General features: G+C 50.7%; 110 protein-coding genes and 4 tRNA genes (2 of these 114 cut by a window edge). 61 read left to right on the top strand and 53 right to left on the bottom strand.

Going from position 1 to position 115,094, the window contains the following annotated elements:
- Positions 1–4: the start of a TIGR03087 family PEP-CTERM/XrtA system glycosyltransferase gene (locus EYB30_RS17400; RefSeq protein WP_166840613.1), read on the bottom strand. 1,217 nt of this gene lie to the left of the window's left edge; 4 of the gene's 1,221 nt are visible here — the first part of the coding sequence; the start codon lies at positions 2–4; the stop codon falls past the left edge of the window.
- Positions 1–1,029, bottom strand: coding sequence for a FemAB family XrtA/PEP-CTERM system-associated protein (locus EYB30_RS17395; protein ID WP_166840611.1), 1,029 nt, complete (start codon positions 1,027–1,029; stop codon positions 1–3). The genes EYB30_RS17400 and EYB30_RS17395 overlap by 4 nt, the downstream gene beginning before the upstream one ends.
- Before the next feature lie 16 nt (positions 1,030–1,045).
- The gene (locus tag EYB30_RS17390; RefSeq protein ID WP_166840609.1) at positions 1,046–1,894 is read right to left on the bottom strand and encodes an XrtA system polysaccharide deacetylase; all 849 of its coding nucleotides are present in this window, start codon (positions 1,892–1,894) and stop codon (positions 1,046–1,048) included.
- A gap of 5 nt (positions 1,895–1,899) precedes the next feature.
- Positions 1,900–3,309, bottom strand: coding sequence for a TIGR03013 family XrtA/PEP-CTERM system glycosyltransferase (locus tag EYB30_RS17385; RefSeq protein WP_166840607.1), 1,410 nt, complete (start codon positions 3,307–3,309; stop codon positions 1,900–1,902).
- A 186-nt stretch (positions 3,310–3,495) separates the two neighbouring features.
- On the opposite strand from EYB30_RS17385, the gene EYB30_RS17380 reads away from it, so the two are divergent.
- From EYB30_RS17380 to EYB30_RS17365, 4 genes are read left to right on the top strand one after another with little or no spacing between them, the layout of a single operon-like run.
- Positions 3,496–4,128, top strand: a complete 633-nt coding sequence (locus tag EYB30_RS17380; protein WP_174978768.1) for an XrtA/PEP-CTERM system exopolysaccharide export protein — start codon at positions 3,496–3,498, stop codon at positions 4,126–4,128.
- 48 nt (positions 4,129–4,176) lie between these two features.
- Entirely contained in the window at positions 4,177–5,772 is a 1,596-nt protein-coding gene (locus EYB30_RS17375; protein ID WP_166840605.1) for an XrtA system polysaccharide chain length determinant, read from the top strand.
- Complete coding sequence (locus EYB30_RS17370) at positions 5,769–6,692, top strand: XrtA-associated tyrosine autokinase (RefSeq protein ID WP_206674679.1); 924 nt, start codon at positions 5,769–5,771, stop codon at positions 6,690–6,692. The genes EYB30_RS17375 and EYB30_RS17370 overlap by 4 nt, the downstream gene beginning before the upstream one ends.
- A complete protein-coding gene (locus EYB30_RS17365; RefSeq protein WP_166840603.1) occupies positions 6,667–8,304 on the top strand; it encodes a TIGR03016 family PEP-CTERM system-associated outer membrane protein in 1,638 nt (545 codons plus the stop codon). Before EYB30_RS17370 ends, EYB30_RS17365 begins: the two co-directional genes overlap by 26 nt.
- 8 nt (positions 8,305–8,312) lie before the next feature.
- Here EYB30_RS17365 and EYB30_RS17360 read toward each other — a convergent pair whose 3' ends face one another.
- Positions 8,313–9,320 carry an ExeA family protein gene (locus tag EYB30_RS17360; protein WP_166840601.1) on the bottom strand — a complete coding sequence of 336 codons (1,008 nt, stop codon included), beginning with the start codon at positions 9,318–9,320 and terminating at the stop codon, positions 8,313–8,315.
- A 336-nt stretch (positions 9,321–9,656) separates the two neighbouring features.
- On the opposite strand from EYB30_RS17360, the gene EYB30_RS17355 reads away from it, so the two are divergent.
- From EYB30_RS17355 to EYB30_RS17340, 4 genes are all read left to right on the top strand, one after another.
- Positions 9,657–9,732: transfer RNA gene (locus EYB30_RS17355), tRNA-Ala, on the top strand.
- A gap of 14 nt (positions 9,733–9,746) precedes the next feature.
- Positions 9,747–9,822, top strand: a tRNA-Glu gene (locus tag EYB30_RS17350).
- A 34-nt stretch (positions 9,823–9,856) separates the two neighbouring features.
- A tRNA-Glu gene (locus tag EYB30_RS17345) sits at positions 9,857–9,932 on the top strand.
- Positions 9,933–9,961: 29 nt separating this feature from the next.
- A tRNA-Glu gene (locus EYB30_RS17340) sits at positions 9,962–10,037 on the top strand.
- Positions 10,038–10,104: 67 nt separating this feature from the next.
- Here the strand turns inward: EYB30_RS17340 and EYB30_RS17335 are convergent.
- On the bottom strand, positions 10,105–10,692 hold the full coding sequence (locus EYB30_RS17335; RefSeq protein ID WP_166840599.1) for an arylesterase: 588 nt from the start codon (positions 10,690–10,692) through the stop codon (positions 10,105–10,107).
- Between the two features lies 1 nt (position 10,693).
- Here EYB30_RS17335 and EYB30_RS17330 point away from each other — a divergent pair, with 1 nt between their 5' ends.
- Both EYB30_RS17330 and EYB30_RS17325 read left to right on the top strand, forming a co-directional pair.
- Positions 10,694–11,401, top strand: a complete 708-nt coding sequence (locus tag EYB30_RS17330) for an ABC transporter ATP-binding protein (RefSeq protein ID WP_166840597.1) — start codon at positions 10,694–10,696, stop codon at positions 11,399–11,401.
- Positions 11,391–13,877: an ABC transporter permease gene (locus EYB30_RS17325; RefSeq protein ID WP_166840595.1), complete on the top strand. Its 2,487-nt coding sequence runs from the start codon at positions 11,391–11,393 to the stop codon at positions 13,875–13,877. Before EYB30_RS17330 ends, EYB30_RS17325 begins: the two co-directional genes overlap by 11 nt.
- Here the strand turns inward: EYB30_RS17325 and EYB30_RS17320 are convergent, their stop codons facing one another.
- The 5 genes from EYB30_RS17320 to EYB30_RS17300 form a co-directional block, all read right to left on the bottom strand.
- Positions 13,878–14,777 (bottom strand): TIGR01777 family oxidoreductase, encoded by a 900-nt coding sequence (locus EYB30_RS17320; RefSeq protein WP_241698076.1) that lies wholly within the window; start codon positions 14,775–14,777, stop codon positions 13,878–13,880.
- A 40-nt stretch (positions 14,778–14,817) separates the two neighbouring features.
- Positions 14,818–15,183: a dihydroneopterin triphosphate 2'-epimerase gene (gene folX / locus EYB30_RS17315; RefSeq protein WP_166840593.1), complete on the bottom strand. Its 366-nt coding sequence runs from the start codon at positions 15,181–15,183 to the stop codon at positions 14,818–14,820.
- A gap of 77 nt (positions 15,184–15,260) precedes the next feature.
- Positions 15,261–16,574 carry an ATP-binding protein gene (locus EYB30_RS17310; RefSeq protein ID WP_166840590.1) on the bottom strand — a complete coding sequence of 438 codons (1,314 nt, stop codon included), beginning with the start codon at positions 16,572–16,574 and terminating at the stop codon, positions 15,261–15,263.
- 1 nt (position 16,575) lies between these two features.
- Complete coding sequence (locus EYB30_RS17305; RefSeq protein ID WP_166840588.1) at positions 16,576–17,253, bottom strand: response regulator transcription factor; 678 nt, start codon at positions 17,251–17,253, stop codon at positions 16,576–16,578.
- Positions 17,253–17,510: a PepSY domain-containing protein gene (locus EYB30_RS17300; protein WP_166840586.1), complete on the bottom strand. Its 258-nt coding sequence runs from the start codon at positions 17,508–17,510 to the stop codon at positions 17,253–17,255. The genes EYB30_RS17305 and EYB30_RS17300 overlap by 1 nt, the downstream gene beginning before the upstream one ends.
- A 352-nt stretch (positions 17,511–17,862) precedes the next feature.
- Here EYB30_RS17300 and EYB30_RS17295 point away from each other — a divergent pair, with 352 nt between their 5' ends.
- Positions 17,863–18,174 carry a ComEA family DNA-binding protein gene (locus EYB30_RS17295; protein ID WP_166840584.1) on the top strand — a complete coding sequence of 104 codons (312 nt, stop codon included), beginning with the start codon at positions 17,863–17,865 and terminating at the stop codon, positions 18,172–18,174.
- 27 nt (positions 18,175–18,201) lie between these two features.
- On the opposite strand, the gene EYB30_RS17290 is transcribed toward EYB30_RS17295, so the two are convergent.
- From EYB30_RS17290 to EYB30_RS17255, 8 genes are all read right to left on the bottom strand, one after another.
- Entirely contained in the window at positions 18,202–19,422 is a 1,221-nt protein-coding gene (locus tag EYB30_RS17290; RefSeq protein ID WP_166840582.1) for an EAL and HDOD domain-containing protein, read from the bottom strand.
- A 107-nt stretch (positions 19,423–19,529) separates the two neighbouring features.
- Positions 19,530–20,996 carry a sodium/proline symporter PutP gene (gene putP, locus EYB30_RS17285; RefSeq protein WP_241698086.1) on the bottom strand — a complete coding sequence of 489 codons (1,467 nt, stop codon included), beginning with the start codon at positions 20,994–20,996 and terminating at the stop codon, positions 19,530–19,532.
- A gap of 260 nt (positions 20,997–21,256) precedes the next feature.
- Positions 21,257–22,921 carry a BatD family protein gene (locus EYB30_RS17280; protein WP_166840577.1) on the bottom strand — a complete coding sequence of 555 codons (1,665 nt, stop codon included), beginning with the start codon at positions 22,919–22,921 and terminating at the stop codon, positions 21,257–21,259.
- Positions 22,915–24,726 (bottom strand): VWA domain-containing protein, encoded by a 1,812-nt coding sequence (locus EYB30_RS17275; protein ID WP_166840575.1) that lies wholly within the window; start codon positions 24,724–24,726, stop codon positions 22,915–22,917. The genes EYB30_RS17280 and EYB30_RS17275 overlap by 7 nt, the downstream gene beginning before the upstream one ends.
- A complete protein-coding gene (locus tag EYB30_RS17270) occupies positions 24,716–25,708 on the bottom strand; it encodes a vWA domain-containing protein (protein WP_166840573.1) in 993 nt (330 codons plus the stop codon). Before EYB30_RS17270 ends, EYB30_RS17275 begins: the two co-directional genes overlap by 11 nt.
- A complete protein-coding gene (locus tag EYB30_RS17265; RefSeq protein ID WP_166840571.1) occupies positions 25,701–26,186 on the bottom strand; it encodes a DUF4381 family protein in 486 nt (161 codons plus the stop codon). Before EYB30_RS17265 ends, EYB30_RS17270 begins: the two co-directional genes overlap by 8 nt.
- Positions 26,179–27,123: a DUF58 domain-containing protein gene (locus EYB30_RS17260; RefSeq protein WP_166840569.1), complete on the bottom strand. Its 945-nt coding sequence runs from the start codon at positions 27,121–27,123 to the stop codon at positions 26,179–26,181. Before EYB30_RS17260 ends, EYB30_RS17265 begins: the two co-directional genes overlap by 8 nt.
- A 1-nt stretch (position 27,124) precedes the next feature.
- Positions 27,125–28,081, bottom strand: coding sequence for an AAA family ATPase (locus EYB30_RS17255; RefSeq protein ID WP_174978767.1), 957 nt, complete (start codon positions 28,079–28,081; stop codon positions 27,125–27,127).
- Positions 28,082–28,274: 193 nt separating this feature from the next.
- Between EYB30_RS17255 and fadI the strand changes: the two genes are divergently transcribed.
- The 3 genes from fadI (at position 28,275) to EYB30_RS17240 (ending at position 32,022) form a co-directional block, all read left to right on the top strand.
- Entirely contained in the window at positions 28,275–29,585 is a 1,311-nt protein-coding gene (gene fadI / locus EYB30_RS17250; RefSeq protein ID WP_166840567.1) for an acetyl-CoA C-acyltransferase FadI, read from the top strand.
- A complete protein-coding gene (gene fadJ / locus EYB30_RS17245; protein WP_166840565.1) occupies positions 29,585–31,717 on the top strand; it encodes a fatty acid oxidation complex subunit alpha FadJ in 2,133 nt (710 codons plus the stop codon). Before fadI ends, fadJ begins: the two co-directional genes overlap by 1 nt.
- A 113-nt stretch (positions 31,718–31,830) precedes the next feature.
- The gene (locus EYB30_RS17240) at positions 31,831–32,022 is read left to right on the top strand and encodes a hypothetical protein (RefSeq protein ID WP_241698075.1); all 192 of its coding nucleotides are present in this window, start codon (positions 31,831–31,833) and stop codon (positions 32,020–32,022) included.
- Here the strand turns inward: EYB30_RS17240 and hdfR are convergent, their stop codons facing one another.
- Positions 32,023–32,877 (bottom strand): HTH-type transcriptional regulator HdfR, encoded by an 855-nt coding sequence (gene hdfR, locus EYB30_RS17235; RefSeq protein ID WP_166840561.1) that lies wholly within the window; start codon positions 32,875–32,877, stop codon positions 32,023–32,025. It lies immediately after the preceding gene.
- A gap of 129 nt (positions 32,878–33,006) precedes the next feature.
- On the opposite strand from hdfR, the gene EYB30_RS17230 reads away from it, so the two are divergent.
- Positions 33,007–33,354 (top strand): MaoP family protein, encoded by a 348-nt coding sequence (locus EYB30_RS17230; protein ID WP_166840559.1) that lies wholly within the window; start codon positions 33,007–33,009, stop codon positions 33,352–33,354.
- Positions 33,355–33,390: 36 nt separating this feature from the next.
- On the opposite strand, the gene EYB30_RS17225 is transcribed toward EYB30_RS17230, so the two are convergent.
- Together EYB30_RS17225 and EYB30_RS17220 are read right to left on the bottom strand one after the other, a co-directional pair.
- Positions 33,391–35,595, bottom strand: a complete 2,205-nt coding sequence (locus EYB30_RS17225) for a bifunctional diguanylate cyclase/phosphodiesterase (RefSeq protein ID WP_241698074.1) — start codon at positions 35,593–35,595, stop codon at positions 33,391–33,393.
- A 79-nt stretch (positions 35,596–35,674) separates the two neighbouring features.
- The gene (locus tag EYB30_RS17220) at positions 35,675–38,461 is read right to left on the bottom strand and encodes an insulinase family protein (protein WP_166840555.1); all 2,787 of its coding nucleotides are present in this window, start codon (positions 38,459–38,461) and stop codon (positions 35,675–35,677) included.
- 43 nt (positions 38,462–38,504) lie between these two features.
- Here EYB30_RS17220 and sixA point away from each other — a divergent pair, with 43 nt between their 5' ends.
- A complete protein-coding gene (gene sixA / locus EYB30_RS17215) occupies positions 38,505–39,155 on the top strand; it encodes a phosphohistidine phosphatase SixA (protein WP_241698073.1) in 651 nt (216 codons plus the stop codon).
- Here sixA and smrB read toward each other — a convergent pair.
- The gene (smrB, locus tag EYB30_RS17210; RefSeq protein WP_166840553.1) at positions 39,152–39,694 is read right to left on the bottom strand and encodes an endonuclease SmrB; all 543 of its coding nucleotides are present in this window, start codon (positions 39,692–39,694) and stop codon (positions 39,152–39,154) included. The genes sixA and smrB overlap by 4 nt on opposite strands.
- A 53-nt stretch (positions 39,695–39,747) precedes the next feature.
- Between smrB and prmB the strand changes: the two genes are divergently transcribed.
- From prmB to EYB30_RS17180, 6 genes are all read left to right on the top strand, one after another.
- Positions 39,748–40,707, top strand: a complete 960-nt coding sequence (gene prmB / locus EYB30_RS17205; RefSeq protein ID WP_166840551.1) for a 50S ribosomal protein L3 N(5)-glutamine methyltransferase — start codon at positions 39,748–39,750, stop codon at positions 40,705–40,707.
- 9 nt (positions 40,708–40,716) lie between these two features.
- Positions 40,717–41,820, top strand: a complete 1,104-nt coding sequence (aroC, locus tag EYB30_RS17200) for a chorismate synthase (RefSeq protein WP_166840549.1) — start codon at positions 40,717–40,719, stop codon at positions 41,818–41,820.
- 10 nt (positions 41,821–41,830) lie between these two features.
- A complete protein-coding gene (locus EYB30_RS17195; RefSeq protein ID WP_166840547.1) occupies positions 41,831–43,000 on the top strand; it encodes an MFS transporter in 1,170 nt (389 codons plus the stop codon).
- A 33-nt stretch (positions 43,001–43,033) separates the two neighbouring features.
- Positions 43,034–44,164, top strand: coding sequence for an ATP-NAD kinase family protein (locus tag EYB30_RS17190; protein ID WP_166840545.1), 1,131 nt, complete (start codon positions 43,034–43,036; stop codon positions 44,162–44,164).
- Position 44,165: 1 nt separating this feature from the next.
- Entirely contained in the window at positions 44,166–44,453 is a 288-nt protein-coding gene (locus EYB30_RS17185) for a YfcL family protein (protein WP_166840542.1), read from the top strand.
- A gap of 87 nt (positions 44,454–44,540) precedes the next feature.
- Positions 44,541–45,155, top strand: coding sequence for a BamJ family beta-barrel-assembly machinery protein (locus EYB30_RS17180; protein WP_166840540.1), 615 nt, complete (start codon positions 44,541–44,543; stop codon positions 45,153–45,155).
- A 44-nt stretch (positions 45,156–45,199) separates the two neighbouring features.
- Here EYB30_RS17180 and EYB30_RS17175 read toward each other — a convergent pair whose 3' ends face one another.
- Genes EYB30_RS17175 through EYB30_RS17165 form a run of 3 tightly spaced genes read right to left on the bottom strand, consistent with a single transcriptional unit; the run spans position 45,200 to position 48,434 of the window.
- Positions 45,200–45,877 carry a response regulator transcription factor gene (locus tag EYB30_RS17175; RefSeq protein ID WP_241698072.1) on the bottom strand — a complete coding sequence of 226 codons (678 nt, stop codon included), beginning with the start codon at positions 45,875–45,877 and terminating at the stop codon, positions 45,200–45,202.
- Positions 45,870–46,940, bottom strand: coding sequence for a sensor histidine kinase (locus EYB30_RS17170; protein WP_166840538.1), 1,071 nt, complete (start codon positions 46,938–46,940; stop codon positions 45,870–45,872). Before EYB30_RS17170 ends, EYB30_RS17175 begins: the two co-directional genes overlap by 8 nt.
- A gap of 9 nt (positions 46,941–46,949) precedes the next feature.
- Positions 46,950–48,434, bottom strand: coding sequence for a TrkH family potassium uptake protein (locus EYB30_RS17165; protein WP_166840536.1), 1,485 nt, complete (start codon positions 48,432–48,434; stop codon positions 46,950–46,952).
- Positions 48,435–48,587: 153 nt separating this feature from the next.
- On the opposite strand from EYB30_RS17165, the gene EYB30_RS17160 reads away from it, so the two are divergent.
- Together EYB30_RS17160 and EYB30_RS17155 are read left to right on the top strand one after the other, a co-directional pair.
- Positions 48,588–49,049, top strand: coding sequence for a GNAT family N-acetyltransferase (locus EYB30_RS17160; protein ID WP_166840534.1), 462 nt, complete (start codon positions 48,588–48,590; stop codon positions 49,047–49,049).
- 181 nt (positions 49,050–49,230) lie between these two features.
- Positions 49,231–49,542: a hypothetical protein gene (locus tag EYB30_RS17155; protein ID WP_166840532.1), complete on the top strand. Its 312-nt coding sequence runs from the start codon at positions 49,231–49,233 to the stop codon at positions 49,540–49,542.
- 251 nt (positions 49,543–49,793) lie between these two features.
- Here the strand turns inward: EYB30_RS17155 and EYB30_RS17150 are convergent, their stop codons facing one another.
- From EYB30_RS17150 to EYB30_RS17140, 3 genes are all read right to left on the bottom strand, one after another.
- Positions 49,794–50,135 carry a hypothetical protein gene (locus tag EYB30_RS17150; RefSeq protein ID WP_166840530.1) on the bottom strand — a complete coding sequence of 114 codons (342 nt, stop codon included), beginning with the start codon at positions 50,133–50,135 and terminating at the stop codon, positions 49,794–49,796.
- A gap of 22 nt (positions 50,136–50,157) precedes the next feature.
- A complete protein-coding gene (locus EYB30_RS17145; protein WP_166840527.1) occupies positions 50,158–50,493 on the bottom strand; it encodes a hypothetical protein in 336 nt (111 codons plus the stop codon).
- A 180-nt stretch (positions 50,494–50,673) separates the two neighbouring features.
- Positions 50,674–51,387 carry a hypothetical protein gene (locus EYB30_RS17140; RefSeq protein WP_166840523.1) on the bottom strand — a complete coding sequence of 238 codons (714 nt, stop codon included), beginning with the start codon at positions 51,385–51,387 and terminating at the stop codon, positions 50,674–50,676.
- Between the two features lie 178 nt (positions 51,388–51,565).
- Between EYB30_RS17140 and EYB30_RS17135 the strand changes: the two genes are divergently transcribed.
- Positions 51,566–52,621 (top strand): alkene reductase, encoded by a 1,056-nt coding sequence (locus EYB30_RS17135; RefSeq protein ID WP_166840518.1) that lies wholly within the window; start codon positions 51,566–51,568, stop codon positions 52,619–52,621.
- Between the two features lie 61 nt (positions 52,622–52,682).
- Here the strand turns inward: EYB30_RS17135 and dsbB are convergent, their stop codons facing one another.
- Positions 52,683–53,219, bottom strand: coding sequence for a disulfide bond formation protein DsbB (dsbB, locus tag EYB30_RS17130; protein ID WP_166840515.1), 537 nt, complete (start codon positions 53,217–53,219; stop codon positions 52,683–52,685).
- A gap of 106 nt (positions 53,220–53,325) precedes the next feature.
- Here dsbB and fadR point away from each other — a divergent pair, with 106 nt between their 5' ends.
- Together fadR and EYB30_RS17120 are read left to right on the top strand one after the other, a co-directional pair.
- The gene (fadR, locus tag EYB30_RS17125) at positions 53,326–54,108 is read left to right on the top strand and encodes a fatty acid metabolism transcriptional regulator FadR (protein WP_206674678.1); all 783 of its coding nucleotides are present in this window, start codon (positions 53,326–53,328) and stop codon (positions 54,106–54,108) included.
- A gap of 115 nt (positions 54,109–54,223) precedes the next feature.
- Entirely contained in the window at positions 54,224–56,476 is a 2,253-nt protein-coding gene (locus EYB30_RS17120; protein ID WP_166840511.1) for an aminotransferase class V-fold PLP-dependent enzyme, read from the top strand.
- A 106-nt stretch (positions 56,477–56,582) separates the two neighbouring features.
- Here the strand turns inward: EYB30_RS17120 and EYB30_RS17115 are convergent, their stop codons facing one another.
- Together EYB30_RS17115 and EYB30_RS17110 are read right to left on the bottom strand one after the other, a co-directional pair.
- Positions 56,583–57,269 (bottom strand): ChrR family anti-sigma-E factor, encoded by a 687-nt coding sequence (locus EYB30_RS17115; protein WP_166840507.1) that lies wholly within the window; start codon positions 57,267–57,269, stop codon positions 56,583–56,585.
- A complete protein-coding gene (locus EYB30_RS17110) occupies positions 57,253–57,837 on the bottom strand; it encodes a sigma-70 family RNA polymerase sigma factor (protein WP_166840504.1) in 585 nt (194 codons plus the stop codon). Before EYB30_RS17110 ends, EYB30_RS17115 begins: the two co-directional genes overlap by 17 nt.
- A 256-nt stretch (positions 57,838–58,093) precedes the next feature.
- On the opposite strand from EYB30_RS17110, the gene EYB30_RS17105 reads away from it, so the two are divergent.
- Positions 58,094–58,702 carry an FMN-dependent NADH-azoreductase gene (locus EYB30_RS17105; protein WP_166840501.1) on the top strand — a complete coding sequence of 203 codons (609 nt, stop codon included), beginning with the start codon at positions 58,094–58,096 and terminating at the stop codon, positions 58,700–58,702.
- Between the two features lie 183 nt (positions 58,703–58,885).
- Positions 58,886–61,357, top strand: coding sequence for a S9 family peptidase (locus EYB30_RS17100; protein WP_166840497.1), 2,472 nt, complete (start codon positions 58,886–58,888; stop codon positions 61,355–61,357).
- Between the two features lie 155 nt (positions 61,358–61,512).
- Here the strand turns inward: EYB30_RS17100 and mscL are convergent, their stop codons facing one another.
- Both mscL and EYB30_RS17090 read right to left on the bottom strand, forming a co-directional pair.
- Positions 61,513–61,917, bottom strand: a complete 405-nt coding sequence (gene mscL / locus EYB30_RS17095) for a large-conductance mechanosensitive channel protein MscL (RefSeq protein WP_166840493.1) — start codon at positions 61,915–61,917, stop codon at positions 61,513–61,515.
- A 130-nt stretch (positions 61,918–62,047) separates the two neighbouring features.
- The gene (locus tag EYB30_RS17090; RefSeq protein WP_166840491.1) at positions 62,048–62,734 is read right to left on the bottom strand and encodes an RluA family pseudouridine synthase; all 687 of its coding nucleotides are present in this window, start codon (positions 62,732–62,734) and stop codon (positions 62,048–62,050) included.
- 101 nt (positions 62,735–62,835) lie between these two features.
- Here EYB30_RS17090 and EYB30_RS17085 point away from each other — a divergent pair, with 101 nt between their 5' ends.
- Positions 62,836–63,510 (top strand): pseudouridine synthase, encoded by a 675-nt coding sequence (locus EYB30_RS17085; RefSeq protein ID WP_166840489.1) that lies wholly within the window; start codon positions 62,836–62,838, stop codon positions 63,508–63,510.
- Between the two features lie 56 nt (positions 63,511–63,566).
- Positions 63,567–65,144 (top strand): L-lactate permease, encoded by a 1,578-nt coding sequence (locus EYB30_RS17080; protein WP_166840487.1) that lies wholly within the window; start codon positions 63,567–63,569, stop codon positions 65,142–65,144.
- Here the strand turns inward: EYB30_RS17080 and rrtA are convergent.
- Positions 65,130–65,714 carry a rhombosortase gene (rrtA, locus tag EYB30_RS17075; RefSeq protein ID WP_241698071.1) on the bottom strand — a complete coding sequence of 195 codons (585 nt, stop codon included), beginning with the start codon at positions 65,712–65,714 and terminating at the stop codon, positions 65,130–65,132. The two genes, EYB30_RS17080 and rrtA, sit on opposite strands and share 15 nt — an antisense overlap.
- Positions 65,715–65,897: 183 nt before the next feature.
- Between rrtA and ggt the strand changes: the two genes are divergently transcribed.
- Both ggt and EYB30_RS17065 read left to right on the top strand, forming a co-directional pair.
- Complete coding sequence (ggt, locus tag EYB30_RS17070) at positions 65,898–67,655, top strand: gamma-glutamyltransferase (RefSeq protein ID WP_166840485.1); 1,758 nt, start codon at positions 65,898–65,900, stop codon at positions 67,653–67,655.
- Between the two features lie 11 nt (positions 67,656–67,666).
- Positions 67,667–68,407: an enoyl-CoA hydratase gene (locus EYB30_RS17065; protein WP_166840483.1), complete on the top strand. Its 741-nt coding sequence runs from the start codon at positions 67,667–67,669 to the stop codon at positions 68,405–68,407.
- Here the strand turns inward: EYB30_RS17065 and EYB30_RS17060 are convergent.
- Together EYB30_RS17060 and cysK are read right to left on the bottom strand one after the other, a co-directional pair.
- Positions 68,404–68,847: a hypothetical protein gene (locus EYB30_RS17060; RefSeq protein WP_166840481.1), complete on the bottom strand. Its 444-nt coding sequence runs from the start codon at positions 68,845–68,847 to the stop codon at positions 68,404–68,406. The genes EYB30_RS17065 and EYB30_RS17060 overlap by 4 nt on opposite strands.
- Before the next feature lie 117 nt (positions 68,848–68,964).
- Positions 68,965–69,939 carry a cysteine synthase A gene (cysK, locus tag EYB30_RS17055; protein WP_166840479.1) on the bottom strand — a complete coding sequence of 325 codons (975 nt, stop codon included), beginning with the start codon at positions 69,937–69,939 and terminating at the stop codon, positions 68,965–68,967.
- A 149-nt stretch (positions 69,940–70,088) separates the two neighbouring features.
- Here cysK and EYB30_RS17050 point away from each other — a divergent pair, with 149 nt between their 5' ends.
- From EYB30_RS17050 to EYB30_RS17030, 5 genes are all read left to right on the top strand, one after another.
- A complete protein-coding gene (locus tag EYB30_RS17050; RefSeq protein ID WP_166840477.1) occupies positions 70,089–70,934 on the top strand; it encodes an AAA family ATPase in 846 nt (281 codons plus the stop codon).
- Positions 70,935–71,113: 179 nt separating this feature from the next.
- Positions 71,114–72,283: a vWA domain-containing protein gene (locus EYB30_RS17045; RefSeq protein ID WP_166840475.1), complete on the top strand. Its 1,170-nt coding sequence runs from the start codon at positions 71,114–71,116 to the stop codon at positions 72,281–72,283.
- 13 nt (positions 72,284–72,296) lie between these two features.
- On the top strand, positions 72,297–73,526 hold the full coding sequence (locus EYB30_RS17040) for an EAL and HDOD domain-containing protein (RefSeq protein WP_166840473.1): 1,230 nt from the start codon (positions 72,297–72,299) through the stop codon (positions 73,524–73,526).
- Positions 73,527–73,674: 148 nt separating this feature from the next.
- Entirely contained in the window at positions 73,675–73,980 is a 306-nt protein-coding gene (locus EYB30_RS17035) for a DUF6172 family protein (RefSeq protein ID WP_166840471.1), read from the top strand.
- A gap of 42 nt (positions 73,981–74,022) precedes the next feature.
- Entirely contained in the window at positions 74,023–75,303 is a 1,281-nt protein-coding gene (locus EYB30_RS17030; RefSeq protein ID WP_166840469.1) for a DEAD/DEAH box helicase, read from the top strand.
- Positions 75,304–75,357: 54 nt separating this feature from the next.
- Here EYB30_RS17030 and atcC read toward each other — a convergent pair whose 3' ends face one another.
- From atcC to folM, 6 genes are all read right to left on the bottom strand, one after another.
- Entirely contained in the window at positions 75,358–76,251 is an 894-nt protein-coding gene (atcC, locus tag EYB30_RS17025; protein WP_166840467.1) for a cold adaptation protein AtcC, read from the bottom strand.
- 12 nt (positions 76,252–76,263) lie between these two features.
- Positions 76,264–77,031, bottom strand: coding sequence for a cold adaptation protein AtcB (gene atcB / locus EYB30_RS17020; protein WP_166840464.1), 768 nt, complete (start codon positions 77,029–77,031; stop codon positions 76,264–76,266).
- Positions 77,031–77,609 (bottom strand): cold adaptation protein AtcA, encoded by a 579-nt coding sequence (gene atcA / locus EYB30_RS17015; RefSeq protein WP_166840462.1) that lies wholly within the window; start codon positions 77,607–77,609, stop codon positions 77,031–77,033. Before atcA ends, atcB begins: the two co-directional genes overlap by 1 nt.
- A gap of 57 nt (positions 77,610–77,666) precedes the next feature.
- Complete coding sequence (gene atcJ / locus EYB30_RS17010) at positions 77,667–77,951, bottom strand: cold adaptation protein ActJcold adaptation protein ActJ (RefSeq protein WP_166840459.1); 285 nt, start codon at positions 77,949–77,951, stop codon at positions 77,667–77,669.
- Positions 77,952–78,067: 116 nt separating this feature from the next.
- A complete protein-coding gene (locus tag EYB30_RS17005) occupies positions 78,068–79,171 on the bottom strand; it encodes a hypothetical protein (protein ID WP_166840457.1) in 1,104 nt (367 codons plus the stop codon).
- A gap of 80 nt (positions 79,172–79,251) precedes the next feature.
- Positions 79,252–79,989 (bottom strand): dihydromonapterin reductase, encoded by a 738-nt coding sequence (folM, locus tag EYB30_RS17000; protein ID WP_174978766.1) that lies wholly within the window; start codon positions 79,987–79,989, stop codon positions 79,252–79,254.
- A gap of 202 nt (positions 79,990–80,191) precedes the next feature.
- Here folM and EYB30_RS16995 point away from each other — a divergent pair, with 202 nt between their 5' ends.
- A complete protein-coding gene (locus EYB30_RS16995; RefSeq protein WP_166840453.1) occupies positions 80,192–80,482 on the top strand; it encodes a high-potential iron-sulfur protein in 291 nt (96 codons plus the stop codon).
- Positions 80,483–80,534: 52 nt separating this feature from the next.
- Here the strand turns inward: EYB30_RS16995 and EYB30_RS16990 are convergent, their stop codons facing one another.
- Positions 80,535–81,917: an L-serine ammonia-lyase gene (locus tag EYB30_RS16990; RefSeq protein WP_166840451.1), complete on the bottom strand. Its 1,383-nt coding sequence runs from the start codon at positions 81,915–81,917 to the stop codon at positions 80,535–80,537.
- Between the two features lie 230 nt (positions 81,918–82,147).
- Between EYB30_RS16990 and EYB30_RS16985 the strand changes: the two genes are divergently transcribed.
- On the top strand, positions 82,148–82,396 hold the full coding sequence (locus tag EYB30_RS16985) for a type II toxin-antitoxin system ParD family antitoxin (protein WP_166840449.1): 249 nt from the start codon (positions 82,148–82,150) through the stop codon (positions 82,394–82,396).
- On the top strand, positions 82,396–82,686 hold the full coding sequence (locus EYB30_RS16980; protein WP_166840447.1) for a type II toxin-antitoxin system RelE/ParE family toxin: 291 nt from the start codon (positions 82,396–82,398) through the stop codon (positions 82,684–82,686). Before EYB30_RS16985 ends, EYB30_RS16980 begins: the two co-directional genes overlap by 1 nt.
- A gap of 3 nt (positions 82,687–82,689) precedes the next feature.
- Here EYB30_RS16980 and EYB30_RS16975 read toward each other — a convergent pair whose 3' ends face one another.
- Both EYB30_RS16975 and pabB read right to left on the bottom strand, forming a co-directional pair.
- Entirely contained in the window at positions 82,690–83,250 is a 561-nt protein-coding gene (locus EYB30_RS16975; protein WP_166840445.1) for a CoA pyrophosphatase, read from the bottom strand.
- The gene (pabB, locus tag EYB30_RS16970) at positions 83,237–84,631 is read right to left on the bottom strand and encodes an aminodeoxychorismate synthase component I (RefSeq protein WP_166840443.1); all 1,395 of its coding nucleotides are present in this window, start codon (positions 84,629–84,631) and stop codon (positions 83,237–83,239) included. Before pabB ends, EYB30_RS16975 begins: the two co-directional genes overlap by 14 nt.
- A 100-nt stretch (positions 84,632–84,731) precedes the next feature.
- On the opposite strand from pabB, the gene EYB30_RS16965 reads away from it, so the two are divergent.
- The 4 genes from EYB30_RS16965 (at position 84,732) to bktB (ending at position 90,081) form a co-directional block, all read left to right on the top strand.
- Positions 84,732–86,261: a fumarate hydratase gene (locus tag EYB30_RS16965; protein ID WP_166840441.1), complete on the top strand. Its 1,530-nt coding sequence runs from the start codon at positions 84,732–84,734 to the stop codon at positions 86,259–86,261.
- Positions 86,262–86,334: 73 nt separating this feature from the next.
- Positions 86,335–88,356, top strand: coding sequence for a S9 family peptidase (locus EYB30_RS16960; RefSeq protein WP_166840439.1), 2,022 nt, complete (start codon positions 86,335–86,337; stop codon positions 88,354–88,356).
- A 177-nt stretch (positions 88,357–88,533) separates the two neighbouring features.
- Positions 88,534–88,887, top strand: a complete 354-nt coding sequence (locus tag EYB30_RS16955; protein WP_166840437.1) for an MmcQ/YjbR family DNA-binding protein — start codon at positions 88,534–88,536, stop codon at positions 88,885–88,887.
- Between the two features lie 9 nt (positions 88,888–88,896).
- On the top strand, positions 88,897–90,081 hold the full coding sequence (bktB, locus tag EYB30_RS16950) for a beta-ketothiolase BktB (protein WP_166840435.1): 1,185 nt from the start codon (positions 88,897–88,899) through the stop codon (positions 90,079–90,081).
- 75 nt (positions 90,082–90,156) lie between these two features.
- Here the strand turns inward: bktB and EYB30_RS16945 are convergent, their stop codons facing one another.
- From EYB30_RS16945 to EYB30_RS16935, 3 genes are read right to left on the bottom strand one after another with little or no spacing between them, the layout of a single operon-like run.
- On the bottom strand, positions 90,157–90,804 hold the full coding sequence (locus tag EYB30_RS16945; protein WP_166840433.1) for a DsbA family oxidoreductase: 648 nt from the start codon (positions 90,802–90,804) through the stop codon (positions 90,157–90,159).
- Positions 90,801–91,421 carry a thiol:disulfide interchange protein DsbA/DsbL gene (locus EYB30_RS16940; RefSeq protein ID WP_166840430.1) on the bottom strand — a complete coding sequence of 207 codons (621 nt, stop codon included), beginning with the start codon at positions 91,419–91,421 and terminating at the stop codon, positions 90,801–90,803. Before EYB30_RS16940 ends, EYB30_RS16945 begins: the two co-directional genes overlap by 4 nt.
- A gap of 38 nt (positions 91,422–91,459) precedes the next feature.
- A complete protein-coding gene (locus EYB30_RS16935; RefSeq protein WP_166840428.1) occupies positions 91,460–92,344 on the bottom strand; it encodes a LysR family transcriptional regulator in 885 nt (294 codons plus the stop codon).
- Between the two features lie 393 nt (positions 92,345–92,737).
- Between EYB30_RS16935 and EYB30_RS16930 the strand changes: the two genes are divergently transcribed.
- From EYB30_RS16930 to EYB30_RS16885, 10 genes are all read left to right on the top strand, one after another.
- Complete coding sequence (locus EYB30_RS16930; protein WP_458411344.1) at positions 92,738–93,847, top strand: S-(hydroxymethyl)glutathione dehydrogenase/class III alcohol dehydrogenase; 1,110 nt, start codon at positions 92,738–92,740, stop codon at positions 93,845–93,847.
- 214 nt (positions 93,848–94,061) lie between these two features.
- Complete coding sequence (gene fghA, locus EYB30_RS16925) at positions 94,062–94,913, top strand: S-formylglutathione hydrolase (RefSeq protein ID WP_166840423.1); 852 nt, start codon at positions 94,062–94,064, stop codon at positions 94,911–94,913.
- A 196-nt stretch (positions 94,914–95,109) separates the two neighbouring features.
- On the top strand, positions 95,110–95,523 hold the full coding sequence (locus tag EYB30_RS16920; RefSeq protein ID WP_166840421.1) for an HIT family protein: 414 nt from the start codon (positions 95,110–95,112) through the stop codon (positions 95,521–95,523).
- Between the two features lie 44 nt (positions 95,524–95,567).
- Complete coding sequence (locus tag EYB30_RS16915) at positions 95,568–97,013, top strand: sensor domain-containing diguanylate cyclase (RefSeq protein ID WP_166840419.1); 1,446 nt, start codon at positions 95,568–95,570, stop codon at positions 97,011–97,013.
- Positions 97,014–97,120: 107 nt separating this feature from the next.
- Positions 97,121–99,094 (top strand): bifunctional metallophosphatase/5'-nucleotidase, encoded by a 1,974-nt coding sequence (locus tag EYB30_RS16910; RefSeq protein WP_166840417.1) that lies wholly within the window; start codon positions 97,121–97,123, stop codon positions 99,092–99,094.
- A gap of 231 nt (positions 99,095–99,325) precedes the next feature.
- Complete coding sequence (locus tag EYB30_RS16905) at positions 99,326–100,132, top strand: ATP-binding cassette domain-containing protein (RefSeq protein WP_166840415.1); 807 nt, start codon at positions 99,326–99,328, stop codon at positions 100,130–100,132.
- Entirely contained in the window at positions 100,132–101,334 is a 1,203-nt protein-coding gene (locus EYB30_RS16900; RefSeq protein WP_166840413.1) for an ABC transporter permease, read from the top strand. The genes EYB30_RS16905 and EYB30_RS16900 overlap by 1 nt, the downstream gene beginning before the upstream one ends.
- 138 nt (positions 101,335–101,472) lie before the next feature.
- Entirely contained in the window at positions 101,473–101,679 is a 207-nt protein-coding gene (locus EYB30_RS16895; protein WP_166840411.1) for a bacterioferritin-associated ferredoxin, read from the top strand.
- Positions 101,680–101,820: 141 nt separating this feature from the next.
- Entirely contained in the window at positions 101,821–102,714 is an 894-nt protein-coding gene (locus EYB30_RS16890) for an aspartoacylase (protein ID WP_166840409.1), read from the top strand.
- Between the two features lie 92 nt (positions 102,715–102,806).
- Entirely contained in the window at positions 102,807–103,625 is an 819-nt protein-coding gene (locus EYB30_RS16885; RefSeq protein ID WP_166840407.1) for a substrate-binding periplasmic protein, read from the top strand.
- Positions 103,626–103,628: 3 nt separating this feature from the next.
- Here EYB30_RS16885 and gloA read toward each other — a convergent pair whose 3' ends face one another.
- The 4 genes from gloA to EYB30_RS16865 are packed head-to-tail and all read right to left on the bottom strand — an operon-like array spanning position 103,629 to position 106,403.
- Positions 103,629–104,030 (bottom strand): lactoylglutathione lyase, encoded by a 402-nt coding sequence (gene gloA / locus EYB30_RS16880; RefSeq protein WP_166840405.1) that lies wholly within the window; start codon positions 104,028–104,030, stop codon positions 103,629–103,631.
- Positions 104,031–104,076: 46 nt separating this feature from the next.
- A complete protein-coding gene (locus EYB30_RS16875) occupies positions 104,077–105,147 on the bottom strand; it encodes a CPBP family intramembrane glutamic endopeptidase (protein WP_166840403.1) in 1,071 nt (356 codons plus the stop codon).
- A gap of 13 nt (positions 105,148–105,160) precedes the next feature.
- The gene (locus EYB30_RS16870; protein WP_166840401.1) at positions 105,161–106,024 is read right to left on the bottom strand and encodes a sensor domain-containing protein; all 864 of its coding nucleotides are present in this window, start codon (positions 106,022–106,024) and stop codon (positions 105,161–105,163) included.
- Entirely contained in the window at positions 106,014–106,403 is a 390-nt protein-coding gene (locus tag EYB30_RS16865) for a PadR family transcriptional regulator (RefSeq protein ID WP_166840399.1), read from the bottom strand. Before EYB30_RS16865 ends, EYB30_RS16870 begins: the two co-directional genes overlap by 11 nt.
- 263 nt (positions 106,404–106,666) lie before the next feature.
- Here EYB30_RS16865 and EYB30_RS16860 point away from each other — a divergent pair, with 263 nt between their 5' ends.
- From EYB30_RS16860 to EYB30_RS16835, 6 genes are all read left to right on the top strand, one after another.
- Positions 106,667–109,354 (top strand): TonB-dependent receptor, encoded by a 2,688-nt coding sequence (locus tag EYB30_RS16860; RefSeq protein WP_166840397.1) that lies wholly within the window; start codon positions 106,667–106,669, stop codon positions 109,352–109,354.
- 82 nt (positions 109,355–109,436) lie between these two features.
- Entirely contained in the window at positions 109,437–110,216 is a 780-nt protein-coding gene (locus EYB30_RS16855) for a family 16 glycosylhydrolase (protein WP_166840854.1), read from the top strand.
- 63 nt (positions 110,217–110,279) lie between these two features.
- On the top strand, positions 110,280–112,808 hold the full coding sequence (locus EYB30_RS16850; protein ID WP_166840395.1) for a glycoside hydrolase family 3 protein: 2,529 nt from the start codon (positions 110,280–110,282) through the stop codon (positions 112,806–112,808).
- Positions 112,809–112,868: 60 nt separating this feature from the next.
- Entirely contained in the window at positions 112,869–113,930 is a 1,062-nt protein-coding gene (locus EYB30_RS16845) for a sensor histidine kinase (RefSeq protein ID WP_174978765.1), read from the top strand.
- The gene (locus tag EYB30_RS16840) at positions 113,927–114,718 is read left to right on the top strand and encodes a LytR/AlgR family response regulator transcription factor (RefSeq protein WP_166840393.1); all 792 of its coding nucleotides are present in this window, start codon (positions 113,927–113,929) and stop codon (positions 114,716–114,718) included. Before EYB30_RS16845 ends, EYB30_RS16840 begins: the two co-directional genes overlap by 4 nt.
- A gap of 203 nt (positions 114,719–114,921) precedes the next feature.
- A protein-coding gene (locus EYB30_RS16835) for an HNH endonuclease (RefSeq protein ID WP_166840391.1) crosses the window boundary here: on the top strand, positions 114,922–115,094 show its 5' end (the start). 616 nt of this gene lie beyond the right edge of the window; 173 of the gene's 789 nt are visible here — the first part of the coding sequence; it begins with the start codon at positions 114,922–114,924; its stop codon lies off the right edge, out of view.

Raw genomic sequence — 115,094 nt, 5'->3', positions numbered from 1 at the left:
TCATGCCAGATACCTCGATAACATCGGCCCCAGCCACTGACTCACCGCCAGTGGCAACTGCTGCCATACTTTAATCAGCAACTGATATTTTGGGTTATTTGGGCTAAGGTTCGGCAAGCTCGCTGCTGTTATCAGTTTGTACTGATAAGGTAGCTCTGTGGCGGTCATGCCCCAGTGTTTTTTGTATTGGTAAGCACCGGACTCCAGTTTGCTGCGACCAAAATCATAATGGCTACAGGCTTTGTTAGCTTTGGCATGACACATTAACTGGTAATACATAAAGTCGTTACTCTTTAGCGATTTAGCCTCAAGGCTGCCACCGCCATAATAGGGTAGCACTTCGTTTTTATAGTAAAAACTCAGTACTGACGACACCGCTTTGTCATCTTTACGCACGGTGAGGATCTCACTGTGCTCTGCAAATACCTGGCGGATTTTGCGGAAAAAGCGGCGGCTGAATACCGGCGTACCAAGGTTACGCACACTTTCAGAGTAAGTTTGATAAAAGTCGTCTTCGTGTTGGTCCAGCGTGTAGTGCAGTGGTTGGTTTAGGGCGTGGCGGATCACCGCGCGTTGCTTTTTCTTTACGTTCGCCAGAATTTGCTCCGCAGTGTCGGCCAATTCGCAGGCAAAATAAGCATGCTGGCAGCGGGTAATAAAGTCATTATCCTGGGCGGTTTTGTAGCGCAGCTCCAAGTGCTGCACCTGTAATGACTCGGCCAGTCTTACTGCTTCCTGCTCTAAAAAGCGCTTTACCCCGGCTGGCCCGACAGCGCCACCATAAACGCAAAAAGGCGTAGAGACCAGCGCATCACCAAATAGCAAACTGCGCACCCGAGCCAGGGGTAAGACACCAACAATGACATTATTTTCGGTGGCATACAGGTAGTAACATTGATGACCGGCGTCAGCAATAATATGCTGCCAGCCAGACAGATGAAAAAACGTTGCCTCGTCTGTCGAATTAACGAAATGGTCCCATGCAACTGCGCGCTCATCCGTGAGCGACAATGTATTCAACTGATACATTTACTTCCCTTAACGGTTAAACAAAATACGGCTGATACACTTCAGAGATGCTGCGCCACTGATAATCCTGCAGCAGACGCACCAGCTTTGCTTCCATTTTGTCTAAATTGGTGTAGTGCCTGAATCTGGATTTTAATGGTGCTTGGTCAAAGCGTGGCTGCTGCGGGTCAATCTCCCACGGGTGAAAATAAAACATATAGGGCGCATCGCTTTGCTTAAGGTAGCTATCAATGCACTTTTTACTCAGCCAATAGGGTAATAAACGGAAATAACCGCCGCCGGCAATTGGCCATTGCTTGCCGGCTTTATTCAGCACCGGCATCGGGCATTCCCAAATGCCTTCATCGCGTTTGTAGGGCTGTTGCGGCCAATCGGGCGTGCCATAATGGTCGTGCACTACAGGATAAGTGCTGGAACTATAAAGATAACCTTCTTGTTGCAGCGCGGCAAAAGCCCATTGGTTGGTTTTATCAATAGAGAAACTCGGCGCCCGGTAACCCGTTACGGCGGCGCCGGTGATGTCTTCTAAAATGGCTTTCGCCCGGCGAATGTCCAGCTGAAACTCAGCCGCTGTTTGCTCTGACGCTTTGGCGTGGGCATAACCATGACTGGCGACTTCGTGCCCTGCAGCATGAATTTTTCTTACCAGTTGCGGGTAACGTTCAGCTACCCAGCCTAAAATAAAAAACGTGGCTTTCGCCTGATAAGTCGCAAACTGTTGCAGCAGAATTTCGGTGTTACGCTCAACGCGCTGTGGTAACGCTTGCCACTGCGATGGTGACACCGTGGCATCAAAAGCGGCAACATGAAAATAATCTTCAACATCGACAGTAAGCGCATTACTTCTGATCGGGGCTAACTGCATTGTGATCAGCGTCCTTTACCAAACAGCACTATCTCTACTGTCCTGACCAGAATCATCAGATCCAGCATCAGGCTACGATGTTTTATGTAATATAAGTCAAACTTTAGCTTTTCCTGAGCGTCTTCGGCGGTAGCACCATAAGGATATTTTAACTGCGCCCAGCCTGTAAGGCCTGGTTTAACATTATGCCGTTGATTATAGTAGGGAATATCCTTCGCCAGTTGGTTAACAAACTCTGGACGCTCTGGCCTTGGGCCAACAAAACCCATTTCTCCGGACAACACGTTCAGTAATTGTGGCAGTTCGTCGATACGATATTTACGAATGATACGTCCAACCCGGGTGACTCTGTCGTCATTCGCGGTTGCCCAGCGTGCGCCATTTTTTTCGGCATCTGTACGCATACTACGGAATTTAACAATGTAGAAAGGTTTACCGTCATAGCCGACGCGTAGCTGACGATACAGTATCGGTGCGCCGGTTTTGCGGCCGTCTTCCAGATAGATCAATAAAGCAGTTAGCAGCATAATAGGCCAGGTTAACGCTAACATCAGTAAGGCTAATACCACATTTAATTTGTAATCCAGATTTGTTCTAAAGCGTTGATTCAACTCAAAGCCGTTAGCATAAATTACCCAGCTTGGGTAAATAAGGTTCACTGCAATCTGGCCGGTTTCACGTTCGATAAAATCCAGAATTTCAATCACGTCTATACCGCGAGTTTTACATTTAAATAAATGCTCAACGGGCAACATATTGCGACGCTCGTCACAAGCGATCACCAGCTGATCAATCTTGTGCTCTATAACAAACTGAAACAGATCGTTCTTGTAATCAAACTGGGTCAAGCGGTGTTCGGGGATAGCGGCATCTTTATCGCCCTCAATAGGAACGAAGCCCACGATTTCGAAATTGCGCTTGTCGACATTACGCCGCATGCGCCGCTCAATGATGGAAGCACGCTCACCAGCGCCCAGCACTAATACCCGGCGCCGGCTGATCCGGGTGATATCATGATAATGAAATAAGGCTCTGAACGCCGACAGTAGTACAGCAGCCAAAGCAGATGCTGCCGCCAGATATGCAGTACCGATATGTAGCGAAGGAAATAACTGGAATACAATTAGTTCAAGCAACATGGCATTAAAAATCAGTGTCATGACAACACGTTTAATAATGCCTTTTTGCCCTTCCCGCAGCTTTTGGTCGTACAAGCCTACTGATAACGCACACAGCATCACTGATGCCGAAAACAGCACGGCGTTTAATAGCTGCTGCTCCAGCGAAACCGAGAAGAGATAAATATTGTGAACATAACTGGCCAGAAAACTGGAAAGCGACAACAGACAAACTTCACCCAGTAAAAAGAGCTTATCTGCAATCGTATTTCGTCCATAACGACTTGCTTTACTCATAACGACATCCTTGTTGCATCCATTGCGTTCAGACCGCTGCAGTGAGGCAAAACAGCCATACTGCAAAGCTTAGCTCGTTAATTATACTATTTTAAAAAAAAAACAGAAATTAAATTTTCATTTTTTGCAGCACAAGCGTAAATTTTTAAGTTATATTATCTAGGCATCAGAAAAAGGATTAGTACTATGATGGCAAAATCTGCGAACGGAATATGCGGTGTTTTAGCGTTGTTATGCCTGTTGCTCAGTGGTTGCAGCAGCAACACACTGCCTGGCGCTAAGGTACAAAACTCTCTTACTACTTCAGTTGATAATTACCAATATCTGATAGGTCCGCTGGATAATGTGTCTATTTTTGTCTGGCGCAATCCGGAATTATCGGGCAGCTTTATTGTGCGCCCGGACGGTAAAATTTCCACTTCGCTGGTCGAGGACGTGCCTGTCAGTGGTAAAACACCGACGCAGGTAGCACGGGACATGGAAGCTATACTGAGCAAATATATTCGCGATCCGGTTGTTACCGTGTCTGTTAGTAATTTTGTCGGCCCGTACAGTGAGCAAGTCAGGGTTATTGGCGCGGCGACTAATCCAAGAGCGATCAACTACAATCAATATATGACGCTGCTTGATCTGATGATTGAAGTTGGTGGTTTAACCGAATTTGCTGATGGTAACAGTGCTAAATTGGTGCGGGTGATTGAGGGACGTCAGATAACCTATGATTTGCAGCTGGACGATCTTATCCGGGAAGGAGAGATCAATGCCAATGTTGATATTTTGCCGGGCGATATTGTCATTATACCGGAAGCCTGGTTTTAACCAGGCAAAGACAGCAGGATTAAGCAGTAACGGTTCAGGGAGTGATATATGAGAGAACTGCAGCAGGCGATAGAGCAGCTTCAGACTTATTTACAGGGAGTATGGTTAAGACGCAGATACATCGTCATTACGGCCTGGCTGGTATGCCCGGCCGGTTGGTTTTTTGTCTACAATATGCCACCTACCTTTGAAGCGAATGCCAAGCTTTATGTCGAAACCAGCACCGTATTGCAACCCTTGTTGCAGGGCCTGGCGTTAAGAACCAACAGTGACGATGAAATAAAACTGATGGCCCGGACGCTACTTAGCCGGCCCAATCTGGAAAAAATAGCCCGTGCCACCGATCTGGATATCCGGGCTAAAGACGACAAAGCCTTTGAAGCCTTAATCGATCAGTTACAGTCCCAAATTAAAATAGCCGCCTCGGGCCGGGAAAATATTTACGTTATTTCTTACAGTAATCCGCAGCCGCAGCTTGCGCTTAAGGTGGTGCAGGAGACCTTGAACAATTTCGTAGAAGGGCGTTTGGGATCAAGCCGGGCAGACTCACAGACAGCTGAACGATTTCTTAACGAACAAATCGCGGACTACGAGCGTCGTTTGATGGAAGCTGAAATAAGGTTGTCTGATTTTAAGAAAAATCGTTTGAGTTTGTTGCCAGGTAATGAAACGGACTATTACAGCCAAATCAGTAACGAGAAAAAACGTTTGGAAGAGGCCAGGTTAGTGCTTCGTGAACTGGAAACCCGGTTAAGTTCTGCCAGAAGCCAGCTGGAAGGCGAGGAGCCGGTATTTGGTGTTATGCCTTTTGCTGGCAGTGCCGGGCGCCAGCCAACGCAGTTTGACGACAGGATCAGCAGTTTACAGTCAAAACTGGATGATCTGTTAATCCGCTACACCGAGTTTCACCCGGATGTGTTGGAGACCAAGCGGTTACTGGCACAACTTGAACAACAACGAGATGAAGAACTGGCATCACTGGCGCAGTTTTCTTCTGAAAACCCACGCCAGGATCTGGGCTTAAATCAGAATGCGGTATATCAGGAACTCAGGATAAGTGTATCCCGGCTGGAGACGGAGGTGGCGTCAACGAAAGTCAGGGTTAAAGCTTATGAAGATTCGGTTGCGATGCTGGAAAGCAAACTTAACCTGATCCCGGAAATTGAAGCTGAATTTACCGGGCTCAATCGCGATTATGATATTACCAAATCTAAGTACGAAGCTTTGCTGGCCCGGCGGGAGTCCGCAGAGTTATCACGTCGTGCCGACGCGTCAGAGCAAGACGTGCAGTTTAATGTGATTGAACCTCCGCGCGTGCCGTTAACGCCGTCTGGGCCAAACCGCGGGTTGTTTTACTCATTGGTGTTAGTGGTGGGCATTGGTGCCGGCGTCTTTATGGCTTTTTTGCGCAGCTTAATTTCGCCGGTTCTGACCAGAGCATCGCAGTTACAGAGCATTACCGATTTACCGGTATTTGGCGTCGTGTCTCATACCGATAAAGCGACTATCTTGAAGCAGGTCAGAATGCATTTTGTTTACTTTACCTTGCTCAGTGGTGGTTTGTTACTCTGTTATGCGGCACTGCTAAGTAACGAAGTGTTGTTTGGGCGTTCGGCAGAACTGTTATTGAGGGTGATCCGGTGAGCATTATTGAAAAAGCCATTAAAAAACAGTCTGAAGCCAGCCATACACTGCGCGAAACTTCTGTTGAGCGCGCTCAAAGCCGCAAGGCTCCAGAGAGCGTAAACGACGCTGAACCCATAGCCACTTTGGCTGTTGCAGCTGAACCAGCGGCTGCGGTAGCAGCAAATGCGGGTGTAGCCAGAGAAAACAAGGTTAGTGTAAATTTAGATTTACAACAATTAGCGCAGCGTAATTTTGTATCCTTGTCCAGCGATCGGCGGCTTATTAATGAAGAATACCGGGTCATTAAGCGGAAGCTGATTAATAATGCGTTTGGTGCCTTAAGCCAGACCCTAAAACATCCAAACCTGATCCTCGTTAGTAGTTCACGCCCGGGGGAGGGTAAAACGTTTTCGGCGGTTAATTTGGCTTTGAGTATCGCGCTGGAGCAAGACAAAACCGTATTACTGGTTGATAGCGATGTATTGCGGCCAAGTGTCGCCAAAACGCTGCAAATTACCCATGATGTTGGTTTAACCGATTATCTGCTGTCCGATAAAGTCAGCGTATCTGATATTATGCTTAGCACCAATGTCGAGCGGCTAAAAATTATCACTGCCGGACGGCCGCATCATCTATCGACCGAGCTATTGGCCAGTGAGCGCATGGAAATGCTGGTAAACGAATTTGCCACCCGCTACCACGACAGGATAGTCATTTTTGATGCGCCGCCACTGCTGGGGGTTAATGAAACCGCCGTGATGGCATCAATGTGTGGTCAGGCTGTTATAGTGGTAGAGGAAAACCATACCAAGCTCTCTGAAATAGAGCAGGCTGTTTCGTTGTTGCCCAAAGATATCGCCACCGGGTTCTTGATTAACAAAGCACATCGTAATCAGGGTAAAGGTTACGGTTATGGCTATTACTATGGCGCAAATTAATGTTGTGTTGAAACATTATCAGCAACTTTATCGCACGGCTTTACTGCTTGGTACCAGTTGTAGCTTGTTTTCTTTGCAAGCTGCGGAGCTGGATATTAAACCGTCGTTAACCGCCAGTTCTTATGCTTTCTGGTTAAGGGAACAGCAGCAGGGTGATGCTTTGGATAAAGGGCTGGCGGGGTTGTTGTCACCCATGCTGGCAATTAACAGCACCTCTAAGCATTTAACATCGGCGCTTAGTCTGAAAAATGAGTCAGTCTGGTATGATGATGCCCAGCGCTCGCATAAAAGCTTATCCAGTTATAACTGGCGTGGTGGTGTATCGGGCTACGACGGCCGACTGCGGTTCGGTTTAAACGCAAACTCTGCGCACAGGATCCGTAACTCGCGCGCCGGAGTGTTCTCTGACATTATTACCGGCGCAGAGAACTTATCTAAAACCTCAAGTTATGGCAGTAGTTTGGATTTTTCCACGCTTGAAACTGCCGATACTTACCTCAGGTTAGGCTTAAACTACCGTAATATTCGTTCGAAAGAACCTGAGCTTGCTGATGGTGTTAGCGACTTCGAAAACGATGCTTATGGCGCAGCGCTGTCGTTGGGAAGCGCTGACAGGCAGTCGGTGCTGTTTTGGCAGTTTTCTGGCAGTTATGATAAAACTGACCGGCAAGTGGGACAAAATTTTGTTGCCAAACAAGCCAATGCCAGTGCAGGCGTGCCGTTGTATCGCAACTTATCTGCGATTGTCAGGGGCAGTTATGACGTTAATGATGGCAGCCGCAGTTTTAATAATGACTTTCGCTCTTACGGCGTAGGGTTAGAGTACAAATTTGGCCGGGCGTCACGCATCAATATCAGCCGCAATAAGTCAGTCACCAGCAGTGTTGGCGCTGCAGAGCAAGATATACGTGATACTTACACTGCCGCCGAGGTGGTATTAGTACCGACCCGTCGCACGTCATTAAGTTATTCGTTAGATCGCCGTTACTTTGGCCGTACAGCAAGCATTCAGGGCAGTTATCAATTGCGCTTTATCAGTGCCCGGCTGTCTGTGACAGATAATGTGCAAACCTTGTCGCGCTTTGAGCAGATAACAGAGGATCTGGGCATTTTTGTTTGCCCGGATACGGCAGGGCAGTTAAGTGATTGCTTCAGGCCTCCTAGCAGCAACTATCAGCTGGAAACCGGAGAAGCTTTCCGGCAGCTGTTTAATACGGAACTTGAACTAAATGAAGAAATTGTAAAGCGGCGTTCTGTTGCTTTTGCTGTTGGCTATGCGCGCAACCGACTGGCGCTGAATATACTGCTTAACCGCAGTGACGATGATTACGTTGAGTCTGTACGAGAAAGCGAGCGCACTACGCTATCTTTGCAAAGTTCCTGGCAGTTGAGTCCCCGCAGCAGCGTGTTATTTAACATTCGTCATTACGGCATTGATTATGGCGACGACAGGGAAGATAAAAATTTAGCGCTGGACGGCGGCTTGAAATACAAACTCAATAACAATGCCGATATCAGTGCCTTGTTTCGGCGTGTTAAACGGGATTCAACGCTTAACGACCTTGATATCGAGGAAAACCGGCTCTGGCTGAGTTTAACTCACCGCTTTTAATCGCGCCGTTAATCGGCGCTGTCCTTACCGTCTCTGCTGTTTAACAGTTGCTGTTGGCGTTTAAGTAACGCGTCCAGCTCTTTAGCCATTTTAAGCTTTTGCTCCAGCTCATTATCCAGCATAGTGGTGAGTTCTTGCAGCATGGCCTGAGACGACGATGCAGAGGGGGGCCTTTCTGTCACCACAGGGGCTGCAGGAGCCAGATTGGCTATCTCCTGTGACATTTCATCCAGCACCGCCAGCACACTGTCAACATCAATGGTGGGGCGCTCTTCCAGATACCCAAACAATAATATTCTGTCCATGACCGTATTGATCTTGCGGGGTATGCCTCTGCTGTAACGTTGGATTAATGCAAAGCAATCGTCTGATAACAGTGCGCTGTTGCCGCCGGCCTGAAGTAAGCGGTACTGAATATAGGCTTTAGTGTCGTCTTCGGCGAAGGCAGACAAATTAGATGAGGCAATAATACGCTGACGGAACTGTTCCATATTCGGCGCCTGAATAATAGCGTTCAGTTCGTTTTGGCCCAGCAGAAAACTTTGCAAGAGCGGTTTACCGTTCAGCTGAAAGTTTGACAGCATCCTGAGCTCTTCAATGGCCGCCAGCGGTAAGTTTTGCGCCTCGTCGACCAGTAATAACGCTCTGCGATGCTGTGCATGCAGCCGTTTTAGGTAGTTATATATGGCGTCAAGGTAGCTGGCTTTGCTGTGTTCGGTAACAACCAGGTTAAAACATGAGGCTATCATCCGGATTAAATCATCAGGCTCCAGTTTGGAGGTGACAATTTGCTTCGCAATAATCTCATCCTGGTTCAGTTGCGCTAATAATTGATTGGCGATCGTGGTTTTGCCGGTGCCAACGTCACCGGTGATAACGATAAAGCCTTCACCTTGCGATAAACCGTACTGTAAATACGCCAACGCACGTTTGTGCAATTTACTGGCATAAAACAAATGCGTGCTTGGTGTAAGCTGGAACGGGCGCTCCTTAAACCCATAGTACTTTTCGTACATAACAGATAATCCTTTTAATCCTTTCAATAGCTACCGGGCTATACCCTGTTGTTAGTTTATACAAAATTTGCTCAGAACACGATCCGGCACGCCTATCAATAACGCGGTTTTTTTAAGTTACTTAATACTATCTGCAAAAACCAAATTAATTTTTCTGGCTAAGCCGTTATAAAAGCGGCCTTTTTTGCTGTTTTTTGCTTGGAAAATCAGCGTTACGTTTAAAAAATGGCCGAACAGATAAGCTGTTAGAAAAAACTGTTGACACATTTTCAGTGGCACCCTAGAATGCGCCCCGTGTTCAGCGCTAACGCAAGTTAGCAAAAAACATAAAAGTGTGGGGCTATAGCTCAGCTGGGAGAGCGCTTGCATGGCATGCAAGAGGTCAGCGGTTCGATCCCGCTTAGCTCCACCAAGATTTTTTAGTGCGTCCCCTTCGTCTAGAGGCCTAGGACACCGCCCTTTCACGGCGGTAACAGGGGTTCGAATCCCCTAGGGGACGCCAATAAATCTACACTTTTTTGAATGAATGTCTTTGCGTCCCCTTCGTCTAGAGGCCTAGGACACCGCCCTTTCACGGCGGTAACAGGGGTTCGAATCCCCTAGGGGACGCCACTTCATCATTCATTGTCATCTGTTACTGTGTCCCCTTCGTCTAGAGGCCTAGGACACCGCCCTTTCACGGCGGTAACAGGGGTTCGAATCCCCTAGGGGACGCCACTTCGCGTCAAATATCTCAACACTCAACACTCAACATCAATTAAAAGCTCGTCCATCAGCTGATGTTCTAGGGTGTGGGTAAATCCTGCAGCAAAGCGGCCACAAACTCAACAATCAACGGCTGTGCCTTCGTGTTAGGGTGTATGCCATCTTGTAACATCAGCTCACTGTCCACTGCTATCTTGTCCATAAAAAACGGCCATAAGGTTATCTGAAATTGTTCTGCGACCGCGGGATATATTGCGCTGAATTGTTGTCCATAACGTGGTCCATAGTTTGGTGGAATGCGTATTTGCATTAGTACCGGCATCGCATTATGCTGCTGAACTAACCTAATGATTTGGCTTAAATTCGATTTTATAGTGTCAATTGCAAAGCCACGCAGGCCGTCGTTACCGCCGAGCTCAACCAACACGGCATCAGGTTTATGTTGCTGTAGTAACGCCGGTAAACGGGCCAGACCGCCCGCTGTGGTTTCGCCGCTGATGCTGGCATTGATCAGCTGCCAGTCGGTACTTTGTTGCAGTAAATGAGGCCATCCCTCCTGCTGTTGCATGCCATAGGCGGCGCTTAGGCTGTCGCCAAGGATCAGCAATTTCTGCGCAAGCAGGTTATGGCTGAATAGTCCGATTAACAACAAGAAGATAATACGCATAATGAATACACCTGAAGTTCATATCAACGCGGTAAAGTTGGCTAAGACGGTCAAACTTACCGAAGGTTCCTTAACTATCCTGCATGATATCAGCCTGACGATCAATCGTGGCGAAACGGTTGCCATTGTCGGCGCTTCTGGTTCCGGCAAGTCAACCTTGCTCAGCTTACTGGCAGGGCTGGATTTACCCAGCCACGGCGAAGTGTATCTGGCCGGACGGCCATTGCATACTTTATCAGAGGATGAACGGGCTGCAGTAAGAGCGGCAGATGTTGGTTTTGTGTTTCAGTCATTTTTGTTACTGCCCAGTCTGACGGCACTGGAGAATATTACTTTACCCGCTGAGCTTGCCGGAATAAAAGATGCCCGCAGCCGTGGCCTGGCGTTGCTGGAACAAGTGGGGCTGTCGGCGCGGGCCGATTTTTTCCCGGCGCAACTTTCCGGTGGTGAACAACAACGCGTGGCCATTGCACGGGCTTTTATCACCCGGCCTGCAGTGCTGTTTGCCGATGAGCCTTCGGCCAATCTTGACGCGGCAACCGGGCAAAAAATTGAAGATCTGTTGTTTACATTAAATGCTGAGCAGGGCACGACCCTGGTACTGGTAACCCATAACAATGACCTGGCACAGCGCTGCCAGCGGCAATACCGCATGCAAGCAGGCCGTTTTATTGACAGTGACCTGAAAGGATTGGCGAATGTGGGCTAGTATTGCATGGCGTTTATTCTGGCGTGAATTAAGCCGGGGTGAATTGTGGGTTATTGCTTTTGCACTGTTTCTGGCGGTCGGCTCGGTTGTCAGCTTAAGTGGCATTACCGAAGGCGTAAAAAGCGCATTAATGCAGCGCAGTGCTCAGTTTATTGCTGCCGATAAGGTACTACGATCCAGCCAACCGTTTGAGCAACGTATTGTCGATAAGGCAGAGCAACTTCAGCTGAAAACGGCGCAGCAGATGCAGTTTGATTCGATGCTATTTGCCGGGGATAACTTGCGTTTGGCCACGATTAAAGTGGTTAGCAGCAGTTATCCGCTGCGCGGCGAGCTGGTGTTAAAGCGTGGTAATGTCATTACAGCGACAGAAGCCGCAACCTTGACCCCAGGGCAACTGTTCCTTGAAGCCAGATTGTTTGACTTACTTGGTGTGGCGGTAGGCGATGAGATTGAGCTGGGCATGAGCCGGCTGCAGGTTGGTGGCGTCATTGTCAATGAACCTGATGCGCCTTTGAGTGTATTTGGCGGCGCGCCCAGGGTGATTATGCACCTGGATGATGTTGCCGCCACAGAAATAGTGCAGCCTGGCAGCCGAATTGGTTATCGCTATCTGTTTGCCGGTAGCACCGAAAACCTTCAGCAATTTGAAAGCGAGCTGACACCGCAGCTGAGTGTGCATCAACGCTGGCAGAAAATGGATCGTGAATCAGCCATTGGCAGTGCGCTGCAGCGGGCTGAGCGGTTTTTATTGCTGGCCGGTCTGCTGGGAATAGTATTGGCTGCCTGTGCTGCCGCGGTGGCCGCCAGCCGTTATAGTCAGCGGCATACTCAGGCGGTTGCGGTGATTAAGGCATTAGGCGCGACCACAGCACAAATCCGGTTGATTTACGGTAGCCATTTGTTACTGGTGGTGCTGTTCAGCCTGCTCTGTGGCCTGATAGCCGGCCAAGTGGCTATTGGTGCCGTGCAGTGGGGAATACAGTTGTACCTGCCTGACTATCGTGCCGAGTTCAGTATGCGGCCATTATGGCTTGGTAGCTTAACCTGTATGATTTGTGCGTTGTTGTTTGCTGCCCGGCCGATGTGGCGTCTGGCTGCAACGCCGGCAATAGAAGTGTTAAAACGGCCGGCAGCGAAGTTTACGCTTGATACGTTGCAGTGGCTGACCGGTGCGGCAGCGATTTGGGCATTGATGTGGTTGTTCAGTGGTGAGTTGGTGCTGAGTATTGGCTTGTTTTTACTCTGTGCCGGTTTTGCCGCGATATTGATGGCAAGCGCTGCCGTGCTGGTACGGCTGGCTAAACCTATGGCAGCAGGGCAGAGCAGTGCCCGCAAGCTGGCGCTGGCAAATTTAAAGCGCCGCTTATGGGCCAATAGTTTTCAGCTTATTACCTTTAGCCTGGCAATTTTCCTGGCGCTGCTCTTGTATTTTCTGCGGGCTGAACTTATCGGGCAGTGGCAACGGCAGATCCCCGTTGGTGCTCCCAATCAATTTCTGGTGAATATTACCGAGTCACAGCGTAGTGTGTTGGATAGCTTTGCCGCTGAACATCAGTTGGAATTGGGACAGTATTATCCGGTAGTCCGTGGCCGGTTAACGGCCATTAACGATGAGCAGTTGCAGCAGGAGGCAACCAAAGACGACCGCAGCCAACAGCGGGTTGGCGTAGGGCGCGAGCTTAATCTGACCTGGTTGTCACAGCTGCCTGATAATAATCAGCTGCTTAGCGGTAGTTGGTTTAGCCGCGACGCTAAAGCTCAAGTCTCTGTCGAGGCTGAAATTGCCGAGCGGCTGGAGGTAAAGCTGGGGGATAGTCTGGTATTTTCTATTGGTGGCCAAATGGTAACAGCCAAGGTCAGCAGTATCCGCAAAGTAGACTGGAACAGCTTGCAGCCTAATTTCTATATGATTTTAAGCCCGGATTTACTGGCAGATTTTCCGGCAACCTACATTAACGCTTTTTACCTGTCAGCTGAGCGTACTGCTTTGCTTAATCAATTAGCCCGGCTGTTACCAACGGTAACGGTGATCAGCGTAGATAATATTATTGCTCAGGTGAATGATATTATTGCTCAGGTCACCATAGCATTGAGCTTTATTCTGCTGATTATTTGTATTGCGGCGGCACTGGTATTGGTGGCGCAGGTGCAGGCCACGCTGGAGCAGCGTGAGCAGGAGCTGGCTATTTTACGTACTCTGGGCGCGCGATATGCCTTTTTGCGTAATGCGCTGTTACTGGAATTCGCCTTACTGGGGGCGATGGCCGGAGGTTTTGCCACCCTGCTGGCCGAGGTGATGCTGTTAACGGTGCAACAGCGGGTGTTTGAGTTGCCATTTTCGCCGCACTATAACCTGTGGTGGATGGGGCCGGTACTGGGGATAGTCATGGTCACGCTATTGGGCTGGTGGCAGTTAAAGCGCTTATTGCGTATTCCCGGTGCACAGTTAATGCGTAAAGTGCTGCAAGGCTAATCAGCTTTGCAGTAAATCCTTTAGCGCGGCCGGCAGGGTGTCAAATTGGAACTCAAAGCCTGCTTTAATCAGGTTTGCCGGGATCACCCTTTGGCCGGTAAGCAGTAAATCGGCCATTTCTCCGAGCATTAACTGCAAGATAAAAGCCGGCATTGGCAGTATCGCCGGGCGGTGCAGTGTTTTTGCCAGGCAGCGGCTAAACTCTGCATTGGTGACCGGGGTAGGAGCTGTGACGTTAAACACGCCACTGAGCGTAGGTTGTAACAGTAGAAAGTCGATGATGCGCAGCATGTCGTTTATGTGCACCCAAGACATATACTGCTCGCCGCTCGCTACCGGCCCGCCAAGGCCTAATTTAAACGGCAAATACATTTTTTTCAGCGCCCCGCCGTTAGCGGCCAGGACAATGCCAGTGCGCAGCAGACAAACGCGGGTGTGCTCACTGCTTGCCTGTAGCGCAATTTGCTCCCAACGCTGACACAGCTGATGGGTAAACTCAGCATGGTAATGGGTAAAGTCTTCGCCAATCAGCGTTGCCTGCTGGCGGCCATAAATGCCAATAGCAGAACCGCTGATAAACACTTTAGGCGGCGTTGTCGCGGCATTAATGCCACTGACTAATTGCTCCGTCAGATCCCAGCGGCTATGGCACAAGCGCTGTTTTTGCTCTGCACTCCAACGTTTGTCGGCGATAGGCTCACCGGCAAGGTTGACCACGGCATCAAGCTGATTAAAATCGACCTGTGCCAGTGAGGTGACCGCTTTTATATCAGCACCAAACAAGTCGGTAACTTTTTTTGCGCTGCGCGACAACACCCACAGCTGATGCTGCCCCCGCCATAAGTTCACTAAACCAGAGCCAATCAGGCCTGTACCGCCCGTCAGTAAAATATTCATCATTATGGCCGTATCATTACACGCACTGCGATAAGTATAGTGGTTATTTATTGACCGATAGCGTCAGCGATACAGAATCGGCAAAACGCAGGGCGTGCGGCTTGTCAATTTCCACTTCGGCATAGCGCACGGACGGGTGCTCTGCGGCCAATGCCAGTACCTCTGCAGTCAGTTTTTCCAGTAGTGAGAAGCGCTGCTGTTCAACCAGGGCGATAATTTTTTTGGTGATAGTCCGGTAATTTAAGGCGTTGTCCATGTTGTCGGTGTTGGCTGCATCGGCTGCGCTGTAGTGGATTTTGGCATTAATCACGACATCTTGTTTGTTATTTATTTCATCTTCTTTAATACCAATGTAGGTGCGAAGACGCAGGTTTTTTATTTTAATGACAGCAGGATTGTTAAGTTGCATCAATGGGCTTCCGCTTTAAGAGTGTTGTTGTGTTGCTATTACGCCCATTTGGGCCGGTACGATCAGCAAAACGTGCATTAAGAAAATAGCAGGCGAAAACGCGCGCCACCAAGCTCACTGTCATCGAGCTGTAACGAGCCAGCATAAGATTGTACTAACTCGGCGACGATAGCAAGACCCACACCATGGCCTTCATGGTAGGTATCTAACCTGGCACCGCGCTGGAATAACTGTTGCCGCTTATCAGCCGGTATACCCGGGCCATCATCTTCAATACACAAGGTTAGCTGCTGCGGTGATGTACTGATTGTCACCTGCACCGTGTTGTGACAGGCTTTACAGGCATTGTCCAGCAGGTTACCCAGTATTTCCATTAAATCTGTCTCATCACCACGAAACACGCAGTCATCTGCGCAGTGTAGCTGGATGTTAATGGCTTTATCCCGATAAATTTTACTTAACGCAGCAATCAGTTTTTGCAGCAGGGGCTTAATTTCAATTTGCTTTTTCCACACATCCTGCCCTGAGCTGGCGGCCCGTTTCAGCTGATGCTCTATCATCGAGGTAATACGGTCTAGCTGTTCTTTTAACTCAGGTTGTTGGCTAAGTGGCGAGGTTTGTAATACGGCGACCGGTGTTTTCAAGGCATGTGCCAGATCGCTTAGGTGATTGCGATAACGTTGCTTCTGCCGGTTCTGATTAGCCAGCAGCAGGTTAAGATCTTCTTTGATGATACTCAGCTCCGCCGGATAGCGGCCGCTGAGTTTTTCCTGGCTGCCATTTTCGACCCGGCGGATTTCATTGTCCAGCCGAGACAGCGGTTTGGTTGTCCAGTAGTAGGCTAATAACATCAACATCAACAGCATCAGACTAATGCCAGCAAACCACTGTAGCAGGGTGGCGCGAAATGCCAGTTGTGGCGCCATCAGGCGTTCATCGGTTTGAACAATATGAATGGTCAGCGGCCGGGTATAATCTTCGGCGTCAAACAACAGGGAAATAGACAGCACCCAAAACTGGCCGCCGGCTTGCTGTATCGGACGGAACAGATGCTCGCCCGGCGGTAATTGTTGCCAGGGCGGACTAAATTGCTGATTTAATGAAGAATCACTTTGCCAGACCATGGTTTGTTCATGGGTAATATAGGCACTCAGGCCTGAGTCTGGCCGGTAAAAATCCGGTGCCAGGGCGTTATTTAACAGCTCAACCTTGTCTTCTGACACACTTAATTCAGATAACACCGCATACAGATGCACTTCAAGCTTTTGTTCGGTATTGGTGAGTAACTGAGTGTAAAAGGCGCGATCTATCGCAATGAAAGAGCTGGGCAACAGCAGCAGTAACAAAAAGACACTTACCAGCAGTTGCCGTAGCTTTAAAGACAAAGACATATCAGGCCACTGTCAGGGTAAAACGGTAGCCTCTGCCGCGCAGTGTTTCGATCGGTTTAATATCGCCGTCAGGATCGAGTTTCTTGCGCAGTCGCAATACAAACACTTCAATCACATTGCTGTCTAAGTCAAAGTCCTGATCGTAAATATGCTCGGTTAGCTCAGTTTTCGAAATCACCTTAGTTGGGTTGAGCATAAAGTACTCTAATACTTTATATTCGTATGCCGTTAAGCTGATCTCATCTTCATTTAACCAAACTTGCTGGGTGCGGCTGTTCAAAGCGATAGGGCCGGCTGACAAGGTGGGTTCAGGCTGGCCTGCCGCACGGCGTATTAATGCATTACAACGGGCTAATAATTCTTCAGTATGAAACGGCTTGGTCAGATAATCATCAGCACCGGCATCTAAGCCTTCTACTTTCTCCTGCCAGCTACCGCGGGCGGTCAACACGATAATCGGCGTTTTTAACGCTTGCTGGCGGGCTTTGCGGATCAGGGTTAACCCATCCATCTTCGGCAGGCCAATATCGATAATCGCTAAGTCATAAGGATACTCAGACAGCTTAAACCAGCCGTCATCACCGTCTGTGGCGACATCAACACTAAATTGCTGCTGTTGCAGCTGATCTTTGATTTGCTGAGCGAGTAAGGTCTCATCTTCAACCACGAGTAGGCGCATTAATTTCCATCCCTTTTAACACGGCCAGACTGGCCGTCGACTAATACTGTAATAACCCTGCCGTCTGGTTGCACAACTCTGATACGGTAGTTATGTCTGTCTGACTGTACTTTAACAATCTTGCCCGGATAGTACTGTTGCGCCAGTGCTGCAGCTTGTTCACGACTAAGCGGCTTTTTTTCTGGTTGGGTACTGGCTTGAGATAGCGCACCGAATAACAGTGCTGCCGTTAGCAATAATACTCTGGTGCTAAACATGATTCTCTCCGTTTGAACAAGCGATACTGTACCGAACTATTGATTCTACAGCAATTGTTTAGATTGACACTTTGCCAGGCCGCACAGCTGAAACAGTTTGCTGCCGTAGTAGTAAAGGCAAGGGTAGGCGCAGTAGTCTTAATTAACGCTGAATAGTTGTTAAACACGACAATACAGCAATGTTAAATAATATTTGCAAAAGTTAATGTATTGACTAAATTTAATTTGTTGGCAGTTAAATCTCCGGACACTGGTTGTGTGGCTTGCATTTTGGTAACAGCGCCAACCCAGAAAAATCAGGCTGAGGTACAGGATGTCATCAGAAAACGGGGTAAATCTAAGGATGATAAAAATGAGAAAATTATGTTTTGCACTGGGTATGACTGCGTTGAGTTTAACCGCTAACCTTTGTGTTGCTGATACCACGCCAACCGCACTGAGCAAGGCCAGTGCTCAGTCGCATAGTGTGCAAAAAGTGTCCATAAATAAGGCTACGCTGGAGCAGTTAGATGCCATCCCGGGTTTAGGAAAGAAAAAAGCTCAGGCTTTACTGGACTATATAGCGCAAAATGGCCCGATTAAAGATCAGGCGCAATTGACTCAGGTTAAAGGCATAGGCGATAAACTGGCAGCGAAAATCAGCCCTTACCTAAGCTTTAACTAAGCGCTGACTAACACCCTTGGCCCTGGGTTAATCACCCAGGGCTTTCATTTGTTCATTGGCCCATTGTACGGCAGTGTGATAAGCGTCCGGTACCTTATCATTTGCCAGACCCAAGCTGCTGATGGCGGCATTGGCTTCTTGCCAGTGCGCGGTTTCATAAAACTGGATTAGCTTAATATAGTCTGCCAGGACACCTTGTTTATCAACCAGGGCTTCTTTAATTTCTTTGGCCAGCGGCAACTTACTCATGACACTGTCAATCGGCTCATCCAGAATAGCGTCCATTAACGACATCAAACCGGTTAGGAAGGCTTTGGCAGTATCTACCTTGCCGTGTAGCTCAGCCAGGCCTTCAGCAAAACGGGCCCGGGTCATCGACATGCGCATTAATTCTGCCGGCTTATCACTGCTGATTTGCGCCGTGAACAATAACGACAAAAACTTTTTCAGCTCTACCTGGCCCAAAACAACCAGCGCTTGCTTGATGTTTTCTATTTCGGCCCGGCGTTTAAAAATAGCCGAGTTGCTGTAACGCAGCAGCTTGTATGACAGGTGAACGTCGCGTTGAAAAACCTGGGTAATTTTACTCAGGTCCATATCGGCTTTAGATGTCTCATACAGCAGCTCTGCCAGCGTCATCTGCGCTGGCGATAAGGCTTTACTTTGCATCATCTCGGGCTTGGAGAAAAAATAGCCTTGAAAATAGCTAAAGCCGAGATCCAGTGCTAACTGAAACTCTTCATTTGTCTCTACTTTTTCTGCCAGTAGTTTAATGTGGTTAAAGTCAGCAATTGCCGCTTTAATCTCATTTATCGTATCGGTAGAGGTTGAGCGAAAATCGATTTTGATAATATCGATAAAGGGATAAAAATGCCGCCATACCGGTTGGTGCACATAGTCATCCAGTGCCAGCATATAGCCTTGTTGCTTTAAGTACTGGCATTCGGCCAGCAGCCTTTTGCCAGGTTGCACCGTCTCCAAAATCTCTACAACTACTTGCTCTTTGGGCAACATGCCGGGATATTTCTTTAGCAGGGTGTCCAACGTAAAGTTAATAAAACCTGGCTTATCACCGAGAAAATCATCCAGGCCAAAACTGAACTGGCTGCCTTCAATCATGCGTGACGTGGCTTCGTCACCGTCTATAGCCGGGAAGGCATTTTCCAGGCCATCACGAAACAGCAGTTCGTAAGCGTACAGCTCTTTGTTGCGGTCAAGTATGGGTTGGCGGGCGGCATAAAAGTACATAAATGTTCTATCTCAAAAATGAACACTAAAACCGTAATTTAGCAAAGATCCGTCAGCGGGGCACACATATTTTGTGTTGCCCCGTCAATTTAGTTCGTGCTACCCGCTCAGGCGTGTTTAATGCTGTGCTGCATTCTTTCAAACAGCGTGATCACATCTGGTGCCGGCGCTTTTGTCAGGCGGCTAACGATAATAATGCTTAGGGTGCTGATGATTACCCCAGGGACAATTTCGTAAACCAGGCTACTCAAGCTGGCACCATTTTCCAGTACCGGCGCATAGATCCAGAACAATACGGTAGCAGCACCACTGATAATGCCGCTTAACGCACCGGCAAATGTCATACGCTGCCAATACAGACTCAGCACAACCAAAGGCCCAAAGGCGGCACCAAAACCAGCCCAGGCATTGCTCACCAGTGACAAAATAGAACTATCGCGGTCGTATGCCAAAGCAATAGCCACCAGCGCAACGGCCAACACGGATAGACGGCCGACCAACACCAATTCTTTTTGGCTGGCATCGCGTTTTACAAAAGCTTTGTAAAAATCTTCTGTTAATGAGCTTGATGTCACCAGCAATTGCGACGAGATAGTACTCATAATGGCAGCCAGAATAGCGGCCAGTAAGAAGCCGGAAATTAACGGATGAAATAAAAACTGCGAGAAGACGATAAAGATCGTTTCCGGATCGGCTAATGTCATCTTTGTATTGGCAACGTAAGCAATACCGACCATGCCAGTCATCACGGCGCCGATGATCGTAATTAACATCCAGCTCATGCCAATACGGCGGGCAGCTTTAATGTCTTTAACTGAACGTATCGCCATAAAGCGCACAATAATGTGCGGCTGGCCAAAGTAGCCAAAACCCCAGGACAGCAGCGAGATAATACCCAGAACAGATACCGCCTGCGCCGTATTAGCGTCTACAAAAGGGTCAATAAAGTTGGCGTTAACGGCGGTGACCTGAGACACCACTGAGCTAAAGCCGCCAAGGTGATCCACTGCCACCAAAGGTACTAACACCAGCGCGACAAACATAATGCAGCCCTGGACAAAGTCGGTAATGCTGACCGCCATAAAACCGCCAAACAGGGTGTAAGCGACAACAACACCGGCAGTAACATAGAGCCCCAGCTCGTAACTCAGACCAAAAGAGCTTTCAAATAATTTACCGCCGCCAACAACACCCGATGAGGTGTAAAGCGTAAAGAAAATCACGATGACCACTGAGGATACAACACGCAGTAAACGGGTTTTATCGGCAAAACGTTTTTCAAAATAATCCGGCAGTGTAATTGCATCATGTGCTACTTCGGTATATACCCGCAATCTAGGGGCGACGATCAGGTAGTTAACATAAGCGCCGATTAACAAGCCTACCGCTATCCAGGCGCTGCTGATACCCGACAAATACATAGCACCGGGTACACCCAGCAACATCCAGCCACTCATATCGGATGCACCGGCCGACAAGGCTGTTACACCCGGGCCTAATTTTCGGCCACCCAGCATATAGCCTGACACATCAGCGGTAGAGGTTTTATAGCCATACAAACCAATGGCCAGCATGACCAGAAAATACAGCCCCAGGGAAATAATAGTGCCTGTTTCCAAAACAGTTTCTCCTTATTTAAGCGCGGCTGAGCTTTGCTTAAGCCAACCCTAAGCAAAGCTCAGTATAAAAAAATACCTGATACGGGATCAGGTTTCAGCTCAGCACTCATGCTAACAAGTTGTCGCCAGCCTTACCAGTGTTAAGCGCCGGGCGTGCTATCTGCCCGGACGATTAACCTCGCGACTGGCTATGTCGTGGTTTGGGAGGTGGCGCTTTACGAAGGATACAGTGGGGACAATGGCGTTGTTGCGGTTGTCGTCTGCTGCTTATGATACTGCTGCCAGGCGTGCCAGAAAGCATCACCTTGCCAGGGCTGCGGTGAATTGGCGTATAACGCCCGGTTTAGCGCGAGGATTTCAGTGTTAAGTGCCTCAGAAGCAAAATGCTGGCTCAGTTGGCTCAGAGCAGTGTAGCGTTGGTCAAATTGCTGATGGGCAAAGCGCAGCAGCTCGGCTTTGGCGCGCTGGGCATCGCCTTGCTGACAGGCCTGCTTTAACACCGCACTGTTAAAGCGCACCCGGCTTGGCGTCGGGTTTATCTCTGGGTGCACTGTGTTAAGTTGCCAGTACAGATAGACGGCAAATAGACTAAGCAGCCACAATGCCAGTAGCAGCCAGCTCAGATAATTCCATTGCCAGTGTGATACTGCGGCCTGACCATTTGCTGGGGTTGTCGTGTTTAGCGCCGCAGTCGGTTGCTGCGCTTGCATTGTCGTGCTTTGTGCTGCTTTTGCCTGAGCTGACGCAATAACCTTCAGCGTGCGCTTAGGTAAACGGGCATAGTCCAGCTGGTTGGTTTGACTGTTCCACCAAGGCAGTACGACTTCAGGTAATTCAATGCTACCGGCTTTATTGGCGATCACAGCCGTAGTAAAAATTTTCTGTGCCACTAAGCGGCCATTGCGCTGGGCGCTTTTACTTTGCGGTTGTTCCTGATACAACCTTAACCCTTCCGGGAAATCTTGTTGTAGCTCGGGGAGCTGGTTTTCTGCGACATCCACGGCGGACAGCGTAATGGTTCGGGTAACAGGTTCACCTTGCTTTAATTCGGACAGCTCAGGGCTCCATTCTTCAGTTAGCGTCACCAGACCAGCGATCAACCAGTTACCGGGGAAAGTATCCGGCAGTGGTTTCACTGTGATATCAATAGGTTGTGCCTGCTGTACTACCGTTTTGGTGCGGGCAAAGTAGTTATAGCGGGCGCTGTCACGGTCGATCATTTCGCCGCTAAAGGTGGGTGGCGTTATGCTGAAGTTACCGCTGCGCTGTGGCGTAATGGCATAGCGGCGGCTAATGGTGCGATAACGCATACCATTGACCAGCTCTGTGCCTTCGATGTCGTCACCCACCTGGCTGATACTGGCGTCTGCTAACTGCGGCTCTGATAAGGAGCCGCGTTGTAAGTCACCATTGAAGTAAATGGTTACCTGATAATAGCTAAGTTGTTGTACATACAGCTGTTGTTGCTCGATGCTGGCCTGTAAAAACAGTTCGCCTTTATTGCTGCTGCTCTGTGGTGTTTCATCTAATACCTGTAAGGTAATAGGCTCGCTGCTTAGCCCCTGCAACGTAAAAGCCGGGATAGTAAAGCTACCGGCGGTTTTTGGCAGCAGGACGACTGTCCAGCTGGTGCTCTGGCTGGCCTGGCCGTTGATAATCTGTGAGCTGGTGCTGACAGAGGGCAGCATTACGGTAAAATCCTGCTCCAGTGCGCGAAAATTTATTGCATCGGCGGCGACTTTTGCGTTGGCTTTCACTGTTAAGGTTACTGATTCACCCCGCAGTGCCGGGTTTTTATCTACCTGGGCACTTAACTGGGTTAGCGCCTGCAGCGACATACTTAGCAGCAATAGCACAGATAGCAACAAACCTTTTACCATTGTTCATCAACTCCACTGGGTAAACGCTGTTGTTGGCGTTTTAAATACTCAAGATACATTTTATTGCGCAGCAGCAGGGCAGGGTCGTCCTGTACTTTGCGCAGCAGGTTATCCAACTGCTGTTGCTCTTCGGCGCTGGCATTGGGCCAGGCTTCCTGTATAGCGGCCTGCTGGGGTTGTGCGCTGTCATCCTCTGTTTCAGCTTGCTGTTGTTGCTCTGCAGTGGCTTGGGGCTCAGCTTGTTGTGGCTGCTGTTCAGCGTCATTTTGCTGAGCGCTATCTTGCGGCTGTGCTGCACTGTCGCTATCGCTCTGGCTATCTGAGCTGCTGTCACTTTGGCTGTCGCTGGCGTTCTGTGATTGTTGCTGTTCACCGTCTTGTTGCTGTTTTTCGCCATCCTGCTGTTGCTGCTGTTGCTGCTGTTGTTCTTGCTGGCGCATTAATTGCTGCATTAAATCAGCATTTTGTTGTGCCGGTTTAAAGTCTGGCTGGTGTTGTAGTGCGTCGGTGTATGCCTCTAGCGCTTCCTGGTAACGCTGCTGTTGCGCCAGGCTGTTGCCCAGATTATGCAAGGCGGCAGCATCAGGTTGTGCCTGCACAGCCCGGCGATAGGCTTGTTCAGCGCCTTGATAATCGCCACTGCGGTAAGCGGCATTGCCTTGCCATAACGGATCGGTAAATTTTTGTTGTGCGCTGCTAAAGTCACCTTCGGCATAATCTTGTTTTGCCTGTTGCTGTTGGGTCTGCCACAGGTCGCGCCATTCAAACGCTTCAGCCTGGTAAGGCAGCAATAGCAAGGCGGTCAGGCTCAGCAGATGGCTGTATTTGCGCTGTAACAACACTAACGGCAACAGTAACCACACCAGATAAATGGCACTGTCCTGCCATTGATCACCCTGAATATGTTTGTTGGCATCGGCCTGATCCAGCGCAGATAACGGCGGCAAGTTCAGCAAGGCGCTAACCGGCTCTGTCGTTGCCAGCGCCTGCACATAGACACCGCCACTGTGGCGCGCTAACGAGCTGAGTTGTTGCTGGGGTAGCCGCGGTAACACAACGCCTCCGGCAGAATTTTTCAATAACTCGCCGCTTTCCAGTTTCACCGGCGCACCGTCTTCAGAACCAAAACCCAGGATAGACAAACGGTGCGGCCAGTTATTCAGCAAGTCCTGAATATCACGCAGGCTGTTGTTGTCATACCCGTCAGTAAACACCACCACATCGCCACGCGGATAGCCCGCCTGGCGTAACAACTTATCGGCTTGTGTCAGCGCGGCCAATAAATTGGAGCCCTGCGCTGGCATGATCTCAGGGGTTAAATCGGGCACCAGCAGGCGAATATTATTATGATCCGGTGTTAAGGGCGAAATCACAAAGGCATCACCGGCAAAGCTCAGCAGCGCCAGTTCACCTTCTTTTAACTGGTTGCTAAAATCCAGAGCGGCGAAGCGCTGCTGAGTTAAGCGGTCGGGCGCCATATCGGTGGCACGCATTGACAGCGACATATCCAGCACCAGCACAGTGGCTTTTTTCAGGGCAAAGGCCGGCTGTGGCAGCTTTTCAAAACTGGGGCCCGCCAGTGCAATGGTGGCCAGCAGCCAGCTTAGCGCCAGCAGCGGTAACGCCAGCGGCTGTTTGCTTTGTAGCAGCTGGGCTCCCAGCAACACCGGTTGTAAGTGCTGCGCAATCAGGTTGTGCCAGGGGCTTTGCGAGCGCCGGTGATAGTACAGCAGAGCCAAAAACAGCATGACCGGCAGCAGCGCCAGCAAAAACCAGGGCCGTAAAAAATGAAAATCAGCCAGCATGTTTAATCACTCCACGCCAGTATATGTTGCGCGCTGCCAGCACAAAAGACAGCAATAAGGCGAACCCCAGTGGCCAGTGCAGCAGGCTGCGTTGTGGCCGGTAGGTAACGGCATCCCGTTCTATAGGTTCAAGCTGATCAATCAACTGGTAAATCTGGTTTAATTCAGTTAAATCACGGGCGCGGAAATAGCGGCCGCCGGTATCTTCCGCCAGCTTTGTTAACAGGCGTTCGTCCAGATCCTGCGATGGGTTAACCATGCGCCGGCCAAATATGCTTTGTTGCAGCATTTGCTCTGCGCCGACACCCACTGTATGAATTTTCACACCGGCGGCTTTAGCCAGTTGCAGGGCTTCTAACGGCTGAATATTGCCTGCGGTGTTAGCACCATCACTAAGCAAAATAAGCACCTTGTTTGAACTGTCGTAGGTATTCAGTCGTTTCACGGCCAGACCAATAGCTTCGCCAATCGCCGTGCGGGTACCCACCAGACGTAACACGCTGTCATCCAGCATCTTTTGCACGGTAACCAAATCAAAGGTGAGAGGGGTTTGTTGGTAAGCTGCGTCGGCAAATAAGATCAAGCCGATGCGATCGCCCTGACGGCGCTTAATAAAGTCAGACACTACCATTTTAACGGCATCTAAGCGGTTTATGCTCTGGCCCTGGTGCTGCATATCGGCAATTTCCATCGAGCCGGACAAATCCAGTGCCAGCATTAAATCCCGGCCCTGTTGTGGCAGCGTGACCGGCTCACCCAGCCAACGCGGTTGGGTGGCACTAAGTACCAGCAACAGCCATATCAGTAGTGCCAGCATTGAGCGCAGGTTAACGCTACGGTAATGCTGTTGCTGTTGCTCAGACGCCAGCTTGGCCAGCGCAGGTAGGGTGATGGCTGCGTCGGATGCCGGGCGGCGCTTAACCCTTAGCAACAGCGGTGCCAGCACCAGCAGGGCCATCCACGGGTAGCTAAAATCAAGCACTGGCGACCTCCGGCTTATCCAGTGTCAATACCGCTTTGCCGCGGTAGGCGGTTAACCAGGCCCGGGCGAATTGATACAGCTGCTCATTGGCCTCAACATCTTGCCTGCCCTGGTATAACAACTGCGTCAAGTCTGGCAGCGGCAGGGGGTGCTGCTGAGCCAGCCAGTGTTGCCATTGCGTTGTACTGCAGCTTAACGCCGGATGACCGGGCTGGTAATGTTGCAGCACACGTTTTAATAACAGATTAATCTGCACCGGCGCATCGTTTTGTAATGCAAGCTGCTCCAGCAACTGCAGCGCCTGACGTTTGGCAGCAAAATAGCGCCAACGCTGGTAAAGCGACAGTAGCAGATAGACGGCGCCAGCCAGTACCAGCGCAAGCAGCAACCACCATAAGGGCGCTAACGCAAAGTGCTGTAGCGTTTCAGGTTCAGCGATATCAGCCAGTTGTTCCAGCGCTGAATGTGTATCAGCCATACCATCTTCTCTCTAATTGGTTTAACACCGGCTCTGCAGCGCTAATCGGTAACCATTTACAGCCTAATTGACTAATATGGTGCTGCAGCAGCTGGCTGGCGCTGAGCTGCTGGCTGGCATAACGCTGTTGTAAGACGCTGCTGCCCAGCTCAATATAGCCGGTAGTGCGACCATCACTGATAGCTGCCAGGCCGTGGCTGTTTGCTGGCAGGGCAATGTCCAACGGATCGGAAATAACACAGCAGCTGACTTCATTGTGCTGGCGGATAGCACGGATATGCCTGAGGCCATGTTGGTTAAAATCAGCAAAATCGGACAGGATATAGACCAAACTGCCGGGCCTGACCAGACGACGCAACTGGCTAAGTGCATCATTTAAATTCAGGCCTTGTGCTGTTTTACCGCTTTGGTGCACTGCGGTTAAGGCATTAAAATAGCGCAGCACACCATGGCTGCGGCTTTGCGGTTTTAACTCAAAATGTTGTTGTTGGCTAAATACCAGGCCGCCGAGTTTGTCGCCGCGTTGTTTTACATGCCAGGCAATCAGCGCCGCCAGATGCGCCGCTTGCACAGACTTAAACAGCAAGGTAGAGCCAAAGCGCATGGTGCTGCCAAGATCGGTCAGAATAAATACCGGCCGCTCTTTTTCTTCACGAAATAACTTAGTGTGCACCTTGCCGGTGCGTGCGGTAACGCGCCAGTCGATAGTGCGCACATCATCACCGCTTTGGTAATGCCGTACTTCATCAAACTCCATACCACGGCCTTTACTTTTTGCCAGGTAGGTGCCGGCCAGCTTGCTTTGTATTGCTATACCCGGCGTTAAATCCAGCACCTTGGTATAACGCTGATACCATAACAATTCCGTCAGCCCCAGCTCAGTGCCGTTGGTACCGTTTTGCGCCAGCCATTGCTCAGCAGTCAGGGTAAAGCTCATATCAGGCCGAGGGTACCAGACGCAGAATCTCAGTCAGTACGTCATCAGTACTGATGCCCTCTGCTTCGGCAGCATAGGTCAGGATCAGCCGATGGCGCAGCGCATTATGAAATACCGCCTGAATGTCGTCCGGCGTGACAAAATCGCGGCCGGCCAACCAGGCTTTAGCGCGGGCGCAGCGCTCCAGCGCAATGGTGGCGCGTGGGCTGGCACCATAGCCAATCCAGCTGGCCAGTTTGTCGCTATACGCTTTGGCATTACGCGTAGCCATAACCAGCTGCACGATATATTGCTCCAGGCTGTCGGCCATATGCAGTTGTAAAATGGCTTTACGCGCAGCAAAAATATCAGCCTGACTAATCGGGCTAACCTCTGCCTGTGCGCCGGTTAAGGCTTCACCACGGGTGAGTTTTAAAATTTGCAGCTCGGTGTCAGCGTTTGGATAGTCGACTTTTAAGTGCAGTAAAAAGCGGTCTAACTGGGCTTCCGGTAGCGGGTAGGTGCCTTCTTGCTCCAGCGGGTTTTGTGTCGCCATCACCAGAAATAATTCCGGCAGCGGATAAGTATTACGGCCTACGGTAACTTGTTTTTCAGCCATGGCTTCCAGCAGTGCAGATTGCACTTTGGCCGGCGCGCGGTTTATCTCGTCGGCCAGAATAATATGATGAAACAGCGGGCCGCTCTGAAATTCAAACTGGCCGGTTTCCGGCCGGTAAATATCGGTACCGGTTAAGTCAGCCGGCAGTAAGTCCGGGGTAAACTGAACCCGGTGAAACCGGCCTTCAACGCCATGCGCCAGCGCATTAACCGCACGGGTTTTTGCCAGGCCAGGCGGCCCCTCGACCAGCAAATGACCGTTGGCCAGCAGCGCCAGTAAAATACCTTCGGTCAGTTCGGATTGCCCCAGTACCTGGCTATCGAGATAGGCTTTTAAACCAGAAAACGCGTTTACCATCATAGTATCAGTCTTAATTAATTGGATTTATTGGTTGTTTTATCGCCAAGCGCCACTAAAACGGGCTAGGCTAAGACGTTATAACCTATATAAGGTTCCGTTTGCATTAAAACAAGTGTTTTAATTTTCAACGACTGTCGCTACAATCGGTGTTAATAATACAGGTCAGACCTGTAATTTTAATAAGAGGAACACTATGAGCTCGCCAATTAACCTTAGTACCCGCAGCGGCGATCGCATCGCTATTGTCTCAGGTTTACGCACCCCCTTTGCCAAGCAGGCAACCGAATTTCACGGCGTCTCTGCGCTGGATCTGGGCAAGCTGGTGGTCAATGAGTTGCTGATCCGCAGCGAGTTGGATCCCAAGCTGATTGAACAAGTGGTGTACGGTAAAGTAGTGCAGATGCCCGAAGCGCCGAATATTGCCCGTGAAATCGTGCTGGGCACCGGCATGAATGTGCACACCGATGCTTTTAGTGTCACCCGGGCCTGTGCCACCAGTTTTCAGTCGGTGGTCAGTGTGGCTGAGTCGATGATGGCCGGTATTACCCAGATTGCAATAGCGGGTGGTGCCGATTCAAGCTCGGTGTTGCCCATTGGTGTCAGCAAAAAACTGGCCCGCGCCCTGGTTGATTTAAATAAAGCCCGTACTTTTGGCCAGAAACTGGCGATTTTTCGCCGCTTAGGTTTAAAAGATTTGCTGCCCGTGCCGCCGGCGGTCGCCGAGTATAGCACCGGCTTGTCGATGGGCGACACCGCTGAGCAAATGGCGAAAACGCACAATATTAGCCGCGCCGATCAGGATGCACTGGCGCATCGCTCACACACTCTGGCAACACAAGCCTGGCAAAGCGGCGTGATGAAACATGAAGTGATGACAGCCCATGTTGAGCCTTATTCGCGTTATTTAGACATGGATAACAATATCCGTCAGGACTCAAAGCTGGAGTCTTACGCCAAGTTAAAACCGGTATTCGACCGTGCGCATGGTAGCGTTACCGCCGCTAACGCCACCCCACTTACCGATGGCGCCTCAGCCGTACTGATGATGACAGAAAGCCGGGCTAAAGCACTGGGCTACACGCCGCTGGGGTATATCCGTAGCTATGCATTTGCTGCCATCGATGTGTATGACGATATGCTAATGGGACCGTCTTATGCCACGCCAATTGCGCTGGACCGCGCGGGTATGTCGTTAAATGATCTGACCCTGATTGAAATGCATGAAGCCTTTGCTGCGCAAACACTGGCTAACGTAAAAATGTTTGCCAGCAAAAAGTTTGCCGAGGAAAAGCTTGGCCGCAGCCAGGCCATTGGTGACATTGATATGACTAAATTTAACGTACAGGGCGGCTCTTTAGCTTATGGCCACCCGTTCGCAGCTACCGGCACCCGCTTAATCGTGCAAACCTTAAATGAATTAAAACGTCGCGGTGGTGGTATTGGTTTAACCACGGCCTGTGCAGCAGGTGGTTTGGGCGCAGCAATGATTGTGGAGACAGAATAATGACAAGCAGCAACAGTTTTAGCCTGCAAATCCGTGATGATGCCATCGGCGTTATCACGATGGACATTGCCGGCGAGTCGATGAATGTACTCAAGGCCGCCTTTGCTGATGAGATTAGCCAGCTGCTGAGCGAAATAAAAGCCAATAGTCAGCTTAAGGGCCTGGTGTTTATCAGTGGTAAGCCAGACTCTTTTATTGCCGGTGCCGATATCAGCATGCTTGATGGTTGTAAAACCGCTGAAGAAGCGCAAGCCATAGGCCGGATGGGCCAGCAAATGTTCGACCAACTTGAGCAATTGCCTATTCCGTTGGTGGCGGCTATCCACGGTCCTTGTCTGGGCGGTGGTTTAGAGTTGGCATTGGCGTGTCATGCCAGGGTGGTGACGTCAGATAGCAAAACGGTATTAGGTCTGCCAGAAGTGCAGTTGGGCTTACTGCCAGGTAGTGGCGGTACCCAGCGGTTACCTAAGCTGGTGGGCTTACAAAAAGCGCTGGACATGATCCTGACCGGTAAACAACTACGCGCCGCGCAGGCAAAAAAGGCCGGTCTGGTTGATGATGTGGTGCCCAAAAGCATTCTGCTTGAAGCCGCAATTAAGTTGGCACTAAAAGGTAAGCCCAAGCGCGACCCGGCTAAGCTGAATTTGGTCGGCAAAGTGCTGGAGCGCACGCCATTTGGTCGTAATGTGCTGTTTGGTCAGGCGCGTAAGCAAACGTTAAAGAAAACCCAGGGCAACTATCCGGCGCCGCTGAAAATTCTTGATGTGATTAAAACCGGAGTTGACAGTGGTATGCAGGCTGGTTTAGCCGCTGAAGCCAAAGCCTTTGGTCAGTTATGTATGACCAAAGAATCGGCGGCCCTGCGCAGCTTATTTTTTGCCACCACACAAATGAAAAAAGAAACCGGTGCCGGTGATACCAAGCCTGAAACCGTGCGTAAAGCGGCGGTGCTGGGCGGAGGCCTGATGGGCGGTGGTATTGCAAATGTTACCGCGACCAAAGCCGGTATACCGGTGCGGATCAAAGATATTAACGAGCAGGGTATCAGCAATGCGCTGAAATACAGCTATTCGCTGCTGGAAAAGAAACTTAAGCGTCGCTTTATTAGCAAAGCTCAAATGCAACAGCAACTGCTGCGGATGACAGGCTGCACAGATTACAGCGGTTTTCATGATGCGGATATCGTGGTGGAAGCCGTGTTTGAAGATTTAGCGTTAAAGCAGCAAATGGTGGCGGATATTGAACAGCATTGCAGCGAAAAGACGATATTTGCCAGCAACACCAGCTCGTTACCGATTAAACAGATTGCCGCTAAGGCCAAGCGGCCAGAAAATGTTATCGGCCTGCATTATTTTTCACCGGTAGATAAAATGCCATTGGTTGAGGTGATAGCACACGAAGGCACCTCGGCGCAGACCATTGCTACCACCGTGGCCTTTGCCCGTAAACAGGGCAAAACCCCGATAGTGGTAAAAGACGGTGCCGGTTTTTACGTCAATCGTATTCTGGCGCTGTATATGAATGAAGCCGCCAGTATTTTGCTGGAAGGCGAGCCGGTAGAAAAAATTGATCAGGCACTGGTTAAATTCGGCTTCCCGGTTGGGCCGGTAACCTTGCTGGATGAAGTGGGTATAGACGTCGGCGCTAAGATATCGCCTATTCTGACCGCGGAGCTGGGTGAGCGTTTCGCGGCGCCAGCGGCCTTTGATAAGTTGCTGGCCGATGGCCGCAAAGGTAAAAAAACAGAAAAAGGCTTTTATCTGTACGGCAAGGCTGCGAAAAAGGGCAAAAAGCAGGTGGATGCCAGTGTATACGGCGTACTGGGCGTAACTGCAGCGCCCAGGCTAAACCTGGACGAAATCAGCAGCCGCTGTGTAGTGCAAATGCTCAACGAAGCCGTACGCTGCTTAGAAGAAGGCATTATTGCCAGTGCCCGCGACGGCGATATCGGGGCTATCTTTGGCATCGGTTTCCCACCGTTTCTCGGTGGCCCGTTCCGTTATATTGACCAGTTAGGTGCCGACAAGCTGCTGGCACAATTACGCAACCTGGAAAGCCGCTTCGGCAGCCGTTTTGCCCCGGCGCCACTGCTGCAACGTATGGCTGAGCAGCAACAACGTTTTTATCCGTAACGGCGGTTAACGGCCTTTGCTTGAAATACAACCAAAGGTTAACAGCAATAACTAACACAGGCCGGTATAATAACCGGCCTGGTGTTTTATATTTCAGAGGATGTCTGGTGTTAATGTTACCTGTTGTGTGGCTGCTGACAGCCGCAGGTATTTATGTTGCGGCACTGCGCAGTGGCATGACCGCGCTAAAATGGGCGCTGGCAGCCATCCTGACCGGGCCGTTATTATTACCGCTGTTTAACAGCCATAAGCGGCTGCTGCTGAGTAAAGCCCATGGCCGTAATACGGCGCTGTTTAAACCTTAATCAGTTACTGTGTAGCAGTTGGCGTAACTGATAGACAATATCGCTTATCTGCTGGCGCTGGGCTGTTTTGGGCAGTGACACAGCAAACAGTTCACGCGTCATCACCGGGGCATCGCTAATCAGGGTTAAGCTGTTATCGGCCAGCAAATGACTCACCATGGTTTGGGGCAGGTAAGCTGAGCCACCACCTTGCTGCATCAGCTCCAGCGCAATACGGGCGCTGCCGGTGCGTAAAAACGGCGGCGGCAACTGCGGGAAACAGCGGCTATGCTGAATATCAAAGGCCGTACCCCAATCGACCAGAATATAGCGCTGTTGCATGGCCTGTTCGCTACTGCGGTTGCTAAAAGTGGTTACCGGTAACAGTTTGATATCTCCCAGCTTGTCGATCTGCATTTCGTCCACTTTAGGGGCATCAAACAACACTGCAATGTCCAGTTGCCGCTCTAATACCTGGCGGGCGATTTGCTCTTTGCCCATAGACTCGGCACGCCAGCATAGCTCTGGCAACTGCTGCTGGATCTGAATAAAGCCCTGTAACAAAAACGCTTCCCAAACATTGGCGCTGGCAGCGATAGACAGCTGGATACTTTGTTCTGCACTGACAGCCACATCTTGTCTGGCGCGTTGCAATGCCGTTAGCATGGCTTCTGCATGCGGTAATAAACGTTCACCGGCCGCAGTAAGCTGAATATTATTGCGATAACGGCTGAACAGGTTAACGCCAAGTTGCTGCTCAAGCTGGCGGATACGAAAGCTGACGGCTGACTGGGTTAAGTAAAGATTTTCGGCGGCTTTACCAAAATGCCTTGTACGCTGAACTTCTATAAAGGTTTTGAGCAGTTCGGTATCCAAATTAAATCCTTTGATATTTTTATGGTGTCGATAAAAAATATTTGTTTTACGACGGGAATTTTGTTAACCATACTCCGCACAGTTTAAACAGGCTGGCTTGATATTCAACGAGATTAGAGGAAAAAAGTGATGCAGCAAAGTTTTGTCGCTAACCGTCGCTTTTTCGATGACCGTAATTTCCCGAAAGGTTTTACGCGGTCCGGGCGCTTTACTCTGGCAGAAGGTAACATGCTGGAGAAACATGGGGTGGCAATGCAGGAACTGGAGCAGGGTAGCCGTGCCCCGGTGAATGATGAAGAAAAACGTTTTGTTTCAGTGTGCAAAGGCGAGCAGCCGGCCACAACAGCGTTTGAAAAAACCTGGCTGAAATACAAACAGCGACTGGCAGAGAAACGTAAGTTTCATACAGTGTTTGGTAAGAAACGCATTGCTGATGGCAGTGATGATTTCTCTTATGTCGAGACCGACACTGACTAGCCAAAAAGCCCCGTTTTCGGGGCTTTTTTCTGGCTGCTAGCTAACAATGCTTACCAGTGCTGGCTTGCTGCGTTGTTGTTTTAACTGTTGCAAGAATTGGCTGAGCTCAGCGGCAGACAACGGCTTACTGTAATGATAGCCCTGGATCACATCACAGCGCAGTTTGCGTAACATATCCAGCTGTTCATCGTCTTCTACGCCTTCGGCCACCACATTCAGACTAAGATTATGCGCTATGGTCATAATGGTATCGACCATATTGCGGCCGCGGGCGGTGCGCATATCGTCAATAAAGGCTTTGTCTATTTTCAGGGTATTAAGTGGAAATTGCTTGAGATACGCCAGTGATGAATAGCCAGTGCCAAAGTCATCCATCGCCAGGTGAATACCGCGGGCACGTAATTTTTTCATCGTTTCAATCGCCTGCGGTGGCGACTGCATAACTGTGCCTTCGGTAATTTCCAGCTCCAGATGGTATGACGGCAGTTCGGTTTGCTGCAAAATATCGTCGATCAATTCGCATAAAAAGGGCAGGCTGAACTGGCGCGACGATAGGTTAACGGCAAGCCGGCCATGAAATAAGCCCTGATCGATCCAGCCTTTCACTGCCTGACAGGCTTTACGCAGCACAATTTCACCAATTTCAATAATTTGTCCGGTTTCTTCGGCCACCGGAATAAAGCTGGCCGGACTAATGATGCCACCTTTGGGGGTAATAAAACGTACCAACGCTTCCATACCGACTAACTGGCCGCTGGCAATATCCATTTTGGGTTGATAATACACGGCAAAGTAATCTTCTTTTAAGCCGTGGCGGATCAGGTTTTCCAGCTGTAGCCGTTTGACGGCTTGTTTATTCATGGCGTCATTAAAAAACAAATAGCGGTTAGCACCCTGATTTTTAGCGTGATACATTGCCGTGTCAGCGTTTCGCAGCAGGGCCTGGGGGTTATGGCCATCGTCGGGGAACAAGACTATGCCAACGCTACTGGTGATGGCCAGTTCATGCTGCTGCACCAAAATAGGCTTATTAATTAATTCCAGCAAGGCTTTGGCTAACGACGTAATATGGTGTAAGTCGTTGGTCTGATCCAGCAGCAGGGCAAACTCGTCCCCGCCAAGCCGATACAGGCGGTTAGTGTAACTGCTGAAGTGGCTCAGACGCTGTGCCAGCTTACATAACAGGTTATCGCCCAGCTCGTGTCCCAGTGAGTCATTAATTTTTTTGAAGTTGTCTAAGTCAAATACCAGCAAGGCATGTTGTGTTTTACTGGCAACCAACTGCGCCAGCTTTTGCATAAACAAGGCGCGGTTGGGCAAACCGGTGAGTGTATCGCTGCTTGCCAGCCGGCTGAGCTCGGCTTCGCGCTGCTTACGCTCAGTAATATCAGAAAAAACTGCCACATATTGGCTGATATGGCCCTGATCGTCTTTAATCTGATCAAAGGTCAGCTCGGCCTGATAAATGTCGCCATTTTGACGCTGCTCGCGTATTTCACCGCTCCAACTGCCGTTGCTGGCCAGCGACTGGCGGATGTCGTGCATAAAACGGCTGGGGTATAAGGTTAATTCGAAGCGTTGTTGCAAGCATTGCTCGCGTGTTCTGCCGGTTACCCGGCTAAAAGACGGATTAACTTCTAAAATAGTGAAGTCGGTGTCACAAATAACCACCGCATCAGATATATTGTGCAAACAACGGGCAAACAGCTGCAGCTGCTCCTCGGTTTGTTTTAGCTGATGAATATTTTTTAAGGTGCCTGTCATCCGGCTGGGCTTACCGTCGTCACCAAAAGCAACGGCTTTGCCGCGGTCTAATACCCAGGTCCAGTTGTTGTCGGCCGTTTTTATCCGGTAGGTCGCTTCAAAGTGCGCTGTTTTCCCATCAAGGTGGTCCTGCAGTAGCTTTGTTACCCGGCTGAGATCCTGTGGATGGATTTGCGCTTTATTCGGGGGGAAATCTTTACTGTCTGGCTGTAATTCAACCGGATGCAACCAGGCGCTGGAACGGTATAATTCGCCGCTGCTGATCTTCCAGTCCCACAGCTCATCGCCGCTGCCCCACAACGATAAGCGCAAGCGTTCTTCACTATGCTCGAGTTTTTGCTGATAACGGCGCATTTTTACAATGCTGAAATGTGCCAGTATTAAGGCACCAAATGAGCACAGCAGCACAGCGCTTAAGGTGTAAGGCTGTAGTGGGTCCCAACTGATAGCAAACAGGCTAAAAGGTAAAACAGCCAATAGAAATGCGCTGATTATTATAATAATTTTTTGTTTTAATGACACTTATGGCAGCTGGTTAACAAGACCAGCGCTCACGTTATATAACTTTAGCCTTAGTGTCAAAAGCATTTTGTAATTGCCGCTTCAGGCTGGCACTGTCGCTAAAGCGTAAATGGCTGTGCTCTGGCTTACCATCGGTGGCGAGAAAGATGGCATCGTAGCTGGGTAGCAACAACTGCTGCAAAAAGGCGACAAAGCTGGCCAGCGTCAGGTGTTGTAACGCTGTAATAATCTGCTCGTTTAGCGCAAAGCTGTGGTCCTGCTGCCCCAGTGCCAGCCAGAAGCGTTTAGCGCGCGCGCCCAGGCTGTTATCACGCTCATTCAGCTGCGATAGCAAGCCTTGCTTTACATGGTTGAATTCGTCTGACGACAGATTTTCTGTATCAGCCAGAAAACTGCGGAAAAACATCACCGTAGCCTGGTACAGGGTTTCGCAATCAGCCGAAGGTGATTGAATGTAAAACGCAATACCCGGCAGCGTATTAATAGGCACATAACCGGTTCCCACCAGGTAACCTAATTGTTGCTCGGTACGCAGCTGATGAAAATATTCCGGTGACAAGACATGGTTAGCCAACATAAAGTGTGCCATTTGCTCGGCACTGGCCTGCTGTGCCGGCAGATAAATAACCAGCGCATGATCAGTGTGCTCTACATCCAGTTGTAACCACACCGGCCCCATGCCTTGCATGTTAAAGGTGGTATTGGCCAGCCGCGCTCCGCAACTGTGTAACTGCGACTGCCATTGCTGTAGCTGCCTGGTCAGTTGCGCTGCCTGTTCGCTGGTCCAGTTGCCCAGCAGCAGGCTTTCAATATGTACGCCGCGTAATAACCGCTGGTGAAAGGTCTGAAACTGACTAAAACTCAGGTTATCCAGCGCCTCGGCCAGTTGGTCTATTTCCGGGTTCAGTGGCTGCAGCAGGGCTGACAGCTGGCTAAACAGGCGGGCTACCGGCTTATTTTTACTGCTGTTACGCCAGTGCCGGCTTAGCTGACGTTTAAGCTCATGAAAGCGGCTTTCGCTAAACTGTTGTTGCGGCATTTGCTGCAAAATATCGCGCAACAACAGCAGCTGATTGGTGGCCAGGCCAGTAGTATGCACGCTGATCCCCTGACGCTGCACATGTATATGGTACATCAGGCCGATGGTCGTGGCGGCATAGAGCTGCTGGTTAATATTGTCCTGAAACAATTCAACCCACAACCGGGTTGCGGCCATGTGCTGACAATTGTCGATACTGGCGGGCAGGCTTAGCTGAACAAAAATATGGCCTTTGGGGCTGCCAAATTCAGTGTCCGCTTTATACCAGACGCTCAGCTTGTCATCGGTATACACCTGTGACGGCTTTATCATATGTGCGCCGGGCGCCAGCAAGCTGATATCCCCCTGTAAATAAGGGTTTGGCTGTGGCAAATAGATATCTGGCAGCGGTGCCGCGTCACAAAGCTGTTGTAATAAGGCCGTTGGCAGTGCTGATACACTGTAAGGGGTGTGGTACCAGCGTGCCTGGCGGTCAACATTGACCCCCGGCGCAATCAGCATCAGGCGCATATTATCTGGGGTGAAATAGCTTAGCACCTGTTGATATAGCGCTTCTGAGGGCAATTCCATCCGGTAGTCGCCGAAAATAATATCGGCCAGCGGATAATGCTGCATACTTACCGATAAATGGTTCGCTGTTTGCAAAGCGGTAGCGGGCTCCTGATACAAATAGGCCCAGTGCAGCAGTTTTTGCCGCTCGGCAAATAAGGTCGCTGGCAGAGGTTGACTTTTTAGCATTGCCAGGGTGCTAAACAACGCCTGCAAGATAGTGTCGCGTTGCTGCAGACCGGCATCGGTGAGTTCAAACGCAATAGTGAAGTCTTTATAGTTACTGCCGTCGATACCGCCGCCGGCACTTAGCTGATTGACCAATTCTTGTTGTTTCAGGTAGCTTAGCAGCGAGCCAGGCCCTTCATCTCCCAGTAGATGGGCAATAAAGCTAATCAGTTTGTGCCGGTACCAGCGCTGAATATCGGGCAGGGCAAAGCTGACGACCAACTTTTGTGTATCACGATGTGGCTGAATAGCTAACTGTATTGCCTGATGCTCGGCTAAATACAGCGGCACGTCCAGTGGGGCTTTCGCCGGCAAGTGGCCGCTCAGCTGCCGGAAATACTGCTCGGCGTACTGGCGTTGCTGTGCCAGCGGCAGTGATGATACCAGGGTTAGCGTCATGCGTTTGGCGCTGTATTGTTGGGCGAAAAAGTCCCGTAATGCCTGCTGCAGTGTGCTGTGCGGGTTGTCAGATAGCGTGGTTAAATTACCGACAGAAAACTTGGCAAACGGATGCGCCGGATTGATAGTTTCTTTATGCACCTGATAAATGCGCCGGCTATCGTCTTTTAACTTTAGTGAAAACTCGGCTTCAATAGCATGGCGCTCTTTATCAACATAGTCGCTGGCAAACAGCGGTTGGCAAAACATATCGGCGAAGCGTGCCAGCGCCTCGGCAAAAAATGCGCTGTCGATATCAAAGAAAAAACTACTGTGCTCGGTGCCGGTCCAGGCATTGTGGCTACCGCCATGATGGTTGATAAATTGCTGGTAATCCCCGGCATTGGGGTAGTTTTTTGAGCCCAGAAACAGCATATGCTCTAAAAAATGCGCTAGCCCCTGACGATCCAGTGGATCATCAAAATGGCCAACATTAACCGTCAGGGCCGCCGCGCTTTTTTCACTATCCGCTTGTTGTACCAATAACACCGCCAAACCATTTTCCAGTGTCAGATACTGATACTGGTTCTGATCGTTAGGGCTTTGCAAAATTTGATTATTTTCCAAAATGGCTACCTTTTTAGCTGGTACCGGTCCGGCTGACACCTGTATGGTCATAGCGATAAGTAATAAACAGCGTATGTCTTATGCGTTATTAGCAGTTACTCTTGGCGCTAACTTTCATTATCATAGCGCACAATTTTTACCCGGCGTATGGTTATCTGCCTACTATCAGTTAACACGAAACCCAGAGCAGTATGGTGTCAATTACATGGTAAATCTCGTTATTATGCGTCACGGTGAAGCAGAGCCTATGTCCGCGCAGGACAGTCAGCGTCAGCTTACCGCCAGAGGCCAGCACGATGTGAACCAGATGGCGCTGTGGTTACAGCAACACTATGCCGCGTTTGACTGGGTTTGGGCAAGCCCCTATCTTCGTACCCGGCAAACAGCAGAATTAATGTTAGCTAAGCAGGCGCCGTTTAGCCAGCTGGAAATTGTGCCAGAGCTGGTGCCTGATGGCGATGCGTCATTATTTAAAAGTTATTTTGATGCCAGAATAAGTGATAAACCAGACGCCAGGGTGTTGTTGGTGTCGCATATGCCGCTGGTCAGTTTTCTGGTAGAGGCCTTTACGCTACCCGGCCAGGCGCCGGTGTTTAACACCGCTCAGCTGGCCTGCATTGATTACCGGCCAACGCAGGGTGGACGCTTACTGGAACGGTTATCACCGCAGGAGCTGGCGCTACTGAGTTTTTAGTCGTTCAGTTTCAGCAACAACAATAAGGCACCGTGTTTGCCCCAGCTTTTCGGTGCGGTATGAAAGGCGCGCACATTAGGGTGCTGTATCAGCCAGTTTGGTACTTTCTTTGCGAGGATGCCAAGGCCTTTGCCATGCACCACGCAAGCACAATTAAACTGATGTTTTTCGCAATAGGCCAGCAGGCCTGCCAGTTCGGTTTTGGCCTGCAAAGTGGTCATGCCATGCAAGTCCAGTACGACTTGTGGCTGAAACTCACCGCGGCGCAAACGGCCGCTCAGGTGCGGATCATCGCCGCTTTGCACCCAGCTTAGCGTAGTACCCTCGGCGATATAGCCTTCGAACTGATCGGAAAACCAGAACAAATTTTCATCAAGCTGTTGTGTTGAGACGTCTGTACGTCTTTTTTTCTTGCGAGGCGCCGCAACTGGCGGTATCTTGTCCTGCGCAATAGGCTGCGCGCCCGTTATCGACTCGCGAAACAGCTGGCTGTCTTCGGCACTGATGCCGTGGGATGCTACACTGACTTTCTTTTGCATGGCGCAAGTCTACTCAAACTGACCGGTTATTACAAAAAGAGCTTACATCCATCATGTCCGATACTGGCGAACTGCTGTTTACTCCACACCTTATTAGCGACGCTGTTGCTGAACTTATTACCGTGCATGACTGGCTGCGTTTTGCCGTTAGCAAAATGCATCAGGCCGATATTTACCTCGGGCACGGCACCGACAACCCCTGGGATGAAGCTGCCAGCCTGCTTGCCTTTGTGCTGCATATGCCGCCGCTGACAGACGAAAAATTATTTGCTACCCGGCTTATCCGCGCTGAGCGCGAGCAATTTATCGGTTTGTTGCAACAGCGGATAGAGCAGCGGATCCCGGCTGCCTATTTAACCCATCAGGCGTACTTTGCCGGTTTACCGTTTTATATTGATGAGCGGGTATTGGTACCACGCTCACCGATAGCTGAGCTGATTGCGGATAACTTCAGCGCTCAGCTGCAGGGCAGACAGCCGCAACATATTCTGGATTTATGCACCGGCTCGGGTTGTATTGCTATTGCTTGTGCTTATGCGTTTGAAGATGCCCAGGTGGACGCGGTGGATATCAGCCCGGATGCACTGGAAGTGGCTCAGCTGAATATTGAGCAACATGGCCTGGAGCAGCGCGTATTTCCAATATTGTCTGACGGCTATGGCGCACTGGCAGGTGCCCGGTACGATTTAATTGTTACCAATCCACCTTATGTCGATGCCGAAGATATGGCTGATTTGCCTGATGAATATCGCCACGAGCCTGAATTAGGCCTGGCATCTGGCGAGGATGGTCTGGCACTGACACGGCGCATTCTGCGTGAGGCCGCCGCACATTTAACCGACGGCGGTGTGCTGGTCTGTGAGGTGGGCAACAGTATGGTACAGCTACAACAGGATTTTCCTGACGTTGGTTTTGACTGGCTGACGTTTTCGCATGGTGGTTTAGGTGTCTTTGCCATTACTAAGGCTGAGCTGGAGCGTTGCCAGCATCTGTTTAAAGACGAAATATGTTAAGGAGTCACTATGGCGGGTAATAGCATCGGGCAGTTATTTAAAGTAACGACTTTTGGTGAGAGCCATGGGCCGGCCATTGGCGGTATCGTTGACGGCTGCCCGCCGGGGATGACGCTGACAGCGGAAGATTTGCAACTGGACTTAGACCGGCGTAAGCCCGGCACCTCACGTTATACCACGGCGCGGCGCGAAGAAGATGCGGTTAAAATTCTGTCCGGCGTGTTTGAAGATACCACTACCGGCGCCAGCATAGGTTTACTGATTGAAAACACCGATCAGCGCTCGCAGGATTACTCCAATATTAAAGAGCAGTTCCGCCCGGGCCATGCCGATTATACCTACTGGCATAAGTTTGGTATCCGCGATTACCGCGGCGGTGGCCGCTCGTCGGCGCGGGAAACGGCGGTCAGAGTGGCAGCCGGTGCCATCGCGAAAAAGTATCTGCGCGAGCAGTGCGGTATCGAAATTCGTGGTTATTTAGCTCAGCTTGGCCCGGTCAAAGCCGACTTGGTCAGCTGGGATGAAGTGCATAACAATCCGTTTTTTTGCCCGGATCCGTCCAAGCTGGATGCGTTAGATGAGTATATGCGCCAGCTAAAGAAAGACGGTGACTCAGTCGGCGCCCGAGTCAATGTCGTGGCCAGCAATATGCCGGTCGGCTGGGGCGAGCCGGTGTTTGACCGCCTGGATGCCGATGTGGCCCATGCCATGATGAGTATTAATGCGGTGAAAGCAGTAGAAATAGGCGATGGCTTTGCCGTGGTCGAGCAGCGCGGTTCAAGCCACCGTGACGAGTTAACGCCACAAGGCTTTAGTGCCAACCACGCCGGCGGTGTACTGGGCGGCATTTCCTCCGGTCAGGACTTGCTGGTAAGTATGGCGCTTAAACCCACCTCCAGCATTAGCATTCCGGGCAAGAGTATCAACATTCATGGAGAAGTTATTGATATTGTAACAAAAGGCCGGCACGACCCTTGTGTGGGTATCCGGGCGGTACCGATAGCAGAAGCTATGCTGGCGATAGTACTGATGGATCACTATCTGCGCCACCGCGCACAGAATATCGACGTAAAAGTAAGTACACCGGATATTGCCCGCCAGAGCCGGGAGTAAACCAGAGTTAATGACCGTTATGTCCGCCCGGCCAGCCTTAGTGCTGGCTTATTTTACCTATTTTGGTGTGCTGGGTATTTTTGTACCTTACCTGGGGTTGTTTCTGGATGGTAGGGGATTAAGCTCAGCCGATATTGGTTTATTGCTGGCTATTGTTACCGCCAGTCGCATAATTGGCCCCAATATCTGGGCCTGGGTGGCGGATAAAACAGCCAGGCCGCAACGCGTAATGCAAGTTGGCGCAGTGTTGGCGACTTTGGGCTGGTTTAGCAGTTTTGTAGATATCGGCTTTTGGCCCTTACTGGCAGGTTTTGCCCTGTTTAGTTTTTTCTGGACAGCCATTCTGCCGCAGCTGGAGCTGACCACATTAAACTATCTGAATGATGATACCCGGGCCTATAGCCGTATCCGTACTGCGGGCAGCGTTGGTTATATAGTACTGGTTATGCTGGGCGGTTGGTTGTTTGAATGTTACGGCAGCGAGTTTCTGCCATTATCGGCATTACTATTTTTACTGTTATTGCTAATCACGCTATTTATGCTGCCCTCAGTCGCTTCAACAACAGCGACGACAGAAGATACTGTGCGCTTTAGCCAGCTGTTAAAGAACTCCGTGTTACTACGTTTTATGGCGGCGGCATTGTTGCTACAAGTGAGCTTTGCGCCTTTTTATGGTTTTTTTACCCTATACAGCCGTGATTTAGGTTATAGCGGTAGCCAGACGGGGCTATTCATCGCCATCGCTATTGCTGCTGAAATTGTGGCATTTTATTTTGCCGGTAGTCTGATGCGTAACCGTAGTTACGCTAAATTATTGGGCATTTGCTATGGTGTAACGGTATTGCGTTGGTGGTTGTTGGCTGAGCAGGCCGATAACTTATGGTGGCTGAGTTTCAGTATGTTGTTGCACGCCGGTAGCTTTGCCATTGCCCACAGCTGCGCTATGCAGTTTATCCAGCAGTTTTTCCCCAAACATCTGCGCAGCCGCGGTCAGGCGTTGTATGCCGGCGTTATATTTGGCGGCGGTGGCGCCATTGGCGCCTATGGTGCAGGCATACTGTGGCTGGACGGTGCCGGTGCCAGCCTGACATTTCACCTTGCAGCCGGCCTGGCGCTGTTGGCAACCTTGTTGGCTGTCAGTTTGCCCGGTAGCCAACATCAGACGAAGGCTTTACAATAGCCGCCATTTTTAATCGGCGTTAGGTATAGCAGTATGGCGAATCGGTTTCGGCTGGGGCTTATTATTAACCCGTTGGCGGGGCTGGGTGGCAGTGTCGGCTTAAAAGGCTCAGACGGCCAGGCAGAGCAGGCGTTAGCGCTGGGGGCTACCCCTCAGGCGATGAACCGCGCCAGCACAGCACTTAACGAGCTTGCTGCTTTAACTGACAAGTTTGAGGTGCTTACCGTAGCCGGCGATATGGGCGGGCAGCTTTGTCAGGCGCTTAATCTTAACTATCAGGTACTGTATAGCCCGACGCAGTGGCCTTCAACCGCTGCCGATACCGAAGCCGCCGCGCGAAAAATAGCAGAGCAGGGCGTGGATTTGCTGCTGTTTGCCGGTGGCGATGGCACTGCTCGCAATATCTGCGCGGTGGTGGGCGATAGCACCACAGTGCTGGGTATTCCGGCCGGGGTGAAAATTCACTCTGGCGTGTATGCCATATCCCCGCAGGCCGCCGGTAAGCTGGTGGCCAAGCTCATTGCCGGTGAACTGGTGTCACTTAGCGAAGCGCCGGTAATGGACATTGACGAGCAGGCATTTCGTCAGGGTGTGGTTAAAGCGCGCCGCTACGGCGAAATGCGCATACCGGCGCAGCTACGCTATGTGCAAAGCGTAAAAATGGGCGGGCGCGAGAGTGAAGAGCTGGTGCTGGCTGATTTAGCAGCTTATGTGGTAAGCCAGCTTGAAGACGATGTGCGCTACGTGATGGGCTCTGGCTCTACCGTCGCCGCAGTGATGGCAGAGCTTGGCCTGGATAACACCTTGCTGGGTGTTGATGTTATCGAAAACGGTGAGCTTATCGGCAAAGATGTCAGCGCCAGCCAGCTACTTAAGCTGGTGCAGGGCTATCCGAGCAAACTGATTATTACGTTAATTGGCGGCCAGGGCCATGTATTTGGCCGGGGTAACCAGCAGCTGTCGCCGGCAGTTATTCGCGCCATTGGCCGCGACAATATTCTGCTGATCGCCAGCAAAGCTAAGCTGCAGCAGCTTGAAGGCCGGCCACTGTTGGCCGACACCGGTGATGTTGAACTTGATCAACAACTTACCGGCTTAATTAATATCCTGACCGGCTACAACGACTATGTGATGTACCGTTTGGGCTACGAGGATGAAATCTAATATGACAGCAGTATCAGCAGAGCCGTTTATTGAGGCGGCCGCCAATTTATTTGATGCCTTAGTGCCGGTAGCCAGCGATGATGAGCTGTTTGCTTCGGGTTATCTGCGCGGCCACTTTGATTTAGCCGTAGGCACCTTAGAGGTGGCGGCACAGCCGTTTTCTGCTGCTGACGTGGTGCAACAGGTTAATGATACCCTGCACCAGGCTATTGCCAACGGCGAGCTTAGCCAGCAAGACCAGCAACATGTCGATGCCATCTGGCAGCGCCTGCAGCAATTGACAGCTTGAGCCGGCAAGACATTCGCACGCTTATGCGCTAGTATAAGCGCACTTTTAACCCAAAGCCGTCAGGCTTTTCCAGCATAAGTGGAACTCATGTCAAAATATACAACGCTTGAACAACACGCCAGCTATGGTATTGGTTTACAAATGGGCCAGCAACTGGCCGACAACCCGTTTGACGGTTTAGATATTGATGCGGTAGCCGCCGGTGTTATTGCTGCTTTTACTGAGCAGGCGCCAGAAGTAACGGACGAGCAAATTCGCGCAGCCTTTACTGTGATCAGTGAGCGTATGCAGGCAGAACAGGCCGAAAAAGCCGAATTATTAGCCGGTGCCGGTGAAGCCTTCCTGGCAGAAAACGCCAAGCGCCCTGAAATCACGGTAACGGCTTCAGGTTTACAGTACGAAGTATTAGTGGCCGCTGAAGGCGACAAGCCAACGCGTAATTCAACGGTGCGTACGCATTATCACGGTACCTTAATCGACGGTACGGTATTTGACTCTTCTTATCAGCGCGGCGAGCCGGCAGAATTCCCGGTATCAGGCGTTATCGCCGGCTGGACCGAAGCCCTGCAGCTGATGTCGCCTGGCAGCAAACTGCGTTTATACATCCCGCACAACCTGGCCTACGGCGAGCGCGGTGCTGGTAACGCTATAGCGCCATTTAGCGCACTGATTTTTGATGTAGAGCTGTTAGCGATTCTGTAACGGCTGTTGCGCTTTTGCATAAAGCCCTGCTTAGCAGGGCTTTTTTATGGCTGCAGCTTTAAGCGGTAACCGACACCGGGTTCGGTTTTCAGATAAACCGGTGCGGCGGGGCTGTGTTCCAGCTTTTGCCGCAGCTGCGCCATATGTACGCGGACATATTCCGGCCGCCCGGTATAAGCATCGCCCCACACCTGGCTTAAAATCTGGTTGTGCGTCAGTACCTTATCGGCGTGGCGCAGTAGCAGCAGTAAAATATCATATTCGGTTTTGGTTAGATGTACGTCAGCACCGTCGCGACTGACTTTGCGTTGTACCGGATCTAACCGCACTGTGCCAAAACAGAATACCTGCTGTTGTACGTTAGTCTGGCGTAAGTTTGCCCGGATGCGAGCTAACAGCTCTGCTGCACTAAACGGCTTGGTGACATAATCATTGGCGCCGTGATCCAGCGCCTGCACTTTATCCTGCTCAGTCTGGCGGGCAGAGATCACAATAACCGGCGTATCACACCAGCCGCGCAGCTGCTGCAGCCAGTGCTGGCCGTCCATATCGGCCAGGCTCAAATCAAGCAAGATTAAATCGGCCGCTTGTTCGGTTAAATACTGCAGCGCACTGATGCCATGCGCGAAACTGTGGGTGTTGTATTGTTTACTTTTTAGCAGTGTCGTTAAGAAGCTCTGCATGGCCGGATCATCTTCCAGCACCAGTATGGTTTCAGCCACGTTTTGCTCCTGCAGTAGTGGTGTGCGGCCAGCTTAAGCGGGCGATAAAGTGCTCTGATGCAGCATTGATCTCGGTAGTAAACTGGCCTGCGTGTAAATGCATCACCGCCTGACATATCGCAGTACCCAGTCCGGTACCGCTGTCGCGCTGTGCGGTGGCCTTAGCCGTTGTGGCATTGCTGACGCTTAAACTACATTGGCCATTGCAGTTGCTAAATGCAATACGCACCGGTTGCTGGCCATGTTTCACGGCGTTTTCCAGCATATTGGCCAGCGCAATTTCCAGCAAGGTTGCATCAGCAGCACAGTCTGCATCAGCCAGCTCAATGGCGAAGCTCTGCTCAGCCAACACCGGCGCACGCCTTGCAATGGCAGCGGAAATAATATCAGACACGGCTACCGGCTCAATTTTCATTGAGCTTTGCATCTGTTGCACCCGGCTTAACTCCATCACTTTATCAAAATGCTGGCTTAATAAACTGCTTTGCTGGTAAATGTTAGTGGCTTGCTCGCGGATCTGCGCCTCGCTTAAGCTTAATTCGTCGTCGGCCAGCATACTGGAGGCGCCCATAATGGTGGCCAGCGGAGTGCGTAAGTCATGTGATAACGAGCGCAGCATCATAGCGCGGCTGTGCTCCAGTTCAGCCTGAAGCTTTGCCTGGCGGGTTTTGTTATTTAATAACTGGCGCTGGCGCATATATTTTTTCGCCCGCGCCAGCTGTAAACGCAAGCGGCCGGACAAACGGGCAATAAAAATACCCAGCAACAGCATAACAACAAAGGTAATGACATAGTCGCCCTGGTGCACAAACAGGGTGTAGTAGGGCTCAACAAACAATAAATTGAGTAATAGCACACTGCTAAAGGTGCTAATGATGGCCCAGCGCTGGCCGGCATATTGTGCCACCAGCGTAACCCATAACAGCTGCAACATCGCAACATCGGTTGTGGTGGCAATGGCACGGGCCGGTAGTAACAGCAGCGCCAGCAGCACAGGCGCAACAACCGACAGCAGCAACAGCTGCCAGAGGGCAAAGCGTTTGTTGTGGCGTAATGTCTTCACCGGGTTTGCTCAGTAGCGCCAGTACATAGGGGTAAATAACAATAACATAGTTAAAATTTCCAGTCGTCCCAACAGCATACCCAGGGTTAAACTCCATTTTGCGCCATCCGGCAAGCTGGCAAAGTTACCCGCCGGGCCGATAATATCACCCAGGCCCGGGCCAACATTACTCACTGCCGTCGCTGCACCGGTAACGGCAGTGACTATGTCCAGTTCAAACATCGATAACACCAGTGCCAGTACCGCTATAGTGGCAAAATAGATAAAGGCAAACGCCAATACTGCTCCGAGCAGGCTATCATCGACTTTCTTACTGCCGTATTTTTGTGTCCAGATAGCATTGGGGTGAATAAGCAAATTTAACTGTTTTAGCAGTAAATACCCGGCCAGCTGGGTGCGGAAAATTTTTAAGCCGCCCGATGTCGAGCCAGAACAGCCGCCGCTAAAGGTTAAGTAAAAAAACAGCACCACCGCCATGGCGCCCCAGACTGAGTAATCTTCAGAGGCATAACCACAAGTCGTAATAACCGACACCACATTAAATAAGCTGTGGGTCAGGCCATCTAGTACCGCTCTGTCGTGGTGCCACATCTGATACAGGGTCAACAGTAGCGTAACAGCCGCAACTATGGTCAGAAACGCCTTTACCTGAGGGTCGCGTAGCAGGGCCCATTTATCGCCTTTGGCCATACCAACAAACAGCACAAAAGGCAGCGCTGCCAGCATCATCCACAGGCTTGCCAGCCACAGCAGCCAGGGTTTGTCATTAAAATGGCCAAAAGAAGCATCGTAGTTGGCAAAACCGCCGGTAGCCGCCGATGTCATGGCATGGGTAATGGCATCAAACCACGACATGCCGCCGATGGCGTAACTTAACGCCGCTGCGGTGCTTATGGCCAGATACACCAGTAAAATATAGGTCGATAAACTGCTGCTGCGTGGCAGGATTTTTTCGGAAATATCTGAGCTTTCAGTTTTAAACAGCTTCATACCGCCAATTTTTAGCGCCGGTAAAATAGCAATCGCCATGACGATAATACCGATACCACCAATCCATTGCAGCAGTGCGCGCCAGAACAGTACGCCTTTGGGCATAGTATCCAGGCCACTTAATACGGTAGAGCCGGTGGTGGTAATGGCTGACACGGTTTCAAACCAGGCATCGGTAATGCTAAGGTCTGGCACGCTTAAATAAAGCGGTAAGGCGGAAAATACGCAGATACTGAGCCAGCATAAGGTGGTAAGTAAAAATAGAAAGCGTTTTTTAAGCTGCACGACGCCACCAGAGCGCATGATCAGCACGCCACCGCAGCTGGCCGTGATGAGCGCTGACAGCAGAAAATTCCAGAACGATCTATCTGCCAGGCCAAAACTAACCGCTGTAGTCAGCAGCTGCGCTCCGCTCAGGCTTAGCAACAGGTAGCCAATAACGCGGTAGAAAAAGTGCTTGGTTCTGGCCTGGCTATCGGCAAATGAATAAGAATAAGTAGACATGAGATACAGCAGTCAGCCTTCTGATATCGCATAGCCTAACGTTGGCGGACAAATACTGCTGTTAATCTTTTCTAAAGATTAGTAGGGCTGATATAAAGATTTTATAAAGACAAGTCTGTTATGCTGCGACGATTTCTTAGCTGAGGCTACATTATGTACCACATTCGTCCTTATCAATTTGGTGAAGAGCCGCTGCTGCGTGAGCTGTTTTATAACACGGTGCACAATGTTAACCAGCGCGATTACAATGAAGCGCAGCGCCATGCCTGGGCGCCGGCGCAATACGATGAAAACGCCTGGGCCATGCGCATGCTTGAAAGTGAGCCCTTCGTCGCGCTGGATAATGACACTATCGTCGGTTTTGCTGACGTACAGAGTGATGGCTATATCGACTTTTTCTTTTGCCACCATGCCTATCAGGGCAAGGGCGTAGGCAAAGCCCTAATGCAGCATATTTTAAAAACCGGCAAGCGTTATGGTGTAAAGCGCTTTTACGCTAATGTCAGCCTTACTGCTAAGCCATTTTTCCAGCATTTTGGTTTTGACGTCGTCAGGCAACAGCAAAAGGAAGTACGCGGCGTGGTGCTAACCAATTTTTTGATGGAAAAGCGTTAAAGCCTGTATCGGAGCGAATCAAGCTTACAGCGCGTGCTACAACGGGATCCTAAACAATAGTACCCGGAAAAATGGTAGCAACAAGGCAGTGGTGCTGCTTGGTGGTCGGTTTGAAAAAGCTAAGATAGTTCCAGTTATAGACAAACATTCCTTTAGTTAACACAAGAGCAGAAACACAAACATGGATCAGAAGTCACTGGAACAGAAAATCAAAGACATTATCAGTATTTCATTGTGGCAATTTGAAGGATTGCCTGATCGAATTACCAGCGCATTTGACGACCTACTCACGACTTACCGCTGTGATCAGGTTATTTCGGCGATAGATAGCCTGATGCCTAAGTTACAAATAGAGGAAGCCAAAGCACGGCAAGGCGCTGGCAATTCCGGTATGGCAGGCGAGTACCATATGGCTATAGGCATGCAGCTTTACTACCTGCAACAATGCTTAAGTCTGATCCGCGAAAAGCAATTGAGAGCCAGAGATGAATAAAGACGAGGATTATCTGGCATACATTTATTATGTTTGGCAAACGCCTTCTATTCAGCAAGCCCTGTTGAAACGGTGGACAGCCTAAACTGACTAATTGGTCTGACATTAAAGCGAATGATGTTGAGCTGCAAAAAATCACGCTATGGGCTAATTCTGCAGGCAAGTCGTGAATGGACCTGACGGCGCTGAAAAGGGCGGCCAATAATGTTATTGCCGCCAGTACCACAAGTTGGCGGTTCAGCCTGCCAGCCTCAACAATCTAACGCAATAATCTGCTTAGTATCTGTAAAGGTTAGTAAGTTGTCGGCAAACAGCAAATTTGGCAAGTGGTAACCAAATTGCAGCGAGTGGCGTTTAAGTGCATGGGTAGCAGCGTTATAACTGACAAGCTGTGTTCGGTCTGGTGCGCGGCTGACAAATTCCAGTAACAGCACCGAGTCAGAGTTTTCATTCCATAGCCAGCAGCCCATAAAGTTGTGACCCAGCAGATGACCGTTTACGCTAACGGCTCCTATCATAGGCCCACCCATACCAACTTCGCCGTTAGCCATAAAGGTTAAACTATGCTTCTTGTTGGGTGACAAATCTGGCATCTGCTATCCCTGTGTCGGTAATTTAAGCGTCAGCGTTATCGGCGGAGTTTTGCTGGACAGCTGTACTTTGCAAAAATGCTAACGCGGCATCGCAGTTATACAGTGCTTCACGATATGGCAGAGAAAGCTCGTACGCCAACATACCACCGCACCGCTGCGTAAAGCGGCTTAAACGTTCTTTTTCTGCGGTAAGTGCAGCAATAATATCGGTAATACGATAGTGACCGGTTAAGTGTGCAATAGCCTGTATAGTCAGCTCGCGCGTGTCCGGCTTTTCAGAGGCAAAAGGGTTGTCTGTGGTCGCTATACAGCGTTGTACTGCCGTTGCTAGCTCAGCTAAGTCTGTGTTGTGGTTCATGCGGCTGTTGCCAGGTTAGAAGTCAATGTCGTAATTTATCACAGTATTTTTACGTCACAAGAAAATAGCGTCAAGCGTCTGCTAAGAGCGCAGGCTGCGTAAAAACTTAGTATAAACGCGGCGTTTAATTTTGATTTGCCCCCAATTATTTAGGCCAATAGGGGTTAGCAGCGTTATGCCTTAGCGCTTAACCAAGCCCTTTAACCACTTAATGCCGGTACACAGCAGCTGTTGCAGGTTTACCGGTATTAACACCATAAGCGCTGTGCCGTTATCAAAGTTGGGGGTTAGCTGGCAGTAAAAGGCAATTTCAGCTTTGTTGCTGGCTTTTAACCTTGCTATGTCGTCTTTGCTGTAATTGGTGGTGCGGCCGACGGTTTTTAGGCAGTTAAGGCCGTGCCAGGTGCTGGGTTCGGCATCGGGGACCAGAGCGTGGTACATGGCAATATCGGCTTGGCTCATGCCGGGGTTGGGGTAGATAAAGGCGACTTTTTTGCCCATCGCCCGGTACATGGCCGGGCTTAGCATGGTATCCAGGTAATACACCTTATGGTTGAGATGGTGCAGCCAGGTGCTAACCGCGGCTAAAAAAGAAAAGCCAAAGGTACTGTTGTTGCCGCGATAACCCGGCGTGAACGCCGCTGAGGCGCCCATCACTATGCTGTTGTCGGCCGCTTTACGAAATGTCAGCAAGCAATAACCCTGCAACAGCTCATCCTGATAAAACAGCCGCACGCGGCGCAGGTAATGCTGCGGGTTGGCAAAGTAGTGGCTGAAATACTGCTGGCTGTCGACACCGTTAAAGCTCGCGGCAATTAACGCCGTGATCTGCTCAGCCTGGCTGGCCGTAAGCCAGTTATTACTGCTTATTTTATCTATCTGATAGCAATGCATTATCGGGCACTGACGGAAAATGTTAGCCTTATCAGGCCAGTTTTTCGCGCCAACTGCAATTATTTTTGCCGGCGCCCTTGAATATATACCGAATGGTACAAATATTGAGTTGGATGCTGTTGCACTCAGCTATCTATCCAGATGCCGCAGCTAAATGAAACTGATTACAGGAATTATTATGCCAACCTTATTTGACCCAATCCAAATTGGTGATTTACAGCTTGCCAACCGTATTATAATGGCGCCATTAACCCGTTGCCGTGCCAGTGCGGGCAGGGTGCCGAATGATTTAATGCGTGAATACTATGTACAGCGTGCCAGTGCCGGCCTTATTTTAACCGAGGCGACTTCGGTAACCCCGATGGGCGTGGGTTACCCTGACACACCGGGCATTTGGTCAGACGAGCAAGTGGCTGGCTGGCGCAAGATAACTGACGCCGTGCATCAGGCCGGCGGTAAAATCATGCTGCAGCTGTGGCATGTCGGCCGTATTTCAGACCCGCATTACTTAAACGGCGAGCTGCCGGTAGCGCCCAGCGCTATTGCCGCTGACGGTCATGTTAGCCTAATGCGGCCGAAAAAAGCCTTTGTTACGCCGCGGGCGCTGGAAACTGCTGAAATTGCCGGCATAGTAGAGGCGTACCGCAAGGGCGCGGAAAATGCCAAATTAGCCGGTTTTGACGGCGTAGAAATTCATGGTGCCAATGGTTATTTGCTCGATCAGTTCCTGCAAGACAGCACTAACAAACGTACCGATAACTATGGCGGTAGCATTGAAAACCGCGCCCGTTTACTGCTTGAAGTTACCGATGCGGTAGTAGGAGTATGGGGGCCAGGCCGGGTAGGTATGCACTTAGCACCGCGCTCTGATGCCCACAGCATGGGCGACTCGCAGCGTGCCGATACCTTTGGTTATGTGGCCGCACAGCTGGGTAAACGCGGTATTGCTTTTATCTGTGCCCGTGAAGCCCAGGGCGAGGATAGCCTGGGCCCTCAATTAAAGCGCCAGTTCGCTGGTGTTTATATCAGTAATGAACGATTTGATAAAGCGTCAGCCCAACAGGCGTTAGATAAGGGTATTGCTGATGCGGTGGCTTTTGGTGTGCCTTATATTGCTAACCCGGATTTAGTCGCGCGCTTTAAGCAGGATGCGCCGTTAAATCAGGCGAACCCCGAGCTGTTTTATAGCAGTGGTGCTGAGGGCTATACTGATTATCCGTTTTTAGCGCAATAGGCTGCACTTTAAAACAACAACACCGGCCTTGGCCGGTGTTGTTGTTTTACCGATAAAAACGTTAGCCTTGATAAGGGTTATTGCTGATACGGGTAAATTGTGACAGCAATAACAGCGCTGCGACTATGGCATAGCCCCATAGCGCAAAGGCGCTCCAGAATGCCATACTTTGGCCCAAAAACTGCCAACTGGTATCGCCGCAGCTGCCGGTTGGCTCAAATACGGCGGGTAGCCATTTGTCCAGTGGCAGCCAGCTTGGGAATTCAGCAAACAGCGAACAGCTGAAAAAACCACCTTCGGCCAGCAATTGCTCAATCTCCAGCAATTCATAGGCTTGCATTATGCCAAATACGGCTGCACTTAGCATACCCAGCAATGCCAGCAACCGCAGTAGCATATTCGCTGGTGCCAACAAGCCGATAATACCCGCCAGTAAAATGCCGGCAAAGCCTGCGCGGACATAGATACACTTAATACAGGGCTGCATATGCAGGCCGTGCTGAAAGTACAGCGCCGTGCCCAGTAACGCCAGGCACGACAGTACCACCAGCGCCCAGCCCCAGCGCTGCATAGATAAACGTTTGATTTTTTGTAGCATTTTATATCCTTCTAACGGGGATTTTTTTCTAAGCTTATCGTAATCTACGGTATTTGTGCACAATGTACAATCGGCTGGCATAGGCTGGCTATTTTCAGGCGGTGACTTGTTAACTGATGGCGCTCTGGTACAATCAGTACAAATTTCTGAACAAGAAGACGGACAGATCCGCATGACTAATCTGATTAAAGCGCAAAGCCCGGCCGGGTTTGCTGAAGAGTACATTGTTGACTCGATCTGGAACGGTAAATTTGCGCCAGGCTCTATTTTGCCGGCAGAGCGTGAATTATCTGAGCTGATAGGGGTAACCCGTACCACTTTGCGTGAAGTACTGCAGCGTTTAGCCCGTGACGGCTGGCTGACTATTCAGCATGGCAAGCCGACAAAAGTGAACAACTTTTGGGAAACCTCTGGCTTAAATATCTTAGAAACGCTGGCGCGGTTAGATGAAGAGCGGATGCCAGAGCTGGTTGATGAGCTGTTGTCTGCCCGTACCAATATCAGTGCTATTTATATTCGTGGTGCGATTAAAAACCATGCCCAGCAGGTGGTAGAAATTTTTGCCGGTGCTGAAGCCCTGGAAGATACCGCTGAAGCCTTTGCCGAGTTTGACTATAATTTGAACCACGAGTTAGCTCTGCATTCGGCTAACCGGATTTACGTGCTGATTTTAAATGGCTTTCGTGGCTTGTATAACAAAATTGCCCGTTTTTACTTCTCACACCCTAAGGCGAGGGAGTTGGCACGCAAGTATTACCACCAAATTAAACTGTATGCCGAGGCCGGCAAGTTTGACGAAGTGGTGTTTGCGGTGCGCAAATACGGTAAAGAAAGCGGTCTGGTGTGGTCAGAATTACGGCCGCAAATTCCTAAAGATCTGGTCGAGTAATACGCCAACACAAACCGCCTTCGGGCGGTTTGTTGTTCTCAGCCCTTGAGCCTGTTATCTAAGCCAGTTATTATTGTGAGGAATATCTTATTCTTTTCAGTTATAAAGGTGAGGCATGTTAAGCGCTCAGCAAGAAATTTATCTGGACAACAATGCCACCACACCGGTACTGCCGGTGGCGGCCGCAGCGGCAATGCATACCATGCAGTACGGCTTTGGTAACCCCAGCAGCAGCCATGCTACTGGTATTAAAGCCAAGGCCGAGCTGGAAACCACCCGCAGTTTAGCCCGGCAACTGATTGGCGCCAGTAGCGGGGATATCGTGTTTACCTCGGGTGCTACTGAAGGTATTCAAACCTCAATAGTGTCAGCCTTGCTGGCTGCCCGTGAGCGCGGCCTGGCGGGGCCCGACACCTTATTGCTGTATGGTGCTACTGAACACAAAGCAGTACCGGAAAGTTTAAAGCACTGGAACCGGGTGCTTAACTTTAATGCCACTATCATGGCGATTCCCGTTGATCAGCATGGCTTGCTTGATCAGGCGTTTATCCGCCAGCACCTGAGTAAAACCGCGATGATTTGCACCATGGCGGCCAATAACGAAACCGGCGTAAAACAAGATTTAACTGCCCTGGAGCAACTGATCCGCCAGACGAACCCTGAGGTTTACTGGATGGTCGACTGTGTGCAGGCCCTGGGCAAGATGGCGCTGAATATTGCCGCTACCAGCATTGATTATGCGCCCTTTAGTGGCCACAAACTCTATGCCCCCAAAGGCATAGGCTTTTTATATATCAGACAAGGTGCGCCTTATCAGCCGTTTATTGCCGGCGGTGGCCAGGAAAGCGGCTTACGCTCTGGCACCGAAAATTTGCCCGGCATTGCCGCTTTGCATGCCATATTTACCGAACTGGCCAAAGAGACAGGCTCAGTGTTTCAGCCTGAACGCATCTTGTGGCAGTACCGCCAGGCCCTGCTTAGTGCGTTAAAACAGGTATTTCCGGCGCTGGTGTTAAACAGTGATGCACCTTATGTGGTGCCGACGACGATTAATTTTTCGGTACCGGGGTTTTACAGCAAAGATATTATGGATTTATTTGATGCCGCCGGTATTCGGGTCAGCTCGGGGTCAGCTTGCAGCTCAAAAGTGCCCAGCAGCTTTGTGCTGGATGCGATGGGGCTGGACAGCTGGCGCTCTCAGGGGGCTATCCGTTTATCCTTTGGTCCGGCGATGACAAAGGCCGAGTGCGACCGCGCCTGTGCGGCAATTAGCGCGTTGCAGCAGGTGGTGTGCCAGCATTGTCTGGTGCTGACCGACGCCACCCCAACGTTAGAAATTCATGCCAGTGGCCTGATCCAGTTGAAACACGAGGCATTGTGCAGCTATTTACTGATCTGTCCGGATAGCCGCCAGGTAGTGGTTATCGATCCGGTATTGCCTCTGGCCGGGCGTATCGCCAATATTATTCAGGGCCAGGGGCTAACGGTAAAGGCAATTTTAGATACGCATTTACACCGTGATCATCAATCCGCGCGGCCGGCGTTACTTGCCTTAGTTGGCAACGCCTGCCCGGCAGAGTCATGTGATGTGCTGGGGTGGCCAGAGCAGGTCAGGCAGTTACACTGTGGGCCCTTTCAACTGACCAAGTTAGCCACGCCGGGGCATACCCCGGAGGCTGTAAGTATAATGTTGCACCATAGCGATACAGCCCATGGCGATAAAGTGCGTGCCGTGTTTTGTGGTGATGTACTGCTGCCAGGCGGCATTGGCCGCAGTGATTTGCCGGGCGGAGATATGTCGGCGCTGGCAGACAGTATCCGGTTACTGGCTGCAACCTTGCCGGATGACTGCCTGCTGTTGTCCAGCCATGACTATGCGCAGCGCTTTTTTACCACCTTAGCGCTGGCGCTGAAAGAGCAGCCCCTGCTACAGGATTTACTGCACAACAGCGCCAACTCCGACTGGCCACTGCAATTACAGCAACAGGCCGCCTTATTGCAACAACATAGTCAGCACTTGTGTGGCTTGGTTGAAGTCAGCTTGTCTGATGCAACAGACGTTATCGCGCCGCAGCGGCTTAACCAGTTTATGGCGCAGCGGCCGGACGTACAAATAGTCGATGTGCGCGAGCCGCATGAGCAAAGCGCCGGGGCCTTAACGCAATACTTACAGCAACCCTATGCGGTGCTGGAAATGCCATTGTCTAAATTGGCTGATGCCGTAATGACACAACGTTTGCGGCCAGAGCAGCCGTTGTTGCTGGTATGCCGCTCCGGCAATCGTAGCCTGGTTGCCTGTAAAGTGCTCGGCCGTCTTGGTTTTAAGCAGGTGTTCAATTTAAAGGGCGGCACGGCACTGCTGCAGTAATGTTGCATGCGATAAAAAAGCGCCGCCCCTGTGTTAACCAGGGGCGGCGCAATCACTTCCTGCCAATTAAAACGAGTTTTACTGCACCGGGTTTACTTAGACATACTTAGTAAAAAAACTGCTGCAGAGGGTTTAGCAGCCGGGTTAAGCCCTTTTTAAACTGCAGTGGCGCACTGAGTACCGACAAACATAAGCAGTCTTCGTCTGCCAGGGTGCGCGGCGTATGGGTATCATCCGGCGAGTTAATCAGTAAGTCACCGGCGCCATATTCGCCGTTTTCGTCAACAATTTTACCGGCCAGCACCAGTGTCATTTCCAGACCTAAATGGGTATGTTGTGGCACTTCGGTATCTTTATTTATGTACAGCAAAGAGACATGATGTTCGCTACCGGCGGGCAGTTTTGCTGTGGCAATGCCGCCAAGGGTTAACCACTTGCCATGGTTTGCCGCCAATCGCTGCAAGGCGCGAGGCAAAATAAACTCGCGCTGATTAACCACTATACTTTGTTGTGCGGCCTGACTACGCTGGTTCGCACTCAGTTCAGCTTTGCTTAGCTGCGGCTGCTCAACGATAGCTGACAGCATGGTGCTCCAATCGTCATTGGTTTTTTTAACGTTTTGCTGCACTAGCTGGCTGCCTAAGTCGGCACTGATGTCCTGGCTTAAACGCTGGCAATGTGGACATAAATCAATATGCGCTGCCAACGCCAGCGCGACATCGCCGCTTAAGCTGCCATCAACAAATTGTTCCAGCAATGTCATGCCGGGATGAAACTTAATTGCGTGCGCCATCTAATGCCTCTCTTAATCTGTCCAGCGCTAAGCGGATCCGCGACTTTACCGTGCCCAGTGGAATCGCCAGTTCATATGACACTTCCTGATGCGATTTTTCCTGCAAATAAACTTTCTCCATCACTTCACGCTGCGCCGGTGGCAACTTGGCAAAGTGGGGCGCGAGCTTTTCTGTTAGTAGCTGGTTGTCCCATTGTGCCGCATCATCGGCGGCCTGAGGCTCAGGGTATTCACCGTTAAGCCAGAGATCATCCGCACTGATATCATCTTTGCGGCTTTGCTTTTTGCGTAGCATGTCAAAACGCACGTTGCGCGCTATGGTGAAAATCCAGGTGGAAGCGCAGCCGCGCGAGGCGTCGAACAAGGCAGCTTTTTTCCACACGTTCAGCATAGTGTCCTGCACCATTTCCAGCGCCTGCTGCTCATTACCAAACATTTTCATGCCAAAGGCCTTTAAACGTGGTGCAAAGTAGCTGAACAATTCCGCGTAAGCATGTTTGTCCCGCTGCAGCGCAACGAAGGTTAATGCTTCTTCCCACTGGCTGCTGTTGCTTTGTTGCCCTGTCATAGGCTCACAGGTATCCGTAGTAGGTTGGGGGAGCCTATCATGCCTTGGTACGCTAACTGACTTCAACATGTTTCATGTTCCTGATTAGGTCGCTCACCGACAGTCGTGTTGTTATCTAATACTGTTTTACGCAGCCCACCGAGTTACCGATCTCTGTTTATAATAATAAAAAATCGAAAGGTAACTGTGTTTTTATCTGATTTTCTTCCTAAAAAGATACGTTATGATTGTCGCATCAACTCACAGGAGATCAGCCATGAAACAAATTCTTTTAATTAACAGCTCTATAAACGGTGATAAAGGCCATTCAGTTCAGTTAGCGCAGCAGTTTATTGCGCAGTTGCCAGCAGGCAGTTTTACGCTGGACACGCTGGATTTAAATGCCACGCCGCTGCCGCATCTGGATATGACTGAAATGGCGGCCTGGATGACCCCAGCCGAGCAGCGTAGTGATGAACAGCAACAACTGGCGGCAATATCAGATAACGTGATTGCCCGCATTAAAGCGGCAGATGTGATCATCTTGGGTGTGCCAATGTATAACTTTGGCGTGCCGTCGCAATTAAAGGCACTGCTGGATCGCGTGGCCAGGGCAGGTATTACCTTTAAGTACACCGAGCAAGGCCCGGTGGGCTTGCTGGATGATAAACCGGTGGTTATTTTTGCTACCCGGGGTGGTGTGTATCAGGGCACTGAGCTGGACAGCCAGACGCCGTTTTTGCAGACGTTTTTTAATTTTGTCGGTTTAAAAGATGTGCATTTTGTTTATGCTGAAGGCCTGAACATGGGCGCCGACGCACAGCAGGCGGCGTTGACCGCAGCTAAGGCGCGTTTAGTTGAAATCAGCGCTAAAATCGCCGCTTAACTTCTCCACAGCTGTTCGAATAGTTGCTATTCACGCTGTTTTCTGCCGGCCCGGTTTGGGCCGGTTTTTTTATCCGCTTAATCTTATCTGCTTTGCTGTCAGCCGCATCCTGGCGTTGCTCTGTTGCGTTAGCGCATCAGGCTTTGTATAAAAGAGCGTCTTTCATCAGTATAAGAATGTTTTATGACTCAGCTTCGATCCTCTTTAGTGGCCGTTGCATTGTGCAGTCTGGTGTTAACCAGCCCGCTGCAGGCAAAAAAAGCCGAACCGCAAACCTATCAGACGTCAGCTGTCAGTGTGCCGGTTGCATTTACCGGTGATAGCAGTATTAAACTCAGCCTGGAGCAGATCATGGCCGATCCTGACTGGCTGGGCCGCCAGCCTGAAGAGGCGCACTGGAGTGCCGATAGCAGCCAGGTGTATTACCAGCGCAAGCGCGAAGGCAGCGAGCTGCGTGACTGGTACGCCCGGCCATTAGATGCCAGGGGTAATGGTGACGCTGTCGCATTGGCGCAGCTGCATCAGCTAGGCTCCGATGCCGCCGTGTATAACCGCGATCGCAGCATGCAGGCCTGGGTGTTTGAAGGTGATGTGTTTGTGCGCACTATGCAAACAGGCGTCGTCAGCCAGTTAACCCGTGATAATACCGAACAAAGCGCACCACAGTTTTTACTGGATGGTCAACTGGCTTACCGTGAAGGTTGGACTTACTACGCGCATGATATTGCCTCTGGCCAACGTGTCGAGCTGGCCAGCCTGAAAACTGAACAGCAGCCTGAAGCACCGGCAAAGCCGGCAGGCTACCTGGCGCAGCAGCAGCATAAGCTGATTGAATTTATTGCTCTGGAGCAAAAAAATGCACAGCAGCGCCACGACGCGCGTCAACAGCTGTTGCAGCAAAATGCCAGTCTGGCACCAAGTGCTTTCTATTTGGGTAAAGGCCAGCAGATTGTGGCAGCGAGCTTATCGCCGAAAGCGGATTACTTGCTGGTGTCGGTACGCAAAGCCACTAAGCGCAACGACAAGGATATTATGCCTAACTACATCACCAGTAATGGTGATATCGCAGCAGAGCCGGTGCGGGCGCGGGTAAATGATGTTACACCGCAGCCACAACGTATTTTATTATTAAACCTCAGCGATGGCAGCAGCACTGAACTGAGTTACAGCAGCTTGCCAGGCTATAACGACGATGTGCTGGCTGAGGTAAAAGCTGAAAACGCCAAAGCACGTGGCGAAAAATACCAAAGTAGCAAGGTGATCCGGGATATTGGCCTGATGACCGACTGGTACTGGAGCCAGAGCGCCATGCGCTGGCACAGTAGTGGTGAGCAGGTAGCCTTAATGCTGAAGGCGCTGGACAACAAAGATCGCTGGATCGCCACTGTCGATTTTAAGCAGAAAAAGCTGGTGCCACAGCACCGTCTGCATGATAACGCCTGGGTTAACTATGCCTTTAATGACTTTGGCTGGTTAAACAACAGCGACAGTCTGTACTATTTGTCAGAAGAGTCGGGGTATTCACACCTGTATTTAAAGCCACTAAAAGGTAAGGCGAAAAAACTCACCCGCGGCACCTTTGAAGTCAGCAGCCCGGTACTGACGCATGACGACAGTTATATCTATTTCCAGGCCAATGTGAAGCACCCGGGTAACTATGAAGTTTACCGCACGGTAATGGCCAGCGGCGATATGCAGCAACTGACCGATTTAGGCGGCAGCACCAGCTTTACGCTGTCACCGGACGAGCAAAAACTGTTGCTGAATTTCTCGACTAATCTTCTGCCTAACGAGCTGTATGTGGCAGATGCTAAGCCTGGTGCTGTCGTGACGCGGCTTACCGATACGGTATCTGAGCAATTTAAGCAATTGCCTCTGGTCGCACCTCAGGTGGTGGCTGTGCCGTCAAGTCATGGCAAGCAACCGGTGTTTTCTAAAGTGTATTATCCGGCAGATTATCAACAGGGCGAACCACGGCGCGCGGTGATCTTTAACCACGGCGCTGGCTATCTGCAAAACAGCGACCTAGGCTGGTCGGGGTATTTCCGTGAGTTTTTGTTTCATAACCTGTTGGCGCAACAAGGCTATGTGGTGATGGATATGGATTACCGGGCATCAAAAGGCTACGGCCGCGACTGGCGCACCGCCATTTATCGCCGCATGGGCACACCCGAGATTGAAGACTTAGCCGACGGGGTTAACTGGTTAGTCGACAATGCCAATGTCGACCGCAAGCGTATTGGCACCTATGGTGGCTCTTACGGCGGCTTTATGACCTTTATGGCACTGTTTACCCAGCCCGATTTATTTCAGGCTGGCGCGGCGCTGCGGCCGGTAAGTGATTGGGCTTACTATAACCATGCTTATACGTCGAATATTCTGAATACACCGGCGATTGACCCTATTGCTTATCAGCGCAGCTCACCAATTTACTTTACTCAGGGGCTGACAAAACCCTTACTGATTAATGCGCCTATGGTAGATGACAATGTGTTCTTTCAGGACGTGGTGCGTCTGGTACAGCGCTTAATTGAGCAGGAAAACAGCAACTTTGAAACGGCTATCTACCCGGTAGAGCCGCATGGCTTCCGCCAGCCCAGCAGTTGGCTGGATGAATACCGGCGGATCTATAAGTTATTTGAGCAGAATTTATAACGGTGTAACGATACGGTCGCAATACCCGCTCTGGCTCGCCGCAGCAACTCGCCCTAATGCCTGCGGCAGGGCTCAGACACTCTGCGCCGACCAGATCGGGTTTCCGACCTCCTTTAGGAGACGTTTTTTATTCAGTTAGCGTGATTTAAGCAACGTTAGGGTTTTTTCAGCAAATCACGAATTTCGGTCAGCAGCGCAATATCAGCCGGAGGTGCGGCGGGTGCCGGTTCTGGTTTGGCTTCTTCTTTTTTCTTCATTGAGTTCATGGCTTTAACGCCAATAAACACGGCAAAAGCAATGATCACAAAATCAATGATAGTTTGTACAAACATGCCATACTTGATGACCACTTCAGTCTGCGTTTCTGTTGCCTGCTGAATAATGATGGCCAGGTCACGAAAATTAACCCCACCCAGCAACACGCCAATGGGCGGCATAATGACATCGTTGACAAAAGATGACACTATCTTGCCAAAGGCAGCACCAATAATAATACCGACTGCCATATCTACCACATTGCCGCGCATGGCAAAGGCTTTAAACTCTTGCAGCATACTCATCGTTAAGCTCCTGTTTTATTATCGTTATTGGCTGCTTGCGGTTAACCGCTGTCGGGCCGGGCAGCTTAAAAAACTATAGCCAGCAAATTGCCATTTACCAGGGGTAACAATGGTTATTTTTACTGTTTAGTCAGTAAATTAGCTGGCCCTGAGCGGTAACAAAATCACTGTCGGCGCTAAACTGCAACGCAGTGCCATGATAAGGTTGCAACACTTGCAGGCTGGCCGCATGCAGCAGTAAACGCGGCGCGGCGTGCAAGGCGTCGTTATCGGCATAAAAGGCATCACCAAGAATGGGGTGCCCCAGATGCAACATATGCATCCGTAGCTGATGTGAGCGGCCGGTAACGGGCAGCAATTCAACCAAAGCGCGATCGGGCAGTTGCTGTAGCAGGCGGTAATGCGTAATGGCCGCTTTGCCGCTGCTAAAACACACTTTTTGCTTCGGCGGGTTGTCGGCGTCAGCAATTAACGGCACATCAACCGTGCCCTGGGCGCGGTTTAACCGGCCCCACACCATGGCCAGATAACGTTTTTTTACACTGCGCGCGGCAAATTGTTGCTTTAATGCGGCTTCGGCTTTGCGCCGCAGCGCCATTACCACCACGCCAGAGGTGGCCATATCCAGGCGGTGCACGAGCAAGGCCTGCGGGTATTGCTGCTGTACCCGGCTCAGCAGACAGTCGGCTAAATGCGCACCCCGGCCGGGATTAGTCAGCAAACCGCTGGGTTTGTTCAGCACAATCAGATCTTTATCCTGATACAGGATATCAAGCCAGGGCTGGGTCGGTGGCTGATAAATAAAAGCTTGCGTCATGCGGTATAGGTTCTACTGAAAAGGCCCTAAGCTTAGCCGAATTTTACCGGCAGACGAAGTGCTTTTACGGCATAATACGACGGTTAAACACGGAGAGCCGAATGAGCGATACGATAACAGAGCTGGCAATACTGCCGGCAACCAATGCGCCTTATCAATTGGTTTACCAGGATGATGTATTGTTGGTGGTAAATAAACCGGCACAGTTGCTGACGGTGCCAGGGCGTCATCCGCAAAATCAGGATTGCCTTATTCGCCGCGTACAGCGTGAGTTTCCTTTTGCTGAAGTGGTTCACCGGCTGGACTATGACACTTCGGGCTTGCTGATCGTGCCGCTAACCAAGCGGGTATTATCGGACATCAGCAAGCAGTTTCAGGCCAGAACCATACATAAGCACTATGTGGCGGTAGTCGCCGGTAAGCTGGCTAAAACGCGTGGTGATATTGAGTTACCGCTAGCAGCAGATACTGAACGGCGGCCGCTGTATAAAGTGTGTCAGCAAACGGGCAAACCCTCGCTGACCCGCTATCAGCTGCTAAGCTATGACAGTGAGACTGACCAAAGCCGGGTTAAACTTGAACCGGTCACCGGCCGCTCGCATCAGTTGCGGGTACATATGCTGGCACTGGGGCACGCTATGCTGGGCGATTCCTTGTATGCGCCAGCAGATATTGCCGCTAAAAGCCGCCGTTTACTGCTGCATGCTGAACATATCAGCTTCGTGCATCCGCTTAGTGGTGATGTCATGTCGTTCAACGCACCGGCGCCGTTTTAACCTTAACGTTTAGACTTACCAGCCGTTAGCGTGATATCAGTTTTTAAGGAGCATGGATGACACCACTTCAGCTGATTACCGCACTGATGCCAGTGTTAAGTGTGTTTGTGCTGCTGGTGTTGCTGCGGTTGCCGGCACGCCAGGCCATGCCCCTTAGCTTATTGTGTTCCGCCGTTTTGGCTCTGCTGGTCTGGAAGATGCCGCTGTTGCAATTGTCTGCCGCTATCGTTGAGGGTTTATTGATTGCACTGACCATTGTCTGGATCGTGTTTGGCGCTATTTTGCTGCTGAAAGTGCTGCAACACACCGGTTCAGTAGAGGTAATTAAGCAAGGATTTAGCCAGATCAGCAGCGATAAGCGGGTACAGCTGATTATCATTGCCTGGCTGTTTGGTAGTTTTTTAGAAGGTGCGGCCGGCTTCGGCACGCCGGCGGCAATAGCGGCGCCTCTGCTGGTGGCGCTGGGTTTTAGCCCGTTGGCAGCCGTTGTGCTGGCGCTGATTGCAGATTCTTGCGCTGTCTCCTTCGGCGCTGTTGGCACCCCGGTGCTGGTAGGGCTGGCACAGGGGTTAAATGGCGCCAGCCAAAGTCATTTGCAGCAAATTGCGTTAACCGCTATCAGCATTGATATTATGGTCGCCTCTGTGTTGCCGCTGATTATGGTACTGCTGTATTGCCGGTTTTTCAGCAGCGTGCCCAACTGGCGCGCCGGTTTTGCTATTGCCCCTTTTGCGTTGCTAAGTGGTTTAGCCTTTACGCTGCCGGCTTACCTGGTGGCATTGTTGCTGGGGCCGGAGTTTCCGTCAGTGCTTGGAGCATTAATCGGCCTGGTTATTATTTGCAGCCTGGCCAAACGCGGTATTTTACTGCCTGCTGCTTTTGAACCGGCAACAACGCCGCTAACGGCAACCACGGCTAATTTTGGTTTGCTACGGGCCTGGTTACCCTATTTACTGGTGGCGTTATTGCTGGTGTTAAGCCGGATGCCACAACTGCCGTTTCAGGCTCTGTTGCAAAGTGTCAGTTTGCACTGGCCGCAAGTATTCGGTTCAGCCATTAGTGTGCGGATAGTGCCACTGTACTTGCCAGGCACCTTATTTGTCATTGCTGCGCTGGCGGCATTGCTACTGCAGCATGGCCAGCGCCGTCACTTTAACGCTGCACTGAGCCAAAGCGGGCAGATGTTATGGCCGTCACTGATAGCCTTGTGTGCGGCAGTGCCTATGGTGCGTATTTTTTTGCATTCGGATGTTAATGCTGCAGGCCTGAGCGCGATGCCGATGGCACTGGCGCAACTGGCAGCAACAGAGCTCAGTAGCGTCTGGTTGTGGATAGCACCGCTGGTGGGGGCTCTGGGCTCTTTTATCGCCGGTTCAGCGACCTTTTCAAATTTAATGTTTGCCAGTTTTCAACAGGCTATGGCGTCAGAGGCCGATATAGCACCACAGCTGGTATTAGCATTGCAAATGCTGGGCGCCAATGCCGGTAATATGATTTGTGTGGTTAACGTGGTGGCGGCCGCCAGCGTGGTAGGTTTAAGCGGGCGGGAAGGCGATATTATCCGCTATACCGCCTTACCTGCTTTGTACTATTGTCTGGCTGCCAGTGCGGTAGCCTGGCTAGTTTTTGTCTGACGGCGCGACCACAAGCAAGAGCAGGGCAGTCGCCAGGCCGGCCAGCACACCATACAGGTGTGCATCTATGGCGACGCTGGCGTTAATTAAGTCGGCCAGGTCAGCATCCGGCCCTTGCCATTGCTCCCATGCGACTTTTGCCAGTAGCCCTGCCAGTAACAGGGTGCCGGTGGGCTGTTTTACCTGCATATCTTTTATTGCCCCCAGTGTCAGCATCGCATGCAGCACGCCGGACAAACCAACATAAAGTCCGATGTCTGGCGAAAAACAATACAACAACATGCTGATCAACACGGCGCAGCCCAGCCAGTTTAACAAGGTATACCGGGGCGAATAGTAATGGCTGTGCAGTAACATAGCCAGCAGCAGGCCCGCCAGGTTCATTACCAGATGCCAGACGTTAGAATGCAGCAAATGGCCGCTTAGCAGGCGCCACAGCTGGCCATGCTCAATAGCGGTGCGTTGGTAGCTCAGCCACTGTTGTAGTGGCTCGGGTAATATAGCCAGGCCGGCGAGCAGCAATGCTAATACTAAATAGGGCTGAAAATGTTTGGCAATTAAGGGGCGCAAAGTAAGGCTTACCGCTGTAATAGATGGGCTTATGCAAAACGATCTGTAAGCTGGCGTCAAGCAGAATCTGTTTCTTTGCTGCAGGCTAGCCGTTAAAGCTGGCAACTGGCAGTGCTGATATTGATCTTGCTGCCGTATCTGGTTAGGGTGTAGCCATCTGCTGTAACCCGATGTGAACTATCTATGCGAGCTCTGTCTTTTGTCTGTTCCGGTCGCTATGCCGGCATATTGTTAAGTTGTGTGTTAACGGTTAGCCCGGTGCTGGCCCAGCAGGAAACCCGCGAGCCGGAAGCGGCAACCGGCACCTACCAACAGCAATTGGTCACGGCGAAAAGCTATATGGTGTCAGCGGCGCACCCTATGGCCACAGAAGCCGGGCGTGCCATACTGGCCAAAGGCGGCAGCGCGGTAGACGCGGCGATTGCGGTGCAACTGATGCTGGGGTTGGTTGAGCCGCAAAGCTCTGGCATTGGCGGTGGCGCTTTTATGCTGCACTGGCAGGCGAAGCAGCAGCAACTGACTAGTTTTGATGGCCGTGAAGTGGCACCGGCGGGGGCAACGCCAGCGTTGTTCCATGTAGAGGGTAAACCACTGGACTGGCGAGAGGCTTATGTTGGTGGTAAGTCGGTTGGCGTACCCGGGGTCATAGCGATGCTGTATCAGGCGCATCAGCAATATGGCAAATTGCCCTGGGCAGAGCTGTTTAACGATACCATTAAGGCTGCAGAGCAGGGCTTTAGTGTTTCCAGCCGTACGGCAAGACAGCTGGCAATGGGCTGGAACAAAGGCGTATCGCAGTTTTATGAGTCAAAACAGTATTTTTTTCCGCAGGGTAAGGTGGTAGCAGAAGGCAGTATCTTAAAAAATCCGGCGTATGCAGCCACCTTAACGGCAATAGCCACTAAGGGGCCCGACGCCTTTTATCGCGGTGAACTGGCAAAAGCCATCAGTGAACGGGTACAAACCGCGCCGGTCAATCCGGGCACTTTATCCGAAGCGGATATGGCGGCTTATCAGGCGGTGCAGCGTGACGCCCTTTGTATGCCGTATCGGCTATACAAAGTATGCGGTATGGCACCACCGAGCTCAGGCGGGGTGACGGTGCTGCAAATACTGGGCATATTACAACAGTTCGATATTAAGCGCGTGGCAGCTGACAGTGTGCAGGCGACCCATCTGCTGGCTCAGGCGGCTAAGTTAGCCTTTGCAGATCGCGAGCGTTATCTGGCCGATCCGGCTTTTGTTAGCGTGCCGCTAGCCGGTATGTTAGCGCCGGAGTATTTAGCCCGTCGTGCGGCCTTAATTGATTTGACGGCAGCCGGTGCCGCGGCGGAAGCAGGTGTGCCTGAAGGTGCGCCGGCTCTTGTTAGTGCGCCATCGCCAGAGCTGCCAAACACCAGCCATTTTTCTATAGTGGATGCGCAAGGTAATGCCGTAAGCATGACCAGCAGCATTGAAAACGTCTTTGGCTCTGGTTTAATGGTTGGCGGTTTTATGCTGAATAACCAACTAACCGACTTTAGCTTAAGCCCGGTGAAAAACGGTCATCTGGTGGCGAACCGGGTTGAGGCGGGCAAGCGGCCACGTTCGTCAATGGCACCGATGATGGTATTTGATGCCAATAATAAGTTAGTGCTGGTCATAGGTTCACCCGGCGGCAGCCGTATTATTAACTATGTTGCACAAAGCATCGTTGCCGTATTAGATTGGCAGCTGGATGTGCAGCAGGCATTAAATTTACCCCGGGTTACCCATCGTAACGATTACCTGGCGCTGGAAAAAGGTACAGCGTTGGCAGCGCAGCAGGCGATACTGGAAGATATGGGTTACAAAGTACAGCTACAGGATTTAAACAGTGGTTTGCATGCCATTATGTTAACCGACGGCAGCCTGCAAGGCGGTGCCGATCCGCGCCGTGAAGGCAGCGTGGCCGGACAATAACAGGACAACATATGAGTGATATTACCCAGCACTGTGAAAATGGCGTATTGCAGCTAAGCCTGAACCGGCCACAGAAAAAGAATGCGTTAAGCCAGCAGATGTACCGGCAGCTGACCGCCGCCTTGCAGCAGGCAGAGCATGACGCTGCGGTCAAAGTGGTGTTATTACAGGGCAGCAGTGACTGTTTTAGTGCCGGTAACGATTTGCAGGATTTTCTTGGCGCCGGGGAGTTAAACAGTCAGCATCCGACCGTACAGTTTTTGTATCAACTGGCGCAGTTCTCTAAACCTTTAGTGGCTGCAGTGGCCGGGCTGGCGATTGGCATTGGCACCACGGCATTACTGCATTGCGATTTAGTGTATGCCGCCGACAACGCCCGTTTTCAGCTGCCATTTACCCAGTTAGGTTTATGCCCTGAAGCCGGTTCCAGTGTGTTGTTGCCAAACGTAATGGGCTATCAGCGTGCGGCACAATATTTATTGCTGGGCGAGGCCTTCGGTGCGGCAGAGGCGCTACAACTTGGCTTAGTAAACCAGATAGTATCAGCGCCGGAGTTACTGGCGTTGGCGCAGCAAAAAGCGCTAAAACTGGCCAGCTTACCCCCCGATGCCGTACAAAGTAGCAAAGCACTGTTAAAACGCCAGCATAAAACCCTGACTTTGGAAACGATTGCCGCCGAGCTGGTGCAATTTCAGCGCTTGCTTAACAGCCCTGAGTGCCAGACACGGATAGCGGCGTTTTTTCAGCGCTAGCGGGCGCTGCTGCTGAATTTATCCACTTGCACCATTTTTATTACCCAGCGGCCTTTGTGTTGCACCAGCTCGACATTACGTAACTCGTCAATTTGCTTACCGTTGTGCTGACCGGTAAGCAAAATGGCAATTTCGGCTTCGTTTTCGTATTGCTCACGTAAATTGCCGCCGCTGCGATTTACCCGGATTTCTACACTGTCAAACGACATATTCATTAAGGTACGCCCGACCTGGCGCACGCTGCCATAGGAGTCTAACAACGCCGCATATTCGGGCGTGCACAGTGCTTTGGCATTTTCCAGATCTTTATCGTTATATAAAGCCTGAAAAAACTGGCTGGCAATATACTCTGGTGTGCCCCATTGCGCATTGACTTTCGGGCTGTCGTCGCTACAAGCACTTAACAGTAGCAGTAAGGGGAGGATCCAGCGTAACGTCATAGCAGATATCCGGTTGAAAAAGACGAAGCTCAGTGTGGCGGCTTTTTCTGGCTCTGTAAAGAAAAGAGCAAACAAAAGGGCAGCCGGAGCTGCCCTTAATTTTACGAAGTGCTTTGATTAAGCTTGTAATTCTTGCTCAGTAAAGACATCAGCAAACAGTGGGCTGGTTAAATAGCGCTCTGCCGCACTGGCCAGAATCACCACGATATTTTTACCGGCGTTTTCCGGCTTGGCTGCCAGTCGCTGGGCAGCCACTAAGGCGGCACCAGAGGAAATACCGGCCAGTATGCCTTCTTCGCGCATCAGGCGGTGGGCACCGGCAATAGCGTCATCGCTGCTGACCTGTTCAACGGCATCAACCAGGGATAAATCCAGATTGCCGGGAATAAAACCCGCACCTATGCCCTGAATTTTATGCGGGCCAGGTTTTAACTCTTCACCGGCTTTGGCCTGAGTGATAACTGGTGATTCTACCGGCTCTACCGCAACGCTGAGCAATGGCAGGTTTTTCTCTTGCTTTAAATAACGGCTAACACCGGTAATGGTACCGCCGGTGCCGACACCGGCAACGAAAATATCCACTTTGCCATCTAAATCATTGAAAATTTCCGGCCCGGTGGTATCAAAGTGAATTTGCGGGTTAGCCGGGTTTTCAAACTGACCTAAAATAAGATACTTAGACGGGTTAGACGCCTGAATTTCTTTGGCTTTCTCAATAGCGCCTTTCATGCCTTTCGGCCCTTCGGTCAGCACCAGATTAGCGCCTAAGGCTTTTAGCAGCTTACGCCGCTCCAGGCTCATGGTAGCGGGCATGGTCAGCGTAAGTTTATAACCACGGCTGGCGGCGACAAAGGCCAGTGCAATACCGGTGTTACCTGAGGTTGGTTCTACCAGTTCGATATCTTTGGTTAACAGGCCTTTTTTCTCGGCGTCCCAAATAAGGGCGGCACCTAAACGGCATTTTACGCTGAAGCTTGGGTTACGCGCTTCAATCTTGGCGTAGACATTGGCGCCGCCTTCAATAGTCCGGTTTAATTTGACCAGCGGGGTGCGGCCGATAGACAATGAGTTGTCTGCATAGACGTTTGCCATAAAAAAACTCCGTTTACGATAAATTGGTTATAAGAATACGCCTGCGTGGCAAAAATTAAAGTAGCTTTTGGCTATAAGATATTACGTTTCACCACAAGCCTGGCAGGCTGTAACACAGCAGGCTTTGGTCATAAGCATAGAGGGTAGTGATGGCCTTTGTAAGTACTGACAACTATATCGTGTCTGATGAACTGGCGCTGGCAGTAAATGCCGCCGTGACACTGGAAAAACCGTTGCTGATTAAAGGCGAGCCCGGCACCGGTAAAACCCGGCTGGCTGAAGAGTTGGCGCAAAGTTTAAACACCGAGCTTATTCAGTGGCATATTAAATCGACCACCAAGGCGCAGCATGGCCTGTACGAGTATGATGCGGTATCGCGCCTGCGCGACAGTCAGCTCGGCAGCGACAAGGTGCATGATATCAATAACTATATCCGCCCTGGGAAGTTGTGGCAGGCCTTTACAGCAAATAAGCGCCCGGTGTTGTTGATTGATGAAATTGATAAAGCTGATATTGAGTTTCCCAACGATTTACTGCACGAGTTAGACCGGATGGCATTTTATGTGCACGAAACCGGCGAGCAGGTAAGCGCCACTGAACGGCCGATAGTGATTATTACCTCGAACAATGAAAAAGAGCTGCCGGATGCGTTTTTACGCCGCTGCTTTTTTCACTATATCCGTTTTCCGGATGCCGATACCTTGCGTGCCATCGTGGACGTGCATTTCCCGCAGATCCAGCCACAGCTGTTAAGCACGGCGCTTGAGGTGTTTTTTGAGCTGCGCGAACTGCCCGGCTTAAAGAAAAAGCCGTCGACGTCAGAGCTGCTGGACTGGTTAAAATTATTGCTGGCCGAGGATATACCGGCAGAAGTGTTAACCGACAAGCAGCAAAAAGGCGGCTTAATGCCAATGTTTGGCGCTTTGCTTAAAAACGAGCAGGATGTCGCCCTGGTAGAAAAACTGGCGTTTTTGGCAAAACGTCAAGGGCGATAGAGCATGTCGGAGCTTTCTGCAACATTCTTTGGGTTCGACAGCGATGCCAGCGAAGGATCAGAACCTTGTTCCGGTCGGCACAGAGTGTCTGAGCGAGGGCGGCAGCCCGAACGAGTTGCTGTGACGAGCCGGGGCAAGTGTTGTGAGCCGCAGCGAGGAATAAACTGCGGAGCCGGGCAATGCTGATTGACTTCTTTTTTACGCTGCGCAAATACGGCTTAAAAACCAGCATTACCGAACTGCTGGACTTACTTAATGCGCTGAAACAGCAAGTGATCTTTGCCGATACCGAGGCTTTTTATCAGCTGTCCCGCTTGTGTTTGGTAAAAGATGAAACCCAGTACGATAAGTTCGACCGTGCCTTTGCCGATTACTTTGAGGGTGTCGCCGAAATAGACATCGCCGCCAGCATACCGCCTGAGTGGCTGATACCCGAGGTGCTGCGTAAACTCAGCGACGACGATAAAGCCAAACTGCAGGCGCTTGGTGGCCTGGATAAGCTGCTTGAAACCCTGCGTGAGCGGCTAAAAGAGCAGCAAAAAAAGCACAGTGGCGGCAATAAATGGATTGGCACCGGCGGTACCTCGCCTTTTGGCGCTTATGGTTATAACCCCGAGGGCGTGCGCATTGGCCAGCAGGGCAGCGGTGCACGCCGGGCCGTAAAGGTGTGGGATAAACGCGAGTTTAAAGATTTAGACACCGACAGCGAGCTGAATAATCGCAGTATTAAACTGGCGCTAAAACAGCTACGTAAATTTGCCCGCAGCGGCGCTGAGACAGAGCTGGATTTACATGGCACCATTCAGGCCACGTCAGAGCAGGCTGGCTGGCTCGACTTACGCTTTATGCGTGAGCGGCACAATGCCATTAAATTGCTGGTGTTTTTTGATATTGGCGGCTCGATGGACGACCATATCGAGCAATGCCAAAAACTGTTTGCGGCGGTGAAAAGCGAGTTTAAGCATCTGGAATTTTTCTATTTCCATAACTGTGTGTATGAAGGCGTGTGGCGCGATAATAAACGCCGTTACACCGAGCAGTTAAAAACCGACGATATTATTCATACCTACGGCAGTGACTATAAGCTGATCTTCGTTGGTGATGCTACTATGGGCCCGTACGAGATAGAATATCCCGGTGGCAGTGTTGAACATTTTAATGAGCTGCCGGGCAAAGTCTGGTTACAGCGCTTGCTGGCACAATATCCCAAAGCGGTGTGGCTAAACCCGCAGCCCAAACAATGGTGGCAGCATTATTACTCTATTGGCCTGATTGAACAGATTATGCAAAAACGCATGTATCCGCTGACACTGGATGGCCTGACGGCCGCTATTAAAACCTTGTTGTAATTAAGGATTAAACGTGACCCGCTTAAGCGTAGAACACAACACCGGCCTGGCATTGGCGCAGTATGCTGCCCAGCCCCTGTTTGACACAGCTAAAAGGCGTGTAGCGCTGGAATTACTGCAACGGAATAAAACGGCGATAGTGCCACTGATGCTGGATAACGTTAGCAGCGACGATTTAGCGGCGCAGTGCCAACAACTTAGCGATTATATGGTGCCTTATCGCACTGTGTTAGTGCTGCGGCTAAGCTTGCCATTGTTGCTGGCGCGCAAAACCTTAGCACTGGAGCCGGCCAGGGTTGTATTGGCGCTTGATGCGCCAGCGCCGGCCAGCCCGGCATTGCTAAGTGCGATAGTGCATTACAAAGCACAGGGCTTTCGTTTTTTGCTGGATGATGCCTGTGCTGATACCGACAGCCCGGCGCTGATAGCGCTGGCAGATATTATCCGCATTGATATGGCACGCACGCAGCTGACTGATATTGAACGGCATAAAGCATTGTATAGCCGTCCGGGGCTGCTGTGGCTGGCCGACAAGGTAGAAACGGATGCCCAGTTCGCGTTGTATAAAAGCCTGGGCTGTGATTGGTTTCAGGGCTATTTTCTACCGGATAAGCTCACCGTTGCCGGTAAGCAAATCGAACCCAGTGCGCTTAAGCTGGCCGAGATTATTGCCTGCTTATTTGTTGAAGAGCCGGATATTAATACTTTAACGGCCTTGCTGCAGGATGAGCCGGCCATCGTGATCGGGCTGCTAAAGCTAGCCAATAGCCCGCTGTATCGTAAAACCCGGGCCGTCAGCTCGATAAAAGAGATGGTAACCCGGCTGGGGTTGACGCTGGCGCGAAAATGGGTACTGACTTACGCTGTGTTGTCCGGCACTAGCGCCGCGGCGGCCATCACGGTGCTGACGCGTGCTCACTGCTGTCAGCGCATTGCCGCGCAGTGGCAACTTGGCCAGCCGCAAGAACAGCAATATTTTCTTGCCGGGCTTATTTCCGGCACCGATATGCTGTTTGGTGTCGACAGTGAAGCATTTCTGGCTAAGCTGAATATCAGCAGTAGCATTAAACAGGCGCTGCGCAATAACAGCGGGCGTATTGCCGAGGCTTTAACCCTGGTGCGCGCTATCGAACGTGGTTATGCGCTGGGTATTAACGCCAGTGCGGCAGAATTGCCTTACCAGATGTTGTATCAGCAAGAGCTGGCAGAGGTACAGCAACGTTTGGCGCAGGCAGGGTATTAGCGCCGACAGGCGTCGATGGCGTCTGTTGCAGTGCTGCTTTTAGCAGAAAACCACAAATAGTGGCGGTTATCTGCGGCACATCCATGTAGAATGCGCCTTTAAAAGCTGGCTCAGCTTTTACTCTTCAGCACAGCTGTGTAGGAATTTGATGAAAAAGACATTTGCCTTAAGCCACCCTAAGCATAAACCTGCCCGTTTGGTGGATTTAATTAAACATGAGATTAAAAAATACCTGAACAGGGAGCGGCGCAAACCGTTGCCGCAAGGTAAAGATTATTGGACCTTTGACTGTCGCTTTGGTGCAACAGAGGACAGTGCGAAGACAATCTTCACCTCGGAGATTAATAAGCAAATTGATGCGGCAGTAGCCCAGGGGCTGGCCAGCTTCTATGTTGAGATCCTGGCGCGCGCTGCAAACCATAAACCGCGTGCAACTGACGATAGCACAGCGTAATTTTGTTTTTTTCAACTGTAGCGTCGCTACAGAGGAACGGTAATGCAATTTTCATCTTTAGATTTAGCAGCAGACTTACAGCGAGGCCTGTTGGCATGCGGCTATCACACTATGACACCGGTACAGGCGCAGGCCATAGTACCGGCACGTCGCGGTAAAGATTTACAGGTTACAGCACAAACCGGCACCGGCAAAACCGCTGCTTTTGCTATTCCGCTGTTGCAGCGTATGTTGGATCACCCCAAAGCAACAGCAGAACGTCGCCCGCGCGCCTTGGTATTGACACCTACCCGTGAATTAGCCGAGCAAATTGCTGACGCTTTTAGTCGCTATGCGCAGTTTTTGCCATTGAGTGTCGCGGCCTTATACGGCGGTGTCAAAATGGGGGGGCAGGCCAGTAAGTTAAAAAATGGCGTGGATATCGTTATCAGTACGCCGGGCCGTTTGTTAGAGCATATCGCCCTTGGCAACACTATCCTGTCTGATGTTGAGTTTGTCGTGTTGGATGAAGCCGACAGGATGCTGGATATGGGCTTTAGCACTGATGTGCTGCAGCTACTGCAACTTACGCCTGACTCGCGGCAAACTTTGTTATTCTCGGCGACGACGTCAGCCGCCGTAAACGAGCTGTCACATCGTATGCTGCGTAATCATCAGCAGATCCGGGTGGCGAAAGCCAACAGTACGGCCGACACGGTAAACCATGTGGTGTATCCGGTAGAGGAAAGCCGCAAAATTGAATTATTCGAACAACTGCTCGCGGAACATAACTGGTTTCAGGTGTTGGTCTTTACCAGCACCAAAGCGCAGGCTGATCAGCTGCTGGCCGGCTTGCAACAGCGTAAGATAGACGCCGCGGTGTGCCATGGCGATAAAAGCCAGGGCGCCAGACGACGCGCTATTGCTGATTTTAAATCAGCCAAATTGCAGGTATTAATTGCCACAGAAGTGGCGGCCCGGGGTTTAGATATCCAGGGGCTGGATTTTGTCGTTAACTTTAATCTGCCGTATTTACCGGAAGATTATGTGCACCGTATTGGCCGTACCGGCCGGGCGGGTGCCGCGGGAAATGCGGTGTCTTTTGTCAGTCGTGAAGAAGAGCAAACCTTAGAGCGTATCCAAAAGCTGATAGGCAGCGACATTAAACGCATTATTAAACCCGGGTTTGAAGTCAGTAACCGCCAGTCGCTGTTAAAGAGTATTTCGCGCAAGGTGTTGTCGGGGCGGGCCAATAAAGCCAGTGCCACTGTGATAGCACCGGTAGGTGGCAGTAAAGCCGCGGCTAAAAGTAACGCTAAAAGTAAAACGCGCCGCCCGCGTTAAGTGGTCGCAGCAGCGGGGCTAAGCCGCCGCTGCAGGCGGGCGCTCAGGTGAGGGTTACAGGGCTAAATACTGCGGCCAACCCAGTAGCGGGTTGGTTAAGCCTTGTTTGCCTTCAAAGGCATCCAGCTTTTCCGGTGATGCATCGCTTTGCAGCAATGCCTGATAGGCTTTGGCAAAGTGCAAGGTGCGTAGCAGTGCCGGTATAAAATGCTGGCCCAAATCAGCGCGGATGGCATCTGCATTGGCCGCAGGTAACTCTGCCAGGGTGGTGTCGGTTTGCAGCTGAAAAAACGCCTCATTAAACCAATGCGGTTGCAGCTCGATACTACGCAGGCGCTTTTTTAAATCCTGCCGAACTTTATCGCCACCGCTCAAGGCGCGATAAAACACCACTTCGGCTAACACTTCTTCTAAGCTGAAATGTTCAAATTCATCAAACTGCTGCCGGGCGTAAAAATGTTGTTGCAGCAGCTGCATCGCCTGGCCACGCCGGTGCTCAATCAGGGCTTGCTGATATTGCTGGTAGCCGTTCCAGTCCTCGGCGTCCGGTGGGGTAGAGATGCTTTGCAGTAACTGCTCGGCCACATCACCGTATAATGATGTTTTACCGGTTTTTTTGCTTACTGTTGCCAGCATACTCCAGCCTTTTTGAAACGCTTTAACCACGCCATCCTGGGCCAGTAACAGGGCCAGTGCACGCTCGCTGTCATTCTCACTAAGCTGCTGCAGGCCCAGGCTAACAATGCCGATAACATCACAGGCCGCTTGCTCTAGCAGGTGCATCTTGTATTTGTTGTAAAACTTGTCAGCAAATTTCAGGCTCATCAGCACAGCTTTGCTTTTAATCTGGCTAAGCTCAGCCGCACTAAGTTTTTCTTCAGCGCTGGCATTGTTCAGCACCTGGCTTAAAAACGGCCCTGAGCTGCCATCACGTAGCATTAACTGCATGGCGGTAAGTCCTTAATCGAGAAAGCTGAACATGTCGTCCACTTCGCTGTATTCATCATCCGTGGCCTGGTTTTTCTCTTTCGCCTGCAAGACCAGTTCAGAGGCAAACTTGCTGATAATGCCTTCCCAGGCTGAATTTTCGTTGCGAATAAGCGCTTTTATCGCAGTTTCCACTTCCGGCGTTAACTGGCGGATCAACGCCAGCAGGCTGCGCGGGTCATCAAAACCCAGATTATGCGCATCTTCAGTTTGGCTGCGTTCTGTGTAGGCTTCGGCTTCTTCTAGGTGCTCTTCATCCTCGTACAGTTTATCTTCCCAGTAGTTTTCATATTCCAGGACTTCTCCCCGGTACAGCTCGATAAAGGGAATGGATAAGTAGAACAAGCCGGCCGGGTCTTCAGCAATGCATTCCAGCACTTGTGCCTGTTTGTCTTCACTGTCCTGGCTGCGGATTAAATAGGTTAAAAAATCAAAGGTATGCTGTTTTAGCTCATCAGCATTATTTTTAATTTTTTCTTCCCAGTACAGCGGCTGCTGGCATACTACGTCGCGAATACGCTCCGGTGTCATCAGCTCAGACATCAGAGACGGAAAAGAGATATCGTGCTCGCTGTTAATTTGGGTCAGGGTAACAATATCAATCTGTTCAATGACTTCCGTTAGCTGTTCATCGCTTAGGGTGTTGGCAATCAGCTCAAATTTTTTACTGGCCTGTTTCGGCTCTATTACCGCCAGTTCTTTAATTTCGGCAACGGTTATCTCAATTAAACTGGTGCTCATTAAGGTTTCTCTCCGTTAAAGCGAATATCGTCGTACTGGTCGTCATAACCTTCTTCATCGCTGTCATCATCAGCGCCATAGCCATCATTATCATCATCACTGTGATAGCTATCCTCAGCGTCATCGGGGGCTGTATCGCCATCTTCGTTATAGCTTTCACTGCCATTGCGGCGTTTAGCGCTGATTTTGCCGCTGCCATCAAGTAAAAACAGTACAGCACAGGCCTCGATAAGCTGATCTTCAGAATGCGAACGGATGGCTTTTACTAATTCCAAATCGGCGTTGTTAAAAGCAACAGAGGTTTTAAACTCGTCCCAGCTTGGCGCTGTGGCCTTATCCAGCCATTGTTGCCATTTTAATTTGGCGGCCGGCACAAATTTTACCCGGCCATACAGCGCCATGGGCAAATATTCCGGTACTGAGTCGAGTATTTCGGGATCGGCCAGTAAAATAGCCTTCATTTTTGCAGTAAATTGCTCTAGCGCTTTGGGGGTATCCGGGTCCATGTAGGACTCAATATTTTCCATTGCATCGGTTTGCAGCGCGCGAATTCGCGCCAAATTCAGTTTTTGTGCCATAACCTGCTCATTAGCATCAGTTTTTATGAAAAGTATAGTGCCAGCAATAGCAAGCTGTCAGGAATAGTATTGATCCCACAGCTCCTGCATTGCCGCAGTTGGGTCTGTGACAATGACATTATTAAAATCTTTAATAAAGGCAGCCCGCTGCTTCGGATCAGACAATACCTCATACGCCACCTTTACCCGTTGTAACTGGCTGGCGGCGGCGTCTTTTTCGTCATCCGTTAAGCCATGTAGTTTATCCGGATGAAACTTATTGGCTAAACGCTTGTAGGCTTTTTTTATATCGTCATCGCTGGCATTGGTTTTAACGCCAAGAACGCGAAAATGGTTAATCATAGAGTTTCCTGCGCAAACAATATTTTATGCCTGTACTGTGCACTTTGGTCTGTATTAGCCAAACTAGCAAACAGCCGGCCATAATAACAGACGCAAAGCGCTTCACCTAGCTAAGCTTAACGCTGTCTAATAAACCAGCGTGGGTCAACCGGCAGCGTAAACAGCAGTGGGGCAAATTTGCTAAAGTTAGCCGCGTTGGCCGGGCAGCTAATGTTATCCGGGTAGCGCTTTTTCCAGGCGTCATTGACCAAATAAACGTTATCGCCATGCACGGCTACACCCTCAATTGCCGTTTGCACCATCTGCTCATACGCCGGGCAGGTACTGTCGGCGGGGGTTGGCGCATAGTACGCCATTTGCTGCACAAAAGGGGCTTGCTGCTGGCTTAAATCAATAATCCATAACTGGTCGTCATTCCGTGCTGCAGCCACTAAATAGCCGGGGTGGCCGGCTTTTTTGGCTGGCAGATAATCCAGGCCGTTGATCGGATGGTCTTTAGCATCCGGCACCGGCAGTACAAAGCCGGTATCCTGCACCTTGACATAGCCGTCCTGTTGCCAGAATGCTTTATCGTAAGGGGCGCTAAAAATCATTGGCGCATTCGCCGCGTTTTGTTCCAGCGCCAAATACAAATTGCCGGCGTTATCGATGGCTAAACCTTCAATGCCATCGTTTGGCGCATTGCCAACAGCAGCAGCGGCAGGAAATTGCACCGGCCGTACTGCGCTAATTTCAGCCCGGCTTAACGCCTGGTCTGTGTCAATTTTCACCAGTAAAGTGGGGTAGTCCGTCGAGTGTGTTTCGCCATAGCGTGCTTGACACTCAGGGCTTAACTGCACAAAAGAGGAATCCTCGGTCACACTGATAAAGACCGTGTCGTCTACTCTGTCCCAGGTTAAAGATTCAAAATCCGGATAGCGGCTAAACAGCTCGCCAAAGCAGCCATTGAGCACGTTAGCGGCCACACTGATCTGCAGGGGCGGCGCGTTAAGCCGGGCGGTCTGTGGGTTTATCCGCAGCAATTTATTGCGCATCGGCGCTGCGGCGCTGTTATCACCCAGATGAATAAGCTCGTCATGGCGCAAGGTAAAACCGGAACTTTGCGGATCGGTTAGGGTTTGGCCCTGTAAATCGGTGATCCACTTACCGGCGACCGGTTGCTCCGTCGCACCGACAGCGACGGCGAAATATAAACTGGCTAAGTACAAGCTGGGCTTCATAGATGTTCTTCATGGTTTTTAATGAATAGTATTTTGCCAGCCGAAGATGACAAATTAAACCCTGTTAGGTTTAGCAACGCTTAGGGCAGGTTTAACGGCCGGCCGCCATCCAGCGCTATCACTTTACCGGTGATATAGTGACTGTTTAACAGATACTGCACGGTATTGCTCATTTCCTCTGCACCAGGCTCACATTGCAACAAGGACTTTTTCAGCGCTTTTTGTCGATATGGCTCATCGTCATGCTGATTAAACATCAGTAGCGCCGGTGCTATGGCATTTACCTTTACTTTCGGCGCTAAGGCACGGGCAAAGCTGTAGGTTAAGTTCTCCAGTGCCGCTTTGGAGGCGGCATACGCCATATGCTTGCTGCTGCCGACACTGGCGACAAAATCGGTTAAATGAATAATATCCGTTACGCCATCCTGCGCTTGTAATAAAGGCGTAAAGGCGCGGTTTAGCAAATAAGGGGCCCTGGCATGCACGGCCTGCATAGCATCGTATACCGCTGCATCTGCGATAACTGCATCTGTGCTGCTGTCGTTTAGCGGCGCATCTTTTTTCCAGTCAGACGCATTGTGGATAAGTGCTCTTAAGCTGTGATGTTGTTGTTTAACCCGTGCAATAAAACCGGCCAGTTGGGCCGGATTGGTTACATCCAATTGGATACATTGCACACCGGCATCCCGCAGTTGTGCCAGGCCGGGTTTGTCGCTGCGCCAGGTGGCAATGACCTGATAACCGGCTTGCTGCAGGGTTAACGCACAGTGCAACCCAAGACGCTGGGCGGCACCGGTAATAATAATGTTGTTTTCCATCAAAGAAGTTCCTGTTACTGGCTGCTAAGCTAAAGGCTGTAACTGTTACGTGACAATAGCGCTTTGGTTTAGTGTTTGCGGCAAAAAGCCCGACTAATCCAATTCCGGTTCACTACAGTAACCAGCAATATAACTAAAAGTGTTTCGCGCTAAGTGAAACAGCAAGTGCAGCAAAACAATAAACAACAGCAGAGGCAATATTATGACCAATAGCAGAAGACGATTTTTAAAACTGTCCGCCGGCGGTGTGGTGGGCTTAAGTATGGGCGGTATCAGCTTAAAAGCCTTCGCTGCCGAGCAGGTAGACCCAGAGAGCCCGCAGGCCAAGGCACTGCAATATGTGCATAAATCGGCCAAAGAAGGGCAAAATTGCGCCAACTGCATGTTACTGCAGGGTAATGAAGGTGATGCCTGGCGGCCTTGCGGTATCTTCCCCGGCAAATTAGTTGCCAGTGAAGGCTGGTGTGCCGCCTGGGCGAAAAAGCCAGGTTAACTGAAACAATCAGGCCCGCTGTAGCGGGCCTGATTGTTTGCTGGTAGCAGCATTAACACTCGATAATATTCACGGCTAAACCACCACGCGAGGTTTCCTTGTACTTGGTCTGCATGTCCTTGCCGGTATCCCACATGGTTTTAATCACTTTATCCAGCGACACCTTATGATCGCCGCTACCGCGCAGCGCCAACCGTGATGCATTGATGGCCTTAACCGAGCCCATCGCATTGCGCTCAATGCACGGCACCTGCACTAAACCACCCACCGGATCGCAGGTTAAACCCAGGTTATGCTCCATACCAATTTCCGCTGCGTTCTCCACGTGCGATGGCGTACCGCCCAGAATTTCGGTTAAGGCTGCCGCTGCCATGGAGCAGGCTACGCCGACTTCACCCTGACAGCCGACTTCTGCACCAGAAATAGACGCGTTTTTCTTATATAAAATGCCAATTGCCGCCGCGGTCAGCAAATACTGCACGGCGATATCCGGTGTCACCGGCTGAATAAACTTATCGTAGTACATTAACACCGCCGGAATAATACCGGCGGCACCATTAGTCGGGGCGGTGACGACCCGGCCGCCGGCGGCGTTTTCTTCGTTTACCGCCAGCGCAAACAGGTTAACCCAGTCCATCACCTGCAAAGGATCACTGCTTTTTTCCGCCATCAGCTTTTTATACAGTGCCGGTGCGCGGCGTTTTACTTTTAAACCGCCTGGCAAGATGCCTTCGGTTTTAATGCCGCGCTCAATACAGGCACGCATCGTTAGCCAAATATTGTTCAGCTCATCGGTGATTTGCGCCGGGCTGCGTAATACTTTCTCGTTTTCCAGCATTAAGCCGGCAATCGACAGGCCGTTCTCTTTGCACAGCGCTAACAGTTCAGCACCCGACTCAAACGGAAACGGCGGCGGGTTATCGGCAGCAAACTGACTGGCGGCTTCTTTTTCTTTGGCAAAATCTTCGGCTTTAACAATAAAGCCGCCGCCAATCGAGAAGTAGACATCGCTTAGTACGATATTTTTATCTTTATCATAAGCAATTAACTCCATGCCGTTGGAGTGCTCTTTTAAGGTTTTACGCCGGTGAAATACAATGGCGCCTTCACGCGGGAAGCTAACCGGTTGTAGTTTTGCCAACCGGATTTGCTGCTCGTCACTAACTTGTTTTAACAGGCCGGGCACTGCATCCGGGTCAACTGTTTCCGGCAGATAACCGGCTAAACCTAAAATCACGGCTTTACCGGTGCCGTGGCCTATACCGGTTTGGCCCAGCGAGCCATAAAGCTCCACTTTAACGCTGGCGACTTTTTCCAGCAGGTTTTGCTCGGTTAAGTCATCGGTAAACTTTTTCGCCGCCCGCATCGGGCCAACAGTGTGAGAACTGGACGGCCCTATGCCGATGCTAAACATATCAAAAGCGCTGATAATCATAATTAATTCTGTTTGGTCGTTATCAAAGTTGCACCATTGTAGCCCAAGCAGCGCTGTTCTGTAAGTCAGTTGGTAACTGGTCAGCGCTTATTACAGATGAGAAAAACTAATGGGAAAAGCTAATGGCATTAATTAATTCACTAAGCTTTTAGGCCGATTAAAGCCTGTTGCTTTGCGGTGTTACCTTAACTATATTCAGTATTGTTATTTTTGAATATCTGAGGTGTGTTATGGCAACTACCAGCCTGAGTTTGGGCGAGCATTGGGAAGCCTTTATCAAGAATGAGATAGCCAGCGGGCGCTATGGCTCGGCCAGTGAAGTGGTGCGCGATGCACTGAGAACATTGGAAGAGCGTAAGAGTAAACTAGACGCCTTACGGGGGCATTTAGCTGAAGGCGCAAAGCAAGCCGGTAAGGGTGAATTTGTCGAAAATTTCAGTATGGATGCGCTTATTCACGAGCTGGACAGCGACATTTAATGGTCCGAACGGCAAAAAAGCACTATCGGGTTACCCGCAGGGCGCGCGACGACTTGCTGAATATCGCGCGCTATACCGAAAGTTTATGGGGCAAGAAGCAACGCGATATTTATCTAAAACAACTTGAAAAACGTTTTGCCTGGCTGGCTGAAAACCCTTTACGAGGTAAACACCGCACGGATATCCAGCAGGGTTACTACAGTTTTGTGCAAGGTCAGAATGTAATCGATATTATCGGTGTGCTGCACCAACAGATGGACGTGGTTGGCTACTTTAACGCACCGCTTTAACAGCTAAGCCAGCTGCAAACACAATTTATGCAAAATGGCCGCCGTTGCCCCCCAGATAAACTTATCCTGATATGGCATCGCATGTAGCTGCTGCACTTTACCGCGTAGCCTCAGGCTGAATTGATGACGGTTTTCCTGTTGCAAAAAATGCGTGAGTGGTACTTCAAAAATACCAGCCACTTCATCGGCTTGCAAAATCCAGCTGCGCTGCGGCTTAAGTAAACCGACCCAGGGCTGGATGGTAAAACCGGTGCTGGTGCTTTGCAGCGGCAAACGGCCGAGTAATTCTACTGCATTTGGGGCTAAACCGATTTCTTCGTGCGCTTCGCGCAGCGCCGCAGTATGGCTTGGCTCGCCAGGCTCTATGCGCCCGCCGGGAAAACTGATTTGCCCCGGATGATGGCGTAAATGCAGCGCGCGCTGGGTAAACAACACCTGTAGTTTATCGCCGTAAACAATTACCGGTACCAGTACCGCCGCCTGGTGTTTATCCGTGGCCGCTATGGCGCCGGCTTTGGCGGCTGTTTGCAGAATAAAACGCTGACGAAACTCACCGGCCAGCATGTTCAGGCTCCAGCCTGGCCAGCACCGGCAAAATTTTATTTACCTTATCTAAGGTTTCCTGATATTCACTGTCGGCATCGGAGTCGGCGACGATGCCGCCGCCGGCCTGGCAGTGAATGTGACCGTCGCTGCAAATCAGGGTGCGGATGGCAATATTGGTATCCATATCACCGCTGCTGTTTATATAGCCAATAGCGCCGCAGTACACTGAGCGCCGCTGCGGCTCTAACTGTTCAATAATCTGCATCGCTCTAACTTTGGGGGCGCCGGTAATCGAGCCACCCGGGAAGGCACCGCGTAATAAATCGCATGCGCTGTACTCAGGTGCCAGAGTGCCGGTTACCGTGCTGACCAGATGATGCACGGCCGGAAAGCTTTCAATGGCGAATAGCTGCGGCACGGCAACGGTGCCTGGCAGGCACACTTTGCCTAAATCGTTACGCAGTAAATCGACAATCATCACATTTTCAGCGCGATCTTTTTCTGAATGGCGCAGGTTATCGGCTTCCACCTCGTCTGTCATCGGGCAGATGCCGCGCGGCCTTGTGCCTTTTATCGGTTTGGTTTCTACCTTGCCGCCATGCAGCTGCAAAAAGCGCTCGGGTGAGATACTCAGCACCGCACCTTGCGGCAGGCGGATAAAGGCGGAAAAGGGCGCGGCGTTTTTATCACGCAGCTGTAAATAGGCCTGCCACTCATCGCCCTGATACTGTGCTGAGAAGCGCTGCGTCAGGTTTATCTGATAGCAATCTCCGCTTAGCAAATACTGCTGCACCTGGTTAAACCGCTCGACATAACTACTTTTATCCATATTGGCCTGCCAGGGCGAGCTTAGGCTGAACGCTGCGCTAAGCGGCGCTTTTTGCTGCAAGCGGCTGTGCAGTTTTTGCCAGCCTTGTTCGGCCTTACCCCGATAATCGACGTACCATAACTGCCTAAGTTGCTTATCTAATATCAGCGCCCAGGGGTAAAGGCCTACCGCCATATCAGGCAGCTGAATATCGGCGCTTGCTGTTGCCGGTAAGGTTTCAATATAGCGGCCCAAGTCATAGCCAAAGTAACCCAGAGCGCCACCAATAAAGGGCAGGGCGCTGTCAACCGCTACAGGAAAGTAGCGCTTTAACGCGCAGTTAAGCACGGTAAAAGGGTCTTCAGCATAAGAGTGGGCGCCATGTTCGTCGGTTAATAGGCAGCGGCCATGCTCAGCGACAAGCGTGGCCACAGGCTCGGCCACTAAGATGTCATAGCGACTGTTAACATGCTGCGGTGCGGCCGAGTCAAGTAACATCGCCCAGGGCTGCGCGGCAAAATAACTGAAGTAACTGAGTAAATTGTCCGGCGTATCGCCATAAATTTCCGCTGGAATAAGGTACTGCTGCATGAATGGGGCTAGCCGCTGTTTCTGATGCGCGCTATCATACCAGCACCGACACTAATAGTTAAACATGGCGCTGCCACAGGCGTCAGAGGACAGGTAAAACATGACGGTTATTCGCCAGCAAGACTTTATCGACAGCATCGAAGATGCGCTGCAGTACATCTCTTATTATCATCCGCTGGATTTTATCAAAGCACTGGAAGTGGCCTACCACAAAGAGCAAAACCAGGCGGCTAAAGATGCCATCGCGCAAATTTTAATAAACTCGCGCATGTCGGCCGAAGGCCACAGGCCCATTTGTCAGGACACCGGTATTGTGACCTGCTTTGTTAAAATTGGGATGGATGTGAAATGGGATAAAACCGATATGACGGTGCAGCAGATGGTGGACGAAGGTACCCGTCGTGCTTACTTAAACCCGGATAACCCGCTGCGTGCCTCTATCGTGGCTGACCCTGCCGGCGCGCGTAAAAATACCAAAGACAATACGCCCTCAGTGGTGCATATCGATTTAGTGCCGGGCCATCATGTTGAAGTGATGATTGCTGCCAAAGGTGGCGGCTCAGAAAATAAAACCAAGATGGTAATGCTTAACCCGTCTGACTCTATTGTCGATTGGGTGCTGGAAACCTTACCGAAAATGGGCGCAGGCTGGTGTCCGCCAGGCATGTTAGGCATCGGTATTGGCGGCACGGCCGAAAAAGCCGCGGTGCTGGCCAAAGAAGCCCTGATGGAGCCGGTGGATATTCAGGAACTGATTGCCAAAGGCGCAGAAACGGCTGATGAAAAGCTGCGTTTAGAGCTGTATGAAAAAGTCAACAAACTGGGTATCGGTGCCCAGGGCTTAGGCGGTTTAACCACCGTAGTGGATGTGAAAATTAACAGCGTGCCAACCCATGCTGCCAGTTTACCGGTGGTGATGATCCCCAACTGCGCCGCCACGCGCCATGTGCATTTTCATTTAGATGGCAGCGGCGCTGCTGATATTCAGCCGCCAAAACTGGAAGACTGGCCACAGGTAACCTGGGAGCTGGGTGCTAATGTGCGCCGGGTCAATTTAGATACGGTAACACCAGAGGAAGTTCAGACCTGGCAGGCCGGTGAAACCGTGCTGTTATCCGGCAAGATGCTAACCGGCCGCGATGCCGCGCATAAACGCATTGCTGACATGCTAAATAAAGGTGAAGCACTGCCCGATGGCGTCGACTTTAAAAACCGCTTTATTTACTACGTAGGCCCGGTGGATGCGGTGGGTGATGAAGTGGTAGGCCCTGCCGGCCCGACAACGGCAACGCGGATGGATAAATTTACCGATATGATGCTGTCACAAACCGGCTTACTGGGCATGATTGGTAAGTCTGAACGCGGTGATAAAACCGTGGCCAGTATCAAGCAGCACAAAGCGGTGTATTTAATGGCGGTAGGTGGCGCGGCCTATTTAGTCTCCAAAGCCATTAAGAAAGCCCGCGTAGTGGCCTTTGCCGATTTAGGTATGGAAGCCATTTACGAGTTTGAGGTGCAGGATATGCCGGTTACCGTAGCGGTAGACTCAAATGGTAATAATGTGCACCAGCAAGGGCCGGCTATCTGGAAAGCCAAAATTGAAGATCTGGATGCAGCGTTAAAAGCCTAATCCTTACTCAGGCTGTAGCATTGCTGCAGCCTTATTTTTTTCAGCCTATAACAAAAAAATCCAAGGGATACGCATGAAAAAGACTTTATTAACTCTGGCGCTGCTGTCATCAGGTTGCGCCATGGCTCAGGGCCCATTAACGGTAGAGCATTTAAACCGTTTTAATAAACTGCATGATGTGGTGTTATCACCCGATGGCCGCTTTGTTGCCTATGGCCAGACTAACGCCGGTTTTAGCCCGGCTGATAGCTCGTCTGACTTGTATCTGATGGATTTATCCAACTTAAACAAAGTGACCCGTTTAACCCAGAGCGAAGGACGTGAAAGCCAGCTGCAGTGGGGCCATGATGGCCAGAGCATTTATTTTGTGGCTAATCGCAGTGGCTCGAACCAGGTGTGGCAATTACCGCTTTATGGTGGCGAAGCGCTGCAGGTTACCGATTTACCGCTGCCGGTAGAGGGCTTTAAAGTATCAGACGACGGCAAACACATTGCGCTGGCGTTAGCGGTAAAACCCGGTTGTCAGAACCTGCAATGTACACTGGACGCCAAAGCGGCCGATGCAGCGAAAAAAGACACCGCTATGGCCTATGACCAGCTAATGGTACGCCACTGGGATCACTGGTTAACGCCGTATCGCAGTCATTTGCATGTCGCTGCGCTGGGGCAGGGGCCGGTAAAAGATGCTACCAACCTGATGAGTGAGTGGAACACCAATATTGCCGGTATGAAGGAAGTGGCCTTTACGCCAGATAACGCGCGGTTGGTGTTCAGCGCTAAGATCCCGGCCAGCGACCAGGCCTGGCATACCAATTACGACATCTTTATGGTGCCGGTAACTGGCGGTGAAAAGCAGAATTTAACCGCGGCAAACCCGGCCTGGGATGCACAGCCGTCGTTCTCCAGTGATGGCCGCTTTATGGCGTATAAAGCCATGAGCAAACCACAGGCCGAAGCGGATAAATTCAGCCTGATGTTGCTGGATATGGTGACCGGGCAGAAAAAAGAGCTGGCGCCCGAGTTTGACCGCTCAGTAAGCGATTACAAATTTGGCCCGGATAACCGCACTGTGTTTGTTACCACGCAGGATGTTGGCCAGTACAGCATTTATGCCATTAACACTGGCTTTGGCGATGTGCGCAAAGTGTTTGGCGATGGCACCGCCGGCGCGCTGAATGTGGCCAGCGATAAACTGGTGTTTACCAACCACAAGCTGGACATGCCAGCTGAAGTGTTTCAGTTAAACCTGGATGGCAGCAATTTAACCCAGCTGACCGACATTAACGCCGACTGGCGTAAAGCAGTACAATTTGGTGACTATGAGCAATTTAGCTTTAAAGGCGCCAATGATGACACTGTTTACGGTTATCTGGTAAAACCGTGGAACTTTGATGCCAAGAAAAAATACCCGATGGCATTTTTAGTGCACGGCGGCCCGCAAGGCAGTTTCGGCAATATGTTTAACGAGCGCTGGAATGCGCAGATGTATGCCGCTCAGGGTTATGCAGTGGTGATGGTCGATTTTCATGGTTCTACCGGTTATGGTCAGGCCTTCACCGATTCAATTAGCCGAGACTGGGGCGGTAAGCCGCTGGAAGATTTGAAAAAAGGCTTTGAGTACATCGTAAAAGCCCAGCCCTGGATAGACGGCAATCGTGCCTGTGCACTGGGGGCGTCGTACGGTGGTTATATGATGAACTGGATTGCCGGCAACTGGCCAACCGGCTTTAAGTGTCTGGTTAACCATGCCGGTTTATACGATATGCCAAGCTTTTACGGCAGCACCGAAGAGCTGTGGTTTCCGGAGTTTGATTTAGGCGGCCCGGCTTGGAACGCCGACTCTGACTATCAGAAATTTAACCCGGCCGCACACGCCGACAAATGGCAAACGCCAATGCTGGTTATTCACGGCTTAAAAGATTACCGCGTGCCTTATGCGCAAGGGTTAGGTGCCTTTACTAACCTACAGCGTAAGGGTATTGATTCGCGCTTAGTGATTTTCCCGGATGAAAACCACTGGATCTTAAATAAAGATAACCGTGTGCGCTGGTACAACGAAGTGTTTCAGTGGCTGGATAAATACACTAAACCATAAGTTTGTTTGACAGAACCCTGCATAATGCAGGGTTCTGAGTTTCGTGCAGGGGCAAATCGGGTTGTACACGCCGACTCGCCGTGAATACATCCGTGTAGGCTCCTCTCAGGCATCCATGCCTTCAAGGGTCGGCTTAGCACAACCCGATCCGCCCTGTCAGATAAAGGAGTGCATTCAATGTTCGACTTTCAACAATGCCGTGATCATTGCCTGATGCAACTACAAAGCGTAGAAGACTTTCCCTTTGGCCCGGATATTTACGTATATAAAGTCGGCAAAATATTCGCCATTCTAAGCGAACAGGATGGCGTGGCTCGGGTGAATTTAAAATGCGATCCGGCAGAAGCCGTCATGCTGCGCGATATTTTTCCGGCTATTACGCCCGGTTATCATATGAATAAACAGCACTGGAATACCGTGTTGCTTGATGGCAGCGTGCCGGATAACGAAATAAAACGCCAGATAGAAAACTCGTATCAGTTAATCGTAAACAGCCTGCCCAAAGCGAAAAGGCCGCTGTTAACACAATAGGAAAAGACTATGCCGTTATCTGATGTCGTGATCCTGGCCGGTGCCCGTACCGCTATTGGTAGCTTTGGCGGCAGTTTAGCCGGCTTAAGCCCGGCGCAGCTGGGCACGGCGGCGGCAAAAGCTGCAATACAGCGCGCTGGTGTGGCTGCAACAGATGTCGATCATGCCGTATTTGGCCATATTATTACTACAGGTGCAGAAGATGCCTATTTAGCCCGGCATATAGCGCTAAACAGCGGCATGGCAGCCAGCTCTGCCGCCTTTAATGTCAACCGTTTATGTGGCTCGGCTGTGCAGTCGGTGATCTCGTCGGCGCAGTTGATACAACTGGGGCAGAGCAAGATTGCTGTAGCGGGTGGTGCCGAGAGCATGAGTAACGGTGCTTATCTATTACCCAAGGTGCGGCGCGGCCTGAAAATGGGCCACAGCGCTATCACCGATTTAACCCTGGGCATTCTTAGCGATCCTTTCGGTAGCGGCCATATGGGCATTACCGCGGAAACCATAGCGGCGCAATATGGTTTTAGCCGCACTGATTTAGACGCCTTTGCGCTGCAAAGCCAGCAGCGGGCGGCCTATGCGCAGCAGCAGGGCTATTTTGACCAGCAGATAGTGCCACTAACCGTACCAGCAGGCCGCAGCGAAGTGCTGTTTAATCGCGATGAGCATATCCGTGCTGATACCAGCCTGGAAAGCCTGGCGCAGCTTAAACCGGCATTTAAAAGAGATGGCATAGTTACCGCCGGTAACGCCTCAGGTTTAAATGATGGCGCGGCGGCGCTGCTGCTAACCAGCCGGTTTGAAGCGGACAAACGCGGCCTTAAACCACAGGCGCGCATTGTTGGTTATGCCTTTGCCGGCGTAGAGCCGGGCGTAATGGGGCTGGGGCCGATACCGGCGGTGCAGCAGGTGCTGGCGCAAACAGGTTTAACGCTGGCCGATTTAGACGTGATTGAATCTAACGAGGCGTTTGCCGCCCAGGCGCTGGCGGTAAGCCAGACCCTGGGGTTTGATAACAGCAAGGTAAACCCCAACGGCGGCGCTATTGCTATGGGGCATCCGGTAGGTGCAACCGGCTCGATTTTGATTATTAAACTGCTGGCGGAGCTTAAGCGGATAAATGGCCGTTATGGCTTGGTGACCATGTGCATTGGTGGCGGCCAGGGCATAGCGCTATTGCTAGAAGCGCTTTAACAACGGCTCAGGTAAATAGTGGGGGTTAAATAAAAAACACTTAGCGCAAATATATTGCGCTAAGTGTATATCAGATTACGCCTGCTCTGCGGCAATCTGTTTTAACGCTGCAGCTAATTGCGCCGGCTCTTGCGCACCGGAGATCAGGTATTTGTTATTAATAATAAAGGCCGGTACAGACGAGATACCGGCTTGCTGATATTTAGCAATATCCTGCTGTACTGTGTCGCGGTAGGCATCGCTGGCTAAGATGCGTTCTGCTTCTGCGCTATCCAGAGCGGCGCTCATGGCACAGCCGGCTAATACTTTTGCATCTGATACATCTTTGGCTTCACCAAAATAGGCATCAAACAATGCCAGTTTCATTGCCGTGGCTTTTTGCTCTGTCGCCTCCGCCCATTTTACCAACCGGTGTGCGTCAAAAGTATTGCAGGTAAAGCGCTGCTGCATTTTGGTAAAGTTAAGTCCCAGCGTGCTGGCAATTTGCATCATATTGGCCTGGGCTGCGCGCATTTCCTCTTCACTGCGGCCATATTTACGGCTTAGCGCCGGTAAAATAGGCTCTTGCGGCGCATTTTTATCCGGGTTTAGCTCAAAGGCATGCCACTGAAGTTCAATTTGTATATCCGGCAGACTAGCCAGCGCCTGCTGCAATCTGGCATAACCAATAGCACACCAGGGGCAGGCGATATCGGATACCAGATCAATTTTTATGCTGCTCATTGTGTTTCTGCCTCTGTTGGTAGGCTCAGCAGGTAGTTTACCAGTGCATTGAACTGCTGTTGTGAGGACACGGCGCTGATCTTGACCAGGTACTTGTTGTTGACCACAAAGCTGGGGACTGAGCGGATATTCGCCGCCGCTACGGCATCATCATATTCAGTCACCATGCTATTGACGGGGAGGCTGTCAAAATGCGCATCAAGCTGAGCCGCTGCTATACCAAGGCCGGCAAACAGCTTTGCGATGTCGCTGCGGTTTTGTGGCGGTTTACGCTGTTGGTGAATTTGGTTAAACAGTGCTGCGGCAAAGGCATCTTCAACCTTTAAAAGCTCGGCAGTAGCATGGGCTCGCTGTACCGTAGCGGCCATATTGCCGCCTAAAAATGCCACCGGCACCTTATGTAGCGGTGTGCCTGCAGGCAGGGCTTTTTTCAGCTCGGCGACGATAGGCTCGAAGTTATAGCAAAACGGGCAGTAATAAGAGAAGTACTCTACCACCTGGGCACTTTGGCTTACCGGTGTGTCCAGCAGCTGATAATGCTCGTCTTGTATAAAGCTATCGCTGGCGAAGCTTAGCTGGCTGGCGAGTAGCAGTAGGGTGGCAAAAAGAAATTTCATCGTGTGTCCTATAGCAAATGATGTTAACTGAAACGCTATCACAGCGCAGGCGGCGAACCAAGTTGGCTGGCCAGATAATCGACCAAAACCCGCACTTTTGCTGACAAGTGCCGGTTTTGCGGGTACAGCGCCCAGATGCCATCATCCGGTTGGCGCAGCTCGTTTAGTACGGCAACCAGTTCGCCGCTGTCTAATTTATCGGCGACATAGTAGTCGGGCAGTTGCACCAGCCCCAGCCCTTTAAGTGCAGCGTCCAGCAGCGCTACGCCGCTGTTGCAGACAATACGGCCTTTAGGCTTAAACTGGACCACTTTGCCCTGCTGCATAAAGCGCCACTGTGCGACCGTGCCGGTTATGCACTGATGGCTGGCCAGCTCGGTTAAATTGGCCGGGGGGCCGTATTTGGCCAGATACGCCGGTGCGGCTACCACATACTGGGTGCGGCTGGCCAGTTTACGCGCAATCAGGCTGGAGCTTTCCAGTGTGCCCAAGCGAATGGCCAAATCAAAGCCGCCCTGCACTAAATCCAGTTTGCTGTTACTTAGTTGCAGGTCGAGCTCGGTGTCAGGGTAGTGCTGCATAAAATCATGCAGCAGCGGTGCTATGCGGGTTTCGCCATAAAATACCGGCGCAGTGAGTTTAATTTGGCCGCGCGGCGTGGCCTTTAGGTTAGCCAGCGTGCGGTTAGCTTCGTCTAAACTGGCCACCAAATGTTTGCAATGCTGCAAATACAGCAAGCCTTCTTCGGTTAAGCTGACGCTGCGCGTGCTGCGATACAACAGTTTAATCGCCAGGCTGGCTTCCAGCTCGGCAATATTGCGGCTTACCTGCGCTACCGAAATGCCCAGCTGCCGGGCGGCTTTGGTAAAGCTTTGCTGCTCTGCCACCGCCACAAATTCGCTAATACCTATCCACTGTTTCAATTAAACCTTCTCGTATTAAATCGGCTTTGCTGAAGGAAAGCTGCAGTCCTGAAATGCAGTCTAAGGCAGCGGTTAGAACCCCGTTCTGGTTGCCACAGAGTGTCTGAGCCCCAGTAAAGCGAGCGACAAATTCGTCTGGAACGAATTTGAACAGCTTTAGCTGGCCTCTGGTGTCGGGCAGGACAGCCCGACATAGTTGCTGTGGCAAGCCAGGGCGGGCGTTGTAACGCAAGCTGCCGTGCTTTTCGCTTGCATGTTTTTGCATATATGAAAAACTGATTTGTATTTTACTGCTATTGGTACGGATATGGCAAAAATAAAAATCAGGTTACACTTGCTGGTAGTCAATTTGATGTCTGTGCAGTTAATTAAAAGGATAATGCAATGCAAATGATCAAAACACGCGCCGCTGTGGCCTGGGGCCCGGGCCAGCCATTATCGATTGAAGAAGTAGATTTAATGCCACCGCAAAAAGGTGAAGTACTGGTACGTATTGTCGCCAGTGGCGTGTGCCATACCGATGCTTTCACCTTATCGGGCGAAGATCCTGAGGGTATTTTCCCGGCCATTTTAGGCCATGAAGGCGGCGGTATTGTTGAAGCTGTGGGTGAGGGCGTTACCTCTGTTGCTGTGGGTGACCATGTTATCCCACTGTACACACCAGAGTGCGGTAAATGTAAGTTTTGTTTATCGGGTAAAACTAACCTGTGTCAGGCCATTCGTGCTACCCAGGGTAAAGGCTTAATGCCGGATGGTACTACGCGCTTTTCCAAAGACGGTAAGCCGATTTATCACTATATGGGCACCTCAACTTTCTCGGAATACACCGTATTGCCGGAAATTTCGCTGGCGAAAATCAACAAAGACGCACCACTGGAAAAAGTGTGTTTGCTCGGCTGCGGTGTTACCACCGGCATGGGCGCTGTGGTGAATGCCGCTAAGGTAAAAGAAGGTGATACGGTTGCCGTATTTGGCTTAGGTGGCATTGGTTTGTCGGTGATTATTGGTGCGGTAATGGCCAAAGCCGGCCGTATTATTGCTATTGATATTAACGAAGATAAATTTGATATCGCGAAAAAGCTCGGCGCCACTGATGCAATAAATCCAAAGAAATTCGATAAGCCCATTCAGGATGTCATTGTGGACATGACCGATGGCGGCGTCGATTACTCCTTTGAGTGTATTGGTAACGTGAACGTGATGCGCTCGGCATTGGAGTGCTGTCATAAAGGCTGGGGCGAGTCGGTGATTATCGGTGTCGCCGGTGCCGGCCAGGAAATTTCGACCCGGCCATTTCAGCTGGTCACCGGTCGGGTATGGCGCGGTACTGCTTTTGGTGGCGTAAAAGGCCGCTCGCAGCTGCCAGATTATGTCGAGCGCTACTTAAACGGCGAGTTTGAGCTGGACACCTTTATTACCCATACCATGCCATTGGAGCAAATCAACGAAGCCTTTGATTTAATGCATGAAGGTAAGTCGATTCGGACGGTGATTCATTTTTAATAAGGAGCAGATGTGAGTGATGGACGGATTAGAACCCCGTTCTGGTCGGCACAGAGTGTCTGAGCCCTGCCGTAGGCTGGCGACAAATTCGTCCGGAACGAATTTGAACAGCGTTAGCTGGCCGCAGGTACCGGGCAGGAAAGCTCGGTATAGTTGCTGTGACGAGCCAGGGCGGGTGTTGTAATCTGTCCTATCTACACACTATGGGTAGATTATGACAACTTCAGTATTAACCAAAGTGAGTGAACAGCTGTGTTTTGGCGGCAAACAAATCCGCTTTAAACATCCATCATCTGTACTGCACTGCGAGATGCAGTTTTCAGTGTTTTTACCGCCGCAGGCAGAAACGCAAGCCGTGCCGGCGCTTTACTGGCTGTCGGGTTTAACCTGTACCGACGAAAATTTCTCCAGCAAAGCCGGTGCCCAGCGTATCGCCGCCGAGCTTGGCATCGCGCTGATAATACCAGACACCAGCCCACGCGGTGACGGCGTGCCGGATGATGACAACGGCGCTTATGATTTTGGCTTAGGCGCTGGTTTTTATGTCAATGCTACGCGCGAACCGTTCGCCCGGCATTACCAGATGTATGACTATATCGTTAGCGAATTGCCACAACTGGTAGAGGCAGAGCTGCCGCTGTCAGATAAACGCAGTATCAGCGGCCATTCAATGGGCGGCCATGGTGCCTTGGTGATTGGCCTGCGAAATAGTGAGCGCTATCGCAGCATCTCGGCGTTTTCGCCAATTTGTAACCCGGTAAACTGCCCCTGGGGTGTGAAAGCCTTTACCGGCTATTTAGGCGAAGATAGAAGCCAATGGCAGCAATATGATGCCTCGCTGTTATTAGCTGCAGCAGAACAGCCGCTGCCAATTTTGGTGGATCAGGGCACAGCTGACAGCTTTTACCCCGAGCAGTTACGTACCGACAGCCTGGTTGCTGCAGCAAAGCAAAGCGGCGCCCCGGCACAGATCCGTATGCAGCAAGGTTACGACCATAGCTACTACTTTATCGCCAGCTTTATTGAGCAGCACCTTAAGTTTCACGCAGGATATTTGCTCAGTTAAAACGCTTTGCTGCAACACCCGCCTTGGCTCGCCACAGCAACTCGTCCTAATGCCTACGGCAGGGCTCAGACACTCTGTGGCGACCAAAGCGGGGTTCCAGCCCGCGTTTGAAAGCTCATTAGTATCGTCAAAGCTGGTTTTATCGCTTCAGTTACTGGCATACTTGGCTAATTATGTCCGCACAAAGGAACACTGCATGAGCTACGATAACAACAATATTTTCGCCAAAATTCTGCGCGGCGAAATCCCCAGTTTTAAAGTGTATGAAGATGACTACACGCTGGCCTTTATGGATATTATGCCGCAGGCCGATGGCCACACCCTGGTGATCCCGAAATTTGCGGCGCAGACCCTGCTGGATATCCCAGCAGACCAGCTTAGCCATACGATGATCACAGTGCAAAAAGTGATGTCAGCGCTAAAATCGACTTTAGGTGCTGAAGGTGTGGTACTAATGCAACTGAATGGCGAAGCCGCCGGACAAACCGTGCCACATTTACATTTTCATTTAATCCCAGAGCATTTATCGAAGCTAAAAGGCCATGGCGCGGCGATGGGCGATATGGAAAAAATTAAAGCCCTGGCGGAAAAAATTCGCGCCGCGCTATAATTCAGCTTAAGCTTGCTCTGATATAACAACAATAATAAGCCGCTATGCCGTATTTTTATCACACTTTATCTGAGTTAACCCGGCAAATGTCGAGCTCAGTGCTTTGGCGCAACCTGCTGTTGGTTGTGCTTTGGCTAGCGGTGTGGATGTTAGGGCTGCTGGTAGAATACACCGAACATGCCAGTGTTTGGTTTCCGGCGGCCGGTTTAACCTTTGCAGCACTGTTTATTGTTGGTGTAAGAGTAGTACCGGCGCTGTTGCTGGCCTGCGTGGCGATTACTTACTGGGCCGGACATTATTATCAGCTACCGCTGGGCTTTGGGAAGTTAACCCAGGCCGGACTCCTGTTTGCTATCGCCCATATTTTGCCGTACTACGCTGGCGCCCGTTTGCTTAGGCATATTGCACTGAGTGCGGCTTTTAATCTGCCGCTGTTTGTCATTAGCTTTTTAGTGATAGCGGCGCTTACCGCTCTGCTGGCAACCGCGCTGGTGCTCTGTGCTTTGGTGCTGTCGGGCATGATGCCGTTCGCTGAGGTTGGCCGTGCCTGGCTGCCGTTCTGGATTGGTGATATGGCCGGCGTTATTGTGATAGCGCCACTTTTTGCCAGTTTGCTTAGTGTGTTATACCCCGCGCCGAAGTTTGTGTTAGATGATGTGCTTGGTCCGCAGCAACGTATTGCCAGCGCGCAGTTTAAGTACAAGTTGCTGCTGAATATCAGCCTGCTTAGTTTGGCGATGCTGCTGGCCTGGTATGCCGATACGCCTGAAAGTGCCTTTGCCATTTTCTTTTTAGTGATCCCGCATATGTGGATCGCCAGTACCGAAGCGCCGTTTTACAACGCGGTCAGTGTGGCGTTAAGCAGCTTTATGATTGCCTTATTGGTAAACCTGCTGGCGCTGATGGATTATGTGATGGTGTATCAGTTTGCCATCAACGTGATTGCCGCCAATGCCTTGTTTGCCCTGGCTGTACCTGGTTTAACGGCGGCCAATCAGCAGCTAAAGCGGGTGGCCTCCACGGATAGCCTGACTCAGGTCGCCTCACGTGAACATTTGCAGCAACGGGCTAATTTGGAGATCAGCCGCAGCCTGGAGCAACACCAGGCGCTGTGTTTAATGGTGTTTGATATTGACCATTTTAAACAAATTAATGATAAATACGGCCACAGTAAAGGTGATGAAGTACTGCAACAGGCGTGTCAGATTGCGCAGCAGATATTGCGGCCAACCGATGTGATAGGCCGCTATGGTGGCGATGAGTTTGTCGTTATCCTGCCGCATACTGAGCAGGATGCTGTGGTGGCAATAGGGCAGCGTATTATTGAACGGCTGCACCAAATTGAGCTGGGTGAGCAGCTAACGGTATCGGCCAGTTTTGGTGTTGCCGCGCTTCAGCCGGATGATAGTTTTAGCAGCTTATTCGAGCGCGCCGATGCGGCCTTGTACCGCGCTAAACAGCAAGGCCGCAGTCAGGTCGCCTGGCATTAGGCGTTTATTGCACAGTGTCATGCTATTATCACTTGAGACCAACGCCTTTTCTGCTTAAGGTGGCCGACCGTTTACTGTTTTCCGTCAACAATACAGGTTTAGTCTTTATGCGCTTGCTGCAAACTGCGTTATGTTCAGTGTTTTTTCTTGTCGGCTGTGCCGCACCATCCGGCGTTCAAAGCGGCCTGACGCTTCGCCTTATCCATATTAACGACACCCATTCGCATTTTGACCCAAGCCCGGCGGCCTTTAAAGCCGGTAATGGCCAGCCGGTTTATACCTATATTGGCGGTCATCCGCGTTTGCTGACAAAAGCTGAGCAATTGCGTCAGCAAGCCCGGCAAGATGCAATACCCGCGCTATTTTTACACGGCGGCGATGCCTTTAAAGGCAGCGCCTATTTTGAGCTGTTTGAGCAGCGCATTAATATCGATATCCTGAACCGGATGAATATTGATGCGATGGCGCTGGGCAATCACGAGTTTGATATTGGCCTGGCTAAACTGGCCGATTTTGTCGACAAGGTAAACTTCCCCGTGCTGGCGGCCAATGTCGACACCTCGAACGAGCCGCTACTGGCAAAGCGTGCTAATTTAACGCCTTATCAGCTATTTGCATTAGAAAACAATCAATTAACTGCGGTCGAATCCGTTAGTGCAGCAGCAGGGCGTGAGCTGGTGGCGGTATTGGGGTTGGCACTGGAAGATATGCGCGCTATCTCGCCGGACACCGGTGCCCTGGTGTTTGACAGCGAAGTGGCTTCAGCGCAGCGCACCGTCGATAGCCTGCAGCAGCAGGGCGTGAAGCATATTATTGCACTGACGCATCTTGGCCATCAGCGCGATTTGGCGCTGGCAGCAGCGGTTAATGGTATCGATGCGATAGTCGGCGGGCATTCGCACAGCCTGCTGGGCGATTTTCGCCACTGGTATTTAGGTCAGCAGCGGCCCTATGCCGAGGTTGTTACCAATCCTGATGGGGTTGGCCGCACCTGTGTGGTACAAGCCGGTCAGTTTGCCCAGGCAGTAGGGCAGGCCGAGCTGAGCTTTAACCGCAGAGGGCAGCTAACCTTTTGTACAGGCGGCAATACCTTACTGGCCGGGCGCGATTATTTCAGCTCAGCGCGACGTAGTGAAAACAGCCGTATTGATACGCAAACACAGCAGGCGACGGAGCGTTTTGTCGCTAACTTATCGGGCACGGCGGTTGTGGATGAAGATGTCAGGCTGCGCGCTGTGCTGGATAACCACTATTTGCCAGCGGTGCGAGCGGCCTATGGCGAGATAATCAGTGTAACCCATGCCGAAATACCCCATGTGCGCCTGCCTGGCTCGGGCGGCAGTGACCAGCATGGCTCCAAGCTTGCAGGTCATATTGCCGATGCCATGTTATGGTACGTCAATACTGATGATGTGCAGCATCTGATGAAAAAGCCGGTGCAGCTGGCGCTGATCGGTGCCGGTAATATCCGCGCGCCGCTGCCAGCCGGTGAAGTGCGTGAGGGCAATATCCGCCTGGAGGTGTTACCGTTTAATACGCCGCTGAGTGTGCTGAGTATTAAAGGCAGTGAGCTTAGCGCCTTACTGACCGGCATTATCAGTCAGTCTGTGGTGGCAGGTGCTCATACCGGTAAATATCCTTATGTTGCTGGCATCCGTTATATTGCCAAACAAACCGGGCCGGCTAGCGTACAGCTTACGCAATTGGATATTCAGCAAAACGGGCAGTGGCAACCGCTTGAACATGATGCCCGCTATAGCTTAGTCACCACCAGTTATCTGGCCGATGGTAATGACGGCTGGCAGTTGTTGCAGCAGTTACAGGCAGCGCAAACTGATCGGGTCGATATGATCCTGCGCCAGCAGCAACCCGCGTTGTATCCGGTAACCAAAGTTGAAGCAAAAGCCGATAGCAGTGGCAAGCCGTCGTTTAGTGCCCGTTATCAGAATCTTCAGGCTTTGCCATGCGATAGCAAAGGCGTGGATTGCAAGGTTGCCGCTCAGGCCTTTATTGCCTATTTGCAAGCCAGGCCAGAGCTATGGCGGCAACAACGCCAGCCAACAGTAACATTACAACAGTAAGCGGCTAGCGACAGAGAGTGGTTATTTTACACCCGCTTACAGTTTTCTGAGGCATTCATTCGCTAAACAAATTGCTAACCAGCGGCTACTTCCTGATAATCAAAGGCTAACGTCTTTGCCGGGCGAAGCCGTTACGGGCGGTGACAATAATAAGTACAGTAACTGCTTGGTTTTTTTACCGATTTTTATGGCTGCGTCCGGGTGGCGCAGCTTCGACAACAGGACGCTTGCATGATTGAAATTAAGGATTTGGCGAAAGCCTTTGCGCTGAGTAAAAATAATAAGTTATCCGACACGGAAAAACAGGATGTACGTTATAGCAAAGACGCATTTCACTCCGTGCGTAATGTCAGCTTTCATTGCGGTGAGGGTGAGGTATTAGGCCTATTGGGCCCTAATGGCGCCGGTAAAACCACCACCTTACGCATGTTATCTACCGCATTAAAACCGGATGCCGGCTCAGTGCTGTTAAACGGCGTAGATGTGCTAAAACAGCCGGTCAAGGCACGCCAGCAGATAGGCTTTTTATCCGCCGATACCGGTTTATACGGCAAGCTTAGCGCCTTTGAAAATATCGCCTATTTTGGCCGTTTACACGGTATGAGCGAAAAAGCACTAAAGCAGCGTATCGATGAGTTATTTAGCCTGTTAAATATGCACGATTTTGCCAACCGCCGTGCTGACAATATGTCGACCGGTATGAAGCAAAAAACCGCCATTGCCCGTGCTGTGGTACATAGCCCGAAAGTGGTTATTCTGGATGAGCCAACCACAGGGTTGGATATCATGACAGTGCAAACGGTACTGGATTTTATTAAAGGCTTAAAAGCCGCGGGTACGCCGGTTATTTTTTCTACCCATCATTTAGATGAAGTGGCGTCTTTGTGTGACCGCGTGGTGGTGATTGATAAAGGCGTGAGTGCATTTTCCGGTGATATCACGCAATTTAAAACGCTATCGGATAACGGTGATCTGCGTGAAGCCTTTTTGTCTGTGCTAAATGGGACACAACAATTACAACAGCAAGGAGCAGCATAATGTGGCAGGTGTATTTTAAAGAGCTTACCGAGCTGATGCGTGATAAAAAGACACTGATTTTTGTGATCCTGCTGCCGATTTTTATCTTTCCGGTTATTTTCGGTGTGATGGGGCTGGTGCTATCCAGCACCACTAACAAAGCCATGCAAGAGCAGCACCGCTATGTCATTGTGAACGCGACACAGGCACCACAGTTTGCTGAGGCGCTGTTTTACCATAAGAACTTTAAGCAACTGACGACCGAAAAAACCAGCCAGGCGGATTTAATTGCCGCTATTCGCAATGATGAGTTTGATGTGGCCATTGTTATCCCAGCTGATTTTAATACCAAACGCGCCAACGTCGAACAGGCGCAGTGGCAAATCATTTATAACCAGTCGTCGCAGTTTGACTTTATGTACCGTTATTTCTCTGAAATTGTCGCCGACTTTAATGAACAATTGCAGCGTGAGACGCTGACGCAACTTAATGTCGACCCGGCTAAGCTAACCGCGATTATTAAACCGGTAGATGTGCAAAAAGTGGATACCGCCGCCAAACGGGAAAATATCGGTGAAAAGTTTGGCGCTATTATCGCCTATATCCTTATTCCGCTGTGTCTGCTGGGGGCGTCATACCCGGCAATAGATATGGGCGCCGGTGAAAAAGAACGAGGCACGCTGGAAACCTTACTGATTTGCCCAATCAGCCGGGTAAGTATCGTGCTGGGTAAGTTTTTAACCGTGTTAACCACCGGACTGGTAGGTGCGCTGATCACCGTCGGTAGCTTCGGTATCTGGGGCGCTATTATCGGCTCTTTTGCGGGGATGGCGGTAGTACAAGAAGCAATGTCGGCTATAGCTATCACTGAGCTGGTGCTTATTTTCTCGCTGCTGTTACCGATATCGGCCGTATTTGCCGCCTTGTTGCTGGCAATATCGATTTATGCCCGCACCTTTAAAGAAGCGCAGAATTACATTAGCCCGTTATCGATTATGATTTTTCTGCCACTGGTTGCTGCCATGATGCCGGGGGTTGAGTTAAATACTAAAACGGCACTGGTACCGATAATGAATGTGGCGCTGGCAATTAAAGAACTGATCAAAGGCACGGCGGATTATATGATGCTGGCGCTGATTTTTGGCTCTACACTGCTGCTGGCGGCGGCGGCTATTGGTTTCTGCGTACACTGGTTTCAGCAAGAGAAAGTGTTGTTCCGCTAACACTGACATCTTGCTATGACAGCACAACGCCCGCAAAAAGCGGGCGTTGTTATTAGTAACAGTTCAACTTCACAAATACTATTGATAATAGTTCTTAATAATATTAAAATGCTGGCGTACTGTTACCGGAGTGCTGTTATGTACGTCTGTTTATGCAAAGCTGTAACTGATAAAACCATTAAGCAAAAAGTGGCTGAGGGCGTATCCAGCATGCGTGAGCTGAAAATGTGCACCGGTCTTGGCACTCAGTGTGGCAAATGTACCTGTCAGGCCCAGCAAATTTTGCATAACGAGTTAGTGCGCTTAGCCGATAATCGCTTTGATTTAGCTCAGCCAGCTGCCTAGCGACTAGCCTTTGTCGAATTTATATTCTATAAAACTGCATTTTAATTCTTTATCTATTCTTTTTTAGTCGCGCTCTGGTCATAATACCGCCTTTGATTTAGGCTAAGCTCAGGCTTAGCATTAGTTACTGGGGCATGCAAAGTGACAGATAAAATACAACAAGTCGCTATTGTTGGCGGCGTTCATGGCAACGAGTTTTCCGGCATTTATTTAATTAAGCAGTATCAGGCCCGTCCTGAGCAAGCTCATCGCAGCAGTTTTAGCACTGAATTGCTGTGGGCTAACCCGGAGGCGCATTATGCCAATAAGCGCTATTTACACAGTGATTTAAACCGCCAGTTTAAAACTGCCGATTTAGCCAACCCGGCATTAGCTGACTATGAACAAAGCCGTGCTAAGGTGCTTAATGCGCAGTTAGGCCCCAAAGGTAATGCCAAAACCGATTTACTGATCGATTTACACAACACTACCAGCAATATGGGCGCCTGTTTAATTTTGACCCAGGCCGGGGTTTTTTATAACAAGCTGGCGGCTTACGTAAAAATGAAAATGCCTGAAGCGATTATCTCGCGCGATGAAGACCACTTTGCTGCAGACGATCATGCACTAATGTGTACCCTGGGCCGTTATGGTGTGCTGGTGGAAGTGGGGCCGCAACCGCAGTCAGTGCTGCGCCAGGATGTGCTTGAACTGATGCACCGCATGACACAGCATATTTTGGATTTTGTCGAACTTTACAACCGCAACAATCTGCCTGAGCTGCCAAAGCATACCGAGGCGTTCCGTTATCTGCACAGCATTAAACTGCCAATGAATGAGAAGGGCGAGCGCATTGGTATGGTACATAAAAATGTGCAGGACAATGATTATCAGCCAATACATCCCGGCGACCCCATTTTCACCCTGTTTGACGGCACGGAAATCTATTACGACGGTGATACCACGGTATACCCAACCTTTATCAATGAGGCAGCCTATTACGACAATAACCTGGCGATGTCGTTGAATGAAAAAGTGCTGATTACGCTTGATTAACAAAAGCCCAATTTTTGCTGTACGTGCTACTGTCGCATGTGATAAAAACTTTGTATTCTTAGTGCTTGATTTTAAAGACAACCCGGTGACGGATGAACGGTACTATCCGACTAATATTTGCTCTATTGTTAACTTTTTCTGCCACACCGCTTGCGCTGGCAGCTGAAACGACAGTATCTGTTCGATTATTAACTGAGCATAGCCCGCCGGGTCAGTATCTGAATGCGCAGGGCGAAGTAAGCGGGGTAACCGTTGAGCTGATCAAACATGTACAAAGGCAGCTGGGGGAGTCTGGCACACCAGAACTTATGCCATGGGGGCGGGCGCTGAGTATTGCCCGCAATGCCAATAATGTAGCGTTGTTTGAAACAGTGCGTACGGCAGAGCGGGAAAGCTGGTTTAAATGGGTTGGCCCTTTGATGCACTACAGCATAAAGCTGTATGGCTTAAAGCATCGATTAGGCATAGAGGCGACGGAGTTGTCGCTGCCGGGTAAACTTATCGCCTGCAGTTATCGTAATGCCGTAACAGCACAGGACATCAAACGCTTTGGCTTTACCGAAGGGCGTAATCTTATCCTTACCAGTAAATCAGGCGAATGTCTGGATATGCTGATTTACGGCCGGGTTGATTTGATGGCGATCACTGAATATATCCTGCCAGAATACAGCAAAGATGTGACCCGCGCCGGCTACGAACTGGTTGCCGTGCGCCATCTGACGGAGCGTAAACGTTACCTGGCCTTTTCTCCTGATGTGTCTGACGAACGCATTCAGCGCTGGCAGCAGGCACTGGAGCAAAGTTACCGTGATGGCACTATGCGCAAGTTGTATCAGCCGGTTTATGCCGAGCCGATTATTCAGCGTTTGGAGGCGTTCGCGCGTAAACAACACAAACGAACGCCTGACTAAGTATTACAGCTTATCGTAATGGGCTTTTTTCTGAATAAGCTCAATAGCGTAATTATCCGGGTCACGTACAAAAGCAATCTCGGTGGTGCCGCCTTTTACCGGGCCCGGTTCGCGGCTTATTACGCCACCTTTAGCGCGAATTTTATCGCAGGCGTCATAAACGTTATCTACTTCCAGCGCAATATGGCCAAAGGCAGTGCCTAAATCATAGCTGTCGGTGCCCCAGTTGTAGGTCAGCTCCAGCACGGTGTTTTCCGTTTCATCACCATAACCAACAAAGGCCAGCGTGTATTTGTACTCGGTATTTTCCGACTGCCGTAATAGTTTCATGCCCAATACTTCAGTGTAAAAGGCGATAGATTTTTCCAGGTTTCCCACGCGTAGCATGGTATGTAACATTCTCATAAAAACTCCTGTTCGTGCACGGCGCGATAAGCGCAAAATGGGGCTGTCAGGCAGTACCACTCTTAGTGTTGCTGTCTGGCCCGGTAGTGGAGGAAATTGTAACACAGCCTTTATAACGGCTAAGCGCAGATAGGTCTTTTCGCCACATCTTATCGATAAAAGGTAACAGCACTATGGTGGCTAACATAAACAGCCCCATGTGTTCCGACAGCGGTATAAAACGTTGCGAGCTGTTGAGCGCGGTATGTAACAAAATGGCGACCAGCACATTACCGGCAGTGCGGTTGTAAAAAAAGCTGAAAATTACCGACAAAAATATGCATAAACCGACCTTGGCAAACACCATCTGTGGTGGTTCATTGTAGCTACCGTTAACAAACAGTGGAAAATGCCACAGCCCCCAGGCAATGCCTAACAATACTGCACTGACAAGCGGTGAAAGGCGCTGTTGCAGCGCCGGTAACAGCCAGCCACGCCAGCCGAGTTCTTCACCTATTGCCACCACCAGCAAGGTAAAAAGCACTGAGCGGATACTATAACCTAACCAGGTAAGCCAACTCAGATCTGCCATAATGCCAGCGGGCGCTTCGCCTTGCAGATATGCAACCATCAGCCCGGCTACCAGCCAAAGTGCTGGCAGCAAGCTGGCAAACAGTAGCCACTTTACGCCGCGTGTCAGGCTCAGATAGCCACCGAATACCGGTGTTTCGCCGCCCAGCGTGGCCGCTACGATAAAAGCACCAATACCGGCAGATACGCCACTAAGTAGCAGATTCACCGGTGTAACACCTGGCGGCACCGCCTGCATAAAAGTAGCGGCATTGATGCTGTCTCCGGTTAGCAGCATCGACAGATAGCTGATAAACAGCAGAATAAAGCTGCTGCCAAACCAGAGCCACCATTTTCGACTATTTTGCAGGCAGCGTTTACCACGCAGGGCACTGAGCACAATGGCAGCAATAGCCGGGCCAAAGCCCATACCGGTGATAATTTTGCGTATTGCCCAATCGTCGTTAAACAATAAGCTGCCAAACCAGAATAGCCAGGTCCAGCCAAAACTCAGTAGTAAAAACAGCGAGATAGGATAGTTCAAACTGGCCCGTTGTAATGGCGTCATCGAGCTTTCCTTGTTAGTTAATCAGTAGAACACGGGCGATAGCGCGCTGTAAGCGGGATAAGGCCGCCGCCAGATAAAGCGATAATGTCAGGCCAATGACACCGGCTGGCAGGCACAGTGGTAACCAGTACCAGTTAATATCAATCGGCAGGGTCGGCCAAAAGTAGTGCAGCACAGGGTCTACCAGCGGCGACAACAACAGCAGGCATGCGGTCAGAAATACACCGACACTACAGAGCAAATACACGCTGCTAAGCGGCAATTGCACGGCGCTGTATAGGGTTATTTTCCAACCCAACGGGGTAGATATATAACCAAGCAGTTTTTCGCGGATGCTGGTGCTGCGTTTTGCCATCAGGGCGGTATCTGGCCGTCGTGGCATCCGCTCACCGAGCAAGCTGCTTATCAGTTTGCCTTCGAATAAGCCCAAATAGCGCTGCAGTTTAAGGTATAGCGCCAGTACGGGCAGACCAACTCCGAGCAGCGACAGGGCCATCGTCGGTATGCCAACCAGCATAAACCAGGCAAAATAGGCCAGGCTAAGCGGCCAGGCAAGGAAGAAGTAGCCTAGTGCCTGGTAATTGCGGCTATCAAACAACGGCTGAAAAAAGCCATTGGCACGGCGTGCTGCAGGTGTACCGGTTAAAAACTGTTGCGTTTGCAGCTCCAGTGCTATGTATTGCTGTGCCACCTCTGCTGGCGAGCCGTACTGGCTGGCGATGTCAGAAAAATTCAGCTCACTGTGCTCTGCCATGGTCTCTTGCAGGTGGTTTCTGGCGTCGTAAAGGGCATCCTGCATCAGTGCCGGGCTTTGACCGCTCAGGGCATCTTCCAGTGCTGCCAGATAGTGTTCTAGTTGCTGTTGGTTAGTTGTCATAGTGTAACTGCCCATTGATTATGTTATTGACCTGGTGTTGGGTGGCTTGCCAGCTGGCTAGCCACTTCGCTAAGACTTTCTGGCCCAGAGCGGTGATGGTGTAGTACTTACGGGGCGGGCCGCTGTCAGAGGTTTTTACCTCACAGTGAATTAATTGCCGTGCATGCAGGTTGCGTAGCACCGGGTAGATGGCGCCCGGCTTTTCATCATGCTGATGTTGCAACTGTTTGGCTATTTCATAACCGTACAAGGCTGTTTTGGCCTGATCAAGAATCGACAACAGCACCAGCGATACCAGGCCGGAGCTGAGTTCTTTCTGAAATTTTTTGGTATGTTGCGTAACGAGTTCATCGTCATTGGCTCGGGTGTCATCTTGCATAAGGTTTCACTAGTATTGGCTTAACACTAGTGTGAAGTTATCACTAGCTTTGCTCAGTCGCTAGTATTAAGTTGTTACTAGATGTGTTTCCTTAATTGAATACAGATGACAGAACGTATATTCGGGTCATATTATCCCTGATTCGCTTTACCGCAACGATATAGCCTTCATTCTGATGACAAGACTAAAGTGCTTAAAAATATAACAACAGCACGGTAGCGATACCGGCAAAAAATTAAGCACACCTAAAGGGGAAGGACGACATGCAGAAGCTTAATGCTATAACCATCGCTATGGCCATAGCGTTTTCATTACCTGCTGCGGCGCAAAATGCGGCAGCGGCAACAGATACCACAGCAGCAAAAGCCGAAAACAATGATATTGCCATTGAAGTGATTTCGGTAACTGCTACCAAGCGTAAAACCAAATTAATGGAAACGCCGGTGGCTATTTCGGCATTAAGTGAAGCCCAGCTTAGGCAAAGCGGTGTCAATAACGTGAAAGACATTGCCGATTTAGTGCCGGGGCTGGATATCTCGACCGCGACCGATCAGGCCGCGCCGGTGATTTCAATGCGTGGTGTACGTTCGACCAACATCACCGAGCTTGGCGATCCGGCAGTCGGTGTGCATTTAGACGGTATTTACTCGCCGCGGATGCAGGGCGCACTGGCGCTGATGTATGACGTCGAGCGGGTTGAGGCACTACGCGGGCCCCAGGGCACCTTATTTGGCCGTAACTCTACGGTGGGTAGTATTAACGTTATATCAGCTAAACCCGACTTTAGCGGTTTTGCCGGTAATATTAATGCCGAAGCCGGCCGCTTTAACAGTAAAAACCTCGGTGGTTTTATTAATATTCCGCTGAATGACGAATTTGCTGTACGTATTGCGGCCAAAGGCTTAAAGCGCGATTCATACCTGGAAGGCTACTGGGACCCTAACCAGTATGACACCCGGCACCTGAGCGATGAGGTACTCAATGCCCCGGTTATTTCGGAAGACTCTTATCAAGGCGTTGGTTCAACGGTAACCCAGCGGGAAAACTGGTGGATAGATGGTGCCGGCACTAACCCTGAAGCGCAGCGCGTGCGGGCGCTGACAGCGGCGGATAAAAGCGACTTTTACAATAATGCCAATGAACATTCTTTTCGTATCAGTACCTTATGGCAACCGGCGCACGGTCTGTTCAGCAACCACACGGTGTTTCAGCAATACGTCAACGACAGTGCCGGTACGCTGGATTTAGTTAACTGTGATCAGCTACGCGGCCGCCCGGCAGAGTTCGGCGGCGATTGCTCGTCGTTTTTACCCAGCGATAATACCTATCAGGCTGTGGTTAACGTGCCGGGCAAACTGAACCTGGATATTACTTACCTGCGCAATACGCTGAACTACACGCTAAGCGATGAGATGAGCCTGGTATGGCAGTTGGGCTACGAGGACATGGACAGATCGTCGGCGCAGGACAGCGAAACCGGCTTAGACCCCTGGGACGGCGCTATTTATTTCCTCAAAGGTACCGGCGCCACATCTTATTCGACAGAGCTGCAGTTGCAGTCGGACGAGTTTGGCGATCTGGTATGGATTGCCGGTATTAATTACTTCCACGAAAAAACCACCACATTGGGCTATTACGACAACCCGATGGACGACAAAGCGTTCTGGGATCAACCGGATCGTTCAACCGAAGCTTATGCATTATTTGGCCAGGCGACCTACAATATCACTGACGATTTGCACGCTACCTTTGGCTACCGTTTCAGCCACGAAACCAAACAGGATAAAGGCGGCCGCACTTATCGCTGCTCCAACGCCGATGGCTGCGCGCCGGGCTGGTTAAACCGTACTGTCCTTAGCGAGTTACCGGTGGACTATTTTAATGACCCGTCGATCTACGCTTCGTACTTTGCCAACGACAATAAAGGCCAGTGGCGTAACCACGACTTCAGAGTCGGGCTCGATTACAACCTGAGCGCCGATACCATGCTGTACAGTTATCTGGCGTCAGGCTTTAAAGCCGGCGGTATCGGCGATGTATTTGAAGTCGTCAACGACAGAACCGGCGAAGTCAGCCGCTTTGAAACCCAGTTTGACCCGGAAAAAGTGCTGACGTTAGAACTGGGCGCCAAATCCAGCTTTTTTAATAACTCATTGAACCTGCAGGCCGCGTTTTTCTACACCGACTACACCGATATGCAGTACGCTTCTGTTGGCTCTATCGGCAATGTCGAGCGTTTATCACCTGTTGAGGATGAAAACGGTGCGCCCATTCTGGATGAAAACGGCATGCCGATACTGGATTATCAAAACCAGCCGGTGATTGCCTACTATACGCAAAACGTGCCGGGCTCGACCATTAAAGGTATTGAGTTCGAGTTTGACTGGAAGCCGTATCAGAATGGCCGTATTACCGGTTACGCCACCTGGACCCATGCCCGCGTTACCGAGGACTGGATCACCAAGTGGGATTACGACCCGGAATACCTGTTTGGCTTGTCGTATGAAGAGTCGATAGACCCACAAAACACGCTGCTGACCACCAACCTCAAAGGCAATGACCTGGCGATGACACCGCGTTTTACGGCCAATGTCAGCTATACCCACAGCTTCGACTTAGGCCGGTTCGGCTTTGTACACGGCTGGTTTAATGTCAGTTTTAAAGATAAGTCCTACACCACCATCTGGAATCTGGATAAGCATCTGGACGATATGGACTTTAGCGTCAGCGACGAAGCCGCACTGTACATTACCGATAAACGCGATGCCTACACCATGTTAAATGCATCATTAAAATATGAACCGCAAAGCCAGGCCTGGTACGCCGAAGTGTTTATCAATAACGCCACCGATGAGCTGGTGCAGTACTGGAATAACACCGGCAAAGGCATCAATAAAGGCAGCTTTGGTATGCCACGTTATTACGGGATCCGGGCTGGTTTTAATTTCTAACGCCGCTCTTGTGTAAACGCAGCGCCCGCAGCCGCAGGTTTTCGCTTCGGGCGCTTTATGCCGCAACAGACAGGACCTCATGATGAAACACACAACTACCAACGTCATTTGTGCTGCTTTTTGTGTTGTTAGCACAACGCCAGCCCACGCCGGTTATTTTAAAGACGACTTTAGCTGGGGCTTTAATAGCGGGATCTGGTCTGCCAGAACGGGCAGCAATGGTTCACCCTTTGGCTGTGCTTTTACACCGGCTATGGTGTCACCAAGCTCGCATGGTATTACGCTGGCGCTGAGCCAGGGCAGCTGTGCTGAGCTACAAAGCCGTGCCAGTTACAGCTATGGCAAAGTGCAGGGCGCGCTGAAAACCGGCAATACGCCGGGTACTGTGGCATCGATTTTTACCTACACCTCCTGGTGGGACGCCCCCGGCAGAGCCTGGCAGGAGATTGATATCGAGTTTTTGCCTTCGCTTGGCAATGTGGTGCATACCAATGTGATTTATCAGCCACAGGGCGGCACTTATCAAAGCTGGGAGCAGGACATCGATCTTGGCCAATACGGCCTTAACATTCAGCAAAACCTGCTAACTATCGGTTTTGATTGGAGCCCAAGCCAGATCCGCTGGTATCTGTATGACGCCAGTGGCAATGAGCAAACCTTGCGCACGGTTTACAAAGATAATGGCGATGGCTATCTGGCAAACGACGAAATACCGGCTTATGCCTGGCCGGTCGACAATACCAGAATCATGATTAACCACTGGCATGGCGACAATTCGCAAAGCGGTTTTTACTTTCCTGGCCAGTACTTTGCTGACACTGCCTGGGCTTATTACGACTTTATTGAATACATTCCCCATTAAGTACAAGTGTCTGCAGTAATGCCACTGCGGCATTGCTGTACTGCAGACGTATAGGATTTCACTATGTTTTTTGTTTCATATTCTGCGCTTACTAAAACCCTGTGTGTATGCTCGGCGCTGCTGGTTTGCCATTTTAACGCTAACGCGGAAAACCTTAGCTGGCCTAAAGTGAACTCTGTGCTAAAGCCCGATCCGGCTGTAGAACAACAGCTGGATGTGTTGCTGGCCAGCATGACGATTGAACAAAAAGTGGCGCAGCTCATTCAGCCTGAAATTGGCTATTTAAGCGTGGCGCAAATGCGCAAATATGGTTTTGGCTCTTACCTGAATGGCGGCAACACCGCACCTTATGGCCAAAAGCAGGCCGATGCCAAAACCTGGCTTCAGTATGCCGATGAAATGTATGCCGCCGCCATCGACAGCAGCGAAGATGGCAGCAGTATTCCTACTATCTGGGGTACTGATGCGATGCACGGCCATAGCAATGTGTATGGCGCCACCTTGTTCCCGCATAACATCGGCCTGGGTGCAGCGCGCGATGCTGCTTTAATTCACAAAATAGGCCAGGCGACGGCGAAAGAAGTGGCGGCAACGGGCATTGAATGGATGTTTGCGCCCACCGTAGCGGTGGTGCGGGACGATCGCTGGGGCCGCACTTATGAGAGCTATTCTGAAGAGCCTGCCATAGTCGCAAACTACGCCGGCGCTATGGTAACCGGGGTGCAGGGCGAAATTGGTGACACGTTTTTAACCGATTATCGTCGTATCGCCACCGCGAAACACTTTGTCGGTGACGGGGGTACTGAAAATGGCATCGACCGCGGCGATACGGTGGCGACAGAGCAAGCACTGCGCGATATTCATGCCGCCGGTTATTACACCGCTATCGGCGCCGGCGTGCAGTCAGTGATGGCGTCCTTTAACAGTTGGAATGGCAAAAGGGTGCATGGTGATCACTACCTGCTGACTGAAGTACTGAAACAGCAAATGGGCTTTGACGGCTTTGTGATCAGTGACTGGAATGCGCATAAATTTGTTGATGGCTGCGATTTAGAGCAATGCGCCGCTGCTTTTAATGCCGGTGTGGATGTGATGATGGTGCCGGAGCACTTTGAAGCCTTTTACCACAATACCCTGCAGCAGGTTAAAGACGGTGTTATTTCCGCTGCCCGGCTCGATGATGCGGTAAGGCGGTTTTTACGTGCCAAAATACGCTGGGGCGTGTTTAGCCGGGGTAAACCTTCAACCCGGCCGGAATCGGCAAACCCGCAATGGTTTAATGCCAAAGAACACCGTGAATTGGCCAGAGAGGCGGTGCGAAAATCACTGGTGTTGCTAAAAAATAACGATAATCTGCTGCCGCTGTCGCCCAAAAGCAAAGTGCTTATTGCCGGCGATGGCGCCGATAATATCGCCAAACAGGCCGGTGGCTGGAGTGTATCCTGGCAGGGCACTGATAACACCAATGCTGATTTTCCCAATGCTACCTCTATCTATGCCGGGTTACGTCAGCAAATTGAAGCCGCAGGCGGTACGGTAGAGCTGAGTGTCGATGGCCAATACCGCAACAAACCCGATGTCGCCATAGTGGTGATTGGCGAAGAGCCTTATGCCGAATGGTTTGGCGATATTCAGCAACTGGAATATCAGCACGGCAATAAACGCGATTTGGCGCTGCTGAAACGCTTAAAACAGCAGGATATTCCGGTAGTAACGGTGTTTTTATCCGGCCGGCCGCTGTGGGTGAATAAAGAGCTGAATGCGTCAGATGCCTTTGTCGCGGCCTGGCTGCCCGGCTCTGAGGGGCAGGGCGTTGCCGATGTACTACTGACCACCAGCGCAGGCGCTATTCAGTATGATTTTCATGGCAAACTGAGTTTTTCCTGGCCCAAATTCGATGATCAATACCGGCTGAATGTCGGTCAGACGCAGTATGAGCCGCTGTTTGCGTATGGTTATGGCCTGACGTATGCTGATGAGGTTGTGCTGGCGCCCTTATCTGAAGCAACACGGGCACAAATCGCAGAAGATACCGCAGAGCAAACACCGCTGTTTGTCAGAAACTTAGCCGCTGGCATGTTATGGGCATTATCAGATAGCAGCGCCCCGTTACAGACATTTAATACAGCGTCAGCCGTCAGTGCCGATGGTAACAGTATCACCATGCAGTCGGTTAATTTGGCCTATCAGGAAGATGGCAGAAAATTTGTCTGGCAAGGTGCTGACAATACGGCCGCGGCCAGTTTAGTCTACGCCGGGGCGCAGCAATTAACTGACGCTATCCGCAGCCAATTTTTACAATTGAGTATCCGGCTGGATCAGGTTGCTATCAAGGATGTGACCATCGCCGCGATGTGCCAGCAGCAAAGCTGTCTGCGTACGGTATCGCTGCAACCGCTGTTACAGCAATTGCCTGCAGGCAAATGGCATAGCCTGGCCTTGCCGCTGCATTGCGACGCTGCAAGCACTGTGCAATCAGTAGAAGAGGCTGTGCGCTTTACGGCCGCACCGCCATCGAGCCTGGCGGTCGCCGATATCGCCTTGGTTAACAGCGTGGCGTCATCCACGCTCGTGTTGGGATGTGAGTCCTAACGGTGCAGCAGGCCCGGCAAACCTAGCTGTCGGGCCGCAATTTAAGCTAAAGGTTATTGATTGATAAAGCTCGAATCGAAAAGGCAGTTGTTTTGGTTGTGCCAGTACTGTGGCTGGCTCGCTTACGCCTTACTGACCGAACTGATGATTAAAATGCCGGGGCAGGAGCCCTGGCTTATTCATCTGCCACATCTGCTGCTTGACACCTGTTGCGGCTTTTTTATTACCTTGTGGCTGAGAAAGCTCTATGCGTCGTTCAGGCAGCGGCCGCTTGTGCTTAGCGCGGCTTTGCATATTGTCTGTTTGCTGGCTGCCGCCCTGCTGTGGACGCAGTTTAAATGGCACAGCTTGCAGTGGTTTTATGGCAGCTGGTGGCAGCCGATGACCTGGTTTGATTTTGGTACCTGGACATCCGCCTCTATGACGATGCTGGCGACCTGGACCGCCGGTTACTACGGTATAAAAGTGTATCTTGATAACGCCGAGCAGCGCCATCAGGCGGCAGAGGCGTTGAACCTGGCAAAAGAGTCGCAGCTAAAAATGCTGCGCTATCAGTTAAACCCGCATTTTATGTTTAACAGTATCAATGCTATCTGTACGCTTATTTTGAAACAGCACAACGCCAATGCGGTGGCCATGTTGGAAAAGCTCTGCGATTTTCTGCGTTACAGCCTGTACACCGATCCGCTGGCAAAAATCACGGTACAGGACGAAATTGCGATATTGCAAACCTATGTTGATATTGAGCAGTGCCGCTTTCAAAGCAAACTGAATGTCAGTATTGCTGCAGATCAGGCCTGTGCTAATGCACTGATGCCATCACTATTGCTGCAGCCTTTGGTAGAAAATGCGTTAAAGCACGGCATCGGGCAAAAAAGCAGCATTGTTATTGCGGTAAACTTTAGTTGTAAAGGCAACCGCTTACACATTTGTGTTAGCGATACCGGCAGCGGCTTTGATCTTCAGGCCAAGGCAGCAACGGGTGTCGGCATGAAAAACTGTCAGGATAGACTGCAGCTGATTTATCCCGGCAACAGTCAGTTTACGGTAAGTAATAACGACAATGGTGGGGCGCAGATCAGCATTGCTATCCCGCTGGAAACGACTGAGAGCATTAGATGAAGCCGCTTAAAACCCTGCTGGTAGATGACGAATACAGCGCTATCGAAGGGCTGGCCATCCGGCTGGCGGCGTTTTCGCAGATCAGCATTATTGGCCATGCCGCCAGTGTCGATGAGGCCATGGCACTGATCAGTCAATCGGCACCGGATTTAATCTTTCTTGATATCGAAATGCCGGGTCAATCGGGCTTTGAGCTGATAAAGCAGTTACAACCAGAAAACTGCCCGGCCATTATCTTTGTTACCGCCTTTCATCAATATGCAGTGCAAGCTTTTGAGGTGAGGGCGCTGGATTATTTACTTAAACCGGTAAAGAAAGAACGGCTGGCCGAAGCGATAGCCAGAGTCGTCGCCAGGGCGGAGCCGCAGCCCAACAAGCAACAACTGCTGGAAGTGGCTGCTATAGTGCAAAACGCTGCAGCCACGCCGCCAGTTGACACAACCACATACCGTATTGAACAGGAAAAGCTGCTGATCCAGGACGGGCACCACCCGGCGCAGTTAATCCCGTATCGGGATATTTTATGGATTGATGCTGTCGGTGATTATATGTGCGTGCACACCAACGCCGAGACCTTTGTCATGCGCGCCAGAATGAAAAGCCTCATTGACGAGGTGTTACCGGACGGCTTTATCCGCATTCATAAATCAACCATTGTTAATCTGCAGCATGTTGCCAAGCTCGAACCCTTGATTAACTCAGAGTACAAGCTGACCTTAGTTAATAATAAAGCGCTAAAAGTCAGCCGCACCTACAGCAAACAGCTAAAAGAGAGTTTGTCGGGTTAGGCGGGTTAACCCGTATTTGTCGCTAGCCAAATGTCAGCTGTACCGATAACTTATTGTAAGTTTTACAGAAGCAGTGTAGGGTTCAATACATTAAATTTACAAAAACAGGTTGACCCGGGTTTAAGTACGGGTTGACCGGCCGAATAAGCGTTGTGTGTCACCTGTCCATACAGCCTGTTTACGTAGTCACTCAGGAGAGTACGTTGAGAAATACAAACAAGCATGGCCTCTCACGGAATATTCCAGCAGCAGTAAAACGCGAAGTTAGACAGCGCTGTGGCTTTGGATGTGTAGTCTGTGGCTTAGCAATTATTCAATATGAACATGTTGATCCGGAATACGCTGACGCTAAAGAGCATGACCCCAACAAAATTAC

The organism is Rheinheimera pleomorphica (genome assembly GCF_011634895.1).
In the GTDB taxonomy this organism is placed as follows: Bacteria; Pseudomonadota; Gammaproteobacteria; order Enterobacterales; family Alteromonadaceae; genus Alishewanella; species Alishewanella pleomorphica.
Note: the sequence above shows the minus strand (reverse complement) of the source record. Positions and strands in the feature narration are given on the sequence as shown.

Bases quoted from the DNA above. Each gene is read 5' to 3' on its own strand.
- EYB30_RS17395 (WP_166840611.1), bottom strand. From the start codon at position 1,029: ATGTATCAGTTGAATACATTGTCGCTCACGGATGAGCGCGCAGTTGCA.
- EYB30_RS17390 (WP_166840609.1), bottom strand. From the start codon at position 1,894: ATGCAGTTAGCCCCGATCAGAAGTAATGCGCTTACTGTCGATGTTGAA.
- EYB30_RS17385 (WP_166840607.1), bottom strand. From the start codon at position 3,309: ATGAGTAAAGCAAGTCGTTATGGACGAAATACGATTGCAGATAAGCTC.
- EYB30_RS17380 (WP_174978768.1), top strand. From the start codon at position 3,496: ATGATGGCAAAATCTGCGAACGGAATATGCGGTGTTTTAGCGTTGTTA.
- EYB30_RS17375 (WP_166840605.1), top strand. From the start codon at position 4,177: ATGAGAGAACTGCAGCAGGCGATAGAGCAGCTTCAGACTTATTTACAG.
- EYB30_RS17365 (WP_166840603.1), top strand. From the start codon at position 6,667: ATGGCTATTACTATGGCGCAAATTAATGTTGTGTTGAAACATTATCAG.
- EYB30_RS17360 (WP_166840601.1), bottom strand. From the start codon at position 9,320: ATGTACGAAAAGTACTATGGGTTTAAGGAGCGCCCGTTCCAGCTTACA.
- EYB30_RS17335 (WP_166840599.1), bottom strand. From the start codon at position 10,692: ATGCGTATTATCTTCTTGTTGTTAATCGGACTATTCAGCCATAACCTG.
- EYB30_RS17330 (WP_166840597.1), top strand. From the start codon at position 10,694: ATGAATACACCTGAAGTTCATATCAACGCGGTAAAGTTGGCTAAGACG.
- EYB30_RS17325 (WP_166840595.1), top strand. From the start codon at position 11,391: ATGTGGGCTAGTATTGCATGGCGTTTATTCTGGCGTGAATTAAGCCGG.
- EYB30_RS17320 (WP_241698076.1), bottom strand. From the start codon at position 14,777: ATGATGAATATTTTACTGACGGGCGGTACAGGCCTGATTGGCTCTGGT.
- folX (WP_166840593.1), bottom strand. From the start codon at position 15,183: ATGCAACTTAACAATCCTGCTGTCATTAAAATAAAAAACCTGCGTCTT.
- EYB30_RS17310 (WP_166840590.1), bottom strand. From the start codon at position 16,574: ATGTCTTTGTCTTTAAAGCTACGGCAACTGCTGGTAAGTGTCTTTTTG.
- EYB30_RS17305 (WP_166840588.1), bottom strand. From the start codon at position 17,253: ATGCGCCTACTCGTGGTTGAAGATGAGACCTTACTCGCTCAGCAAATC.
- EYB30_RS17300 (WP_166840586.1), bottom strand. From the start codon at position 17,510: ATGTTTAGCACCAGAGTATTATTGCTAACGGCAGCACTGTTATTCGGT.
- EYB30_RS17295 (WP_166840584.1), top strand. From the start codon at position 17,863: ATGAGAAAATTATGTTTTGCACTGGGTATGACTGCGTTGAGTTTAACC.
- EYB30_RS17290 (WP_166840582.1), bottom strand. From the start codon at position 19,422: ATGTACTTTTATGCCGCCCGCCAACCCATACTTGACCGCAACAAAGAG.
- putP (WP_241698086.1), bottom strand. From the start codon at position 20,996: ATGCTGGCCATTGGTTTGTATGGCTATAAAACCTCTACCGCTGATGTG.
- EYB30_RS17280 (WP_166840577.1), bottom strand. From the start codon at position 22,921: ATGGTAAAAGGTTTGTTGCTATCTGTGCTATTGCTGCTAAGTATGTCG.
- EYB30_RS17275 (WP_166840575.1), bottom strand. From the start codon at position 24,726: ATGCTGGCTGATTTTCATTTTTTACGGCCCTGGTTTTTGCTGGCGCTG.
- EYB30_RS17265 (WP_166840571.1), bottom strand. From the start codon at position 26,186: ATGGCTGATACACATTCAGCGCTGGAACAACTGGCTGATATCGCTGAA.
- EYB30_RS17260 (WP_166840569.1), bottom strand. From the start codon at position 27,123: ATGAGCTTTACCCTGACTGCTGAGCAATGGCTGGCGCAAAACGGTACC.
- EYB30_RS17255 (WP_174978767.1), bottom strand. From the start codon at position 28,081: ATGATGGTAAACGCGTTTTCTGGTTTAAAAGCCTATCTCGATAGCCAG.
- fadI (WP_166840567.1), top strand. From the start codon at position 28,275: ATGAGCTCGCCAATTAACCTTAGTACCCGCAGCGGCGATCGCATCGCT.
- fadJ (WP_166840565.1), top strand. From the start codon at position 29,585: ATGACAAGCAGCAACAGTTTTAGCCTGCAAATCCGTGATGATGCCATC.
- EYB30_RS17240 (WP_241698075.1), top strand. From the start codon at position 31,831: ATGTTACCTGTTGTGTGGCTGCTGACAGCCGCAGGTATTTATGTTGCG.
- EYB30_RS17230 (WP_166840559.1), top strand. From the start codon at position 33,007: ATGCAGCAAAGTTTTGTCGCTAACCGTCGCTTTTTCGATGACCGTAAT.
- sixA (WP_241698073.1), top strand. From the start codon at position 38,505: ATGGTCATAGCGATAAGTAATAAACAGCGTATGTCTTATGCGTTATTA.
- smrB (WP_166840553.1), bottom strand. From the start codon at position 39,694: ATGCAAAAGAAAGTCAGTGTAGCATCCCACGGCATCAGTGCCGAAGAC.
- prmB (WP_166840551.1), top strand. From the start codon at position 39,748: ATGTCCGATACTGGCGAACTGCTGTTTACTCCACACCTTATTAGCGAC.
- aroC (WP_166840549.1), top strand. From the start codon at position 40,717: ATGGCGGGTAATAGCATCGGGCAGTTATTTAAAGTAACGACTTTTGGT.
- EYB30_RS17195 (WP_166840547.1), top strand. From the start codon at position 41,831: ATGACCGTTATGTCCGCCCGGCCAGCCTTAGTGCTGGCTTATTTTACC.
- EYB30_RS17190 (WP_166840545.1), top strand. From the start codon at position 43,034: ATGGCGAATCGGTTTCGGCTGGGGCTTATTATTAACCCGTTGGCGGGG.
- EYB30_RS17185 (WP_166840542.1), top strand. From the start codon at position 44,166: ATGACAGCAGTATCAGCAGAGCCGTTTATTGAGGCGGCCGCCAATTTA.
- EYB30_RS17180 (WP_166840540.1), top strand. From the start codon at position 44,541: ATGTCAAAATATACAACGCTTGAACAACACGCCAGCTATGGTATTGGT.
- EYB30_RS17165 (WP_166840536.1), bottom strand. From the start codon at position 48,434: ATGTCTACTTATTCTTATTCATTTGCCGATAGCCAGGCCAGAACCAAG.
- EYB30_RS17160 (WP_166840534.1), top strand. From the start codon at position 48,588: ATGTACCACATTCGTCCTTATCAATTTGGTGAAGAGCCGCTGCTGCGT.
- EYB30_RS17155 (WP_166840532.1), top strand. From the start codon at position 49,231: ATGGATCAGAAGTCACTGGAACAGAAAATCAAAGACATTATCAGTATT.
- EYB30_RS17150 (WP_166840530.1), bottom strand. From the start codon at position 50,135: ATGCCAGATTTGTCACCCAACAAGAAGCATAGTTTAACCTTTATGGCT.
- EYB30_RS17145 (WP_166840527.1), bottom strand. From the start codon at position 50,493: ATGAACCACAACACAGACTTAGCTGAGCTAGCAACGGCAGTACAACGC.
- EYB30_RS17140 (WP_166840523.1), bottom strand. From the start codon at position 51,387: ATGCATTGCTATCAGATAGATAAAATAAGCAGTAATAACTGGCTTACG.
- EYB30_RS17135 (WP_166840518.1), top strand. From the start codon at position 51,566: ATGCCAACCTTATTTGACCCAATCCAAATTGGTGATTTACAGCTTGCC.
- dsbB (WP_166840515.1), bottom strand. From the start codon at position 53,219: ATGCTACAAAAAATCAAACGTTTATCTATGCAGCGCTGGGGCTGGGCG.
- EYB30_RS17120 (WP_166840511.1), top strand. From the start codon at position 54,224: ATGTTAAGCGCTCAGCAAGAAATTTATCTGGACAACAATGCCACCACA.
- EYB30_RS17115 (WP_166840507.1), bottom strand. From the start codon at position 57,269: ATGGCGCACGCAATTAAGTTTCATCCCGGCATGACATTGCTGGAACAA.
- EYB30_RS17110 (WP_166840504.1), bottom strand. From the start codon at position 57,837: ATGACAGGGCAACAAAGCAACAGCAGCCAGTGGGAAGAAGCATTAACC.
- EYB30_RS17105 (WP_166840501.1), top strand. From the start codon at position 58,094: ATGAAACAAATTCTTTTAATTAACAGCTCTATAAACGGTGATAAAGGC.
- EYB30_RS17100 (WP_166840497.1), top strand. From the start codon at position 58,886: ATGACTCAGCTTCGATCCTCTTTAGTGGCCGTTGCATTGTGCAGTCTG.
- mscL (WP_166840493.1), bottom strand. From the start codon at position 61,917: ATGAGTATGCTGCAAGAGTTTAAAGCCTTTGCCATGCGCGGCAATGTG.
- EYB30_RS17090 (WP_166840491.1), bottom strand. From the start codon at position 62,734: ATGACGCAAGCTTTTATTTATCAGCCACCGACCCAGCCCTGGCTTGAT.
- EYB30_RS17085 (WP_166840489.1), top strand. From the start codon at position 62,836: ATGAGCGATACGATAACAGAGCTGGCAATACTGCCGGCAACCAATGCG.
- EYB30_RS17080 (WP_166840487.1), top strand. From the start codon at position 63,567: ATGACACCACTTCAGCTGATTACCGCACTGATGCCAGTGTTAAGTGTG.
- ggt (WP_166840485.1), top strand. From the start codon at position 65,898: ATGCGAGCTCTGTCTTTTGTCTGTTCCGGTCGCTATGCCGGCATATTG.
- EYB30_RS17065 (WP_166840483.1), top strand. From the start codon at position 67,667: ATGAGTGATATTACCCAGCACTGTGAAAATGGCGTATTGCAGCTAAGC.
- EYB30_RS17060 (WP_166840481.1), bottom strand. From the start codon at position 68,847: ATGACGTTACGCTGGATCCTCCCCTTACTGCTACTGTTAAGTGCTTGT.
- cysK (WP_166840479.1), bottom strand. From the start codon at position 69,939: ATGGCAAACGTCTATGCAGACAACTCATTGTCTATCGGCCGCACCCCG.
- EYB30_RS17050 (WP_166840477.1), top strand. From the start codon at position 70,089: ATGGCCTTTGTAAGTACTGACAACTATATCGTGTCTGATGAACTGGCG.
- EYB30_RS17045 (WP_166840475.1), top strand. From the start codon at position 71,114: ATGCTGATTGACTTCTTTTTTACGCTGCGCAAATACGGCTTAAAAACC.
- EYB30_RS17035 (WP_166840471.1), top strand. From the start codon at position 73,675: ATGAAAAAGACATTTGCCTTAAGCCACCCTAAGCATAAACCTGCCCGT.
- EYB30_RS17030 (WP_166840469.1), top strand. From the start codon at position 74,023: ATGCAATTTTCATCTTTAGATTTAGCAGCAGACTTACAGCGAGGCCTG.
- atcC (WP_166840467.1), bottom strand. From the start codon at position 76,251: ATGCAGTTAATGCTACGTGATGGCAGCTCAGGGCCGTTTTTAAGCCAG.
- atcB (WP_166840464.1), bottom strand. From the start codon at position 77,031: ATGAGCACCAGTTTAATTGAGATAACCGTTGCCGAAATTAAAGAACTG.
- atcA (WP_166840462.1), bottom strand. From the start codon at position 77,609: ATGGCACAAAAACTGAATTTGGCGCGAATTCGCGCGCTGCAAACCGAT.
- atcJ (WP_166840459.1), bottom strand. From the start codon at position 77,951: ATGATTAACCATTTTCGCGTTCTTGGCGTTAAAACCAATGCCAGCGAT.
- EYB30_RS17005 (WP_166840457.1), bottom strand. From the start codon at position 79,171: ATGAAGCCCAGCTTGTACTTAGCCAGTTTATATTTCGCCGTCGCTGTC.
- folM (WP_174978766.1), bottom strand. From the start codon at position 79,989: ATGGAAAACAACATTATTATTACCGGTGCCGCCCAGCGTCTTGGGTTG.
- EYB30_RS16995 (WP_166840453.1), top strand. From the start codon at position 80,192: ATGACCAATAGCAGAAGACGATTTTTAAAACTGTCCGCCGGCGGTGTG.
- EYB30_RS16990 (WP_166840451.1), bottom strand. From the start codon at position 81,917: ATGATTATCAGCGCTTTTGATATGTTTAGCATCGGCATAGGGCCGTCC.
- EYB30_RS16985 (WP_166840449.1), top strand. From the start codon at position 82,148: ATGGCAACTACCAGCCTGAGTTTGGGCGAGCATTGGGAAGCCTTTATC.
- EYB30_RS16980 (WP_166840447.1), top strand. From the start codon at position 82,396: ATGGTCCGAACGGCAAAAAAGCACTATCGGGTTACCCGCAGGGCGCGC.
- EYB30_RS16975 (WP_166840445.1), bottom strand. From the start codon at position 83,250: ATGCTGGCCGGTGAGTTTCGTCAGCGTTTTATTCTGCAAACAGCCGCC.
- pabB (WP_166840443.1), bottom strand. From the start codon at position 84,631: ATGCAGCAGTACCTTATTCCAGCGGAAATTTATGGCGATACGCCGGAC.
- EYB30_RS16965 (WP_166840441.1), top strand. From the start codon at position 84,732: ATGACGGTTATTCGCCAGCAAGACTTTATCGACAGCATCGAAGATGCG.
- EYB30_RS16960 (WP_166840439.1), top strand. From the start codon at position 86,335: ATGAAAAAGACTTTATTAACTCTGGCGCTGCTGTCATCAGGTTGCGCC.
- EYB30_RS16955 (WP_166840437.1), top strand. From the start codon at position 88,534: ATGTTCGACTTTCAACAATGCCGTGATCATTGCCTGATGCAACTACAA.
- bktB (WP_166840435.1), top strand. From the start codon at position 88,897: ATGCCGTTATCTGATGTCGTGATCCTGGCCGGTGCCCGTACCGCTATT.
- EYB30_RS16945 (WP_166840433.1), bottom strand. From the start codon at position 90,804: ATGAGCAGCATAAAAATTGATCTGGTATCCGATATCGCCTGCCCCTGG.
- EYB30_RS16940 (WP_166840430.1), bottom strand. From the start codon at position 91,421: ATGAAATTTCTTTTTGCCACCCTACTGCTACTCGCCAGCCAGCTAAGC.
- fghA (WP_166840423.1), top strand. From the start codon at position 94,062: ATGACAACTTCAGTATTAACCAAAGTGAGTGAACAGCTGTGTTTTGGC.
- EYB30_RS16920 (WP_166840421.1), top strand. From the start codon at position 95,110: ATGAGCTACGATAACAACAATATTTTCGCCAAAATTCTGCGCGGCGAA.
- EYB30_RS16915 (WP_166840419.1), top strand. From the start codon at position 95,568: ATGCCGTATTTTTATCACACTTTATCTGAGTTAACCCGGCAAATGTCG.
- EYB30_RS16910 (WP_166840417.1), top strand. From the start codon at position 97,121: ATGCGCTTGCTGCAAACTGCGTTATGTTCAGTGTTTTTTCTTGTCGGC.
- EYB30_RS16905 (WP_166840415.1), top strand. From the start codon at position 99,326: ATGATTGAAATTAAGGATTTGGCGAAAGCCTTTGCGCTGAGTAAAAAT.
- EYB30_RS16900 (WP_166840413.1), top strand. From the start codon at position 100,132: ATGTGGCAGGTGTATTTTAAAGAGCTTACCGAGCTGATGCGTGATAAA.
- EYB30_RS16895 (WP_166840411.1), top strand. From the start codon at position 101,473: ATGTACGTCTGTTTATGCAAAGCTGTAACTGATAAAACCATTAAGCAA.
- EYB30_RS16885 (WP_166840407.1), top strand. From the start codon at position 102,807: ATGAACGGTACTATCCGACTAATATTTGCTCTATTGTTAACTTTTTCT.
- gloA (WP_166840405.1), bottom strand. From the start codon at position 104,030: ATGAGAATGTTACATACCATGCTACGCGTGGGAAACCTGGAAAAATCT.
- EYB30_RS16875 (WP_166840403.1), bottom strand. From the start codon at position 105,147: ATGACGCCATTACAACGGGCCAGTTTGAACTATCCTATCTCGCTGTTT.
- EYB30_RS16870 (WP_166840401.1), bottom strand. From the start codon at position 106,024: ATGACAACTAACCAACAGCAACTAGAACACTATCTGGCAGCACTGGAA.
- EYB30_RS16865 (WP_166840399.1), bottom strand. From the start codon at position 106,403: ATGCAAGATGACACCCGAGCCAATGACGATGAACTCGTTACGCAACAT.
- EYB30_RS16860 (WP_166840397.1), top strand. From the start codon at position 106,667: ATGCAGAAGCTTAATGCTATAACCATCGCTATGGCCATAGCGTTTTCA.
- EYB30_RS16855 (WP_166840854.1), top strand. From the start codon at position 109,437: ATGAAACACACAACTACCAACGTCATTTGTGCTGCTTTTTGTGTTGTT.
- EYB30_RS16850 (WP_166840395.1), top strand. From the start codon at position 110,280: ATGTTTTTTGTTTCATATTCTGCGCTTACTAAAACCCTGTGTGTATGC.
- EYB30_RS16840 (WP_166840393.1), top strand. From the start codon at position 113,927: ATGAAGCCGCTTAAAACCCTGCTGGTAGATGACGAATACAGCGCTATC.